This window comes from Arthrobacter sp. YD4 (genome assembly GCF_030410515.1).
Taxonomy (GTDB): Bacteria; Actinomycetota; Actinomycetes; order Actinomycetales; family Micrococcaceae; genus Arthrobacter.
In genome coordinates this window covers 432,147-543,654 of record NZ_JAUHHD010000002.1, presented here as the reverse complement: position 1 = coordinate 543,654, position 111,508 = coordinate 432,147, and the positions used below count along the sequence as shown (strand labels likewise).

114 protein-coding genes, 1 tRNA gene and 1 pseudogene (2 of these 116 only partly in view) are annotated in these 111,508 nt (G+C 70.0%); 75 read left to right on the top strand and 41 right to left on the bottom strand.

The features are described from left to right. The 8 genes from folB to QWJ39_RS06975 form a co-directional block, all read left to right on the top strand. Nucleotides 1-309: the 3' portion of a dihydroneopterin aldolase gene (gene folB, locus QWJ39_RS07010; protein ID WP_290257016.1), read on the top strand. Its footprint begins 51 nt before the window's first position; 309 of the gene's 360 nt are visible here — the last part of the coding sequence; its start codon lies off the left edge, out of view; its stop codon occupies nt 307-309. Then, nucleotides 306-878, top strand: a complete 573-nt coding sequence (folK, locus tag QWJ39_RS07005) for a 2-amino-4-hydroxy-6-hydroxymethyldihydropteridine diphosphokinase (RefSeq protein ID WP_290257015.1) — start codon at nt 306-308, stop codon at nt 876-878. The genes folB and folK overlap by 4 nt, the downstream gene beginning before the upstream one ends. Beyond that, nucleotides 875-1,399 (top strand): DUF3180 domain-containing protein, encoded by a 525-nt coding sequence (locus tag QWJ39_RS07000; protein ID WP_290257014.1) that lies wholly within the window; start codon nt 875-877, stop codon nt 1,397-1,399. The genes folK and QWJ39_RS07000 overlap by 4 nt, the downstream gene beginning before the upstream one ends. Then, nucleotides 1,380-1,892: a PH domain-containing protein gene (locus tag QWJ39_RS06995; protein ID WP_290257013.1), complete on the top strand. Its 513-nt coding sequence runs from the start codon at nt 1,380-1,382 to the stop codon at nt 1,890-1,892. The genes QWJ39_RS07000 and QWJ39_RS06995 overlap by 20 nt, the downstream gene beginning before the upstream one ends. Beyond that, nucleotides 1,889-3,511: a PH domain-containing protein gene (locus tag QWJ39_RS06990; RefSeq protein ID WP_290257012.1), complete on the top strand. Its 1,623-nt coding sequence runs from the start codon at nt 1,889-1,891 to the stop codon at nt 3,509-3,511. Before QWJ39_RS06995 ends, QWJ39_RS06990 begins: the two co-directional genes overlap by 4 nt. Further along, nucleotides 3,504-4,400 (top strand): DUF2520 domain-containing protein, encoded by an 897-nt coding sequence (locus QWJ39_RS06985; RefSeq protein WP_290257011.1) that lies wholly within the window; start codon nt 3,504-3,506, stop codon nt 4,398-4,400. The genes QWJ39_RS06990 and QWJ39_RS06985 overlap by 8 nt, the downstream gene beginning before the upstream one ends. Before the next feature lie 25 nt (nt 4,401-4,425). Next, nucleotides 4,426-5,313 carry a pantoate--beta-alanine ligase gene (panC, locus tag QWJ39_RS06980; RefSeq protein ID WP_290257010.1) on the top strand — a complete coding sequence of 296 codons (888 nt, stop codon included), beginning with the start codon at nt 4,426-4,428 and terminating at the stop codon, nt 5,311-5,313. 107 nt (nt 5,314-5,420) lie between these two features. Next, nucleotides 5,421-6,968, top strand: a complete 1,548-nt coding sequence (locus QWJ39_RS06975) for an MDR family MFS transporter (RefSeq protein WP_290257009.1) — start codon at nt 5,421-5,423, stop codon at nt 6,966-6,968. A gap of 56 nt (nt 6,969-7,024) precedes the next feature. Here the strand turns inward: QWJ39_RS06975 and QWJ39_RS06970 are convergent, their stop codons facing one another. Together QWJ39_RS06970 and QWJ39_RS06965 are read right to left on the bottom strand one after the other, a co-directional pair. Further along, complete coding sequence (locus QWJ39_RS06970; RefSeq protein ID WP_290257008.1) at nt 7,025-7,858, bottom strand: alpha/beta hydrolase; 834 nt, start codon at nt 7,856-7,858, stop codon at nt 7,025-7,027. Nucleotides 7,859-7,867: 9 nt separating this feature from the next. Then, a complete protein-coding gene (locus QWJ39_RS06965; protein WP_290257006.1) occupies nt 7,868-8,491 on the bottom strand; it encodes a thymidine kinase in 624 nt (207 codons plus the stop codon). 89 nt (nt 8,492-8,580) lie between these two features. Between QWJ39_RS06965 and lysS the strand changes: the two genes are divergently transcribed. From lysS to QWJ39_RS06945, 4 genes are all read left to right on the top strand, one after another. After that, nucleotides 8,581-10,110, top strand: a complete 1,530-nt coding sequence (gene lysS, locus QWJ39_RS06960; RefSeq protein ID WP_290257005.1) for a lysine--tRNA ligase — start codon at nt 8,581-8,583, stop codon at nt 10,108-10,110. Nucleotides 10,111-10,112: 2 nt separating this feature from the next. Continuing rightward, nucleotides 10,113-10,307, top strand: coding sequence for a hypothetical protein (locus QWJ39_RS06955; protein ID WP_290257004.1), 195 nt, complete (start codon nt 10,113-10,115; stop codon nt 10,305-10,307). A gap of 129 nt (nt 10,308-10,436) precedes the next feature. Further along, a complete protein-coding gene (locus tag QWJ39_RS06950; RefSeq protein ID WP_290257003.1) occupies nt 10,437-10,763 on the top strand; it encodes an Lsr2 family protein in 327 nt (108 codons plus the stop codon). 348 nt (nt 10,764-11,111) lie between these two features. After that, nucleotides 11,112-13,604 carry an ATP-dependent Clp protease ATP-binding subunit gene (locus QWJ39_RS06945; RefSeq protein WP_290257002.1) on the top strand — a complete coding sequence of 831 codons (2,493 nt, stop codon included), beginning with the start codon at nt 11,112-11,114 and terminating at the stop codon, nt 13,602-13,604. A 127-nt stretch (nt 13,605-13,731) separates the two neighbouring features. On the opposite strand, the gene QWJ39_RS06940 is transcribed toward QWJ39_RS06945, so the two are convergent. Continuing rightward, nucleotides 13,732-14,178 carry a Rieske (2Fe-2S) protein gene (locus QWJ39_RS06940; protein WP_290257001.1) on the bottom strand — a complete coding sequence of 149 codons (447 nt, stop codon included), beginning with the start codon at nt 14,176-14,178 and terminating at the stop codon, nt 13,732-13,734. 124 nt (nt 14,179-14,302) lie between these two features. On the opposite strand from QWJ39_RS06940, the gene QWJ39_RS06935 reads away from it, so the two are divergent. The 5 genes from QWJ39_RS06935 (at nt 14,303) to dhaM (ending at nt 19,697) form a co-directional block, all read left to right on the top strand. After that, nucleotides 14,303-16,423, top strand: coding sequence for an alpha/beta fold hydrolase (locus QWJ39_RS06935; RefSeq protein WP_290257000.1), 2,121 nt, complete (start codon nt 14,303-14,305; stop codon nt 16,421-16,423). A 58-nt stretch (nt 16,424-16,481) separates the two neighbouring features. After that, nucleotides 16,482-16,991 (top strand): amino-acid N-acetyltransferase, encoded by a 510-nt coding sequence (locus QWJ39_RS06930; protein ID WP_290256999.1) that lies wholly within the window; start codon nt 16,482-16,484, stop codon nt 16,989-16,991. A 392-nt stretch (nt 16,992-17,383) separates the two neighbouring features. Further along, nucleotides 17,384-18,385, top strand: coding sequence for a dihydroxyacetone kinase subunit DhaK (gene dhaK, locus QWJ39_RS06925; protein WP_290256998.1), 1,002 nt, complete (start codon nt 17,384-17,386; stop codon nt 18,383-18,385). Nucleotides 18,386-18,387: 2 nt separating this feature from the next. Then, the gene (gene dhaL, locus QWJ39_RS06920) at nt 18,388-19,029 is read left to right on the top strand and encodes a dihydroxyacetone kinase subunit DhaL (RefSeq protein ID WP_290256997.1); all 642 of its coding nucleotides are present in this window, start codon (nt 18,388-18,390) and stop codon (nt 19,027-19,029) included. Next, a complete protein-coding gene (gene dhaM, locus QWJ39_RS06915; RefSeq protein WP_290256996.1) occupies nt 19,026-19,697 on the top strand; it encodes a dihydroxyacetone kinase phosphoryl donor subunit DhaM in 672 nt (223 codons plus the stop codon). The genes dhaL and dhaM overlap by 4 nt, the downstream gene beginning before the upstream one ends. 24 nt (nt 19,698-19,721) lie before the next feature. On the opposite strand, the gene QWJ39_RS06910 is transcribed toward dhaM, so the two are convergent. Then, nucleotides 19,722-20,744, bottom strand: a complete 1,023-nt coding sequence (locus QWJ39_RS06910; RefSeq protein ID WP_290256995.1) for an A/G-specific adenine glycosylase — start codon at nt 20,742-20,744, stop codon at nt 19,722-19,724. 96 nt (nt 20,745-20,840) lie between these two features. On the opposite strand from QWJ39_RS06910, the gene QWJ39_RS06905 reads away from it, so the two are divergent. After that, nucleotides 20,841-21,521 (top strand): hypothetical protein, encoded by a 681-nt coding sequence (locus QWJ39_RS06905; protein ID WP_290256994.1) that lies wholly within the window; start codon nt 20,841-20,843, stop codon nt 21,519-21,521. Between the two features lie 65 nt (nt 21,522-21,586). Here QWJ39_RS06905 and disA read toward each other — a convergent pair whose 3' ends face one another. Next, on the bottom strand, nt 21,587-22,663 hold the full coding sequence (gene disA, locus QWJ39_RS06900) for a DNA integrity scanning diadenylate cyclase DisA (protein ID WP_290256993.1): 1,077 nt from the start codon (nt 22,661-22,663) through the stop codon (nt 21,587-21,589). Nucleotides 22,664-22,991: 328 nt separating this feature from the next. On the opposite strand from disA, the gene QWJ39_RS06895 reads away from it, so the two are divergent. Then, a complete protein-coding gene (locus tag QWJ39_RS06895) occupies nt 22,992-24,605 on the top strand; it encodes a peptide chain release factor 3 (RefSeq protein ID WP_290256992.1) in 1,614 nt (537 codons plus the stop codon). 186 nt (nt 24,606-24,791) lie between these two features. Continuing rightward, complete coding sequence (locus QWJ39_RS06890; RefSeq protein WP_290256991.1) at nt 24,792-26,159, top strand: GAF domain-containing serine/threonine-protein kinase; 1,368 nt, start codon at nt 24,792-24,794, stop codon at nt 26,157-26,159. 86 nt (nt 26,160-26,245) lie between these two features. Here QWJ39_RS06890 and QWJ39_RS06885 read toward each other — a convergent pair whose 3' ends face one another. Beyond that, entirely contained in the window at nt 26,246-27,448 is a 1,203-nt protein-coding gene (locus QWJ39_RS06885) for a helix-turn-helix domain-containing protein (protein ID WP_290256990.1), read from the bottom strand. A gap of 97 nt (nt 27,449-27,545) precedes the next feature. Between QWJ39_RS06885 and QWJ39_RS06880 the strand changes: the two genes are divergently transcribed. Both QWJ39_RS06880 and QWJ39_RS06875 read left to right on the top strand, forming a co-directional pair. Next, the gene (locus tag QWJ39_RS06880) at nt 27,546-28,613 is read left to right on the top strand and encodes a ferredoxin reductase (protein ID WP_290256989.1); all 1,068 of its coding nucleotides are present in this window, start codon (nt 27,546-27,548) and stop codon (nt 28,611-28,613) included. 13 nt (nt 28,614-28,626) lie between these two features. Further along, nucleotides 28,627-29,811 carry an acyl-CoA desaturase gene (locus QWJ39_RS06875; protein WP_290256988.1) on the top strand — a complete coding sequence of 395 codons (1,185 nt, stop codon included), beginning with the start codon at nt 28,627-28,629 and terminating at the stop codon, nt 29,809-29,811. A gap of 77 nt (nt 29,812-29,888) precedes the next feature. Here QWJ39_RS06875 and QWJ39_RS06870 read toward each other — a convergent pair whose 3' ends face one another. Next, nucleotides 29,889-31,946, bottom strand: coding sequence for a copper-translocating P-type ATPase (locus tag QWJ39_RS06870; protein WP_290257299.1), 2,058 nt, complete (start codon nt 31,944-31,946; stop codon nt 29,889-29,891). On the opposite strand from QWJ39_RS06870, the gene QWJ39_RS06865 reads away from it, so the two are divergent. Then, entirely contained in the window at nt 31,857-32,066 is a 210-nt protein-coding gene (locus QWJ39_RS06865; RefSeq protein WP_290257325.1) for a hypothetical protein, read from the top strand. The two genes, QWJ39_RS06870 and QWJ39_RS06865, sit on opposite strands and share 90 nt — an antisense overlap. A 118-nt stretch (nt 32,067-32,184) precedes the next feature. Here QWJ39_RS06865 and radA read toward each other — a convergent pair whose 3' ends face one another. Together radA and QWJ39_RS06855 are read right to left on the bottom strand one after the other, a co-directional pair. Next, nucleotides 32,185-33,558, bottom strand: a complete 1,374-nt coding sequence (radA, locus tag QWJ39_RS06860) for a DNA repair protein RadA (protein ID WP_290256987.1) — start codon at nt 33,556-33,558, stop codon at nt 32,185-32,187. Between the two features lie 30 nt (nt 33,559-33,588). After that, nucleotides 33,589-34,716, bottom strand: coding sequence for an FUSC family protein (locus tag QWJ39_RS06855; RefSeq protein WP_290256986.1), 1,128 nt, complete (start codon nt 34,714-34,716; stop codon nt 33,589-33,591). 271 nt (nt 34,717-34,987) lie between these two features. Between QWJ39_RS06855 and pstS the strand changes: the two genes are divergently transcribed. The 4 genes from pstS (at nt 34,988) to pstB (ending at nt 39,170) form a co-directional block, all read left to right on the top strand. Further along, entirely contained in the window at nt 34,988-36,106 is a 1,119-nt protein-coding gene (gene pstS, locus QWJ39_RS06850) for a phosphate ABC transporter substrate-binding protein PstS (RefSeq protein WP_290256985.1), read from the top strand. 193 nt (nt 36,107-36,299) lie between these two features. Next, complete coding sequence (gene pstC, locus QWJ39_RS06845) at nt 36,300-37,232, top strand: phosphate ABC transporter permease subunit PstC (RefSeq protein WP_290256984.1); 933 nt, start codon at nt 36,300-36,302, stop codon at nt 37,230-37,232. After that, nucleotides 37,233-38,342 carry a phosphate ABC transporter permease PstA gene (pstA, locus tag QWJ39_RS06840; RefSeq protein ID WP_290256983.1) on the top strand — a complete coding sequence of 370 codons (1,110 nt, stop codon included), beginning with the start codon at nt 37,233-37,235 and terminating at the stop codon, nt 38,340-38,342. 48 nt (nt 38,343-38,390) lie between these two features. Further along, the gene (pstB, locus tag QWJ39_RS06835) at nt 38,391-39,170 is read left to right on the top strand and encodes a phosphate ABC transporter ATP-binding protein PstB (RefSeq protein WP_290256982.1); all 780 of its coding nucleotides are present in this window, start codon (nt 38,391-38,393) and stop codon (nt 39,168-39,170) included. 31 nt (nt 39,171-39,201) lie between these two features. On the opposite strand, the gene QWJ39_RS06830 is transcribed toward pstB, so the two are convergent. The 3 genes from QWJ39_RS06830 to QWJ39_RS06820 all read right to left on the bottom strand — a co-directional run bounded on the left by QWJ39_RS06830 (nt 39,202) and on the right by QWJ39_RS06820 (nt 41,818). Beyond that, on the bottom strand, nt 39,202-40,218 hold the full coding sequence (locus QWJ39_RS06830) for an inorganic phosphate transporter (protein WP_290256981.1): 1,017 nt from the start codon (nt 40,216-40,218) through the stop codon (nt 39,202-39,204). A gap of 1 nt (nt 40,219) precedes the next feature. After that, nucleotides 40,220-40,837 carry a nuclease PIN gene (locus QWJ39_RS06825; protein WP_356902961.1) on the bottom strand — a complete coding sequence of 206 codons (618 nt, stop codon included), beginning with the start codon at nt 40,835-40,837 and terminating at the stop codon, nt 40,220-40,222. Nucleotides 40,838-41,161: 324 nt separating this feature from the next. Further along, on the bottom strand, nt 41,162-41,818 hold the full coding sequence (locus QWJ39_RS06820; RefSeq protein WP_290256979.1) for a hypothetical protein: 657 nt from the start codon (nt 41,816-41,818) through the stop codon (nt 41,162-41,164). Between the two features lie 247 nt (nt 41,819-42,065). On the opposite strand from QWJ39_RS06820, the gene QWJ39_RS06815 reads away from it, so the two are divergent. From QWJ39_RS06815 to QWJ39_RS06795, 5 genes are all read left to right on the top strand, one after another. Then, nucleotides 42,066-42,138 (top strand) — tRNA-Lys (locus QWJ39_RS06815). Nucleotides 42,139-42,266: 128 nt separating this feature from the next. Next, the gene (locus QWJ39_RS06810) at nt 42,267-42,770 is read left to right on the top strand and encodes a MarR family transcriptional regulator (RefSeq protein ID WP_290256978.1); all 504 of its coding nucleotides are present in this window, start codon (nt 42,267-42,269) and stop codon (nt 42,768-42,770) included. A 62-nt stretch (nt 42,771-42,832) separates the two neighbouring features. Beyond that, nucleotides 42,833-43,159: a hypothetical protein gene (locus QWJ39_RS06805; protein WP_290256977.1), complete on the top strand. Its 327-nt coding sequence runs from the start codon at nt 42,833-42,835 to the stop codon at nt 43,157-43,159. Then, entirely contained in the window at nt 43,156-44,064 is a 909-nt protein-coding gene (locus QWJ39_RS06800; RefSeq protein ID WP_290256976.1) for a serine/threonine-protein kinase, read from the top strand. Before QWJ39_RS06805 ends, QWJ39_RS06800 begins: the two co-directional genes overlap by 4 nt. 54 nt (nt 44,065-44,118) lie before the next feature. After that, nucleotides 44,119-44,931, top strand: coding sequence for a putative protein N(5)-glutamine methyltransferase (locus QWJ39_RS06795; protein ID WP_290256975.1), 813 nt, complete (start codon nt 44,119-44,121; stop codon nt 44,929-44,931). 56 nt (nt 44,932-44,987) lie between these two features. Here QWJ39_RS06795 and QWJ39_RS06790 read toward each other — a convergent pair whose 3' ends face one another. The 4 genes from QWJ39_RS06790 to QWJ39_RS06775 form a co-directional block, all read right to left on the bottom strand. Beyond that, a complete protein-coding gene (locus tag QWJ39_RS06790) occupies nt 44,988-45,392 on the bottom strand; it encodes a YtxH domain-containing protein (RefSeq protein WP_290256974.1) in 405 nt (134 codons plus the stop codon). Between the two features lie 124 nt (nt 45,393-45,516). After that, nucleotides 45,517-45,780, bottom strand: coding sequence for a GlsB/YeaQ/YmgE family stress response membrane protein (locus QWJ39_RS06785; protein WP_290256973.1), 264 nt, complete (start codon nt 45,778-45,780; stop codon nt 45,517-45,519). Nucleotides 45,781-45,955: 175 nt separating this feature from the next. Beyond that, on the bottom strand, nt 45,956-46,165 hold the full coding sequence (locus tag QWJ39_RS06780) for a dodecin (protein ID WP_290256972.1): 210 nt from the start codon (nt 46,163-46,165) through the stop codon (nt 45,956-45,958). A 90-nt stretch (nt 46,166-46,255) separates the two neighbouring features. Then, entirely contained in the window at nt 46,256-47,032 is a 777-nt protein-coding gene (locus QWJ39_RS06775) for an SGNH/GDSL hydrolase family protein (RefSeq protein ID WP_290257298.1), read from the bottom strand. A gap of 219 nt (nt 47,033-47,251) precedes the next feature. Between QWJ39_RS06775 and QWJ39_RS06770 the strand changes: the two genes are divergently transcribed. Beyond that, the gene (locus QWJ39_RS06770) at nt 47,252-47,509 is read left to right on the top strand and encodes a metal-sensitive transcriptional regulator (RefSeq protein WP_290256971.1); all 258 of its coding nucleotides are present in this window, start codon (nt 47,252-47,254) and stop codon (nt 47,507-47,509) included. Between the two features lie 50 nt (nt 47,510-47,559). Here QWJ39_RS06770 and QWJ39_RS06765 read toward each other — a convergent pair whose 3' ends face one another. Beyond that, nucleotides 47,560-48,270: a FadR/GntR family transcriptional regulator gene (locus QWJ39_RS06765; RefSeq protein WP_290256970.1), complete on the bottom strand. Its 711-nt coding sequence runs from the start codon at nt 48,268-48,270 to the stop codon at nt 47,560-47,562. Nucleotides 48,271-48,439: 169 nt separating this feature from the next. Here QWJ39_RS06765 and QWJ39_RS06760 point away from each other — a divergent pair, with 169 nt between their 5' ends. The 9 genes from QWJ39_RS06760 to QWJ39_RS06720 all read left to right on the top strand — a co-directional run bounded on the left by QWJ39_RS06760 (nt 48,440) and on the right by QWJ39_RS06720 (nt 57,347). After that, nucleotides 48,440-49,927: a four-carbon acid sugar kinase family protein gene (locus QWJ39_RS06760; RefSeq protein ID WP_290256969.1), complete on the top strand. Its 1,488-nt coding sequence runs from the start codon at nt 48,440-48,442 to the stop codon at nt 49,925-49,927. 29 nt (nt 49,928-49,956) lie between these two features. Next, on the top strand, nt 49,957-50,850 hold the full coding sequence (locus QWJ39_RS06755; RefSeq protein ID WP_290256968.1) for an NAD(P)-dependent oxidoreductase: 894 nt from the start codon (nt 49,957-49,959) through the stop codon (nt 50,848-50,850). Nucleotides 50,851-50,937: 87 nt separating this feature from the next. Next, nucleotides 50,938-52,404, top strand: a complete 1,467-nt coding sequence (locus QWJ39_RS06750) for a GntP family transporter (protein ID WP_290256967.1) — start codon at nt 50,938-50,940, stop codon at nt 52,402-52,404. Further along, nucleotides 52,404-53,276 carry a class II fructose-bisphosphate aldolase gene (locus QWJ39_RS06745; RefSeq protein ID WP_290256966.1) on the top strand — a complete coding sequence of 291 codons (873 nt, stop codon included), beginning with the start codon at nt 52,404-52,406 and terminating at the stop codon, nt 53,274-53,276. The genes QWJ39_RS06750 and QWJ39_RS06745 overlap by 1 nt, the downstream gene beginning before the upstream one ends. Nucleotides 53,277-53,333: 57 nt before the next feature. Then, nucleotides 53,334-53,738, top strand: coding sequence for a DUF1304 domain-containing protein (locus tag QWJ39_RS06740; RefSeq protein ID WP_290256965.1), 405 nt, complete (start codon nt 53,334-53,336; stop codon nt 53,736-53,738). A gap of 102 nt (nt 53,739-53,840) precedes the next feature. Beyond that, nucleotides 53,841-55,175, top strand: coding sequence for an acyltransferase (locus QWJ39_RS06735; protein ID WP_290256964.1), 1,335 nt, complete (start codon nt 53,841-53,843; stop codon nt 55,173-55,175). Beyond that, a complete protein-coding gene (locus QWJ39_RS06730) occupies nt 55,172-55,516 on the top strand; it encodes a GNAT family N-acetyltransferase (RefSeq protein WP_290256963.1) in 345 nt (114 codons plus the stop codon). The genes QWJ39_RS06735 and QWJ39_RS06730 overlap by 4 nt, the downstream gene beginning before the upstream one ends. 83 nt (nt 55,517-55,599) lie before the next feature. Then, nucleotides 55,600-56,484 (top strand): hypothetical protein, encoded by an 885-nt coding sequence (locus QWJ39_RS06725; RefSeq protein WP_290256962.1) that lies wholly within the window; start codon nt 55,600-55,602, stop codon nt 56,482-56,484. Between the two features lie 77 nt (nt 56,485-56,561). Next, nucleotides 56,562-57,347, top strand: coding sequence for an SDR family oxidoreductase (locus QWJ39_RS06720; protein WP_290256961.1), 786 nt, complete (start codon nt 56,562-56,564; stop codon nt 57,345-57,347). Here QWJ39_RS06720 and QWJ39_RS06715 read toward each other — a convergent pair. The 3 genes from QWJ39_RS06715 to QWJ39_RS06705 form a co-directional block, all read right to left on the bottom strand. Beyond that, the gene (locus QWJ39_RS06715; protein ID WP_290256960.1) at nt 57,340-58,404 is read right to left on the bottom strand and encodes an FUSC family protein; all 1,065 of its coding nucleotides are present in this window, start codon (nt 58,402-58,404) and stop codon (nt 57,340-57,342) included. The two genes, QWJ39_RS06720 and QWJ39_RS06715, sit on opposite strands and share 8 nt — an antisense overlap. A 164-nt stretch (nt 58,405-58,568) precedes the next feature. After that, nucleotides 58,569-60,152: an MFS transporter gene (locus QWJ39_RS06710; RefSeq protein WP_290256959.1), complete on the bottom strand. Its 1,584-nt coding sequence runs from the start codon at nt 60,150-60,152 to the stop codon at nt 58,569-58,571. Nucleotides 60,153-60,409: 257 nt separating this feature from the next. Continuing rightward, nucleotides 60,410-60,901: a GNAT family N-acetyltransferase gene (locus QWJ39_RS06705; protein WP_290256957.1), complete on the bottom strand. Its 492-nt coding sequence runs from the start codon at nt 60,899-60,901 to the stop codon at nt 60,410-60,412. Between the two features lie 79 nt (nt 60,902-60,980). On the opposite strand from QWJ39_RS06705, the gene QWJ39_RS06700 reads away from it, so the two are divergent. Continuing rightward, nucleotides 60,981-61,238 carry a hypothetical protein gene (locus QWJ39_RS06700; protein ID WP_290256956.1) on the top strand — a complete coding sequence of 86 codons (258 nt, stop codon included), beginning with the start codon at nt 60,981-60,983 and terminating at the stop codon, nt 61,236-61,238. Between the two features lie 46 nt (nt 61,239-61,284). On the opposite strand, the gene QWJ39_RS06695 is transcribed toward QWJ39_RS06700, so the two are convergent. Continuing rightward, nucleotides 61,285-63,807, bottom strand: coding sequence for an ATP-dependent DNA ligase (locus QWJ39_RS06695; protein ID WP_290256955.1), 2,523 nt, complete (start codon nt 63,805-63,807; stop codon nt 61,285-61,287). Nucleotides 63,808-63,847: 40 nt separating this feature from the next. Between QWJ39_RS06695 and QWJ39_RS06690 the strand changes: the two genes are divergently transcribed. Beyond that, a complete protein-coding gene (locus QWJ39_RS06690; RefSeq protein ID WP_290256954.1) occupies nt 63,848-64,939 on the top strand; it encodes a Ku protein in 1,092 nt (363 codons plus the stop codon). Between the two features lie 36 nt (nt 64,940-64,975). On the opposite strand, the gene QWJ39_RS06685 is transcribed toward QWJ39_RS06690, so the two are convergent. The 7 genes from QWJ39_RS06685 to QWJ39_RS06655 all read right to left on the bottom strand — a co-directional run bounded on the left by QWJ39_RS06685 (nt 64,976) and on the right by QWJ39_RS06655 (nt 70,561). Next, a complete protein-coding gene (locus QWJ39_RS06685) occupies nt 64,976-65,263 on the bottom strand; it encodes a Rho termination factor N-terminal domain-containing protein (protein WP_290256953.1) in 288 nt (95 codons plus the stop codon). 150 nt (nt 65,264-65,413) lie between these two features. Continuing rightward, nucleotides 65,414-65,719: a hypothetical protein gene (locus QWJ39_RS06680; RefSeq protein ID WP_290256952.1), complete on the bottom strand. Its 306-nt coding sequence runs from the start codon at nt 65,717-65,719 to the stop codon at nt 65,414-65,416. Nucleotides 65,720-65,831: 112 nt separating this feature from the next. Then, nucleotides 65,832-66,110, bottom strand: a complete 279-nt coding sequence (locus QWJ39_RS06675; RefSeq protein WP_290256951.1) for an HPr family phosphocarrier protein — start codon at nt 66,108-66,110, stop codon at nt 65,832-65,834. Between the two features lie 46 nt (nt 66,111-66,156). After that, nucleotides 66,157-68,211, bottom strand: coding sequence for a fructose-specific PTS transporter subunit EIIC (locus QWJ39_RS06670; protein ID WP_290256950.1), 2,055 nt, complete (start codon nt 68,209-68,211; stop codon nt 66,157-66,159). 2 nt (nt 68,212-68,213) lie between these two features. Then, nucleotides 68,214-69,200 carry a hexose kinase gene (locus QWJ39_RS06665; RefSeq protein ID WP_290256949.1) on the bottom strand — a complete coding sequence of 329 codons (987 nt, stop codon included), beginning with the start codon at nt 69,198-69,200 and terminating at the stop codon, nt 68,214-68,216. Further along, entirely contained in the window at nt 69,197-70,009 is an 813-nt protein-coding gene (locus QWJ39_RS06660; protein ID WP_290256948.1) for a DeoR/GlpR family DNA-binding transcription regulator, read from the bottom strand. Before QWJ39_RS06660 ends, QWJ39_RS06665 begins: the two co-directional genes overlap by 4 nt. Before the next feature lie 288 nt (nt 70,010-70,297). Beyond that, nucleotides 70,298-70,561, bottom strand: coding sequence for a DUF6458 family protein (locus tag QWJ39_RS06655; RefSeq protein WP_290256947.1), 264 nt, complete (start codon nt 70,559-70,561; stop codon nt 70,298-70,300). Nucleotides 70,562-70,933: 372 nt separating this feature from the next. Between QWJ39_RS06655 and QWJ39_RS06650 the strand changes: the two genes are divergently transcribed. From QWJ39_RS06650 to QWJ39_RS06595, 12 genes are all read left to right on the top strand, one after another. Continuing rightward, the gene (locus QWJ39_RS06650; RefSeq protein ID WP_290256946.1) at nt 70,934-71,551 is read left to right on the top strand and encodes a phospholipase; all 618 of its coding nucleotides are present in this window, start codon (nt 70,934-70,936) and stop codon (nt 71,549-71,551) included. A 142-nt stretch (nt 71,552-71,693) separates the two neighbouring features. Continuing rightward, nucleotides 71,694-72,719, top strand: a complete 1,026-nt coding sequence (locus QWJ39_RS06645; RefSeq protein ID WP_290256945.1) for a LacI family DNA-binding transcriptional regulator — start codon at nt 71,694-71,696, stop codon at nt 72,717-72,719. Between the two features lie 85 nt (nt 72,720-72,804). Beyond that, nucleotides 72,805-73,548: an HAD-IA family hydrolase gene (locus tag QWJ39_RS06640; protein ID WP_290256944.1), complete on the top strand. Its 744-nt coding sequence runs from the start codon at nt 72,805-72,807 to the stop codon at nt 73,546-73,548. A gap of 59 nt (nt 73,549-73,607) precedes the next feature. Next, on the top strand, nt 73,608-75,938 hold the full coding sequence (locus QWJ39_RS06635) for a glycosyl hydrolase family 65 protein (RefSeq protein ID WP_290256943.1): 2,331 nt from the start codon (nt 73,608-73,610) through the stop codon (nt 75,936-75,938). 192 nt (nt 75,939-76,130) lie between these two features. Further along, complete coding sequence (locus tag QWJ39_RS06630) at nt 76,131-76,577, top strand: transposase (RefSeq protein WP_290256938.1); 447 nt, start codon at nt 76,131-76,133, stop codon at nt 76,575-76,577. After that, the gene (locus QWJ39_RS06625) at nt 76,541-77,587 is read left to right on the top strand and encodes an IS3 family transposase (RefSeq protein ID WP_290256937.1); all 1,047 of its coding nucleotides are present in this window, start codon (nt 76,541-76,543) and stop codon (nt 77,585-77,587) included. Before QWJ39_RS06630 ends, QWJ39_RS06625 begins: the two co-directional genes overlap by 37 nt. A gap of 117 nt (nt 77,588-77,704) precedes the next feature. Continuing rightward, nucleotides 77,705-78,460, top strand: a complete 756-nt coding sequence (locus tag QWJ39_RS06620; protein ID WP_290256942.1) for a class I SAM-dependent methyltransferase — start codon at nt 77,705-77,707, stop codon at nt 78,458-78,460. 149 nt (nt 78,461-78,609) lie between these two features. Next, on the top strand, nt 78,610-79,905 hold the full coding sequence (locus QWJ39_RS06615) for a histidine kinase (RefSeq protein ID WP_290256941.1): 1,296 nt from the start codon (nt 78,610-78,612) through the stop codon (nt 79,903-79,905). Beyond that, nucleotides 79,902-80,555 (top strand): response regulator transcription factor, encoded by a 654-nt coding sequence (locus QWJ39_RS06610; RefSeq protein ID WP_290256940.1) that lies wholly within the window; start codon nt 79,902-79,904, stop codon nt 80,553-80,555. The genes QWJ39_RS06615 and QWJ39_RS06610 overlap by 4 nt, the downstream gene beginning before the upstream one ends. Before the next feature lie 79 nt (nt 80,556-80,634). Further along, on the top strand, nt 80,635-81,507 hold the full coding sequence (locus QWJ39_RS06605) for a hypothetical protein (RefSeq protein WP_290256939.1): 873 nt from the start codon (nt 80,635-80,637) through the stop codon (nt 81,505-81,507). Between the two features lie 124 nt (nt 81,508-81,631). After that, entirely contained in the window at nt 81,632-82,078 is a 447-nt protein-coding gene (locus QWJ39_RS06600; protein ID WP_290256938.1) for a transposase, read from the top strand. Continuing rightward, entirely contained in the window at nt 82,042-83,088 is a 1,047-nt protein-coding gene (locus tag QWJ39_RS06595; RefSeq protein ID WP_290256937.1) for an IS3 family transposase, read from the top strand. Before QWJ39_RS06600 ends, QWJ39_RS06595 begins: the two co-directional genes overlap by 37 nt. Nucleotides 83,089-83,188: 100 nt before the next feature. Here QWJ39_RS06595 and QWJ39_RS06590 read toward each other — a convergent pair whose 3' ends face one another. Continuing rightward, nucleotides 83,189-84,199 (bottom strand): 2-oxoglutarate and iron-dependent oxygenase domain-containing protein, encoded by a 1,011-nt coding sequence (locus QWJ39_RS06590; RefSeq protein WP_290256936.1) that lies wholly within the window; start codon nt 84,197-84,199, stop codon nt 83,189-83,191. 26 nt (nt 84,200-84,225) lie between these two features. Between QWJ39_RS06590 and QWJ39_RS06585 the strand changes: the two genes are divergently transcribed. The 5 genes from QWJ39_RS06585 (at nt 84,226) to QWJ39_RS06565 (ending at nt 88,235) form a co-directional block, all read left to right on the top strand. Further along, entirely contained in the window at nt 84,226-84,507 is a 282-nt protein-coding gene (locus tag QWJ39_RS06585) for a hypothetical protein (protein WP_290256935.1), read from the top strand. A gap of 72 nt (nt 84,508-84,579) precedes the next feature. Continuing rightward, nucleotides 84,580-85,953: an NAD-dependent succinate-semialdehyde dehydrogenase gene (locus QWJ39_RS06580; RefSeq protein ID WP_290256934.1), complete on the top strand. Its 1,374-nt coding sequence runs from the start codon at nt 84,580-84,582 to the stop codon at nt 85,951-85,953. 174 nt (nt 85,954-86,127) lie between these two features. After that, a complete protein-coding gene (locus QWJ39_RS06575; protein ID WP_290256933.1) occupies nt 86,128-86,946 on the top strand; it encodes a hypothetical protein in 819 nt (272 codons plus the stop codon). Beyond that, nucleotides 86,930-87,679 carry a 5-oxoprolinase subunit PxpA gene (locus tag QWJ39_RS06570; protein WP_290256932.1) on the top strand — a complete coding sequence of 250 codons (750 nt, stop codon included), beginning with the start codon at nt 86,930-86,932 and terminating at the stop codon, nt 87,677-87,679. Before QWJ39_RS06575 ends, QWJ39_RS06570 begins: the two co-directional genes overlap by 17 nt. Before the next feature lie 7 nt (nt 87,680-87,686). Beyond that, on the top strand, nt 87,687-88,235 hold the full coding sequence (locus tag QWJ39_RS06565; protein ID WP_290256931.1) for a GNAT family N-acetyltransferase: 549 nt from the start codon (nt 87,687-87,689) through the stop codon (nt 88,233-88,235). An 18-nt stretch (nt 88,236-88,253) separates the two neighbouring features. On the opposite strand, the gene QWJ39_RS06560 is transcribed toward QWJ39_RS06565, so the two are convergent. Next, the gene (locus tag QWJ39_RS06560; protein ID WP_290256930.1) at nt 88,254-88,673 is read right to left on the bottom strand and encodes a hypothetical protein; all 420 of its coding nucleotides are present in this window, start codon (nt 88,671-88,673) and stop codon (nt 88,254-88,256) included. A 67-nt stretch (nt 88,674-88,740) separates the two neighbouring features. Next, nucleotides 88,741-89,946: a DUF445 domain-containing protein gene (locus QWJ39_RS06555; RefSeq protein ID WP_290257297.1), complete on the bottom strand. Its 1,206-nt coding sequence runs from the start codon at nt 89,944-89,946 to the stop codon at nt 88,741-88,743. Nucleotides 89,947-90,101: 155 nt separating this feature from the next. Here QWJ39_RS06555 and QWJ39_RS06550 point away from each other — a divergent pair, with 155 nt between their 5' ends. Next, nucleotides 90,102-90,989, top strand: a complete 888-nt coding sequence (locus QWJ39_RS06550) for a glycerophosphodiester phosphodiesterase family protein (protein ID WP_290256929.1) — start codon at nt 90,102-90,104, stop codon at nt 90,987-90,989. Nucleotides 90,990-91,013: 24 nt separating this feature from the next. On the opposite strand, the gene QWJ39_RS06545 is transcribed toward QWJ39_RS06550, so the two are convergent. Next, nucleotides 91,014-91,160 (bottom strand): hypothetical protein, encoded by a 147-nt coding sequence (locus QWJ39_RS06545; RefSeq protein WP_290256928.1) that lies wholly within the window; start codon nt 91,158-91,160, stop codon nt 91,014-91,016. Between the two features lie 93 nt (nt 91,161-91,253). On the opposite strand from QWJ39_RS06545, the gene soxR reads away from it, so the two are divergent. Beyond that, complete coding sequence (gene soxR / locus QWJ39_RS06540) at nt 91,254-91,772, top strand: redox-sensitive transcriptional activator SoxR (protein WP_290256927.1); 519 nt, start codon at nt 91,254-91,256, stop codon at nt 91,770-91,772. Nucleotides 91,773-91,811: 39 nt separating this feature from the next. Here the strand turns inward: soxR and QWJ39_RS06535 are convergent, their stop codons facing one another. Together QWJ39_RS06535 and QWJ39_RS06530 are read right to left on the bottom strand one after the other, a co-directional pair. Beyond that, nucleotides 91,812-93,404, bottom strand: a complete 1,593-nt coding sequence (locus QWJ39_RS06535; protein ID WP_290256926.1) for an ABC transporter permease — start codon at nt 93,402-93,404, stop codon at nt 91,812-91,814. Further along, nucleotides 93,397-94,308, bottom strand: coding sequence for an ABC transporter ATP-binding protein (locus QWJ39_RS06530; RefSeq protein ID WP_290256925.1), 912 nt, complete (start codon nt 94,306-94,308; stop codon nt 93,397-93,399). The genes QWJ39_RS06535 and QWJ39_RS06530 overlap by 8 nt, the downstream gene beginning before the upstream one ends. A gap of 158 nt (nt 94,309-94,466) precedes the next feature. Between QWJ39_RS06530 and QWJ39_RS06525 the strand changes: the two genes are divergently transcribed. From QWJ39_RS06525 to QWJ39_RS06510, 4 genes are all read left to right on the top strand, one after another. Continuing rightward, on the top strand, nt 94,467-94,919 hold the full coding sequence (locus QWJ39_RS06525; protein WP_290256924.1) for a hypothetical protein: 453 nt from the start codon (nt 94,467-94,469) through the stop codon (nt 94,917-94,919). Beyond that, nucleotides 94,916-95,674 carry an AzlC family ABC transporter permease gene (locus QWJ39_RS06520; protein ID WP_290256923.1) on the top strand — a complete coding sequence of 253 codons (759 nt, stop codon included), beginning with the start codon at nt 94,916-94,918 and terminating at the stop codon, nt 95,672-95,674. The genes QWJ39_RS06525 and QWJ39_RS06520 overlap by 4 nt, the downstream gene beginning before the upstream one ends. Then, nucleotides 95,671-95,982 (top strand): AzlD domain-containing protein, encoded by a 312-nt coding sequence (locus QWJ39_RS06515; protein ID WP_290256922.1) that lies wholly within the window; start codon nt 95,671-95,673, stop codon nt 95,980-95,982. The genes QWJ39_RS06520 and QWJ39_RS06515 overlap by 4 nt, the downstream gene beginning before the upstream one ends. A 79-nt stretch (nt 95,983-96,061) precedes the next feature. Continuing rightward, the gene (locus tag QWJ39_RS06510) at nt 96,062-96,439 is read left to right on the top strand and encodes a hypothetical protein (RefSeq protein ID WP_290256921.1); all 378 of its coding nucleotides are present in this window, start codon (nt 96,062-96,064) and stop codon (nt 96,437-96,439) included. Between the two features lie 63 nt (nt 96,440-96,502). On the opposite strand, the gene QWJ39_RS06505 is transcribed toward QWJ39_RS06510, so the two are convergent. Next, nucleotides 96,503-97,429 (bottom strand): NADP-dependent oxidoreductase, encoded by a 927-nt coding sequence (locus QWJ39_RS06505; protein ID WP_290256920.1) that lies wholly within the window; start codon nt 97,427-97,429, stop codon nt 96,503-96,505. A gap of 58 nt (nt 97,430-97,487) precedes the next feature. Further along, nucleotides 97,488-97,904 carry a DUF1232 domain-containing protein gene (locus QWJ39_RS06500; protein ID WP_290256918.1) on the bottom strand — a complete coding sequence of 139 codons (417 nt, stop codon included), beginning with the start codon at nt 97,902-97,904 and terminating at the stop codon, nt 97,488-97,490. A gap of 155 nt (nt 97,905-98,059) precedes the next feature. On the opposite strand from QWJ39_RS06500, the gene QWJ39_RS06495 reads away from it, so the two are divergent. Further along, the gene (locus QWJ39_RS06495; protein ID WP_290256917.1) at nt 98,060-98,386 is read left to right on the top strand and encodes a metalloregulator ArsR/SmtB family transcription factor; all 327 of its coding nucleotides are present in this window, start codon (nt 98,060-98,062) and stop codon (nt 98,384-98,386) included. Beyond that, nucleotides 98,383-99,111: a cation transporter gene (locus tag QWJ39_RS06490; RefSeq protein ID WP_290256916.1), complete on the top strand. Its 729-nt coding sequence runs from the start codon at nt 98,383-98,385 to the stop codon at nt 99,109-99,111. The genes QWJ39_RS06495 and QWJ39_RS06490 overlap by 4 nt, the downstream gene beginning before the upstream one ends. Before the next feature lie 47 nt (nt 99,112-99,158). Here QWJ39_RS06490 and QWJ39_RS06485 read toward each other — a convergent pair whose 3' ends face one another. Continuing rightward, nucleotides 99,159-99,827 (bottom strand): TetR/AcrR family transcriptional regulator, encoded by a 669-nt coding sequence (locus tag QWJ39_RS06485; RefSeq protein WP_290256915.1) that lies wholly within the window; start codon nt 99,825-99,827, stop codon nt 99,159-99,161. Nucleotides 99,828-99,911: 84 nt separating this feature from the next. Between QWJ39_RS06485 and QWJ39_RS06480 the strand changes: the two genes are divergently transcribed. Then, a complete protein-coding gene (locus tag QWJ39_RS06480) occupies nt 99,912-100,265 on the top strand; it encodes a thiamine-binding protein (RefSeq protein WP_290256914.1) in 354 nt (117 codons plus the stop codon). An 8-nt stretch (nt 100,266-100,273) separates the two neighbouring features. On the opposite strand, the gene QWJ39_RS06475 is transcribed toward QWJ39_RS06480, so the two are convergent. Beyond that, on the bottom strand, nt 100,274-100,498 hold the full coding sequence (locus QWJ39_RS06475; protein ID WP_290256913.1) for a hypothetical protein: 225 nt from the start codon (nt 100,496-100,498) through the stop codon (nt 100,274-100,276). Next, on the bottom strand, nt 100,495-101,937 hold the full coding sequence (locus QWJ39_RS06470; RefSeq protein WP_290256912.1) for a glycosyltransferase family 2 protein: 1,443 nt from the start codon (nt 101,935-101,937) through the stop codon (nt 100,495-100,497). Before QWJ39_RS06470 ends, QWJ39_RS06475 begins: the two co-directional genes overlap by 4 nt. Nucleotides 101,938-102,135: 198 nt before the next feature. On the opposite strand from QWJ39_RS06470, the gene QWJ39_RS06465 reads away from it, so the two are divergent. The 5 genes and pseudogenes from QWJ39_RS06465 (at nt 102,136) to ppsA (ending at nt 110,725) form a co-directional block, all read left to right on the top strand. After that, a complete protein-coding gene (locus tag QWJ39_RS06465; RefSeq protein WP_290256911.1) occupies nt 102,136-103,230 on the top strand; it encodes an acyl-CoA dehydrogenase family protein in 1,095 nt (364 codons plus the stop codon). Beyond that, complete coding sequence (locus QWJ39_RS06460; protein WP_290256910.1) at nt 103,224-104,675, top strand: bifunctional PIG-L family deacetylase/class I SAM-dependent methyltransferase; 1,452 nt, start codon at nt 103,224-103,226, stop codon at nt 104,673-104,675. Before QWJ39_RS06465 ends, QWJ39_RS06460 begins: the two co-directional genes overlap by 7 nt. Further along, nucleotides 104,672-105,466 (top strand): glycosyltransferase, encoded by a 795-nt coding sequence (locus QWJ39_RS06455; RefSeq protein WP_290256909.1) that lies wholly within the window; start codon nt 104,672-104,674, stop codon nt 105,464-105,466. The genes QWJ39_RS06460 and QWJ39_RS06455 overlap by 4 nt, the downstream gene beginning before the upstream one ends. 143 nt (nt 105,467-105,609) lie before the next feature. Further along, nucleotides 105,610-108,263: pseudogene (locus tag QWJ39_RS06450) on the top strand (cation-transporting P-type ATPase). A 62-nt stretch (nt 108,264-108,325) separates the two neighbouring features. Then, nucleotides 108,326-110,725, top strand: coding sequence for a phosphoenolpyruvate synthase (gene ppsA, locus QWJ39_RS06445; protein WP_290256908.1), 2,400 nt, complete (start codon nt 108,326-108,328; stop codon nt 110,723-110,725). A 22-nt stretch (nt 110,726-110,747) separates the two neighbouring features. Here the strand turns inward: ppsA and QWJ39_RS06440 are convergent, their stop codons facing one another. Then, nucleotides 110,748-111,083, bottom strand: a complete 336-nt coding sequence (locus tag QWJ39_RS06440; protein WP_290256907.1) for a carboxymuconolactone decarboxylase family protein — start codon at nt 111,081-111,083, stop codon at nt 110,748-110,750. 12 nt (nt 111,084-111,095) lie between these two features. Next, on the bottom strand, nt 111,096-111,508 hold the final stretch of the coding sequence (locus QWJ39_RS06435; protein ID WP_290256906.1) for an aldo/keto reductase. Its footprint extends 445 nt past the window's final position; the window shows 413 of its 858 coding nt (coding positions 446-858); its start codon lies off the right edge, out of view; it ends in the stop codon at nt 111,096-111,098.

The window sequence follows — 111,508 nt, the reverse complement described above, 5'->3', positions numbered from 1 at the left end:
TTCGACTTCGAACGGCGCGAGGGGCAGCCCTTCGTCGTCGACGCCGTCCTGCACCTGGACTTCACCGCCGCCGCCGCGAGCGACGACGTGCTGGACACGGCGCATTACGGTGAGGTGGCCGAATGCATCCGTGGCTGGATCACCGGTGCGCCGGTGAACCTGATCGAGGCCCTGGCCGTCCGGATCGCCGAGGACCTGCTGGAACGCTTCCCGGTCACCGCCGTGGACATCACCGTGCACAAGCCCAAGGCCCCGATTCAGGTCCACTTCGGCGACGTTGCCGTCAGCGTGCACCGGGAACGCCCATGAGCTCCGCCGCCCACGCCCCGGCTACGCCGGAACCCGCCACGTACACCCGCGCCGTCCTGGCTCTCGGCAGCAACCTCGGCGCCCGGAACGACACCCTCTCCGCCGCCGTCGCCGACCTCGTTGACCCGCCGGAGGTGCGGCTGCTGGCCATCTCGCCGATCGTGCAGACCAAGGCCGTCGGCGGCCCGCCCAACCAACCGGACTTCCTGAACATGGTCATCGCCGTCGAGACCTCCCTGTCCCCGCGCCAGCTCCTGGACCACTGCCACGCCGTGGAACGGAAGCACCACCGGGTCCGGGAGGTCCACTGGGGCCCCCGCACCCTGGACGTGGACATCGTCACCTACGGCGAGCTGGTCAGCGACGACCCGGTCCTGACGCTGCCGCACCCGCGCGCGGCCGAGCGGGCCTTCGTGCTGTACCCGTGGTCCCTGATCGACCCCGCGGCGGAACTGGGCGGCGAACGCGTCGCCAATCTCGCCGTCCGGGCCGCCGATTTCCGGGACCTGGCCCCCTTCGACGGCTTCGAGGAACTCAACGGCGCCAACGGCCCGGCGGTGTCGCCATGAAGCTGACCAACCCGCTGGTGCTACTGGTGATCGGCGTCGGCCTGGCCGCCGCCGGCTGGGCCGCGACCCTGCTGGCGGCCCGCTACAGCCTGGCCACCCCGGTGCTGCCGCTGACCGGCCTGACCACCATGGGCGTGATCGTGGTCCTTACCCTGGTGCTGGGCATCCGGGTGCTGCGCTGGCGCAACGGCAAGAAGAAACAGCTGCTGAACCCCATCCTGGCCGCCTGGACCCTGGTTCTCGCCCAGGCCTGCGCCTACACCGGCGCCATGCTGCTCGGCTGGCATGCCGGGATCTTCATGGACCAGCTCCGGCTCTGGAATGTCCGCAGCGGCCAGGCCATCACCTGGGAGATTGCGGCCATGGCTGGCGGCGGCCTGGTGATGATCGTGGTGGGGCTGATGGTGGAGCGGTTCTGCCGCATCCCGCCGGAGGACGGCGACGCAGGCAAGCCCCCGGGGGTGGCCGGGAAGCGCGGAAAACCGGAAGCCGAAGGCGAATATGCCTACCGAGGCGATTGATCCGCCGGGCATCTCCTGGCTGCGGGTCTCGCCGCGCTACCTGACGGCCCGCCTGCTGGGCTGGGGCGCCGAAACCGTGCTCGTCACCGCCGCCCTGGCCTTGCCGCTGGCTCTGGTGCTCGCCGGAGCGTGGCGGTGGCCGCCGCTGTGGTTCGCCGTCGCGCTGCCGTCCGCCTACCTGCTGCTGGCCCTCTGGCGGCTGGTGCTGATTCCGCGCCAGGTCCGCGCCGTCGGCTACGCCGAACGCGTCGATGACCTGCTGATCCGCCGCGGCATTCTCTTCCAGCGCACCTTGGTGGTGCCCTACGGCCGGATGCAATACGTGGACATCGCGGCCGGACCCTTGGAGCGGGCGCTAGGGCTCTGCACGCTGAAACTCCACACCGCCTCCGCCGGGACCAGCGCCGTGATCCCGGGCCTGCCCGCCGCGGAGGGCGCCCGGCTCCGGGAGCAGCTGACCGCCCGCGGCGAGGCCCGGCTGGCCGGACTGTGAACGGCGGCACCGACAACTGGCAGCGGGTGCACCCCGCCTCGCCGTTTGTCCGCGGCTGGCTGGCACTCGCGGCGTTGTTCTTCTTCTTCGGCCGCGACGCCGCCGAACGGCTGCTGCGCGGCGGCCCGGTCTTCGACGAGCGCTTCGCGGGCCGCGCGCCCTGGCTGCTGCTGGGCGGCGGCACCATGCTGCTGCTGGTGGTGGCCGGCTTCGTCCTGAGCTGGTACTTCACCCGCTATCAGGTGGCAGGCGGCTTCGTCCGGGTCACCACCGGCGTTCTGGTCAAGCAGCACCGGCAGGCGCGGCTGGACCGGGTCCAGGCGATCGACGTCGTCCAGCCGCTGCTGGCCCGCATCTTCGGCCTCGCAGAGTTGCGCTTCGAGGTGGCCGACGCCGGGCAGTCGGCGGTGCACCTGGCCTACCTGCGCGTCGCGGAGGCCCGCCGGCTGCGCGCCGCCATCCTCGACGCCGCCGTTCGCGAGGCCGCCGTTGGCGAGGCCGCCCTGCGGGGCGCTGCGGGACAGGCCGCCGCGGTACCCGTCGCCCAGGGATCTGGTGCACAGGTCGACGCTCAGCTCGCTGCGGTACCTGCGGCGCCGCCCGGGCCGGCCGCGCCCGCGGACCCGCCCGAACGGCCGGTGCTGACCGTCCCGCCCCGCCGCCTGGCCGGATCACTGCTGCTCAGCGAGCAGGCCGTGGTCCTGCTGCTGGGCGCCGCGACGTCAGTGCTGCTCTCCGCTTTCACGGAGAACCGGAGCTTCTCCTTCTACCTGGTCCCCGCCGGGCTCGGCATCCTGGCCGGCTTCTGGACCTCCTTCAGCAAGGGCTACAACTTCACCGCGGCTGCCTCCCAGGCCGGAATCCGGCTCCAGTACGGGCTGCTGGACACCCTCGCCCAGACGCTCCCGCCGGGCAGGATCCAGGCCCTGCGGATCAGCCAGCCGCCGCTCTGGCGGCCGCTGGGCTGGTACCGCATCCAGGTCAACGTCGCCGGCTACGGGACGCCCGGCCAGGACGGCCAACGATCCGCCCGGACCACCCTGCTGCCGGTCGGCACCCTGCAGGACGTGACCGTGCTGCTGGACCTGGTGCTGCCCGATGGGGCCGCGCGGCCGGGCTCCGATCAATCCTTCGCCGCGGAAGCCGAGGGCCCTGACGCCCACGCCGTCCTCGCCGCCGGGCTGAGCGGGCTGGCGCCCGCAGCCCGCATCCAGGCCCGGCGGGACCCCGCCCACACCATCGGAGATACCGACGGCGGCTTCACCACCACCCCGCGCCGCGCCCGGCTGCTCGCGCCGCTGCGATGGCGTCGCAATGGCTTCGCCGTGACCGGCAATGCGCTGCTGATCCGCACAGGCCGCTGGTGGCGGCACCTGACCGTGGTGCCGCACGGACGCACCCAGTCCATCGCCCTGCACCAGGGACCCGTGGCTCGGCGCTTCGGCGTCGTGGACCTGGTCCTGCACACCACCTCCGGACCGGTGGCCCCCCGGGTGATCCAGGCGGGCCTGGCCGAAGGCCGCGCCCTGCTCCTGGCCCAGGCTGCACGCCTGAGCCCCAAACCCCAGCCGGCGGGGAACACCGCCGAAGATTTACAGGAAGGCCCACAGCATGGCTAAGCCAGGACGCCTCGGCGTCGGAATCATCGGCGCCGGAAAGGTCGGAGCCGTCCTCGGCGCGGCCCTGCGCGCCGCCGAACACGCCGTCGTCGGCGTCTCCGCCGTCTCCGAGGCCAGCCGTGAACGGGCGGACACGCTCCTGCCCGGCGTGCCGGTCCTGGAGATCCAGGACATCGTCGAACGCGCCGAACTGGTGCTGCTGGCCGTCCCGGACGACGCCCTCGGCCCGCTGGTGGACGGGCTCGCGAAACTCGGCGCCTGGCAGCCGGGGCAGCTGGTGGCCCACACCTCCGGGCGCTTCGGCGTCGGCATCCTGCATCCGGTCCGTGCCGCCGGCGCCGTGCCGCTGGCCCTGCACCCGGCCATGACCTTCACCGGGATGAGCCTTGACCTGACCCGCCTGCTGGACTGCACCTTCGGCGTGACCGCGGACCCGGCCATGCTGCCCATCGCCCAGGCCCTGGTGGTGGAGATGGGGGCCGAGCCCGTCGCCATCGCCGAGGGGGACCGGCCGCTGTACCACGCCGCCCTGGCCCACGGCTCGAACCACCTGGTCACCCTGGTGGCGCAGGCCGCGGAAATGCTGCGCGAGGTGGGCGTCGAGGAACCCGGCCGCATGCTGGGCCCGCTGCTGCGCGCCAGCCTCGAGAATGCCCTCGCCTCCGGTGAGTCGGCGCTGACCGGCCCGGTGGCCCGCGGGGACGCCGGCACCGTCGCCGCGCACGCGGAGGCGCTGCGCGACCTCGACGGCGGCTCCGGCGGGGATATTCTGGAGGCCTACCTGGCCATGGCGCGGGCGACGGCCCGCCGCGCGGGCAGCCGCGGGCTGCTCAGGCCGGACCAAGTCGACGGCATCCGCCAGGCGCTCGACGGCGCCGCACCGGACTGACCGTTTCCTGAGGAAGGACCCCGATATGCCCATCCAGCTGGTGACCACCGCCGCACAGCTGCGCGCCGAGAGCGCCCGCCTGCTCACCGAAAAGGGCGGCAGCTCCCAGGGCATCGTCCCCACCATGGGCGCCCTGCACGAGGGCCACGCCGCGCTGGCGCGCACCGCCGTCGCGCAGAACGACGTGGTGGTGGCCACCATCTTCGTTAACCCGCTGCAGTTCGGCGAGGCCGTGGACCTGGAACGCTACCCGCGCACGCTGGAGGCGGACCTGGCGCTGCTGGAGGCGGAGGGCGTGGACCTTGTGTTCGCGCCGTCCGTCGAGGAGGTCTACCCCGGCGGGGAGCCGATGGTCCGGATCACCTCCGGCGCGCTGGCCGAGAAGTGGGAGGGCGCCTCCCGCCCCGGGCACTTCGACGGCGCGCTGACCGTGGTGGCGAAGTTGCTGCACTACGGGCTGCCTGGTGCCGGCCGGGCCGACTACCGGGCGTACTTCGGCCAGAAGGACGCCCAGCAGCTGACCCTGGTGCGCCGGATGGTGGCCGACCTGAACTTCCCGGTGGAGATCGTGGCCGTCCCGATCGTGCGGTCGGCGGACGGGCTGGCGCTCTCCAGCCGGAACCGCTTCCTTTCCGACGCCGAACGCGAGGCCGCGCTGGTCCTCTCGCGGGCGCTGCGGCTGGTGGAGGACCGGGCGAACGCGCACGAACCCCTCGACCTGGACTCCGCCCGCGCGCTGGTGGAATCCCAGCCGCTCGTGGAACTGGACTACTTCGACGTCGTCGATCCGCTCACCCTGGAGCCGCTCGCGGAGAACTGCCGCGAGACGCCGTTCCGGGGCGAGGCTTTGGTGCTCATCGCGGCCAAGGTGGGCCCGGTGCGGCTGATCGACAACGTGCCGCTGGACTCCTAGGGAACAAATAGTCCGACGGGGAGGGAATGACCTTTCCGGCCGGAGGGTTGAGAATCGTAGTGGCGGCCATGTCCGCCAATCCGCCATCGCATCCCCGAGGGAACCCCATGCCTGAAGAATCCCGTTCCACCGTCCAGGAGGGTCTGGCCCCGCCCCGGATCGACGCCGAAAGCACCGACGCAGAGGGCACCGGAAACGGAAACCGCGCGGAAATCCCCGCAGGCTCCCCGGCCGCGAACGCCCGCGCGGCCAAACCCGCGCCGGAGAAGCTGTCCCGCGAATCCGTGACTGTCATCGCCACCCTGCTGGTGGCCACCTTTGTGGTGATCCTGAACGAGACCATCATGAACGTCGCACTGCAGCGGCTCATGGTGGACCTGCGCGTGGACGCGCCAACGGTCCAGTGGCTGGCCACCGGCTTTATGCTGACCATGGCCGTGGTCATCCCCACCACCGGGTTCATCCTGCAGCGGCTGACCACCCGGGCCGTCTTCATGCTGGCCATGGGACTGTTCTCCGGCGGCACCCTGCTGGCCGCCCTCGCCCCGGGCTTCGCGGTGCTCCTGCTGGCCCGGATCGTCCAGGCCGCGGGCACCGCCATCATGCTGCCGCTGCTGATGACCACCATCCTGACCCTGGTGCCGATCTCCCGGCGCGGCGCGGTCATGGGCAACGTCAGCATCGCGATCTCCGTGGCACCGGCCATGGGTCCAACGGTCTCCGGCCTGATCCTGCAGAACTTTTCCTGGCGCTTCATGTTCGTCTTCGTCCTGCCGATCGCCCTGCTGGCCCTCGCGATCGGGGCCAAGTTCCTGCGCAACATCGGCGAGAACGAGAAGACCCGCCTGGACGCCCTCTCGGTGGTCCTGACCATCCCGGCCTTCGGCGGCGTGGTCTACGGGCTGAGCCAGATCGGCGGCGGCACCTCCGGGCCGCCCGCCCCCGCCGTCGCCGCGCTTGCCGTCGGCGTCGTGGCCCTGACCGCGTTCGTGTTCCGGCAGCTGAGGCTGCAGAAGCGGGACGAGCCGCTGCTGGACCTGCGGGCCTTTAACTTCCGGATGTTCACCGTCTCCGTGCTGCTGCTGGTGGTCGCGATGGTCGCGCTGTTCGGTGCCGTCATCCTGCTGCCGCTCTACCTGCAGGAAATCCGAGGCCTGAAGTCGCTGGAGACCGGCCTGGTGCTGCTCCCGGGCGGCCTCGCCATGGGGCTGCTGGGCCCGGTGATCGGCCGGCTGTTCGACAAGGTGGGCCCGCTGCCGCTGACCGTGACCGGTTCCGTGCTGATGGTGCTCTCACTCTGGCAGCTGGCCGGACTGGACGCACAGTCGCCGGTGGATTGGATCATCGCCCTGCACGTGACCCTTAGCCTTGGCCTGGCGCTGCTGTTCACCCCCGCCTTCACCACCGGGCTGAACCCGCTGCCGCCGCACCTGTACTCCCACGGCTCGGCCATCCTGAGCACCCTGCAGCAGGTGGCCGGCGCGGCCGGCACCGCGCTGCTGGTCTCGATCTTCGCGGTGGTTTCCGTCTCGTCCGGTCCGGCAGCGGGCATGCACGCGGCGTTCCTGACCGCCGCCTCGATCGCCGTCGCCGCGCTCGTGCTCTCACTGCTGATGCGCAAGACCGAAGGGGCGGCAGGGCCCGCGGGCCACTGAGAGAACCGGCCACTGAGAATCGGGACACTGGCTGGCGCCGCCGCGGGGGAGCGGCGTCAGCCGGCGAAGAAGGCGCTCAGCTCGGTGATGAGCTTCTCCGGGGCCTTGTTCACGCCGTCGTGGCCCATGCCCGGCAGGATTGTGTAGCTCGAACCGGACAGCACGTCGTGGATCTGGGCGCAGGCCACGCCGAAGTACGCCGGGCTCTTCTCGCCCACCACGATCAGTGTCTCCAGCGGCAGTGCCAGGAACGGTTCGGCGGGCATGTCGGCGGCGATGATCGCCTTGATCTCGCGGACGCCGGTCTTCATCAGCTCCCGCAGTTGCTTGCCCACGGGGGTCCCGGCGGTCAGCTTATTGGCCAGGGTCAGCATGGACAGCGGCATCCGGGAAACGGCGCTGCCGGTTTCCAGCCCGCGGACCAGCACGGCCAGGGCCCGGTCGTCGTCGCCGGCGGCGGTGAGGCGCTCATACTCGGGGATCCAGTCGGCGGTGACGCTGTGGTTGACCGAGACGGCAGGGTCGTAGACCGCCAGCCGCTCCACCGGCAGGGTGCGGGCGGCGTGCAGGGCGACGGCGCCGCCGAAGCTGTGACCGAACACGTCCGTGCTGTTGGTGTGCTTCATCACGGCGTCGAGGTCGTGGATGTCCACGTCCAGCGTGTAGTCTTCCGGCTGCGGGGAGGAGCCGCCACGGCCGCGGCGGTTAAAGGTGTGGACCGGCCGGCCGAGGGAGGCGCTGAGCTTCTGCGCAAACTTGGTGTAGTCGGCGGCGGTCACCATCGAGGCGGACACGACGACGACGCCGGAGCCGGCCGCGGACAGTTCCGCCCCCGTGCTGAACAACTCGAGGGTTCCGCCGTCGGGGGTGTGGATGTTCTCGCGCGTCATGGCTTGAGCCTAGCCCAGCCGGCCGCCGGATACCTCGAGATAGCAGGAGCCGCAGAGGGATTCGTACCAGGCGTCCTGGCCGTCGATGGCGACCTGTTCGCCGTCGAACACCACCCGGTCGCCGATCCGGCGGGTGTTGAAGATCGCCTTGCGGCCGCAGCGGCAGATCGTCTTCAGCTCCTCCAGGGTGTGCGCGATCTCCAGCAGACGGAGCGACCCCGGGAAGGCGCGCGTACGGAAGTCCGTGCGGATGCCGTAGGCCAGCACCGGGACGTTGTCCAGGACGGCGATCCGGAACAGGTCATCCACCTGCTCCGGCGTCAGGAACTGCGCCTCATCCACCAGCAGGCAGGCCACCGGCGGGGTGTCCACGTGCTGCAGCAGCGCGTCCGGATCATCCCCGTGCGCCAGGGCGGAGAACAGTTCCCGCGCGGATGCGCCCGCCGGGATCAGGAAATCGACGTCGCGGGTCATGCCCAGGCGGGAGACGACGGCGGTGTCGCCCTTGGTGTCGATGTCCGGCTTGGCCAGCAGCACCCGCTGGCCGCGTTCCTCGTAGTTGAAGGCCGCCTGCAGCAGGCCCGTGGACTTGCCGGAGTTCATCGCGCCGTAGCGGAAGTAGAGCTTGGCCAAGGGGGTCCTTTCAGGAGCGGTCGCCCCCGATTCTAGTGCCACCGCCCCCGATCCCGGGCGCTCAGGAATCCCCGGTAAACTTAGGGATTGTGACTTCCCAAAACACCCCTGCCCCGAACACGCCCGAGCACTCCGAGGCCAGCGAACAGACCCTGGTCCGGATGGAAAAGCGCGCGAAGCTGATCGAGCGCGGGATCGAGGCCTACCCCGTGGGCGTCGAGCGGACCCACTCGCTGACGGATATCCGGGAGAAGTACGCCCACCTCGTCGCCGACGAGACCACCGGCGACGTCGTCGGTGTCACCGGCCGCATCGTCTTCATCCGCAACACCGGCAAGCTCTGCTTCGCCACCCTGCAGGAGGGCGGCCTCGACGGCAAGGCGGTCCGCCTCCAGGTCATGCTCAGCCTGGCCAACGTCGGTGAGGAGGCGCTCGCCGACTGGAAGTCCCTCGTGGACCTCGGCGATCACGTCTTCATCAAGGGTGAGGTCATCTCCTCCCGCCGCGGCGAGCTCTCCGTCATGGCCGAGTCCTGGTCCATGGCGTCCAAGGCCCTGCGCCCGCTGCCCGTGCTGCACGCTGAACTGAACGAGGAAACCCGCGTCCGCCAGCGCTACGTGGACCTGATCGTCCGCGACGAGGCCCGCGAGATGGTCTACACCCGCGCCGCAATCACCCGCTCCATCCGCGAGACCCTGCACCGCCAGGGCTACGTGGAGGTGGAGACCCCCATGCTGCAGCTAGTCCACGGCGGCGCCACCGCCCGCCCGTTCGAGACGCACATGAACGCGTTCGACCAGAAGATGACCCTGCGCATCGCCACCGAGCTCTACCTCAAGCGCACGGTCGTCGGCGGCATCGACCGGGTCTACGACATGGGCCGCGTCTTCCGGAACGAGGGCGTCGACTCCACGCACAGCCCCGAATTCACCACCCTGGAGAGCTACGAGGCCTGGGCCGACCAGTTCGTCATGGCGGACCGGATCAAGGAGATCATCCTCGACGCCGCGGACGCCGCTGGCGTGGGCCGGGTGCTGCAGACCGAGGCCGGCGAGATCAACCTCGACGGCGACTGGGCCTGGATGGCCGTCTACCCGGGCCTCTCCGACTTCGTCGGCCAGGAGATCACCCCGGACACCCCCGCCGCCGAGCTGCTGGCCCTCGCGGAAAAGCACGAGGTCAAGGTGGACGCCGCCTGGGACGCGGAGAAGCTCGTCGTCGAACTTTTCGGCGAACTGGTCGAGCCCACCCTGCTGAACCCGACCTTCGTGTACGACTACCCGCCGTCCGCGCAGCCGCTGGCCCGCCAGCACCGTGAGGACGGCCGCCTGATCGAGGCCTGGGACCTGATCATCGGCGGCATGGAGCGCGGCACCGCGTTCTCCGAGCTGATCGACCCCGTCATCCAGCGCGAACGCCTCACCGAACAGTCGCTGCGCTCCGCCGCCGGCGACGTCGAGGCCATGCAGCTGGACGAGGACTTCCTCCGCGCCCTCGAATACGGCGCCCCGCCGATGGGCGGCATCGGCCTCGGCATCGACCGGCTGGTGATGCTGTTCACCGGTGCGGGCATCCGCGAGACCATCCTGTTCCCGCTGCTCAAGCCCGAAGGCAACTGATCATGGATTACATTGCCGTGCTGCTGCCCTCCGTGGTGGTGGGCCTCATTTTCTGGTTCGTAATGAAGGCAATATTCAACGCCGATAAATCCGAACGCCAGGCCGAGGCCCGCGCCCAGGCGGAAGCCGACGCAGCAGTAAACGCCCCGGCCGCGAATTCCGCGCCGGATCAGGGGCATTCCCCGGAACAGCCCTAGAAAGTCATTAGCCGACGCTGTTTTCCCACAGCGTAGTTTTCGCTTTGACTCGGTGCCATAAAGCGATGGATACTTTTTACAGTTACATCCTGCTTTTCTAAATGCTCCTCCTTCGAAAAGAGAGTCTTTATGGCACAGAAAGTTGAAATCATCCTCGTGGATGATCTGGATGGGGGATCCGCGGACGAAACCGTCCGGTTTGGGCTGGACGGCGTCAGTTACGAAATTGACCTGTCGGCCAACAATGCTTCAGAACTGCGCTCGTCGCTCGAACGTTATGTGGGCCAGGCCCGCAAAACGTCCGCCGGCCGGCCCACCCGCACGAAGGCCGCCAGCGGCCGAAATCAGGATTCGGCCCAGATTCGCCAGTGGGCCCGTGACAATGGCTACGCGGTCAACAGCCGCGGCCGAATCCAGGCCGAAATTCAGGAAGCCTACCAAAAGGCCAATTCCTAAGATTGGCGCCGTTTCCGGCCCCTAGGGCCGGAACGAATTGCCTACAGCGAAGCCCCCGCCATCCGGTGGGGGCTTCGCTGCGTCCGGGGTCCGTACGTTCCTCCCCGGTTACCGTCCGGAGGCTGGCCCGGCGTGCCGACGCCGAAGCCCGGCCGGGCAGTGTTTGGGCCGTTTCCGGGGACCACCCGGCCTGGCGCGGCGGAGGTAACCGGGTAGGAGCGCATACACGGGCCGTGCACGCCGCCCGGGTCCCCGCAACCGCCCCGGTTTCCCCTGTGGCGAACAAGCCACAAATTACGAAGACCGCCACGTAGCATCAAAGTACGTCGTAGCTAGGAGTGTGGCGAAATGTTTGAGCGATTTACGGACCGTGCCCGTCGCGTAGTTGTGCTTGCCCAAGAAGAGGCACGCATGCTGAACCACAATTACATCGGTACCGAACACATCCTCTTGGGTCTGATCCATGAGGGTGAAGGTGTTGCCGCCAAAGCCCTCGAGTCCTTGAGCATTTCGCTCGACGGCGTCCGCGAGCAGGTGCAGGAGATCATCGGACAGGGCCAGCAGGCGCCGTCCGGTCACATCCCCTTCACGCCGCGGGCCAAGAAGGTGCTGGAACTCTCCCTGCGCGAGGCCCTGCAGCTCGGCCACAACTACATCGGCACCGAGCACATCCTGCTTGGCCTCATCCGCGAGGGTGAAGGCGTTGCCGCCCAGGTGCTGGTCAAGCTCGGAGCAGACCTCAACCGGGTCCGCCAGCAGGTCATCCAGCTGCTCTCCGGCTACCAGGGCAAGGAATCCGCCGGAGCCGGTGTCGGCGCCGGCCAGGCCGAGGGTACCCCCGCCGGCTCGGTCGTCCTCGACCAGTTCGGCCGGAACCTGACCCAGGCCGCCCGGGAGAACAAGCTTGACCCCGTGATCGGCCGCGAGCAGGAAATGGAACGCGTCATGCAGGTCCTTTCCCGCCGCACCAAGAACAACCCCGTCCTGATCGGTGAACCCGGTGTCGGTAAGACCGCCGTCGTCGAGGGCCTGGCCCAGGCGATCGTCCGCGGCGACGTCCCGGAAACCATCAAGGACAAGCAGCTCTACACCCTGGACCTCGGTTCCCTAGTGGCAGGCTCCCGCTACCGCGGTGACTTCGAAGAGCGCCTGAAGAAGGTCCTCAAGGAGATCCGCACCCGCGGCGACATCATCCTGTTCATCGACGAGATCCACACCCTGGTGGGTGCGGGCGCGGCCGAGGGCGCCATCGATGCGGCCTCGATCCTGAAGCCCATGCTGGCCCGCGGCGAGCTGCAGACCATCGGCGCCACCACGCTGGACGAGTACCGCAAGCACATCGAGAAGGACGCCGCCCTGGAGCGCCGCTTCCAGCCGATCCAGGTCAAGGAGCCCTCCGTCGCGGACGCGATCGAGATCCTCAAGGGCCTGCGTGACCGCTACGAGGCGCACCACCGCGTGACCATCACCGACGGCGCCCTCGCCTCGGCCGCGAGCCTGTCCGAGCGCTACATCTCGGACCGCTTCCTGCCGGACAAGGCCATCGACCTGATCGATGAAGCCGGCGCCCGGCTGCGCATCCGCCGGATGACCGCTCCGCCGGAGCTGAAGCTGATGGACGAGAAGATTGCGGCCATGAAGCTGGAGAAGGAATCGGCGATCGACGCCCAGGACTTCGAAGGAGCCGCCTCGCTGCGCGACAAGGAGCAGAAGCTCATTGCCGAACGCGCCGAGAAGGAACGCCAGTGGAAGACCGGCGGCATGGACGACATCTCCGAGGTGGATGAGGACATCATCGCCGAGGTGCTCGCGAACTCCACCGGCATCCCGGTCTTCAAGCTGACCGAGGAAGAGTCCTCGCGCCTGCTGAAGATGGAAGAGGAACTGCACAAGCGCGTCGTCGGCCAGGACGAGGCCATCAAGGCCCTGTCCCAGGCGATCCGCCGCACCCGTGCCGGCCTCAAGGACCCGAAGCGTCCCGGCGGCTCGTTCATCTTCGCCGGCCCCACCGGCGTCGGCAAGACCGAGCTGGCCAAGGCCCTCGCGGAGTTCCTGTTCGGCGAGGAAGACGCGCTGATCACCCTGGACATGTCCGAGTACTCCGAGAAGCACACCGTTTCGCGGCTCTTCGGTGCCCCTCCGGGCTACGTGGGCTACGAGGAAGGCGGCCAGCTGACCGAGAAGGTCCGGCGTCGTCCGTTCTCCGTGGTGCTCTTCGACGAGGTGGAGAAGGCCCACGCGGACCTGTTCAACTCGCTGCTGCAGATCCTGGAAGACGGCCGCCTGACCGACTCCCAGGGCCGCGTGGTGGACTTCAAGAACACCGTGATCATCATGACCACCAACCTCGGTACCCGGGACATCTCCAAGAGCGTCGCCACCGGCTTCCAGTCCGGCACGGACACGCAGACCGGCTACAACCGGATGCGCGCCCGGGTCACGGAGGAGCTCAAGCAGCACTTCCGCCCCGAGTTCCTGAACCGTGTTGACGACGTCGTGGTCTTCCCGCAGCTGACCCAGGACGAGATCATCGAGATCGTCGACCTGTTCGTCACCCGCCTGGAGCGCCGCCTCAAGGACAAGGACATGGGCATCGAGCTCACGCCCGCGGCCAAGGTGCTCCTGGCCACCCGCGGCTACGACCCCGCGATGGGTGCCCGGCCGCTGCGCCGCACCATCCAGCGCGAGATCGAGGACCAGCTCTCCGAGAAGATCCTCTTCGGTGAGTTGCACTCCGGCGACATCGTGGTGGTCGACGTCGAGGGCGAGGGCGACGACGCGAAGTTCACCTTCGCCGGCAACGCCAAGCCGAGCATCCCGGAGATCGCGCCGACCCACTAGGGCAGGTTCGCTGCTCCGCACGGCACCAGACGCAACGGCCCCGGCCGCTTCCCTCGCGGGAGCGGCCGGGGCCGTCGTCGTTAAGCCTTAAAGCGTTGAGGCCCGCGCCCAGGGCCGCGACGGGTCATCAGGCGGTGACGGTGATCCATTCGCCGTCGATCGCGGCCTTCAGCTTGGCCAGCGGCGCGCGGGCCGGGCCCTGGATGACGCTGCCGTCGCTGCCCTTGAAGGAGGAGCCGTGGCAGGGGCATTCGAAGTCGCCGCCGGCCGGGGCCACCGGGCAGCCCGCGTGGGTGCAGGCCGCGTCGTAGGCCAGGACGGTCTTCTCGTCCGGGCGGAAGATCACCACGGCCTTGCCGTTGACCTTGCCGGTGGCGGTCCCGCCCACCTTGACCCCGCTGACCTTCCCCACCTGCACGGGGGTGCCCGCGGGGACGGAAGACGCCGCGGCGTCGCTGGTGGCGGCCGCGTCGGAGTCCGGCCCGGAGCAGGCGGAGAGCGTCAGGGCGGTGCCGCCGGCCGCTCCGGCGCCAAGCAGCAGGGAACGTCGGGGGAGCATCTGTTCAGGATTCATGGCCCCATTCTGCCAACCGGCGCTGGGAATTGGCTGCGGGCCTACATACCGGAATCTTGAAAGCATTGTTTCACTCTTAGTGAACCCGGTGTGATCGGGGGCACATCGGGTGTTGAATCGGACCATGCCTTCAACCGAAACGCCTTCGACCGGCGGGTTCCCACAGACACCCTTCCACGACCTGGACCACTACCTGGCCATCCCGCGCCTCAGCGGCCTCGCCATGAGCCCGGACGGCCGGCGCCTGGTCACCGCCGTCGCCACCCTGAACGACAAGGGCACCGACTACCGCACCGCGCTCTGGGAGATCGACCCGGCCGGGACGCGCCCGGCCCGTCGGCTGACCCGCAGCGCCAAGGGCGAGGCCGGAGCCGCGTTCGCCGCCGACGGCACCCTCTACTTCACCTCCGAGCGACCCGACCCGGAGAACCCCGACGCCGACGCCGTTAAGGCCCTCTGGGCGCTGCCGGCCGACGGCGGAGAAGCGCGCCTGGCTCTCTCCCGCGCCGGCGGGGTCAGCGGCGTGCTGGCCGCCCGGGACGCCGACGCCGTGTTCGTCACCGCCCCGGTGCTGGCCGGTTCCATGGACGAAACCGATGACGAGGAGCGCCGGAAGGCCCGCAAGGACAAGAAGGTAGCCGCCATCCTGCACACCGGCTATCCGGTGCGGTACTGGGATGCCGACCTCGGTCCCGGCCAGCCGCGGATCTTCGCCGTCGAACCCGGCACGGAACCGGAGAACGGCACCCCGGGAACGGTCGACGCCGCCACCCCCGCCACCCTGCGCAACCTCACCCCGGAGGCGGGCAGCGGGCTCCGGGAGGCCGATATGTCGGTCAGCCCGGACGGGAAGACCATCTACAGCAGCTTCACCCGGCCGCTGGCCAACGCCGACTCCCGGATCGTCCTGGTGGCCGTGGACGTCGCCACCGGCACCACCCGCGTCCTGCTGGATGAGCCGGGCATGAGCTACTTCCCCGGCCCCGTCAGCCCGGACGGGAGCACCCTGGCCGTGCTCAGCGAAACCGACACCACCCCGGAACAAGCGCCGCAGGTCCGGCTGCACCTGCTGGACCTCACCGGACCCGACGCGAGGCTCAGCCCGCTGGCGGAAGGCTGGGACCGTTGGCCGCGCCCGGCCGCCTGGTTGCCGGACGGATCGGCCCTGCTGGTCACCGCGGACGAGGACGGGGCCACCCCGGTGTTCCGGGTGGACGTGGCGGACTCCGGCACCGGCGCCCCGTCCGCTTCACCGCGCCGGCTGACCGACGACGCCGCGGCCTACACCGACGTCGTCGTCTCACCGGACGGGCAGCATGCCTACGCGCTCCGCAGCTCCTACGAATTCCCCGCCGAGGCGGTCCGGATCGACCTCGCCTCAGGCGACGTCACCCGGCTGCCCGCCCCCGCCGGGCGCCCTGCGCACCCGGGCCGGCTGGAGCGGGTGGAAACCACCGCCGCGGATGGCCGGCGGGTCCCCGCCTACCTGGCCCTGCCCGACGACGCCTCGGCGGAGAGCCCTGCTCCGCTGTTGCTCTGGATCCACGGCGGCCCGCTGGGCTCCTGGAACGCCTGGACCTGGCGCTGGAACCCGTGGCTGCTGGTGGCCCGGGGCTATGCCGTCCTGCTCCCGGACCCGGCCCTGTCCACCGGCTACGGCCAGGACCACATCCAGAGCGGCTGGGGCGAGTGGGGCAAGGCCCCCTTCACGGACCTGATGGCCATCACCGACGCGGTCGTGGACCGGCCGGACATCGACCAGACCCGCACCGCGGCGATGGGCGGCTCCTTTGGCGGCTACATGGCCAACTGGGTGGCGGGCCAGACGGACCGGTTCAAGGCGATCGTCACCCACGCCAGCCTCTGGGCACTGGACCAGTTCGGCCCCACCACCGACGCGGCCCAGTACTGGCTGAAGGAAATGACCGAGGAGATGGCCGCGGCTAACTCCCCGCACCTGTTCGTGGAGAACATCCGCACCCCCATGCTGGTGATCCACGGCGACAAGGACTATCGGGTGCCGATCGGCGAGGGCCTGCGGCTCTGGTACGAGCTGCTCGCCAAGTCCCAGCTCGCCGCGGACGGGGATGGCCGCACCGACCACCGGTTCCTCTACTTCCCGGACGAAAACCACTGGATCCTGCAGCCGCAGCACGCCAAGGTCTGGTACGGCGTCGTCGAGCACTTCCTCGCCCGGCATCTGCTGGAGGAGGACATCGCGGTGCCCGCGGAGCTGGGCGTCTAGCCCGGCGGGGAGGCGGGAGAAGCACGGGGGCGGCGGGGCGGAGCCGTAGGATGGGGCTGTGACTGAGCCCATCCGGATCCGCCCTGCCCGCACCCATGACGTCGCCGCGATCAAGACCCTCGTGGCGCCCCTGGCGGACCAGCGGATCCTGATGGCGAAGGAGACGGTCGCCTACTACGAGAGCCTGCAGGAGTTCCGGATCGCCGAATCGCCCGACGGCGAGGTCATCGGCTGCGGCGCGCTGCACGTGATGTGGGAGGATCTGGCCGAGGTCCGTACCCTGGCCACCTCCGACGCGTGGCGCGGCAAGGGCGTGGGCCACCAGCTGGTGGAGCACCTGCTGGACGACGCCCGCGCGCTGGGCGTCTCCCGGGTCTTCTGCCTCACCTTCGAGGTGGAGTTCTTCAAGCGCCACGGTTTCGCCGTCATGGCGGACCAGACGGCGGTGGACCCGGTGGTCTACTCCGAGCTGCTGCGCTCCCACGACGAGGGCGTCGCCGAGTTCCTGGACCTTGCCCGGGTCAAGCCCAACACCCTCGGTAACACCCGGATGATCCGCGCCCTGTAAGGGCCGCCCGGCCTCTTCCGCCACCTCCACTCGGTGGATAAACTGATGCCGGCCCGGCGGGGAAGGGCCGCCGTCGTCCGGAGGCAGACTGTGCAACACCGCGTGATCTTTCCTGACTTTTCCGCGTTCCAGATGTCCGTGGACGCCCCTCCGCTGCCGCCGTGCGACGCTCCGGCCTACGACGGCGGAGTAACGGACGGTGCCGGTGGTGGCGGTGAAGCCGGCGGCGGCTTGCGCCCCGGCCGGCGGCTGCCCCCGCAGGAGGGACTGGGACCGGACGCGTGGCCGGAATTCCCCTCCGCAGTCCCGCCCGGCCCCGGAGCCTACCGCGGGCCGGACGCCGGTAGTAGGGTTCAACCAAAGCAGCCAGGACACCATCCAGGAGCGCAGCCATGAAGAAACTCATCAACGATCCCAAGGCCGTGGTCGACGAATCAGTGGAGGGCTTCGGGCTCGCCCACGCGGACCTCGTCACCGTCCACCCCGACCCGAAATACATCGTCCGCAAGGACGCCCCGATGGCCGGGAAAGTGGGCCTCGTCTCCGGCGGCGGCAGCGGCCACGAACCCCTGCACGGCGGCTACGTCGGGAAGGGCATGCTGGACGCCGCGGTCCCCGGCGCCGTCTTCACCTCGCCCACGCCGGATCAGATCCTGCCTGCCACCCTCGCCTCCAACTCCGGGGCCGGCGTCGTCCACATCGTGAAGAACTACACCGGCGACGTGCTGAACTTCGAGACCGCCGCCGAACTCGCCCAGGCCGAGGGGGTTGAGGTCCGCACCGTGCTGGTCAACGACGACGTCGCCGTGCAGGACTCGCTCTACACCGCCGGGCGGCGGGGCGTGGGCGGCACCGTCCTAGTCGAGAAGATCGCCGGCGCCGCGGCCGAACGCGGCGATGACCTGGATGCCGTCGCCGCGATAGGGGACAGGGTCAACCAGAACGTGCGCAGCATGGGCGTGGCGCTGACCGCCTGCACGGTCCCGCACGCGGGTGTCCCCAGCTTCGAGCTGGAGGACAACGAGATCGAGATCGGCATTGGCATTCACGGCGAACCCGGCCGGCAGAAGATTCCCATGGAGCCCGCGGACGGCATCACCGACCGCCTCCTGGACCCGGTGGTCAGCGACCTGGGCCTGGCGTCCGGGGACAAGGTCCTCCTGTTCGTCAACGGCATGGGCGGCACCCCGCAAAGCGAGCTCTACATCGTCTACCGCCGCGCGGTGCACCGGCTCGAGGAGCAGGGCGTGAGCGTGGAGCGCTCGCTGGTGGGCAACTACATCACCTCCCTCGAGATGCAGGGCTGCTCCATCACCGTTCTGAAGCTCGACGACGAGATGACAGCCCTCTGGGACGCACCCGTGCACACCGCGGCCCTGCGCTGGGGCGCCTGACCGTGGGGCTGGACGTCGGCTGGGCCGTCCGCTGGCTGACCTTGTCGGCCGAGGCCATGGCCGAGCACCGGGTGGAACTGATCGAACTGGACCGGCCCATCGGGGACTCTGACCACGGCGAGAACATGGACCGCGGCTTCAAAGCCGTTATGGACAAGCTCGCCGAGGCGCCCCCGGAAACCGCCGGAGCCGCGCTGAAGCTGACCGCCATGACGCTGATGTCCAAGGTGGGCGGAGCCGCGGGACCGCTGTACGGCACCGCTTTCCTGCGTGCAGCAACCGCCCTCGGCGACGCCGCGGACATCGACGCCGGCACGCTCGCCACGGCGCTGACGGCAGCCCGGGACGGGATCGTGGCCCGCGGCAAGGCCGAATCGGGGGACAAGACCATGGTGGATGCCTGGACCCCTGCCGTCGACGCGGGCTCGGCGGCTGCCGGGGCCGACGGCGGAAGCCCGGGCCGGGTGCTGGCCGCGGCGGCTGACGCCGCGGAGGCCGGGGCCGTTTCCACCGACCCGATGCAGGCGCGGAAGGGCCGCGCCAGCTATCTGGGGGAGCGCAGCATCGGCCACCGCGACCCGGGGGCCGTGTCCACCGCCCTGATCCTGCGCGCCGCCGCCGAGGCTGCGGAGGGCGCCGCATGACGGTGCGGTTGGTGGTGGTCTCACACAGCGCGAAAATCGCCGAGGGCGCCGTCGAACTCGCCGCCCAGATGGCGCCGGACGTGCCCATCATCGCGGCGGGCGGCACCGACGACGGGCGGATCGGTACCAGCCTGGAGAAGGTCATGGCCGCGCTGGAGCAGGCCGACGGCGGCGAGGGCGTGGTGGTCCTCACGGACCTGGGCTCCGCCGTGATGACTGCCGAATCTGCCGTGGAGTTTGCCACGGACCCCGGTTCCATCCACCTGGCCGATGCTCCGCTGATCGAGGGCCTGGTGGCGGCCGCGGTGTCCGCGCAGACCGGAGCCGACGCGGAGACCGTGAAGGAGGCGGCCGAGGCCGTCTACCGGCCGCCGGAGCACCACCACGCCCATGCGGAGAGCGCCGCGGCTCCGGACGCGCAGGGGGACTTCGAACTGGTGAACAAGGCCGGCATGCACGCCCGGCCGGCCGCCAAGATCGCCGGGAGCCTCGCTGGAATGGACGCCACGGTCACCATCAACGGCGTCGACGGGGAGTCCATGACGGAGCTGATGATGCTGGGTGCCGGGCAGGGCACCGTGCTGCACATCGAGGCCAGCGGTCCGGACGCGGTCAAGGCCGTCGACTACCTGGGCGGACTCATCAGCGACGGGTTTGGTGAGCCCTAGGCTTCACCTAGTTCGTCTTGGCGCTCAGGCCGGCAGCTGCAGCCCTGCCGGATGCTGTTCTGCCAGGCCGTCGGCCAGCAGCCCGGCCACGGCACGCTCCAGCTGTTCCGGCGGGGCATTCAGCCGGTGCAGGGCGGCCAGCGGGATACCGATCCCAACAGGCATGAACCCCAGGTCGGCGGGCGCGCGGTCCAGCAGCTCCCGGGGCACCGGCGCCTCGGCAACACGCAGCACCGCGACCACAGCCCCGCGGACCTGGCGGTCCGTGCCGTGCCAGGCCTGGCCCTTGGGGGTGTAAGTGGGCGCGGGTTCCCCGGCGGCCAGCCAGGCGCACGCACCCCGGACCGGGCACTGCCCGCACTTGGGTGAGCGGGCGGTGCAGACCAGGGCGCCGAGTTCCATCACGGCGGCATTCCAGCGCACCGATTCCGACCCGCCCTCGGGCAGCAGCTCCGCCGCGAGGCGCATCTCCGCGGCGGTGAGGGCCGGGGCGGGCAGCGCGGCGCCGCCGATCAGCCGGGCGTGCACCCGGCGGATGTTGGTATCCACCACCGTTTCACGGCGGCCGAAGGCGAAGGCGGCGACGGCAGCCGCGGTGTAGGTTCCGACGCCGGGCAGCGCCAGCAGCTCCGGGTAGGTGCCGGGCACGTCGCCGTCGTGGTCATTGACGATCGCCGCCGCGGCAGCGTGCAGCCGCAGGGCGCGCCGCGGATAGCCCAACCGGCCCCAGGCGCGGACGGCCTCGCCGGGGGCTTCCTTGGCCAGGTCGGCCGGTTCGGGCCAGCGCCGCAGCCACTCCTCCCACACCGGAAGCACCCGCACTACCGGGGTCTGCTGCAGCATGATCTCGCTGACCAGGACGCCCCAGGGGGTGCGGTCCGCCTCGCGCCACGGCAGGTCCCGGGCCGTGTCCGCGAACCAGGAGTCCAGGGCAGCGTGGAGCTCCGCCAGCCGGCCGGCGGGCGGAGCGGCGGGGGCGCCCACTGCCTGCGCGGCGGGTGAGCCGGGCGCGGTGGGGGCGGCCGTTGTTTCGGGGGAGGGGGTCATTGTTTTGATCGGACCAGCTTAATGGAGACGCGCACCATAGCCGGACCAGCGGCGTGGTGGTGCGTGATCGGAGGCGCGGTTCTCTAGCCTAGAAGAATGGTCAGGCAAGGCAACGCTCGCGGTACGGCCCGGAAACCGGGTAAAGCCGTCTACCGCCGTCGACGCCTCCTTGCCGGCGCCGTCCTGCTCCTGGTCCTGGCGCTCGCCGTGGCCGGTGTCGTGGCCGTCTCCAATGCCCTTTCCGGCGGCTCTTCCGACGACGCAGGGCAGGCAGGCAGCGCCAACGTTAGCGGCGCCACCGCGTCTGCCGCCGCGTCCGGGACGGCCTCCGCCGGCGCCTCAGCGTCCGCTAGCCCGACTGCCTCCGCGACGCCCAGCCCGACGTCGGCCTGTGACGACAAGCTGATCACCGTCACCGCCGCCACGGACAAGGCCGTCTACGGTCCTGGCGAGAACCCGCTGCTGACGCTCAAGGTCACGAACGGCAACCAGGTCCCCTGTGAGGTCAATATCGGCACCTCGCAGATGGAGTACGTCGTCACCAGCGGCGCGGACCGGATCTTCTCCTCGGCGGACTGCCAGGCCGAGAGCGGCGACCTGGTGAAGTCGATCGGACCCGGCCAGAGCGAGACGGCCAACTTCCCGTGGGCCCGGAACCGGTCCGTCGACGGGTGCAAGGCAGTCGCGGCGCAGCCCGGCGGCGGCGGCGCGTACTACGTCTTCACGGCGCGGCTGGGAAACAAGACCAGCCCCAAGGCCGTTTTCCAGCTCGGCTAAGCCGGCCGGTCCTCAAGGAGAAAACCGGCGGAGCCGGTTGAGGGAGCCGGTTTAGCGCAGCCGGTTTAGAGGAACCGGTCCAGCAGGCTGGCCTCCGCCATCCGGCTCAGGCCCTCGCGGACGGTCCGGGCGCGCTGGTCGCCGATCCCGTCCACGGTCATCAGGTCATCGATGGTGGCGGCCATCAGGAACTGCAGGCCGCCGAAGTGGTCCACCAGCCGGTCTGCCACGGCCTTCGGCACCGCCTTCAGGCCGGACAGCAGCCGGTAGCCGCGCGGCTGGACGACGGCGTCGAGGTTGGCCTCCCCGCCGGCGAACCCCACGATCCCGGCGATCTTGCCCAGGTCGATCAGCTCCGTCGAATCCAGGCTGACCAGGGCCTTGACGGCCTTGTCGATGTCCTCGACGGAGGCGTGCGGGCCCGAGTAGTCCCGGATGATCACGTCGCTGCCCGGGCCGCGGCCTACGGTGAGCTCGTCCAGCTGGAGCGACAGCAGACGGCCGTCCTCGCCGAGTTCCAGCACGTACTGGGAGATTTCCTCGGAGATCCGGCGCACCATCTCCTGGCGCTGCAGGGTGACGGCGACATCGCGGACCGTCACCATCGCCTCGATTTCCAGGGCGGACAGGGAGCTGGTGACCTGGTCCAGCCGCGACCGGTACCGCTCGAGGGTGGCGAGGGCCTGGTTGGCGCGGGCCAGGACCTTCTCGGAGCCCTCCAGCACGTGCCGCAGGCCGTTGACGTACAGGGCGATGATCTGCATCGACTGGCTCACGGAGATGACCGGCACGCCGGTCTGGATGGCGACGCGCTCGGCGGTCCGGTGCCGGGTGCCGGTCTCCTGGGTCTCGATGCTGGAATCGGGCACCAGCTGCACGCCGGCGCGCAGGATGTTGCTGGCGTCCTTGTCACAGACGATCGCGCCGTCCATTTTCGCCAGTTCCCGCAACCGGGTGGGGGAGAAGTCGATGCCGATCTCGAACCCGCCGGAGCAGATGGATTCGATGGTCCGGTCCATGCCCAGCACGATCAGCGCGCCGGTGCGGCCGCGCAGGATCCGTTCGAGCCCGTCCCGAAGGGCGGTGCCGGGGGCCACCCTGGCCAGCGTCGCCTTGAGTGCGTCTTCGGGGCTCCGAGCCATGGGTGTTTCCCTTCAAAGGTGCAGGCCGCTGCCTGCTGTGCGCCGGATCCGCGGATTTCACGCGGCGGCCGGTCAGAACAAAAATGCCCGGTCGCCCGGTAGCACCATCATAGGGGTACGGTGCCCCGTTTTCCGCACGGACAAGCCCCAAAGTGGTCCATGGGAGCACTCCGGCGGGGCCCGGAAAGTGCTCTTCCCGCGGACACCGGCGGACCGCATTTTGGGCTCCGCCGGGGCTGTCCCGCCGCCTGCGATAAACTGGAGTCCTGGGTGTATCGCGGGCTCTCCGCGCAGTGAACCCGCCCCAAGCCGCAGCGAAAGTAGCACCGTGTCCCAAGATGTCCACAGCCCCGCCCGAGTCCAGGAGATTCACAAGCAGGCGGGCCGGCGCCGGACCTTCGCAGTCATTTCCCACCCCGACGCCGGTAAGTCCACGCTGACCGAGGCGCTGGCGCTGCACGCGAAGGTGATCGGCACCGCCGGTGCGTCCAGCGGCAAGGCCAACCGCAAGGAAACGGTCTCCGACTGGATGCAGATGGAAAAGGACCGCGGCATCTCCATCAGCTCCGCGGCGCTCCAGTTCGCCTACCGGGACACCGTCATCAACCTGCTGGACACCCCCGGCCACGCCGACTTCTCCGAGGACACCTACCGCGTGCTCGCGGCCGTTGACTGCGCCGTCATGCTGGTGGACGCGGCCAAGGGCCTGGAAACCCAGACCATGAAGCTGTTCGAGGTCTGCAAGCAGCGGAACCTGCCCATCATCACCGTGATCAACAAGTGGGACCGCCCCGGCCTGGACGCGCTGGCGCTGATGGATGAGATCACCGAGCGCACCGGTCTGCAGCCCATGCCGCTTACGTGGGCCGTGGGCATCTCCGGCGACTTCCGCGGCGTCTGGGACCTGCGCAACGACCGCTTCGCCCGGTTCCAGCGCAACAACGCCGGCGCCAACATCGCCCTGACCGACTACTTCACCCCGGAAGAGGCCGCCGAGAGCCAGGGCGATGACTGGTCCAACGCGGTGGACGAGGCCGGGTTGGTCATCGAGTCCAACCTCGCGTTCGACGTCGAGGCCTTCCACGCCGGCAAGGCCACGCCCATCCTCTTCAGCTCCGCGGCGCTCAACTTCGGCGTCAAGGAGATCCTGGATGCGCTGGTGGACTTCGCCCCGCCCGCCGCACCCCGCCCCGACGTCGACGGCGACCCGCGGCCGGTGGACGCCCCGTTCGCCGGCTTCGTCTTCAAGGTCCAGGCCGGCATGAACAAGGCCCACCGCGACCACGTCGCCTTCATCCGGGTCTGCTCCGGCGTCTTCGAACGCGGCATGGTGGTCACCCAGGGCCGAACTGGGAAGTCCTTCGCCACCAAGTACGCCCAGCAGGTCTTCGGCCGCGAACGCGAGGTGATCGACGAGGCCTTCCCCGGCGACGTCGTGGGTCTGGTCAACGCCTCCGCGCTGCGGGTGGGTGACAGCCTGTTCCTGGAGCAGCCGGTGGAATTCCCCGCGATCCCGCTGTTCGCGCCGGAACACTTCCAGGTGGCCCGCTCCAAGGACCCCAGCCGCTTCAAGCAGTTCCGCCGCGGCATCGAACAGCTCGAGCACGAGGGCGTCATCCAGGTGCTCCGCTCGGACATCCGCGGCGACCAGGCACCCGTGCTAGCCGCAGTCGGCCCCATGCAGTTCGAGGTGGTCGAGGACCGGATGGCCCACGACTTCAGCGCCCCGATGCGGCTGGAGCGGCTGCCTTACTCGCTGGCCCGGATTACGACGGCGGACGCCATGCCCGCGCTGGCCAACGTCACCGGCGCGGAGGTGCTGCTGCGCTCCGACGGCGAGTACCTGGCCCTCTTCAACGATGTGTGGGCGCTGCGGCGGATCGAGAAGAACCTGCCGGACCTGACGCTGGTCCCGATCGGCACCCACAACCCCGCGAAGTAGCCACCGCATCACCTGGCCCGGACGCCCGGGGACCGCGGCGAAATAAACGCCGCGGCCCCTATCATTCCGGCGATTCCGCGTTATCATAAGTAACCTTGCTAATTTGCGGGCGCCGGCCCCAGGCCAGCTCACAGCACCGATCCGCCGAGGTTCAGCGGACCCCGAACGAGGGAACACCTAAAGGCGTTGACCATCACCATCGAATCCGGAGCCCTGTTTGGCGGGCGCTACCGGATTGAGTCCCTGATCGGCAGGGGAAGCCAGTCCACCGTGTATCGGTGCTACGACCAGCAGTTGCGCCGTGAGGTTGCCGTGAAACTCTTCCGCGCCGACCCGGACGGCCCCGGTGCCGTTCGGCTGCAGCGGCAGGAAGCCCGCATCCTCGCCGGGATGAGCCATCATGCCCTGGTGATGCTGCTGGACGCCGGTTCGGACCGCGACGACGACGGCCAGGAGCTCAGCTACCTGGTGATGGAGTACGTCCCGGGCCAGGACCTGAGGCACCGAACCGTCCGCGGCCCGCTCTCCGCCGCGCATATGGCACACATCGGCTACGACCTGGCCGAGGGCCTGTCCTACATCCACCACCACGGCGTGGTGCACCGGGACGTCAAGCCCGGGAACGTCCTGTTGGTGGACTACAGCAATGAGGACCGCAGGCCCCGGGCCAAGCTCACCGACTTCGGCGTCGCCTGCTTCGCGGACGCCCCGGAGGACGACCAAGAGGACGGCGGCACCTCCGGTACCCCCGCCTACCTCAGTCCCGAGCAGGCCGCCGGCGGTCCGGCCGGTCCCGCCAGCGACGTCTATTCCCTCGGGCTGGTGCTGTTGGAGGGCCTCACCGGGAACATGGCCTACCCCGGGGCGCCGATCCAGTCCGCCGTCGCTCGGCTCCTCCATGACCCGAAGATCCCCGACGAGTTGGCGCCCAAGTGGGCGGAGCTGCTCGCCTCCATGCTCTCCCGCGACCCGGCCGGCCGGCCGGCCGCCAGGGAGGTGGCCCTGGCCCTCCGGCAGGAGATCATCAGCTCATCCGGCCGCCGACGCCGCGGCGGCTCGGTACCCGACGAGGCCGGGCGGATGCGGGCCGTTGAGCGCTACGGCATCCTGGATACGCCAGCGGACGGCTCCTTCGACCGCATCGCGGCGTTGGCGGCCCGGATGTTCTCGGTGCCGGTGGCGATCGTCAGCATCGTGGACCACGACCGGATCTGGTTCAAGGCCCACCATGGCACCGACGTGAGCGAGATCGGCCGTGACCCCGGGCTCTGTGCCTCGGCCATCCTGCAGGAGGGGCCCTGGATTATCAACGACGCCGCCAATGACCCGCGGACGCTGGCCAACCCCTTGGTGGCGGGCGAGTTTGGCCTGCAGTTCTACGCCGGGATTCCGCTGCGGACCCCCGACGGCTACAACCTGGGCACCTTCTGCATCCTGGACCGGGAGCCCAGGGAGTTCGGCGCGGAGGACACCCGCACGCTCGAGGACCTGGCCGCCCTGGTAATGAACGACCTCGAGCTAAGGCTCCGCGGCAGGGAGCTGGCCGCGGGCTGAGCCGGCCCGGCCACGGGACGGCGCCGCAAGCGCCTGCCGATCCAGCGCCTGCCTACCAGCGCCTCCGTGACCGCGCACCTGCCGTCCTAGCGCCTGCCGGCGTTCAGGGCCAGCTCCAGCTCGAAGCGCGCCACCGGGTCCTCCAGCGCGTCGCCGAACAGCTCCCGCAGCTGCGCCGCGCGGTACCCCACGGTCTGCGGATGGATCCCGAGCTCCTCGGCCACCGGGCCCCGCTGGCCCCAATGCCGGAGCCAGGACAGCAGCGTCTCGGCCAGCCGTTCGCGCTGCGCTGGCCGGAGCCCCTCCAGCGGTGCCAGCCGCCGGCTGGCCAACTCGGCGATGGCCGACGGCTCGGCGCCCAGCACCACGGCGGCCAGGTGCTCGTCCGCCCAGATGGGCGGATCCTCGGGGCCGTCACGGTGCGGCAGGACGGACGCCGCCAGCACGGCCAGGCGCAGCGAATCCGGCACCTTTTCCCAGCCCCCGGCCGGCCCCACCGCGGCGCCGCGGCCCCGCAGCGCGTTGTCCACGTCCCGCCGCGCGGCCGCGGAACGGGGTGCGGGAACCAGGACGACGGCGTCGGTCTCCCGCTCGATCACCAGGGTCCCGGGGCCCAGCCTCAGCCGCAGGCCCGCTGCCCGGTCCAGCGGCAGCGTCACCACGCACATCCGCCTCGGCAGCGCCCAGTCGGCCATTGCTGCCGTCTGGCGAAGGGCTGCCTCGTCGGCCTGGCCCAGCAGCAGCAGGTCCAGCAACTCAGTCCGGCGGCGGTCCACCGCGCCCGCCCGCTCCGACTGTTCAAACGCGTAGGCCTCGGCGCTGACGGCGGAGAGCTCGTCGATGTAGGCCAGGATCGATTCGCCCAGGTCAACCACCACGTTCTGGCCCAGGTGCTGCTCCATCGAGACCTTGGACATCTCCCGGAATGTCACCCGCGCGCCCATCCGGTAGGCGCTCAGCAGCGCGTCCATGCTCCTGCCCTGACGGAATTCGCCGCTGCCAAGCCCTGCCACCAGTTCCCGGCTTTCCTCAGAGAGGGCCGGAAGCGCCGTGCCGGGCAGCTGCAGGAAACGGTCTAGGGCCGCGGCCACCCCGCGCCTCAGCCCCCGGCCGAAGCGGCCCTCGATGGGACGGGCGTAGGCCGGCACCAGCTGCGGCACCGCGTCGATGATGGCCTCCACGATGCCCGGCATCCGGGGCCGGAGCACGTCGCTGACCTCCGTTGGCAGGGCCAGCCAGGGCGGGTCATAGGCGGGGTAGCCGGTGCCGGAGGTGGGTGCCGCATCCATGGTGGACTCCAAAAACTGTTGTGGCGAGATAGTTTCTACATCTCGATCGTATGCCTTGGGTGAAGAATTATGACTCCCGCCGACATACACTTGATGAATGATCCGGCTCCGTAAGCTGGCGCGCGCCGCATCTCTGCTGACCACCCCGCTAGCCCCAGAAGACATTCTGTCGCTATTCAACCCCGTGTTTTCCGCCCGCCAACTGCGCGGCGTGGTCACCCGGGTGGTCCCGGAAACGGCCGACTCCGCCACCATCTTTTTCCATCCCGGCCGCGGCTGGCAGGCGCACCGCGCCGGCCAGTGGGCCCGCATCGGCGTCGAACTCAACGGCGTCCGCCACTGGCGCTCCTACTCGCTCAGCGCACCCGCCGGCGAGGATCCCGCCATCACCGTCACGGACATGGGCGCCGTCTCCGGCGCCTTGGTCCGCAACACCAAGCCCGGTGACGTGCTGTTCCTGGCCCCGCCGCAGGGCCACTTCGTCCTGCCCGAGCACCCGCGGCCCCTGCTGATGCTCACCGCCGGCAGCGGCATCACCCCGGTGATGTCCATGATCCGCACGCTGGTCCCGCACCGGCCCGACGCCGACGTCGTCCTCATCCACACCGCCCGGACCCGGGAGGACTCCATCTTCCTGGAGGAGCTCGCCGAGCTCGCCGACCAGTTCCCCAACTTCACGGTGACCCACTGGTTCACCGGCGAACGCGGCCGGGCCGACTTCAGCTCGGGTGCCGAGCTGGACCGGCTGTGCCCGGACTGGCGGGACCGGGCCGCCTACGCCTGCGGCCCGGAGGGATTCCTGGACGACGCCGAATCGCTCTGGGCGATCGAATCCGGCACCGAGGAGCGCGGAACCGACCTCACGATTGAACGGTTCAGTACCAACCTGGGCGGCGGCGAGGGGCACGACGGCGGCCTGGTCACCTTCGAGGCCTCCGACCGCGAGGTCGAGGCCGACGGCGCCACGCCGCTGCTGGACGTCGGCGAGGACGCCGGCGTGCTGATGCCCAGCGGCTGCCGCATGGGCATCTGCCACAGCTGCCTGACCCCGCTCCGGGCCGGCCAGGTCCGTGACCTTCGCAGCGGCGAGGTGCACGGCGAGCCCGGCCAACTTATCCAGACGTGTGTCTCGGCAGCCGCCGGGCCCGTGAACCTCGACCTCTGAGGAGAGCCACCCTATGACCACGCTTGCAGAAAAGCCCACCCTCGACGGCGAAGCAGCCGCTCCGGCGTCTGCCGTCGCCAAACCGCGCAAGGGCGCCCTGGCCGAAACCGGCAGCCCGCTGGTCCGGCCGCCTGCCGCCGCCCACCTCTCCGACGAACAGGTCGCGGAACTCGGCCGCGAACTGGACGCCATTCGGGACGCGGTGCTGGCCAAGCGCGGCGCCGAGGACGCGGCGTACATCCGCCGGATGATCAAGATCCAGCGCGGGCTGGAGGTCTCCGGCCGTGCGGCGCTGCTGGTGAGCAAGAACAAGGCGGCCTGGGCCACCGGCACCACCCTGCTGAGCCTCGCCAAGATCCTCGAGAACATGGAACTGGGCCACAACATCCTGCACGGCCAGTGGGACTGGATGCGCGATCCGGACATCCACTCCACCACCTGGGAGTGGGACTTCGTCACGCCGTCCCGGTCCTGGCAGCACACCCACAACGACCTCCACCACCGCTGGACCAACGTGGTCGGCAAGGACAACGACATCGGATACAACCTGCTTCGGATGGATCCGCAGCAGGAATGGAAGCCCTTCAACCTGGGCAACCCGGTCTACAACGCCCTGCTGGCCCCGGTCTTCGAATGGGGCATCGCCGTCTACGACCTGGAGCTCGTGGAATACCGCGAGGGAAAGAAGAGCAAGGAGGCCCTGGTCAAGGACCTGAAGGCCCTCGGCATCAAGGCGGTCAAGCAGTTCACCAAGGACTACGCCGCAACTCCCGCCGTCGCCATGCTCAGCGGCTCCGGCAAGCAGGCCCTCTACGGCACCCTGGCCGCCAATGCCATCCGCAACGTCTGGGCCCACGCGGTCATCTTCTGCGGGCACTTCCCTGACGGCACGGACACCTTCACGGAGGAAATGGTCGACGGTGAGACCCGCGGCGACTGGTACGTGCGCCAGATGATCGGCTCGGCCAACATCTCCGGCTCCCCGTTCATGCACCTGATGACCGGCAACCTCTCGCACCAGATCGAGCACCACCTCTTCCCGGACCTGCCGTCCAACCGGTACGCCGAGGTTGCGCCCAAGGTCAGGGACATCTGCCGCCGGTACAACTTGCCCTACAACACCGGCCCCATGTGGAAGCAGGTCGGCTCCACCTGGGCCAAGATCTTTAAGCTCGCCCTGCCGCCGAAGAAGGCCTAGCAGCTCCGTAGTTCCTGTTTGACCCGAAAAGGGGCGTCCGCCAGTCCAGCGGATGCCCCTTTTCGTGTCTGTTCGGCCTAGCGGACCTGGGCCGGGTTGAGGGTCAGGCGCCGCAGCCACTGGGCGTTCAGGGCCACCACCACCGTCGAGGCGGACATCAGGATGGCGCCGGCGGCGGGGGAGAGGACGAACCCGGCGAAGGCGAGGACTCCGGCGGCGAGGGGCACGGCGAGGACGTTGTAGCCGGTGGCCCAGATGAGGTTCTGCCACATCTTCCGGTAGCTCGCCCGGGACAGGTCCACCATCGACAGCACCGCCCGCGGATCGTTGCCGGCCAGCACCACCCCGGCGGATTCCACCGCCACGTCCGTGCCGCCGCCGATCGCGATGCCCACCTCGGCCCGGGCCAGGGCGGGGGAGTCGTTCACGCCGTCGCCCACCATGGCCACCTTCAATCCCCGGGCCTGAAGTTCGGCAACCTTCTTGTCCTTGTCCGCCGGCAGGACCTCGGCGAAGACCTCATCGATGCCGAGTTCTTCCGCCACGGCATCCGCCACCTGCCGGGCATCGCCGGTGATCATTGCCACCCTAAAGCCGCGGCGCTGCAGGGCCTCGACCGCCTGCCGGGATTCCTCCCGCACGGCGTCCTCGAGGCCGACTGCGCCCAGCACCCGGTCGCCCTCCACCAGGTGCAGGACGGCCGCGCCGCGGCGGACCCACCCGGAGGTGGCTGCCGCCAGGTCCGCGGGCTCCGCCAGGCCCAGTTCCTTCAGCAGCGCCGGTCCGCCGACGTGGAGCCGGCGGCCGCCGACGTCGGCCCGGACGCCGCGGCCGGTCAGGGAGGTGAAGTCCCTGGCCGCCGGAACATCGAGCCCGCGTCCGCGGGCGGCGGTGACGATTGCACGGGCCACCGGGTGCTCGCTGTCGGCCTCCACCGCGGCCGCCAACGCCAGGACCTCGTCCCGGTCCGAACCCTCCGCAGCGGCCACATCCCGGACTTCCGGGGCGCCCTTGGTGAGCGTTCCGGTCTTGTCGAAGAGGACCACGTCGACGGTGCGCATCCGCTCCAGGGCCATCCGGTTCTTGATCAGGACGCCGGCACGCGCGGCCCGCTCGGTGGAGATGGCGATCACCAGCGGGATGGCCAGGCCCAGGGCGTGCGGGCAGGCGATGACCAGGACGGTGACGGTGCGTTCGACGGCGTCGGCCAGGCTGCCCAGCAGCGTCCAGGCGATGAAGGTCACGACGCCGGCGCCCGCGGCGAAGTAGAACAGGAACGCCGCCGCCCGGTCCGCGAGGGCCTGGGCCTTCGAGGAGGAGGACTGTGCCTCTGCCACCAGGCGCTGGATCCCGGCCAGCGCGGTGTCCTCGCCGGTGGCTGAGACCCTTACCCGGACGCTGTTGTCCGTCGCGATGGTCCCGGCCACGACGGCGTCGCCGGGGGAGCGCAGGACGGTGCGGGACTCGCCGGTGATCATCGATTCGTCGAACTCGGCCTGGCCTTCCGTCACCTCGCCGTCGGCGGGCATCCGGCCGCCGGGGCGGACCAGGATCGTGTCCCCTTCGGCCAGGTCGGAGACCTTCACCGTCTCGGCGCCGGCGTCCGTGACCCGTTCCGCCTCGTCGGGCAGCAGGGCGGCCAGGGCATCGAGGGCCCCCTGCGCCGAGCCCAGGGCGCGCATTTCGATCCAGTGCCCCAGCAGCATGATGACCACCAGGAGCGCCAGCTCCCACCAGAAGTCGAGGTCGAAGCCGCCGAGGTCCAGGCTGGTCGCCCAGGACGCGAGGAAGGCGACCGTGATGGCCATAGCGATCAGGAGCATCATGCCGGGCTTGCGGGACTTCAGCTCGCTGACGCCGCCCTTGAGGAACGGCTGGCCGCCGTACAGGAAGACCACCGTGCCCAGTACCGGCGGAATCCAGGCGGAGCCGGGAAACTGCGGGGGTTCGTAGCCCAGCAGGTGGCCGAACATCGGGCTGAACAGGACTACGGGGACGGACAGGACCAGGGTCAACCAGAACCTTTTCCGGAACATCGCCACGCTGTGCCCGGCATGCTGGCCGTGCTGGTGGACGGCATGGTCGTCATCCTGGGGCGGGTGCTGGCCGTGATGGGCGGCGTCCCCGGCCCGCATCCCGGCATGGCCGTGTGCGCCGTGGCCTCGGGCACTGTCGTGCTGGTCCGGGTGGGGGTGCTGGCTCCGGAGCTGGTCCGTGTGGCCGCCGTGCTGGTGTTCCATGGTGCTGCCTCCTGAAAACTCATCGGCATCGTGCACCACTCAACATACCCCTAGGGGGTATGCATGGCAAGGGCCTCACGGCCGGGCACCCATCGTCAGGCAGTTGCCGGGCACAGCGCACGGCCGGAGGCGCCTAGGCGATCAGCAGGCTCAGCGCCTCCGTCAGGTGGCCCACCTCGCGGACCGAAAAACCCTCCGGGACCGGACCGTGCCCTGCCGGGCTCGCGGGGACCACGGCGTGGGTGAACCCCAGCCGGTGCGCCTCCTGGATCCGCTGGTTGATTCCGGGGACGGGCCGGACCTCGCCGGCCAGGCCCACCTCGCCGAAGGCGATCAGCCGTTGCGGCAGCGGCTTCCTGGCTTTGGCGCTCGCCACCGCCAGGGCGACGGCGAGGTCAGTGGCGGGCTCGCTGAGCTTCACCCCGCCCACCGTCGCCACGTAGGAGTCATCCTTGTGCAGCTGGCAGCCGGCACGTTGCTGCAGCACCGCCAGCAGCATAGCGACCCTTGAGCTGTCCAGGCCGCTGGTGGCGCGGCGGGGCTGGGCGTTGGCGCTCTCTGCCAGCAGCGACTGCACCTCCGCCAGCAGCGGCCGGCGGCCCTCAAGGGTGACCGTGATGCAGGTGCCGGACACCGGATCCTTGGTGCGGGAGACGAACAGCCCGCTCGGATCGGCCAGCCCGGTGATGCCGTCCTCGTTCAGATCGAAGCAGCCGACGTCGTCCGTGGGCCCATAGCGGTTCTTGACCGCCCGCAGCAGCCGGAGCCGGGAGTGCCGCTCACCCTCGAACTGACAGACCACGTCCACCAGGTGCTCCAGCAGCCGGGGCCCGGCGATGGAGCCGTCCTTGGTCACGTGGCCCACCAGCAGGGTGGTCATGTTGCGGCGCTTCGCCGCCGCGATCAGGGACGCGGCCACCTCGCGGACCTGGGAGACGCCGCCGGCGCTGCCGTCGACGTCGGCGCTGCTGAGCGTCTGCACCGAGTCCACCACCAGCAGCCTCGGCTCGAGTTTCTCTACCTGGCCCAGCGCCTGGCCCAGGTCGGTCTCCGCGGAGAGGTAGAGCGACTCGGCGACGGCGTCGATCCGGTCCGCGCGCAGCTTCACCTGGGCGGCGGACTCCTCGCCGGTGACGTAGAGAACGTCCTGGGCGGTCCGGGCGAACTTGGCCGCGACGTCCAGCAGCAGGGTGGACTTGCCGACGCCGGGTTCACCGGCGAGCAGGATCACGGCGCCGGGAACCAGGCCGCCGCCGAGCACCCGGTCCAGTTCGTCCACGCCGGTGGGCAGGAAGGCGGCGGTGGTGGCGTCCACGTCGGCGATCCGGCGGGCCGGTTCCAGCACGGTGGTGGCAGCGGTGGTCCGCGCCACCGCGGCGCCGGTTTCCTCTACGGTGCCCCACGCCTGGCACTCACCGCAGCGGCCCACCCACTTGGCAGTGGTCCAGCCGCATTCCGCGCATTTATAGCCCGGCGCCTTGGCGGCCCGGGAAGTCTTTGTAGCCATTGCTCCACCCTAACCTCGGGCACCGACAGGCTAGAGCGCGGGCAGGATGTCCCGGGCCTCGTCCGAGTTCACGCCGGAGGCCTCCAGCAGGTCCACCATCAGCGGACGGAACAGCATCACCACGGTCTCGCCCTCCAGCCGCTGCACGTCCAGCAGGCGCGGGTGCAGCCGGCCGGCGATCTCGCTGAGCTCCACCCGGGCGGTGCGCAAGTGGGCGCGGCGGACGCCGTCGTGCACCTCCGCCAGGCCCAGCCCCAGCTCGTCGATCGCCGCCGCCGTTTCCATCAGCACCTCGGCGATATTCTCGGTGGCGTCGTCGGAGAGCGCGGCGTGGTTGATGGCGCTGGTCAGGCGGCGGGCGAAGACGCGGCTGTTACGTAGAGCAAGGTCGATGTAGTCCAGCGACTGGGACAGCTGGTCCAGTTCGTCGCGGTAGCGCCGGTAGGCGGGCGCCAGGGTGGCCACCTCGCCGGAGGAGCGCAGGCTCTGCCGCATCGCGTCCACCAGCGGCTGGCAGTTCCGGCCGCGGATCAGCGCGTGCCAGGCCTGGGTGGCGTCGCTGCGGGTCAGCGCCTCCGAGCATTCCCGGAGCACCTCGGCGAGTTCGTGCAGCAGCTTCTTGACGTCGTTGCGCGGTTCGCGGCGCGGGTCCCGTGGGATCAGGAACGTCACGAGCAGCGCGCAGACCCCGCCTACGACGGCGTCGATGCTGCGGGTGAACGGACCGCCGGCCGGGGCCGGAAGCAGCACCACCAGCAGCGACTGCAGGCCCAGTTGCGTGGTGAAAATCGTTCCGCTGTCCAGGAACCGCGCCAGTAGAATCGAGAAGAGAAGCACGACGGCGGCCTGCCAGATTCCCGCGCCCAGCCAGTGCAGCAGCAGGTCACCCACCACAATGCCGATGGTGCAGCCCAGGCCCACCTCCACGACGCGGCGCAGCCGTGGGTCACGGGAGAAGCCCAGGGCGATCAGGGAGGAGGTGGCGGCAAACAGCGGCCCCGTGTGGCCCAGGACGTACTCGGCGAAGGCGTAAGCCCCGACGGCGCACGCCGTCATCTGGACCGCCGGCAGCAACGAGTTCCGGCTCCGGACGAAGCCGGTACGAATTCGCCCACGCAGGAACCGTGCGCTTGCGGAAATCCCTGTAGCGGCGGCCATGGGGTCCAGTCTATTTGCTGGCCCCGATGCCCGCTCCGCGCGGCGCGGCTCTTACGACCGGTCTGCCCGCAACGCAACCATCAACGGTCGAAATCGGTGCAGATGTCAGCCGATGGCCGGGATTCGTTAACCCGCCGTTAACTTTGGACCCCAATTCTCTTCACTTGGGGCACTTAGCGTCGGTAAAGGTACAAAACGTACCCACCGTCTTTTCTGTACGGACGTCTCCGGTCCGGCACGCATCTGTTTATCCCTGGAAGGGGTACATCTAGTGAAGGCATCACGCTTCGGCCGCAACGCGGCCATCGCTGTTATCGCAGCCGGCGCCCTGGCGCTCACCGCTTGCGGCTCCGACAACGCGACCAACTCCACCGCGGGCACCCCGGCCGCCTCCGGCCCCAAGGTCACCGGCACGCTGACCGGCATCGGTTCCTCCGCGCAGGGTGCGGCCATGGACGTGTGGAAGACCAACTTCGCCTCCGCCAACCAGGGCGCCCAGGTGCAGTACTCCCCGGACGGCTCCGGCGCGGGCCGCAAGGCCATCCTCGACGGCTCGGCCCAGTTCGCCGGCTCCGACGCGTACCTCAAGGATGACGAGTACGCCTCCTCCAAGGCCAAGTGCGGCCCCGACGGCGCCCTGAACATCCCGGTCTACATCTCCCCGATTGCCGTGGCCTTCAACCTGCCCGACGTCAAGGACCTGAAGCTGGACGCCGCCACCGTCGCCAAGATCTTCCGCGGCCAGATCGCCAAGTGGAACGACCCGGCCATCGCCGCCCTGAACCCGGACGCCAAGCTTCCGGACCTCAAGGTGACCCCGGTCAACCGCTCCGATGACTCCGGCACCACGCAGAACTTCACGGACTACCTGTCCGCCGCTGCGTCCGACGTCTGGACCGACAAGTCCTCCGGTGTCTGGCCGGCCTCGCTCAAGGGCGAGAACGCCAAGGGCACCTCCGGTGTCGTCAAGACCGTCACCGACACCCCCGGTGCCGTGACCTACGCCGACGACTCCGCCGTCAGCGGCAAGCTGGGCGTTGCCCAGATCAAGGTGGGCAACGGCTTCACCACGATCTCCGCCGACGCTGCCGCGAAGGCCGTCGACGCCGGCAAGCCGGTCGAGGGCCGCGCCGCCAACGACCTCTCCATCAAGCTGGACCGCAAGACCACCATCGAGGGTGCCTACCCGATCGTCCTGGTCTCGTTCCACGTCGTCTGCAGCACCTACGACAGCAAGGAAACCGCGGACCTGGTCAAGGCCTTCGAGAACTACGTCGTCTCCGACGCCGGCCAGAAGGCTGCCGCCGAGTCCGCGAAGTCCGCACCGCTGTCCAAGGCCCTGCAGGACAAGGCCGCGAAGTCGATCGAATCGATCAAGGCAAAGTCCTAGGGAATCCCTTTCCCCGCAAGGCATAGTGGAAACACCAGCCTGAGCCAGGTTCCCTGTCCCGGCCGGGCGGTCATTGACCGCCTGACCGGGGCAGGGAACCTAGCCGTTTGTCCGCCGTACCCCAGATTGACCGCCGCGCAGCGGGCGTGACCCGTCCGCCGCGCGGCGCAGATCGAAGCTGAAGGATCGTGAAGTGACCACCACCTCCCTGACCACGTCCCGGGGCGCAGGCCGCGCCGGTGACAAAGTCTTCTCCGCAGCCACCCTGGCCGCCGGGTGCCTGATCCTTGCCGTCCTCTTCGGCGTGGCGCTCTTCCTGGTGATCCAGGCCGTCCCGGCGCTCGTCGCCCCGCCGGACAAGATCCAGGGCGGAGCGGGCTTCTTCGCCTACATCTGGCCGATCGTGATCGGTACCCTGATCGCCGCCGTGATCGCCCTCGTCATCGCCACCCCCGTGGCGATCGGCGTCGCGCTCTTCATCTCGCACTTCGCCCCCCGCCGGCTCGCCTCGGGCCTGGGCTACGTGATCGACCTGCTCGCCGCCATCCCCTCGGTGGTCTACGGCGCCTGGGGCGCGGCCTTCCTGGCCCGCGAAATCTCCCCGGCCTACGGCTGGCTCGCCTCCAACCTCGGCTGGCTGCCGATCTTCCAGGGCCCGGCGTCGGCCACCGGCAAGACCATCCTGACCGCGGGAATCGTCCTGGCCGTCATGGTGCTGCCCATCATCACCTCGCTCTCGCGCGAAATCTTCCTGCAGACCCCCAAGCTGCACGAGGAGGCCGCGCTGGCCCTGGGCGCCACCCGCTGGGAGATGATCCGGATGGCGGTACTGCCGTTCGGCCGCCCCGGCATCATCAGCGCCATCATGCTGGGCCTGGGCCGCGCGCTCGGCGAGACCATGGCCGTGGCCCTGGTGCTCTCCTCCGGCGCCCTGACCGCCAGCCTGATCCAGTCCGGCAACCAGACCATCGCCGCCGAAATCGCCCTGAACTTCCCGGAGGCCAGCGGCCTGAAGGTCAGCACCCTGATCGCGGCCGGCCTGGTCCTGTTCATCATCACCCTCGGCGTGAACATGCTCGCCCGGTGGATCATCACCCGGCACAAAGAATTCTCGGGAGCCAACTAAATGACTGCCACCCTGACCCCCGTCAAGAAGCGCTCGGCCCTGACCAAGGGCCAGCTGCCCAAGGCCGCGCCGTACATCGTCCTGGCCCTCGCCCTGATCCTCGGCGCCGCCATCCTGGCCCTGATCGGCTTCAACGCCTTCGGCTGGGGCATCGTCTCCGCCATGCTCTTCACCGTGGGCCTGGTCGGCTGGAGCGCCGCCGTCGAAGGCTCCCGCCGGGCCAAGGACAAGCTCGCCACCTGCCTGGTGGTGGGCGCGTTCCTGATCTCCCTGCTGCCCCTGGTCTCCGTGATCTGGACCGTACTGGTCAAGGGCCTTCCCGGCCTGCTGGATCCCGGGTTCCTCGGCACCTCCATGAACGGGGTGACCGGCGCGTTCGACAACAAGAGCGTCGAGAACGGCGCCCCCGTGGTCGGCGGCATCTACCACGCCCTCATCGGCACCGTGCAGATCACCCTGCTGGCCACGGTCATCTCCGTCCCGGTGGGCCTGCTGACCTCGATCTACCTGGTCGAATACGGCGATGACCGCCCGCTGGCGCGGGCCATCACCTTCTTCGTCGACGTGATGACCGGCATCCCCTCGATTGTGGCCGGCCTCTTTGCCGCGGCGTTCTTCTTCGCCGTCGCCGGTCCGGGCACCAAGACCGGAGCCGTCGCCGCCGTCGCCCTCTCCGTGCTGATGATCCCGGTGGTGGTCCGCTCCAGCGAGGAAATGCTGAAGATCGTCCCGAACGAACTCCGCGAGGCGGCCTACGCCCTGGGCGTGCGGAAGTGGCGCACCATCCTCAAGGTGGTCATTCCGACGGCGATCTCCGGCATCGCCTCCGGCGTCACCCTCGCGATCGCCCGCGTGATCGGCGAGACCGCCCCCATCCTGGTCACAGCCGGCTTCGCCACCTCGATCAACAACAACGTCTTCGGCGGCTGGATGGCCTCGCTCCCGACGTTCATTTACACCCAGATCCTGAACCCGACCTCGCCGTCGAACCCGGGACCGTCGGACCAGCGCGCCTGGGGCGCGGCCCTGGTCCTGATCATCCTGGTGATGCTGCTCAACCTCGCCGCCCGCCTGGTGGCCCGCATCTTCGCCCCGAAAGCCGGCCGCTAGGCCCGCGCCGGCTCCCGGACCCTCAATCTCTCCCAGTGAAGGAACAGCATGTCTAAGCGCATCGACGTCAAAGACCTCAACGTCTACTACAGCAAATTCCTGGCCGTCGAGGACGTCAACATCAACATCGACGCCAAGTCCGTCACGGCCTTCATCGGCCCGTCCGGCTGCGGCAAGTCCACCTTCCTGCGCACCCTGAACCGGATGCACGAGGTGATCCCGGGCGCCCGCGTGGAGGGCGAGGTGCTGCTCGACGGCGACAACCTCTACGGCCCCGGCGTGGACCCGGTGACGGTCCGCTCGCAGATCGGCATGGTCTTCCAGCGGCCCAACCCGTTCCCCACCATGTCCATCCGCGACAACGTGCTGGCCGGCGTGAAGCTGAACAACAAGAAAATCTCCAAGGGCGACGCCGACGCGCTGGTGGAGCGCTCGCTGCGCGGCGCGAACCTCTGGAACGAGGTCAAGGACCGCCTGGCCAAGCCCGGCTCCGGCCTCTCCGGCGGCCAGCAGCAGCGCCTCTGCATCGCCCGCGCGATCGCCGTGGAGCCGCAGGTCATCCTGATGGACGAGCCCTGCTCCGCGCTGGACCCGATCTCCACCCTCGCCATCGAGGACCTCATCAACGAACTCAAGGATGAGTACACCGTGGTGATCGTGACCCACAACATGCAGCAGGCGGCCCGCGTCTCGGACAAGACGGCGTTCTTCAACATCGCCGGCACCGGCAAGCCTGGCAAGCTGATCGAGTACGGGGACACCCACACCATCTTCAGCAACCCCACCGTCAAGGCCACCGAGGACTACGTCTCCGGCCGCTTCGGATAAAGCCAGGGGGCTGGCTGGCCTTTGCCGGGTGCTACAGGTTTGAGAGCGGCGAGAGCGCCAGCTCCAGCACGAAGGCCACGGCGGCGGTCACCAGCGGCGTGAGCGTCCAGAACGCCAGGATCCGCAGCACCAGCCGCCGGTTCGTGGCGGCGTAGCCCTGGTTCGCCCCGGCGCCGAGCACCGCCGCGGTGACGGTGTGCGTGGTGGATACCGGCCAGTGCAGCCCGATCGCGCCCACCAGCAGGATCAGGCTGCTGTAGAGCTGCGCCACGGACCCGCGCAGCGGATCGATCCGGACCAGGCGGTGGCCCAGGGTGTAGGAAATCCGCCACCCGCCCGCCAGCGTCCCGGCGGTCAGCATGGCGGCCGTCAACAGGGCCACCCACACCGGCATGGAGCCGCCGTCGGCCAGGCCCGCCGCGATCATCGCCAGGATCAGCACGGCGCTGGTGCGCTGGCCGTCCTGGAGCCCGTGCCCGAACGCGACGGCGCCCGCGGCCACGGCCTGTGCACGCCGGGCCCTGCTGTTGACGACGCCCGGGGGCGTGTAGCGCGCGGCCCACGTGGCCGGCCAGACCAGCAGGTAGGACCCGGCGAAGGCGATGGCGGGGGAGATCAGCAGCGGCAGCACCACCTGTACCATCAGCGACTGGTCCACTCCCAGCACCGAATGTCCGCCCACCGCCACGCTGGCGAGGCCGGCGCCGGCAAGGCCGCCGACCAGCGCATGCGTGGACGACGACGGGATGCCCCGCCACCAGTTGTAGACGCCCCACAGCACCGCACTGAGCAATCCGGCCATCAGGATGGTCAGGCCGTTGCCGCCGGCCGGCAGCACCACCCAGGTGCGGCTGACCTCCAGGGCCAGGGCCGCGCTGAGGGCCGCCCCGACGAAGTTGAACAGCCCGGCCAGCAGGACCGCGATGGTGGGGGTCAGCGCCCGGGTGCGGACGGCCAGCGCCACCGAGGAGGAGGCGTCCCGGAAACCGTTCAGGAAGGCGAAGGCCGCGGCGAACAGCACCACCGCGGCGAAGAAGACCAGGGACACGTCAGGATTCCTTGACGATGATGCTGCCTACCTGGGTGGCGATCCGGCGCATGTCCTTGGTGACATCCACCAGCTGGTCGGCGATGTCCCGGTTGCGGGCGTACTGGGCGTGCTTCATGTCCTTGAGCATGTCCGCCACCCAGACCCGGTGGGTGCGTTCGGCGCGTTTGGTCAGCCGCAGCACCTCGATCCAGTAGTCCTCCAGCTCGTCCAGGTTGTTCAGCTGGCGCATCGCCTCGACGGTCAGTTCCGCCTGCCGGCTGATGATTTCCAACTGGTCCGCGGCGCGGCGGGGCAGCCGGTCCAGCTTGTAGAGGAAGACCAGGTCCGCGGCGGCGTCCAGCTTCTCCATCGCCTCGTTCAGATAGCGGGAGAGGGCGTACATGTCGTCGCGGGGGACCGGGTTGAGGAAGCTGCTGCGCATGTGGGTCAGCAGCGCGAAGTGCAGCTCGGCCGCCTTCGCCTCGTGGTTGTGCATGTCCTCGACCAGGCGGGAGTGTTCGGCCGCGGGCGCGCCGAGGATCTCCGAGAGCGTGCCGGTGGCCAGCAGGATCTGTCGGGCCATCTGGGACAGGAGGTTCAGTCCCGCAGGTTCCTGGGGAAAAAGTCGCAGCTTCACGTGGGGTTACCGGTCTCCGAATGAGGCGTACACGGGCGTGGTCCGCCGGCCTTGATTCGAATTGATCGGCCCGCGCATGAAGATCACTTTACCGTCCGGTGGACGGCGGCCCTGCGGGGGCGGAACAGAGGGGGAAGAGTAGATGGTGCCGAGCCGGATACGCCTCTCGGCGGTAGGCCGCTCTAGGCGGCTAATTGTTGAAGCCCGGGGGTTTCGCAGCTCGGCACCGGTTTTAGTTTTCTACGCCCGACGGACCAAGTCAAGATTGACAGCGGGGCCCCGGCGGGCGTATCCGGACCCCGCCATGGCCGGTCCGGTGGGTCTCTAGTCGAGCTCGCCGAGGCGCCACGCGTTGGCCGCGTGCTCCAGGTCCTCCGCGGTTTTGACCAGCAGATGCGAGTTCCGCGTGAGCTTGGTGGCGTGCCCGGCGTTGCTGTGCTCGGCGCCGTCGGCGAGGGTGGCCTGCCCCAGGGCAACTACCCGGCAAAACGCCGCGGACCGTTCCAGCGCGACGTCGAACTCGCCGTCGAAGGCCCCGGAGAGGATGGCATCCGCCATGGTGCGCATCTCCTCGGCGCCCGGCGGCTCGGCGGCCCCGGCGACGGCGTGGGACACCTGCGCGGTGTCCTTGCCGGCCCGGAAGTACACCGAGATCCGCTCCGGATCCTGCACCGTCGCGGCGCGCAGGGCATACAAGCGCCACAGGGCGCCGGGCAGGGACCGGGCCGGGCTCTCGGCCCACATCTCGGCGATCGCCTCCAGGCCCTGTTCGTCGGCGAGCTTCACCAGGCGTTTGGTGACCTTGGGGTCGTCACTGTCGCGGCCGCGGCGGACCAGCGCCTGGGCGGCCAGGTGGGCCGCTTCTGACACGCGGGCCGGATCGGCGCCGCCGGCGAACGGCTCGAAGTCGATCGGCGCGAAGGGCTTCGGCTTGTGGTGACGGACGGGGCCGGGATTGCCGGTACCTGCTTGCTCGCTCATGCCACCACGCTACTCCTGTGCCATCGGGGAATCGAGCGTCCGGCGGGGCCCGGCAGCCCGCACCGGGAAGGTGCCCGGAACCGGTCCGGGGCGCCCGCGCCGCCGCGGGATCGGCCCGTTACGGCGCGTCGGCGGTGAAAAGCGCGGCGTGGTCTGCGGTACAGTGTTAACGTCCAGAAATGGATGGCGCTGCCACTGCGCCCGGAGCCGGTTTCTGCCGCGTTTCCCGTGCAGCGGCCGCTTGAGGGGGCCTTTAGCTCAGTTGGTAGAGCATCGGACTTTTAATCCGTGGGTCGTGGGTTCGATCCCCACAGGGCCCACTCTTTTAGCGAAGAGTGGAAATTCCCCCGGCATCCTGGCGACAGGACGCCGGGGGTTTTTTGCGTCCCGCACCCGACAGGCCACGTTAGGAAGCCTGTCTAGTTATCAGCTCGGCTAGGATTGATCTATGGACTCCCATGTAACGGCAGACTCAGGCTACTGGTACGGCTTGGAGGGGCAGGTTGATGCCCCCACCGCCGTGCTGCAGGCGCTCCGCGGCTACCGCTCCGCCGAGGTCGCCACCCGGCGTTCCACCAGGGACTCCATGGGCATGGGCGAGACCGACCTGCTGGCGCTGCGCTACCTGCTCCGCGCCCAGTCCTCCGGAGAGCGGGTGGGGCCCAAGGACCTCAGCCGCATGTTGGGAATCACGACGGCGTCCACCACCTCCCTGATCGACCGGCTGGTGCTCAGCGGGCATGTCCGCCGCGAGCCGCACCCCACCGACCGGCGCTCCCTGGTGATCGTCCCGACGACGGAGACCGATACCGAGGTCCGGGAAACCCTGGGGCAGATGCACCGCCGGATGCTCGAGGTTGCCGAGGGCCTCACGCCCGACGAGAGCCGCGTGATCGTGTCCTTCCTGCGCAAGATGACCGAGGCCCTGGACGAGCACACCGCCAGCCACTGACCGGAGAAGCGTTCGGGCCGCAAAACTAGCTAGTTCAGCTAGCGATATGTATGCTTATCAATGTGTTGGATAACCTATCGCGCAAAAATGATGAGTCGCGGCTGCTGACCATCGACCACGGCTTCGGGCCTGAGGCGGGCTCCCTGGATGTGGAGCTGGAAAACCAGGCCCAGACCGCGGATCGGACCTCCGCTGCCATCCGCGCCCTGGCCCCCAGCCACTGCGGCACCCCGATGCAGTGGGAGGCCCCGGCGCTCGCCACCATGGCCGACTACTCCTATGAGCCCGACGGCGGGCCGGCCTCGCTGCCGCCGGTCTGGCGCTGCTCCTGCGGCTTCCAAGTCGACGGCATCCTCCACCCCTCCAACGCACTGGCCTCCCTTTCGTGAGCGCCGTTCCGGTCACCGAGACCCTCCTCCCGGCAGCCGGGCTGCCCGGCCTCGACGCCAGCCTGCTGGCCCTCCCCAACGAACCCCAGGGCCGCTTTCTGGTTCACGAGCGGCTGGGCCGAGGCGCAACGTCCACGGTCTACCGCGGCAGCGACCTCGCCACCGGCCGGCCGGTCGCCATCAAGGTCGCCGGGGGGCCGGCCGAAAAGGACGCCTCCCGGATCCTCGACGAGGCACGGGTCCTCGCCTCCCTGGACCACCCCGCCGTCGTCCGCTTCGTTGCGGCCGGCACCGTCCCCGAGGGCGACCGGTGGGCCGGCCGGCCTTACCTGGTGGAGGAATATGCCAGCGGCGGAAGCCTGAGCGACCGCATCCACCAGGGCGCCACCGAGCCCGCCGCCGTCGCGTCGTGGGCCGCCGATGCCCTCGCCGGCCTCGACCACGTCCACGGCAGGGGCCTGGTCCACCGGGACATCAAACCCGCCAACATCCTCGTTAGCCAGCTGCGGCGCAGCTCGGTACGGCTGGCCGACTTCGGCATCGCCGTGACGGCCGGCACCACCCCCGAGGCCGGCATGTCCTCCGGTACGGTGCACTACATGAGCCCGGAGCAGGCCAAGGAACAGCCGCTCCACCCCGCCACCGACATCTACGCCCTGGGCCTGGTGCTCCTCGAGTGCCTCACGGGGGAGAAGGCCTATCCGGGGACCCCGGTGGAGTCGCTCGTGGCCCGCACCCTCCGCAGCCCGGCGATCCCCGCCACGCTGGGCAACGGCTGGACCGGCCTGCTGAAGTCGATGACGGCCATGAACCCCGCGGACCGGCCCAGCGCCGCCGCCGCCCGCAAGAAAGTCCTTCGGCTGGTACCGGCATGCCCGCAGCCGTCCCTCCGGGTGGTGGGCTGACCCCGACCGCACCGCTAACATGAAGTTCCCTACCCGCGGCGGACGGAACGGCCCATGCAGCACACCGGTACCCGGCGGCAGGACATCATTCGGCGGCTCCGCAGCGCCGGCTGTGTCTTCGCCGAAGAAGAAGCTGATCTGCTGCTCGGCGCCGCCGCGGACACGGATCAACTCGAAAGCCTCGTGGACCGCCGCGTCGCCGGCCTCCCGCTGGAACACCTGCTGGGCTGGGCGGACTTCTGCGGGCTGAGAATCGCCGTGGATCCCGGGGTCTTCGTCCCCCGCCGCCGCACGGAATACCTCGTCCGGCGCGGAGTGACGCTGCTGCGGGAGCTCGACGCCGGTCCCGGGCGCCCGCCCTTGGTGGTTGACCTGTGTTGCGGTTCGGGAGCGGTGGGGGCGGCGCTGTTGGCGGTCGCCGGCCCGATGGAGCTGCACGCTGCGGACCTTGACCCCGCCGCCGTCGCCTGTGCGCGGCGTAACCTCAGTGCACCCGGCGCCGCTGTCCACACCGGCGACCTGTTCGAAGCCCTGCCCGAGGAGCTGCGGGGTCGCGTGGACCTGCTGGCGGTGAACGCGCCGTACGTGCCCACCGATGCCATTGCCGGAATGCCCCCGGAGGCCAGGCTTCATGAACCCCGGATCTCGCTCGACGGGGGAGTGGACGGCCTCGCGTTGCACCGACGTATTGCGGCCGGCGCCACGGACTGGCTCGTCCCGGGCGGCCGGCTCCTGATCGAAACCAGCCGGGGCCAGGCCCGCGCCACCCGCGCCATCCTCACGGACAACGGCTTCGCCGCCCGGATCCGCACCTCCGCCGCGCTCGACGCCACGGTGGTGGAAAGCCGACTGCCGCCCGGAGCGTAACTCCGGGCGGCAGTCGAGGCCTGTCCGAAACCGCAGCGAAAACCGCTAGCTGCGGCCTAGTTCGGCGTGACGTGCTTCGGCGCCTCGTCGGTGCCGAGGTTCGGGGTGCCCACGTGGGTGCTGTGAGCCGGGATTGCGCCCGTGGGTTCTGCCGTGGCGGTGTCCTCACGAGAGGCGGCGTCGGCTGCGTTCGTGGCGCCGTCGTCCGCTGAGCCGTCGTGGTGGACCTTGGCGGTGATGACCGTGCCGGCGCGACGGGCCGCCTCGGCCAGCTGGCCCGATACTTCCGGGGCCTTGTCCTTGACCGCCTCGGTGGCCGCGGAGACTCCGTCCTGCACCGGCTTGCTCTGCCAGAGTTCCGACGCGCGGGTCTTCAGCTTCTCGTACGCGGCGCGGCCCGAGCGGGACCCCAGGATGTAGCCGGCGGCAAGGCCCGTACCGAAAACAAGCTTGTTCTTCATACTGCGCTCCTAATCCGTGCTGATGGGTGGATACTCGCGGTGGTTCTACAACCCCCGGCGGATATCCGGGAACAAAAAACCGGCCCCGGGAGTAAATCCCGGAGCCGGTTCCTAGTGCTCCGACTTAGCGGTGCGAACGGCGGGTGATCATGCCGTAGATGAGCAGAACGATGATCGAACCGACGATCGCCAGCAGCCAAGTGGTCAGCGAGAAGAAGTCCTGCAGACCGGTGCCGAAGATTGCGCTGCCGATGAAGCCGCCCAGGAGGGCGCCAACAACGCCGAGGACCATCGTGATGACCCAGCCGCCGCCCTGACGGCCCGGCAGGATGGCCTTGGCGATTGCGCCGGCGATGAGACCCAGAATCAGAAATCCGAGAATACCCATTTGCTGTCCTTCGCTTTCTGTTGAGGAGACACCCGGGTTGCCGGGTGCGCTTCGTCCTTCTGGGTAAATACTAATCATGCTTACTATCAAATTGCCACCCGGGCGGAGGAAATCGCCGCAAGGGAGATGCAATCGTTAGCAGGCGTCCAGCAGAAAGCACGGCAGGGACGGCGGGTCAGCGCTCCAGCCGGAAGCCAAGTTTGATGGTGACCTGCCAGTCGGCCACCTCGTTGTTTTCCAGGTGTCCGCGGATCTCCTTGACCTCAAACCAGTCAAGGTTGCGCAGGGTCTTGGCGGCCTCGGCGATGCCGTTACGGACGGCCGCATCGACGCCCTCCGTCGAGGTGCCGACTATTTCGGAAATGCTGTAGGTGTGGTTGGACATCTTCGCTCCTCGGGATCGTCGTCGGTCCGTTGACCCGGCCGCGGCGGCCGGGGGCCGTTCCTGCAGGCTAGCGGACCGGACCGCCCCGGACTAGGGGCTGCCGGCGGGGGAAGCGGTCACCCGCAGTACCGGGCCGGGGTCCGGGCGCTTCGGGGCGGCCGGGCTCTCGGGCGGGTGCGGCCGGAGCCGCTGGGCCATCCACGGAAACAGATAGTGCGTCGCCCAGGACAGGTCCTCGGTGCGGGTCTGGCGCCAGCCGGGCGCGGGCAGCGGCTTGGGCCGCAGCGGCACCAAGGTGTGCGGAACCTGCAGGGTGTCCAGCACCATGCCCGCAATGGTGTGGTGGCCCAGCGGCGAAAAATGCAGCCGGTCCGGGTCCCACATCCGCGGATCGCTGAGTTCCCGCATGGTCCACAGGTCCGCGATCACGCCATGGTGGCGTGCCGCGATGGTCCGAATGTTCTCGTTGAACACCGCCACCTTCCCGCGGATGCGGCCAAAAACGGGCGTGTGGCCCCAGTCGGGGCCGGTGAAGATCACCACGGTCGCCCCCGTGGCGGACAGGGCGGCGACGGCGGCGTCCAGGTCGACGGCGAGGCGGTCCGGATCGCGGCGGTGGAAGACTAGGTCGTTGCCGCCCGCGGAGAGCGTCACCAGGTCCGGTTGCAGCGCGATGGCCCGCTCCAACTGCAGGTCGACGATCTCCTGCAGCACCAGGCCGCTGACGGCGAGGTTGGCGTAGGAAAAGTCGGCACGGAGGGCGGCGAGCTCCTCCGCAATCCGGTCCGCCCAGCCGCGGATGCCGCCGGGACTGCCCGGTTCAGGATCCCCCAGGCCGGCGGTGAACGAGTCACCCAGGGATACCAGCCGCTTCCAGTGGCCGCCGCCCGGCGCGGCGTTGCCGAAGTGGAGTGCCGGATCGAGGAATGCTGCCGAGTTCACAAGCTCAGAAATACGCCCGGACCGACGCCGGGGCAAGGTACTTTCGGCCCCCACAGGGGGATTCCCGATACCTGCCGGGGGTATGCATGATACGGCAGGGGGTATATGATAGACGGTAATCCACCACTTTTCCGGGAGGCTCCCATGGAACTCGATCCCACGGACATGAAGTCCGTCATTAACCGGCTTCGCCGCGCCCAGGGCCAGCTTGCCGCCGTGACCCGCATGCTCGAGGAGGGCCGCGACTGCAAGAGCGTCGTGACCCAGCTCGCGGCCGTCTCCAGCGCCCTCGACAAGGCGGGCTTCTCCATCATCGCCACCGGCCTGCAGCAGTGCATGCAGCAGGAGGACCCCAGCCTGGACCGCGCCGAACTGGAGAAGCTCTTCCTCTCCCTGGCCTAAACAGGCTTGGGGCGCCGATAGCCCGGCCATTGGGCGGCCATCGGGCGGCGTCAGCCCGCCGGGGCCGCCAGCACGTAGGTCCGCAGGTCATCCAGCGTCTGCTGCATGTGGGCGTCCATAGCGTCGCGCGCAAGCCGTGGGTCGCGGGTGGCCAGCGCCGCCGCAATTTTTCCGTGGTGCTCGATCGCATGGGCCTGGATCTCACGCACCTCGGAGGTCTGGGTCCGGCGCCTCTCAAGGACCCGGTGCAACGGCGCGAACAGCACCGCGGCGAAAACATTCTCCGAGGCGCGCAGGATCAGGTCGTGGAAGGCGAGGTCCGCGGCGACGAAGGCTGCGACGTCGTGGTGTTCGTGGGCGGCGCGCATTGACTCCACCTGGCCGCGGAGGGTGTCCAGGTCGGCGTCGCTGATCCGCGAGGCCGCCAGTTCGCAGGCCCCCGATTCCAGCATCCGCCGCAGTTCGATGAGCTGGACCGCCGTGGCGGCGTCGTTGGTGCCCTCCGAGGCCGCGCGCAGCACGGCCTCCAGTGATGCCCAGCGGCTCAGCGGGTTGACGAACGTGCCCCGCCCGCGCTCGACGCTCAGGATGTGCTGGGCCTCCAGGGTCTTGATCGCCTCACGGACGGTCATCCGGCTCACGTCGTGCCGCGCGCTCAGCTCGAGTTCGCCCGGGACCGGGGAGCCGGGCGGGAATTCGCCGGCGATGATGCGGTCCAGCAGCTCGTCGGCCACGACGCCTACCAGCGATTTCCTAGCCAAATCTCCCCGTCCAACGTCATCCACACGCGTGCCCCACAAGTCTACTTGCGCGTCTCTGTGCCTTATGCCACACTAACACTCACTTGTTAGATGTCAGACATCTTACAAATGCGGTTGGAGACCAGCCGCGCAGATTCCACCGCAACAGAGTTTCCACAATGGAGTGCACGTGCCCTTAGCAGCAGAGCCCTTAGAGGCAGATGTCCTGGCCGCTTTCCCGGCGGAGGTCCCGGTACCGGCAGCCCTGGTGGCCGACGGCGTGGCCGCAGCCGCCGCGGCGGGCCCCCGCACCCTCGTGGTGCTGGACGATGACCCCACCGGCACCCAGTCCGTCGCCGACCTCCCCGTCTTGACCCGGTGGGAGGTGGAGGACTTCGTCTGGGCCTTCTCCCACCGCATCAACGGCCGTCCCGCGGACGCCGTCTACGTCCTGACCAACACCCGCAGCCTGGACCCGGCCGAGGCCGCCGCCCGCAACGAGGAAATCGTCCGCAACGCGCTCGCCGCCGCGCAGGCCGAGTCACTGAGCGTGGGCTTCGTCAGCCGCAGCGATTCCACCCTCCGCGGCCATTACCCGCTGGAGCCGGACGTCATCGCCGCCACCGTCAGCGCCGTCGACGGCGGGACCACCGACGGCGTCGTGATCGTCCCGGCCTTCCCGGACGCCGGCCGCGTCACCATCGGCGGGGTGCACTACATGCGCGCCGGCGCCACCGGCCGCCTCACCCCGGTGGCGGACACCGAGTTCGCCCGCGACGCCAGCTTCGGCTTCGCCAACTCCGAGCTCGCCCGCTACGTCGAGGAAAAGTCCGGCGGCCGCTTCAGCGCCGGCTCCGTGATCGTCCTGGACCTGGACACCATCCGGGCCGGGGACCCGCAGGCCTCGGCCCGTGCCATCGCGGACGCCATCGACACCGCCACCAACTCCACCCCGATCGTGGCCGACATCGTCTCCGAGAACGACCTCCGGCTTCTCTCCCTGGGCCTGCAGGAGGCCGAACGCCGCGGCAAGAAGCTGCTCTACCGTGTCGGCCCGCCGTTCGTCCGCGCCCGGATCGGGCAGGAAATCCGCACCGAACTCACCGGCGCCGAGGCCTACGCCGGCAACCAGCCCTCCGAGGCCGGCGGCCTGATCGTGGTCGGTTCACACGTGGGCGTCACCACCCGCCAGCTCAACGCCCTGACCGCCCAGCACGGGTCGGCCCGGATCGTGGAGATCGACGTCGAACAGCTCCTGGACGACCGCGCCGAGGAGCACCTGGACGCCACGGTCGCCCGCGTCGTCGACGCCCTGCACGGCGCGGACGTCATCCTGCACACCAGCCGCCTCCTGATCAAGGCCGACGACGCCAGGGAGAGCCTGCGGATCGCCCGCACCGTCTCGGCCGCCGTCGTCGCGGTCGTCAACCGGACGCTGAAGACCTTCCCGCCCCGCTTCGTGATCGCAAAGGGCGGGATCACCTCCTCGGACGTGGCCGCCCACGGCCTCGAGATCCGCCGCGCGATCGTCCGCGGCCCCATGCTCCCGGGCATTGTCTCCCTCTGGGAGCCGGTCGACGGACCCGCCAAGGGCATCCCGTACGTCGTCTTCGCTGGCAACGTCGGCGACGACGAATCCCTCGCCCAGGTCACGCGCAAACTCAGCGCCACCTTCTAACCAGCCGCACCCTTTCAACGGAGAAAACCATGAACTACCAAGTCACCGTCCTCGGCCTCGGCGCCATGGGCCTGCCGATGGCAGCCCGGCTGGCCACGGAACTGACCGTCCACGGCTTCGACATCGCCGAGCCCCGCCTGCGGCTCGCCGAAGAGGCCGGCGTCCGCACCTTCGGCTCCGCCCGTGAGGCCGCCGAGGGCGCCGACGCGCTGTTGCTGGCCGTGCGCAACGGCGAGCAGCTGGACGAGGTCCTCTTCGGCGCAACCGGCGTCGCCGGGGTCCTCAAGCCCGGTGCCGTCGTCATCCTCGGCAGCACCGTGGGCACCGACGCCGTGCCCGCCACCGTGTCCCGGCTGGCCGAGTACGGCGTCAGCCTGGTGGACGCCCCGCTCTCCGGCGGCCCGAAGCGCGCCGACGAGGGCGACCTGCTGATCGTCGTCGGCGCCGAACCCGCCGCACTGGAAGCCGCCCGCCCGGTGCTGGAACTGCTCGCCTCCACCCTGACCGTGGTGGGCGACAAGCCCGGCGACGGTCAGGCGCTCAAGACCGTGAACCAGCTGCTGTGTGGCGTTCACATCGCCGCCGCGGCCGAGGCGATGGCTCTGGCCGACGCCCTGGGCCTGGACCAGGCGAAGACCCTCGCCGCCCTCGAGGCCGGCGCCGCCGGGTCCTTCATGCTCTCCAACCGCGGCCCCCGCATCCTCGAGGCCTATACCGAGGGCGGCGCGGAGGTGCTCAGCCGCCTGGACATCTTCGTCAAGGACATGGGCATCGTCGGCAAGGCCACCCGCGCCGCCGGGCTCGCCGCGCCGGTCGCCGCCGCCGCCGAACAGCTCTACCTCCTCGGTCAGGCCCAGGGCCTCGCCGCCGAGGACGACTCGGCCGTCATCAAGGTCGTCGCCCCCGCAAAGCGCACCGCCTAAGCCTTCCGACCCCCCGACCCCGGCCGCGGCGGCCCCCAACGCCGCAGCCGGACCCCTCCCTCCCGCCTGTCAAAGGAGACACCCCCGATGAACCCCCTGCTCAATTCCCTGATGGTGGGCGCGGCTGACGCGCCCGTCATCAAACCGGCCGTGGAGCTGGGCACTCCGCTGCTGCTGACCATCGCCGCCGCCGGCGTCGCCCTGCTGCTGGTGCTGATCATCCGCTTCAAGATCCAGGCCTTCGTGGCCCTCCTGACGGTCAGCATCCTGGTGGCCGTCGCCGCCCAGATCCCGCTCAAGGACGTCTTCACGGTCGTCTCCAACGGCGTCGGCAGCACCATGGGCAAGGTCGCGCTGCTGATCGCCCTCGGCGCCATCCTCGGCCGCATGATCGAGGTCTCCGGCGGCGTGCAGTCCCTCGCGGACCACTTCACCGCGAAACTCGGTGCCAGGCGCGTGGCCGTGGCCCTCACCGCCGTCGGCTTCCTCGTCGCCATCCCCGTGTTCTTCGAGGTCGGCATCATCGTCCTCGTGCCGATCGTCTACGCCTTCGCCAAGATCGCCAAGGTCCACCCGGTGAAGTTCGGCCTGCCGATGGCCGGCATCATGCTGGCCATCCACGTCGCCGTCCCGCCGCACCCGGGCATCGTGGCCGGCGCGGGCGTCTTCGGCGCCGACATCGGCCTGATCGCCCTGATCTCCCTGGTCATCTGCGTCCCGCTGGGCTTCCTGTCCTACTGGGTGGCCTCGATCATGAACCGCAAGGACTACGAACTGCTGCCCGCGGTCAAGACCCAGGTGGACGAGTTCGGCACCAAGTCCCTGGTGAAGGTGGGCCACGACGGTCCCGGCGCCGCCGCCGTCGCCCCGCCGCGGCCGGGCCTGATCATCTTCCTGATCGCCACCCCCATCGTCCTGATCCTGCTCGGCACGGTCGGCACCCTCACCATCGCCAAGAGCAGCGCCTGGTACGGCGTCGCATCCTTCGTCGGCAACCCGTTCTTCGCCCTGCTGGTGGCCGTGGCGCTCTGCTTCTTCCTGCTCGCCGTCCGCCGCCGCTGGTCGCTGACCGAGACCGGTGAAATCTTCGAGGGCGCGCTGCCCCCTATCGCCTCGATCCTCATGGTGGTGGCCGCCGGCGGTGTGTTCGGCAGCGTCCTGCAGGTCTCCGGCATCGGCCAGGCCCTCTCCCAGACCCTCGACACGCTCGGCGTGCCGCTGCTGCTGCTGGGCTTCATCATCTCCCTGGCCCTCCGCGCCGCGCAGGGCTCGGCCACCGTGGCGATCGTGACCACCTCCGGCCTGCTGTCCTCCGCTGTCGCCTCCGGCGGCTACACCCCGGCACAGATCGCGGTGCTGGTCATCGCGATCGGCTTCGGTTCGCTCGGCCTGTCCCACGTCACCGACGCCGGCTTCTGGGTGGTGGTCCGCTACTACGGCCTCACCGTCGCCGACGGCCTGCGCACCTGGACCGTGCTGACCACCGTGCTGGGCGTGGCCGGCTTCGCGCTGACCTTCGTGGCCTGGCTCCTGGTCTCGGGCCTCAGCGCCTGATGCGTACCCGTCTGGACACCCTGGTCGCCGGCGCCCTGCAGCAGGGCTCGGCCGTCCCGGCCTTCACCTGCTACGACTTCACGACGGCGCTGGCCGTGGTGGGCGCGGCGGAGGAGGCCGGGCGGGGCATCATCCTGCTGGTGGCACCGAAGACCGCGGGCACCCCGAACGGCCCGCGGCTGATCACGGCCCTCCGTGGCCTCGCCGACGACGCCGGCGTCCCCGTCGCGGTCCAGCTGGACCACGCCGCGGACCCGCAGCTGATCCTGGATTCCGTCGACGCCGGGGCCGATTCGGTGCTGGTGGACGGCTCCGCGCTGCCCTACGAGGAGAACATCGCCCTGGTCCGGGACGTCCGGGCCCGTCTCGAAGCGCAGGGCCGGGACGACATCGTCATCGAGGCCGAGCTTGGCGGCCTCGCCGGCGACGAGGACCGCGCCTTCGGCCCCGACGCCGGCGGGAACGCCGCCGGTCACGAGGCGGGCCTGACCGACCCCGGCCAGGTGGAGGACTTCGTGGCCCGCACCGGCGCCCGGTTGCTGGCCGTGGCCGTGGGCAACGTCCACGGCAAGTACCGCGGCGAACCCCGGCTGCGCTGGGACGTCCTGCAGGAGGTGGCCGTGCGGGTCAGGGTGCCGCTGGTGCTTCACGGCGCCTCCGGGATTCCGGCCTCCGAGCTGGCCAAGGCCGCTGCGATGAACGTGGGCAAGGTCAACTTCAACACCGAGCTGCGCACCGGCGTGCTGCAGGCCCTCACCGAGCAGCTGCCCGCGCACCGGGCCGACGGCGAGAACCTGCAGGGCCTGCTGGGCCACTGGACCGGCTCCGCGCGGAGTTTCGCGGCCGCGTCCCTGGCGGCCCTGGCCCGGTAGCACGGGTACTCGGCCACGCAGGAAGTCTGCAAAGCGGCGGGAGGCTAGGATCAACCCATGATCCTAGCCTCCCTCGTCTTTGCCCTGCTGGCAGCCCTGCTCCACGTCTACATCTTCATCCTGGAGTCCTTCCAGTGGACCCGGCCCGCGACGTGGCAGCGGTTCGGCCTGGCCTCGCAGGCGGACGCGGAAACCACCCGGCCGATGGCCTACAACCAGGGCTTCTACAACCTGTTCCTGGCCATCGGCGCGTTCGTAGGCGCGGGCTGCGTGGCCTTCGGCGGGCCCGCAACGTCCGCCGCCGTGGTCGGCTGGACCCTGATCCTCAGCTGCTGCGGCTCGATGCTGCTGGCGGCCCTGGTGCTGGCCCTCAGCGGCAGGAAGTACCTCCGCCCCGCCGCCACCCAGGGCACCCTGCCGCTGCTCGCCGTCGTGCTGGGCCTCGCCGCCATCCTCACCTAGCCCACCCTGGCCGCGCTCGCCGGCCCTTCCTGCCCTTACCCCGGCCCGCGGCGCTGGGCCACAATGGTGCTGTGGACAGCGTGAGGGCGGCGTAGCCCCGCCATGACCGGGGGCTCGGGGCAGCGGGGGACCGGAACCCGGAGCACGGACGGCCGTGATCCGGCGATCGACCTCGCCCGGCTGTTCTGCCTGGCCCTGGTGGTGGTTGGCCACACGCTGATGGTCAGCCCGGTGCTGCACCCGGACGGCACGGTCACCTCGGAGAACACCCTCGGCAACCAACGCTGGTTTGAGCCCGTGGTGTGGGTGCTGCAGGTGATGCCGCTGTTCTTCGTGGCCGGGGGCGTGACCGGGCTCTACTCGTGGCGGCGGCTGCGCTCCATCGGCGGAACGGCCTCCGAATTCGTCCAGGCCCGGCTGCTGCGGCTGATCCGCCCGGCCGCGGTGCTCCTGGCGATGATGTTCACCGGCCTGTGGGCGGCCCGGCTGGCGGGGGTGGACCCGCAGGTGGTCCAGCTGCTGGCCAGCGGCGCGGGCATGCCGCTGTGGTTCCTGGCGGCGTACCTGGCCGCGCAGTTGAACCTTCCGTGGCTGGCCGCCCTGCATGCGAGGGCCCCGTGGCTGACGCTGGCCGCGCTGGTGGCGCTGGTGGTGGCTGTCGACTGCCTCCGCGGCGCGGTGCCCGGCCTGGCGTACGCCAACATGGTGTTCCTCTGGTGTGCCGTGCAGCAGCTCGGGTTCCTGCTGGCCGACGGGACGCTGCGGCTGGGCCCGGCGGCCCTGCTGGGCCTGGTGGCCGGCAGCAACGCCGTCCTGGGCGCCGCGGTGGTGCTGCGCCTCTACTCGGGGAACATGCTGGTGAACCTCAACCCGCCCAACCTCACCCTCTTCCTGCTGGCCGTCTCACAGGCCGCGGCCCTGCAGCTGCTGCGGCCCTGGCTGGTCCGGCTGGCGGCCCTCCGGCCGGTCGGGGCCGTCCTCGCCGCCGTCGGCCGCCGGTCCATGACCATCTACCTCTGGCACCTGCCGCTGATCGCTGCCCTCTCCGGGCTGCTCCTGCTGACCCGCCTGGCCCTGCCCGCCGGCGGCAGCGCCGCCTGGTGGTGGACCCGTCCGCTGCTGCTGCTCGCCGTCGCCCTCCTGCTGCTGCCCGTCCTGGCCCTCTTCGGAAGGCTGGAGGAGCGGCCGATGGCGCCCGGGCCGCCCCGGTCCCGGCCGGCCACCGCCGTGGCCACCGCCGCCGTCGTGGTCTTCCTGCCGGTGGTCCAGGCCGCCGTCAACGGACTGACCGTGGGGCTGCTGGGCGGCGGTGCCGCCTGCTTCGCGCTCGCCGGCCTGCTGCTGGGCCGCATACCGGTGCGCGCCCCGGCGCCCGGTCCGCACGGTGCGGGGGACCCATTGCCACCCCCGGAGATACATGCCAAGGTCGAACCATGACCGAGAGCGCGGCAAGAACCGAAGACACCTTTGGCCCGGACGTCACCACCACCCGCAACGACGCGCTGCACCGGTACGAGCTGCACGTCGGCGGCGAGCTCGCCGTGCAGGCCCGGTACATCGACCGCCCGGGTCACGTGGACTTCACCCACACGGAAACCGAGGAACGGTTCGCCGGCCGGGGACTGGCCAAGGTGCTGGCGCACTTCGCCCTGGACGACGTCGTCGCCTCCGGCAAACGGATCATCCCGCACTGCCCGTTCATCTACCGCTACCTGCGCAAGCACGAGGGATACAACCAGTGCGTCGACTGGCCGGAGCAGCCGCCCGCCGGTGCCTGACAGCTTGTGAGCCCGGCAACAAGCTCGTATGGTTAGCTCTGAGTTATGCAGTTGGCTCACGGACGTTTCTTTTGGAGTATCCCGTGAACCACAAACTGCGTGTGCTTGTCCGTGTTGATGCCGATACCGGCCACGTGACCCTGGAAGCCTCAGGGTGCCTCACCCAGGACAGCTACCCCGCCCTGCTGCACATCATGCGGCGTTCCAGCCGCCTTGCCGCCGGTGCGGACGTGACCCTGGACCTGTACGGCGCCTCCCACCTCGATCCCGAGATCCTGCTGTCCCTGAGGGAATCCTCGTCCTCCCGGGCTGAGGGTTTCGCGCTGGAACTGCTGGAGCCGGCGGAACTGCCGGTCTGCCTGGCCCACGTGGGGCCGGCCGCCGGGGAGCTTGCCGACGACGACGACGAAGCCGGCGCCCTCAGCGACGACCGGCTGGGCGCGCCGTCCACCACCGCCGACGTGGACGAGGACCCGGTGGAGACCGGGGAGCGCATCCAGGGCCTGGAGCTGGCCCAGTACTTCGAGGGGACCCTGGACCCGGCGGTGACCGTGCGGGCACTCTCCGACGACGCCCTCGGCCAGCTGGCCGACGCCCTGTACAGGCACCTCGACACCACCCACCCCTCCTTCGGCGCGCACACCTGGTATGACCTCGCCGCCGAGGAACTGCAGCACCGCCACCGCCGTGAGGACGGGCTGCCCGGGGCCGGCTCCGCCGAGCTGACCTCCGGGCTGGCCACCGACGCCTCCGCAGAGCTGACCCCGGAGGACATCTCCGCCATGGACCAGGCCGCCGAGATGCTCGCCGGGGAAGACCTCGACGAGGCCGATCCCTCGGCCACCGAACGCGCCGCGGCCGAACTGGCCGTCCGAACCCAGGACCGTAACCCGCTCCGGGCTGCCGTCGACGGGGATAACGACGACACCCCCGACGGCGAACGCGCCGCCGGCCCAATTTCCGCCTGAGCCGTTTCTATCCGAGTCTGATGTTGCCTGAGCCTTTTGTGCCTGATTGCAGGCGGGACCGGGACTAGGCTTCAGCTATGACAGCAGAGACCCCCGGAGCCACGCCCGCATCCACTGCCCTGGTCACCGGCGCCACCGCCGGGCTCGGGGCCGAGTTCGCCCGCCAGCTGGCCGAGCAGGGCCACCGGCTGGTCCTCGTGGCCCGCGACGCCGGGCGGCTGCGTGCCGTCGCCGAGGAGCTGGAGAACACCTTCGGAGTGACGGCAGAGGTGCTCCCGGCCGATCTGACCGAGGACACGGGCGTTGCCGCCGTCGTCGCGCGCCTCGCCGATCCCGCCCGCCCGGTGGAGATCCTGGTCAACAATGCCGGCATGGGCCTGCTCCGCTCTTTCGCCGAGAACCCGATCGAGGACGAGAAGCGCCACCTCAAGCTCCATGTCGAGACGGCGATGGAGCTCTCGCACGCCGCCCTGCAGGGCATGCTCCAGCGGGGCTCCGGCCGGATCATCAATGTGGCCTCCGTCGCCGCGTTCCTGCCGCGGGAAACCTACTCGGCCGCGAAGGCCTGGCTGCTGAGCTTCAGCCGGTGGGCCAACATTGCATATGCCTCGCGGGGCATACACGTGACGGCCGTCTGCCCCGGCTTCACCCACACCGAATTTCACGATCGGATGGGCATGGATAAGTCCGTGGCGCCGTCCTGGATGTGGCTGAGCGCTGAACAGGTGGTCCGTGAGGGCCTGGCGGACAACGCCCGGGGCCGTGGCGTGTCCATCCCCAGCCGGCGCTACAAGGCGCTGGTCGCGGCCGCGCGGCTGCTGCCGGCGAAGCTCGTGGCCGGACCGCCCCGCCGGGCTAAGTAGCGGCCCGGCGGCGGATCAACAGCACGACGGCGATCCCCACACAGGCGCCGAGCAGCGTCTCTACCGCCCGTTCGGCCACCAGCAGGTGCGGGTCGGCGGGGGAGGAGAGCTGGGTCATCAGCAGGATCACGGGGGTGAAGAACACCATGGCCAGCCCGTAGTGCCGGGCCATGAACAGCTCCGTACCGAACTGCAGCACGATCACCAGCACCGCGACGGCGGCGGTCTCGCCGGCGGGGAACAACCGCAGCGGGGAGCCTGCCCAGGGAAAGAGCACGGCCGCCACCACCAGCAGACCCAGCAGCGTGCCCACAATCCGGTGCAGGCCGCGGTAGACGCTGCTCGGCAGGTCGGCGCCGGCCAGCGGCACCGCCGCCGCGGCCATCGCCCAGTGCGGGTGGCCGCTGCCGCTGAGCACCCCGATGCTGCCGGCCGCCCCGACCGCGGCCAGGTAGCGGGCGGCATGAATCCAGGCCGCCCGGCGGCGGGCGCCGCGCAGCGGCGGCACGGTCCGTCCCGCCCCGCGCACCCATTTCCGGCTGCGGACCCAGCCGGCGAAGCCGACCAGGATGGAGAACGCCGCGGACCCGGCGCCGATCAGGACGGCAGCCGGTCCCGGCACGGGGGAGGGGATGGACGCGCACGCGCCGAGGGCCAGGAGGCCAAAGAACGGACCGTTCGGTTTCAGGTTCACCCGGTCCGCGAAGAGTGAGCCGACGGCGGCGAGGCCGGACTCCACGGCCACGAGAGTCCAGGAGTGCAGGTGGTTGACCGAGAGCAGCACGCCCACGGCCAGGCCGCCCACCAAAACCAGCGCCGCCTGGAGTTGGTGCCGGAGCCTGAGCTGGTGCGGTTCGGAGCGGCCGTACATGCCGGTCAGGGCACCGAAGACGGCGTAGACGATCAGGTCCGCCCGCCCGGCGGCCAGCAGTGCCAGCGAGGGAACGGCGACGCTGAGCGCCACGCGCAGCGCCGAGGCGTGGTCCCGGTTGGCCGGTCCCAGCGAGTGCAGACCCTTGGCGTGGCGGAGCAGGGAGGACAGCGGCGTGGACAGCAAGCGGACCTCCTGCGGCGTTGTGGTGGGGGAGAGCGGATGGGGGCGCGGCCAGGGATGGAATCGAAGCGGGCCGGGAGCCGCCAAAGGCCCGCCGTGGCCGCCGCCCCGGTGGGGACGGACGGGCCGCGACGGGCCTCGGAGGGCGGGGCGCTGGGCCGGGGTGACTAGGCCGGTGCGCCGACCTTGCCGCCGTCGGAGTCGCCCGCGGCGACCAGGGGCATATCCATGTGTTCCAGGTCGATCAGAGGGTTTTCGTCCTGGGTGGCGACCAGTTCCCGGGCCTCGGCCTGGGTGTCCACGCTCGGCATGGAGCCGGGCAGCGGCATCTGGGCGGATTCGCGCAGGAAGTAGATCGCGACGGCGCCGATCGCCGAGGTGGCCATCAGGTAGTACGCCGGCATCATGTCGTTGCCGGTGGCCGAGATCAGGGCCGCGACGATGAACGGCGTGGTGCCGCCGAAAATCGCCACCGAGAAGTTGTACGCGATGCCCATGGCGCCGTAGCGGCTGGCGGTCGGGAACTGGGCCGGCAGGGCGGAGGCCAGGTTGGCGACGTAGAACGTCACGGGGAACGCGATCAGCGCCAGGCCCGCCAGGGTGGACCAGATCTCGCCGACGCCGATCAGCATGAATGCCGGGGTGGCCAGGACCACGGTGCTGATGGCACCGATCCAGAGCACGGGCCGGCGGCCGATCCGGTCGGAGAGCTTGCCGGTCAGCGGGATGCAGAGGCTCATGACCACCAGGACGGGGATGGTCAGCAGGGTGCCGTGCACCTCGTCGTAGCCCTTGGACTCGGTGAGGTAGGTCGGCATGTAGGAGGTCAGGGCGTAGCCGGCGGTGTTCGCGGCGGCCACCAGGATCATGGCGGTGATGATCGAGCGCCAGTAGGCCTTCACGATGCCCACCGGACCCTTTGAGGCGGTGTCATCACTGGCGGAGGCGTCCTTGGCGAGGTTCTCCTGGGCATCCAGGGTGGCCTGGAACTGCGGGGATTCCTCGATCTTGCTCCGGAAGTACACGGCGACGGCGCCGAGCGGGCCGGCCACGAGGAACGGGATGCGCCAACCCCACTGCTCCATGGTGTCCTGGCCCAGGGTCAGCTGCAGGACGGACACCAGCGCGGCGCCGAGGGCGAAGCCCAGGTAGCTGCCCATGTCCAGGAAGCTGGCGAAGAAGCCGCGGCGCTTGTCCGGGGCGTATTCGCTGACGAAGGTGGTGGCGCCGGCGTATTCGCCGCCGGTGGAGAAGCCCTGGATGAGCTTGAAGACCACCAGCAGCACGGCGGCCCAGATGCCGATCTGGGCGTAGCCCGGGAGCAGTCCGACGGCGAAGGTGCTGGCCGCCATGATCAGCAGGGTGGCGGCCAGGACCTTCTGGCGGCCCACCTTGTCGCCCAGCCACCCGAACACGACGCCGCCGAGGGGGCGGGCGATGAACGTGGCGGCGAAGGTGCCGAGCAGGAAGAGGGTCTGGACGGTCTTGTCCGCCTCGGGCAGGAAGACCGGGCCCATGGTGGTGATCAGGTAGCCGAACACGCCGACGTCGTACCATTCCATGGTGTTGCCGACGATGGTTCCGCCGAGGGCCTTCTTCAGCATCGGCTGGTCAACGACGTTGACGTCGGACTCGCGGAGCCGGCGGCGGCGGAGGCGTGGCTTCTTGGCGGCGACGGGTGCGCCAGGGTTGGTTCCGGCGGCGTTGGCTACGCCTGCGGAAGAGTCGGTCGTGCTTCGGTCTTTGGGCATTTGGGAGGCTCCTGTGGAGGTCATTTGCTTGCGACTTCTAGCTGCCCCGCTCTGGGCAGGCTCTCAATTTTACGGGATTTCCGTAGTCATTCCGATTTTTGTGCCGTAGGATGCCCCTTTTTCGGCAGCCGGACGACCGGGGCGGGCGCGGAGCCGTGACCGCATATTCCGCGTCATCACTGGGAAGTAAGCAGTGAGCTTATTAGTTTGGTAACAATTGGGCCGCAACCGCTCTGAAGTCCCGGATTCCGGGCGTTTTAGCGCCGTTCCAGCCTGATTTCGGGGAGCTCGAACCAGTCCTTGGGGAGCAGTTTCCGGGTGCCGTCGGGCGTGAAGCCGTGCCGGGCGTAGAAGGCCCGCGCGCGGGGGTTGTCTTCGAGGACCCACAGGTAGGCCGGGCCGGGGCCGACGGCGGCGTGCAGCAGGGCCGCGCCGAGCCCGGAACCGTAGGCGGCCCGCAGCGTGTAGATCGCGTAGAGCTCCTGTTGGTCCGGCCGGTCCCCGTCCCGTCCCGGGCCGCCGTGGGCGAACCCGACGATCCGGCCGCCGTCGTCGAGGGCGATCACCGGCGCGGACGGGCCCACCAGGGAGGGCCGCCGATTCTCCGTCCGCTCCGGCAAGGAGGCGCGGCGGGCGGCGAAGAACTCCGCCGGGAGGACGTGGGAGTAGCACTCCTCATGGGCCAGCGTGTGCATCTCGACCAGGGCTTCGGCATCGGCGGGCGTGGCCTGCCGCAGGTGGTATTCCATGCCCCCAGCCTAGAGACATGGCGACGGCGGCAGACCTACCATGGTGGGACGCTTCATTTCATCGCGGAAAGGAAGAGTCATGGCGGATCATCACTCGAAAGAGCAGCTTGAGCCGGAGGTCGCCCAACACCTCACCGAGTCCATGGACAAGGTCCCCGGCCCGGAGATCAAGCGGCCGGCCCCGCCGTCGCCGGCGGACGGCCACCCGTGGCCGGACGGCAGCGGCAAGCACCACCACCCCAGGGACCGCGACTCCGTCCACTCACAGCAGGGCCAGCAGGTGGCCGACGCCGCCATGCACCGCCAAAGCCGGCCGCAGATCCCTCACCACGACTAGGCCGGGTTTCAGACGGTGGCCGCCGTCGGATTGTCCGGGCCCGCCGTCAGCCGGATTCGACGACGACGTCGGCCGGGGTTTTGTCCAGCCGCCAGCCGCGCCAGACGGGGTGGCGGAGCTTCCCGGCGCCCGTCCACTCGCCGAACGTCACCTCGCCCACGAGCTTGGCCGAGACCCAGCGCGCGTCGGCGGCGTCCGCGGCGGGCACCTCGTCGAAGGGTGGCGTCTTGCGCGGGATCGCGTCAAGGGTCCGGCGCATCTCGGCGAGCTCGCGGGTGCTGAAGCCGCTTCCCACGCGGCCGACGTAGCGGAGTCCCGAACCGTCGGGGATGCCCACCAGGAGGGACCCGACGGTGTCGCTCCGGCCCCCGTTGCCCGGCCGCCAGCCGCCCACCACCACCTCCTGGGTCCGCTCGAATTTCAGCTTCAGCCAGGACCGGCTGCGCTGGCCGACGTAGCGGCCGCCCGTGCGCTTGGCCATGATGCCCTCGAGGCCCAGTTCCTGCGCGCTCTCGAGCAGATGCCCGACGTCGGCGTCGATCACCTCGGAGAGCTGCACCGGGCAGTCGCCCCGGGATACGGCAGCGAAGAAGGCATCCAGCCGTTTCCGCCGGGTGGTCAGCGGGCGGCGGCGCAGGTCCTCGCCGCCGTCGGTGAGCAGGTCGAACAGCATCAGCCGCACCGGGGTCGCGGCCTGCGCCTTGGCCACGTCGCCGGCCTTGGTCAGCTTCATTCGGCCCTGCAACAGCCCGAAATCGGGCCGCCCGGACGGCCCGACGGCGATGATCTCGCCGTCGGCGGCGAAATCCTGCGGTGGCCAGCAGGACCGGTCCGTCAGCTCCGGGTAGCTGGCGGACATGTCGATCCCGTTGCGGCTGATCAAGCGGATCCGCTGCGCGTCGCCGAGCACCAGGGCCCGGACGCCGTCCCACTTGAGCTCGAACTGCCAGTCACTGTCGGTCAGGTCCCCGCGCGTTCCCGGGCTGGCCAGCATGGGGGAGAGCTGGGCCGGATCCGGGGCTGCGGCCTCCGCCGTGCCGCCGTCGCGGTCGTCGCCCGCCCCGCCTTCGTCGTCACCCTCTCCCTGCCCGCCACCGTCCGGCCCGGGTCCGTCGCCGTCATTCGAATCCTCGTGGTGTTCCTTCGCCTCGTCCATCAGGTGGATCAGCCACTGGTCCTTGGCCTTGCCGGTGTGGATGAGGGCGAAGCGCCGGCTGCCGCCCAGCCCGCCGCCGTCCTGCCCGGTGAGCGTGGCGATGACCTCCTTGCCGGCGATCCACTTCTCGCACTCGTACGTTCCGCGGTCCCAGATGCTGACGGTTCCGGCGCCGTACTGGCCCTTGGGGATGGTCCCCTCGAAGTCCGCATAATCCATCGGGTGGTCCTCGGTCTGCACCGCCAGGTGGTTCTTGGCCTTGGAAACTGGCACACCCTTGGGCAGCGCCCAGGAGACCAGCACGCCGTCGCGCTCCAGCCGGAAGTCGTAGTGCAGCCGGCTGGCGTGGTGTTCCTGTATGACGAAGCTCTCCCGGAGGGTTTCTTCCGCGGCACGGTTGCGGTGCCTCTCGGCGGTGAACGGTTCCGGGGTGGCGGCGGCGTCGCGCTTGGTGCGGTACTTCTCCAGGCGCGGGTCGGTGTCCCCGCCGTCGCCCGGGGCAGCGGCACTGGCGCCGCCGTCGTGCTTCCCGGAAATCACGGCGAACGGGTCCTTGCCGGCGGCCACCCGCTTCATCACCTCGCGGTAATCCAACTGGTGCAGCGTCGGCGCCGCGAGCTCCCGCCAGGTGCGGGGCGCGGCGACGGTGGGCTGGAGCCGGCCGCGCAGCGAGTACGGGACGATCGTGGTCTTGGCCGCGTTGTTCTGGCTCCAGTCGACCAGGACTTTGCCGGCGCGAAGGGTCTTCTTCATGTCGCTCACGGCCAGGTCCGGGTGGTCCGCCTCGAGCGCCCGGGCCAGCTCGTGGGCGAAGTCGGCGATCTGGTCCGAGCTCTGCGTGCCGTCTAGGGCGGCGTAGAGGTGGATGCCCTTGCTGCCGCTGGTCACGGGCACGGGGTCCAGGCCCACGTCCCGGAGGATGGCCCGGGCCAGGGTGGCCACTTCCACGCATTCGGCCAGGCCCGCGCCCTCGCCCGGGTCCAGGTCAAGGACCAAGCGGTCCGGGGGCAGCGGATCGCCGCCGGAAGCCACCCGCCATTGCGGCACGTGGATCTCCAAGGCGGCGATCTGGGCCAGCCAGGTGAGGGTGGCCGGATCGTTGACCAGGGGGTACTGGGCGGTGCGGTCCTTGTGGGTGATGGACGCCCGCGGCACCCAGCCGGGGGTGGAATGGTCCAGGTTCTTCTGGAAGAACATCTCCCCGGGCGCGTCCGCGGTGCCGACGCCGTGCACCCAGCGTTTGCGGGTGGCCGGGCGGTCCGCGGCGGCGGGGATCAGGACGGGTGCGACGGCGGCGTAGTACGCCAGCACGTCGGCCTTGGTGGTGCCGGTCTCCGGGTACATCACCTTGTCCAGATTGGTCAGCACCAGCTCCCGGCCGTCCACCCGGACCCGTTCCTTGCCCTCAGCCACGGGGCTTCACCTCCGTGCCGGTCTGGTGTTCACTTGAGCCATGAGAGCCATCTGGAAAGGCGCGATAGCGTTCGGCCTGGTCAACGTCCCCGTCAAGGTCTACAGCGCCACCGAGGATCACGACATCAGCCTGCACCAGGTGCACAACGCCGACGGCGGGAGGATCCGCTACCAGCGCCGCTGCGAGGTGTGCAGCAAGGTCATCGACTATGAGGACATCGACAAGGCGTACGAGGACGATGGCCGGACGGTGATCCTCAGCCGCGAGGAACTGAAGTCCATTCCGGCGGAGAACAGCCACGAGATCGAGGTGGTGCAGTTCGTCCCTGCCGACCAGCTGGACCCGATGATGTTCGAGAAGAGCTATTACCTGGAGCCGGATGCCAAGTCGCCGAAGGCGTACATGCTGCTGCGCCGGGCGCTCGAGGACACGGACCGGGTAGCGGTGGTCCAGTTTGCGCTGCGGGAGAAGACCCGTCTGGGCACCCTGCGGATCCGCGGCGACGTGCTGGTCCTGCAGAGCCTGCTCTGGGCCGACGAAGTACGCGAGGCCAACTTCCCGGCCCTGGAGACCACCGTCCGGATCTCCGCCCAGGAGCGGGAGATGTCCGCTGCCCTGGTCGATTCGATGGCGGCCGACTTCGATCCGGCGCAGTTCACCGATGACTACCAGCTCCAGCTGCGGCAGCTGATCGACGCCAAGATCGAGCAGGGCGACTCGCTGGACACGGAGGAGACCTTCGGCGCTCCGGCGGCGGAGGCGGGCACCGGCGAGGTGATCGACCTGATGGACGCCCTGAAGCGGAGCATCGAACGCAAGCGCGGCGGCGGGTCCGACGGCGGAGCCTCCGAGGGCGCGTCCGGCGGGTCCGGGGGCGCCACGTCGGGCACGACGAAGACCGCCGCCGCCAAGGCGAGTACTGCCAAATCCGGCACCGCCAAATCCAGCGCCGCCAAACCCGCGGCCGCAAAGACGAGCGCCGCGAAGTCCGGCACAGGCGCGTCCGGCAGCACCAAGTCTGCCGGGACCAGAACTGCCGCCACCAAGACAGCCGCCACCAAGACAGCAGCCACCAAGACGGCCGCCACCAAGTCCGGGACCGCGAAGACCGCGGCGCGGAAGGGCGCCTGAGCCGGGGGAGGCCGCCCGGGGCAGCGCCGACACAGTCTAGGAGTTCCGCAGAGCGGAGATGAGTTCGCTCTTCTTCTTGGCCGAGTAGCCAGTGAGCCCGATTTCCTTGGCGCGCTTCTTCAGTTCCGGGACCGTCCAGTCCTCGTAGTCGCCGGAGTGGCCGCCCTTGCTGCCCACGCTGGAGCGCCCGCGCTTGGCCGCGGCGTTGGAGATCCGTGCCGCCTTCTGCTTGGAGGCGCCGTCCTCGAGCAGCGCCTCATACATCTCGGGGTCCTTGATGCTGGGGCTCTCGGAGCCTTGCGGTGCGCCCTTCTTGGTCGGCATGCCTACCCCTCCTGATCGGTCCTGAACCGTCCTGAATCCGTGCGGTGCCGGAGCCGGCCGGCCCCCTGCGCCCTTCCTGCCCACGCTAACCACGGGCGGAAGCGAACACAAGCATTTCGTCAGCATGCTGACGAATCGTCCGTGGGGCCGCTACATCCGGGAACCGTGGTGACCTGCGCGGCGTCGTCCCAGCCGGAAGCCGAGCCAGAAAGCCAGTGTGAGAAGTCCTGCCCCCACCAGCAGGTAACCCGCACGGGCCAGGTCGTCCATCAGGATGAAGTCGTCCGAGAAGAATGACTGGTCGGCCAGCGGGGCATAGGCAAACCAGCCGGCACTCCGGCGCGGTGCTTGGAGTGCGGCAATCCCGGCGGCGATGGCTGCCATCCCAAGGAGCGGCACTAGGAGCACTTGCCAGCGAAAGCGCGAGCCGGCCGGATGAGATTCCCCCGAAGTCATGGCCCCAGCCTAGCTCCGCCGCCTTGCATCCCAAGGAAGCCCGGGCCTTAAAGCGAAAGGCCGCCGCCCCGTCCCGCGAGGGGAAGGAGCGGCGGCCTGTCGGCGTCGCTGACTACTCGGCGTCGTGGTCCGTTTCGAGGATCTGGACCAGGCGGTCGAGGGCGGCGTCGGCGCCGTCGCCCTCGGCACGCAACACCACAACCTCGCCGTGCGAGGCGCCCAGGCTCATCAGCGAGAGGATGCTGGCGGCGTCCATGGCCTCGTCCGCGGGTTCGCCGAGCCGGGCGATGGTGATGTCCAGATCGAACTCGCCCGCGGCCTCGGCGAAGATGGCGGCCGGGCGGGCGTGCAGGCCCACGCGGCTGGCGATGGTGGCGTTACGTTCGGTCATTGTTGCTCCTAGATTTTCAGCGTGGAATGGTCTGTGGTGAACCGGCTCAGACGGTGACGGGGACCGGTTCCACCGTATCAACGGTCTTCTTGACTGCCCAGCGCTTCAGCGCGATCACCGACAGGGCGGTAACCACGGTGCCGACGGCGATCGCAACGACGAACATCAGGAAGTTGTCGATGGCGAAGAAGACGAAGAGGCCACCGTGCGGGGCCTTGGATCCGACGCCGGCCGCCATCGAGATGGCTCCGGTCACCGCGCCGCCGAGCATGCTTGCGGGGATGACGCGCAGCGGGTCGGCCGCGGCGAACGGGATGGCGCCTTCGGAGATGAACGAGGCACCCAGCAGCCAGGCGGCCTTGCCGTTTTCCTGCTCGGCCAGGCTGAAGAGCTTCTTGTTCAGGACGGTCGAGGCCAGGGCCATGGCCAGCGGCGGAACCATGCCGGAGGCCATCACGGCGGCCATGATCTGCCACGGGGCCTGGTTGTCGATCGAGGCGGCGCCGAGGCCGGCGACGGCGAACGAGTAGGCAACCTTGTTGACCGGGCCGCCGAGGTCGAAGCACATCATCAGGCCGAGGATCACGCCGAGGGCGATCGCGCCGGCGCCGGTCAGTCCGGAGAGCCAGGAGTTCAGGCCGTTGGTGATGGCCACGATCGGGCCGCCGAGGATGACGAACATCAGGCCGGAGGCCACCAGCGAGGCCACCAGCGGGATGATCACCACGGGCATCAGGCCGCGCAGCCAGCGGGCCACCTGCAGGCGGCCGATGACGAGGGCGATGTAGCCGGCCAGCAGGCCGCCGACGATGCCGCCGAGGAAGCCGGCGCCCATGAAGCCTGCGACGGCGCCCGCGACGAAGCCGGGGGCGATGCCCGGACGGTCGGCGATCGCGTAAGCGATGTAACCGGCCAGCGCCGGGACCAGGAAGCCCAGCGAGAGGGCGCCGATCTTGAACAGGACGGCACCGAGGTAGGCGCCGAGCGGGCCCCAGGCGTTGTCCGGGTACTGGGTGGGCAGGTTGAAGAGGGAGTTCTGCAGGACGATGTTGTCCGCGAACTTCGTGATCAGGTAGCCGCCCATGAGGAAGCCGAGAGCGATCAGCAGGCCGCCGCCGGCGACGAACGGGATCATGTAGCTGACGCCGGTGAGCAGGGCCTTCTTCAGCTTCTGGCCGACGTGCTCGCCGCGCTCCTCGGCCTCGTGCTCGGCCTGTTCCTCCGCGCCGAAGTGCGGGACGCGGCGGGCGTTGGGGTTGTCCGCGGCGGCGAGGGCCTCCTGGACCATCTTGTCCGGCTCGTCGATGCCGCGCTTGACCGGGGCGTTGATGACGGGCTTGCCGGCGAAGCGCTCCTTGCCGCGGACGTCGACGTCGACCGCGAAGATCACCGCGTCGGCGGCGGCGATCACGGCCGGGTCCAGCGCCTTGGCGCCCGAGGAACCCTGCGTCTCGACCTGCAGGTCGACGCCGACCTCCTTGGCCGCGGCGACGAGGGAGTCGGCGGCCATGTAGGTGTGCGCGATGCCGGTGGGGCAGGCGGTGACGGCGACGAGGCGCTTGGCACGCGCAGCACCGGCGGTGCCGGCAGCAGCGGCGCCGGTGGCTGCGGCTGCCGGTTCGGCGGGAGCTGCGGCGTGGGCGGCGGGCTTGTCGGCCAAGGCACCCTCGACCAGTTCCACGACCTCGGCCTGGCTGGACGCGGCGCGGAGGGCGGCGGTGAAGTCCTTTTTGATCAGGGACCGGGCGAGCTTGGAGAGCAGCTTCAGGTGCTCCTGGTCAGCGCCTTCCGGGGCTGCGATGAAGAAGATCAGGTCCGCCGGGCCGTCCTTGGCGCCGAAGTTGACCGGGTTGGAGAGGCGGGCCATGGTCAGCGTGGCCTCCGTGACCGCCGTCGAGCGGCAGTGCGGGATGGCGATGCCGCCGGGCACGCCGGTAGCGGTCTTGGACTCACGGGCGAAGGCGTCGGCGAAGAGGCCCTCGACCTCGGTGGCGCGTCCGTTGGCTGCAACCTTGCCTGCCAGGTGCCGGATCACGTCCTCGGGTGAAGTGCCGAGATTCTGGTCGAGCTCGACCAGTTCGGGAGTGATGAGCTGGGTCACTGTCAATCCTTTGTCAGGGCCGTGATGGTTACGGCATCGGGGGTGGTTTGGTGCACTGCCGGGACTCGGGAGCCGGGCAGGGAGGCGGCGGCGGCACCGTGGGCCACCGCCTGACGAAGGCAATCAGCCGGGGCGGCGCCCTGGCTTGCGGCGAGCAGGTAGCCGGCCAGCGACGAATCGCCGGCGCCCACCGTGCTGACCGCGGTGACCGGCGGGTGCGTGGCGAGCCACGCGCCGTCGGCCGTCACAAGAACCGCACCCTTGGAACCGAGTGTGGCGAGTACGGCGCCCACCCCGGAGCGGACGACGGCGGCGGCGGCCGTGGCGGCTGCCTCCGGGTCGGCCTCGAGCTCCTCGGCGGACTTGTCCGTGGCGAAGCCGGCCGCTGCAGCCAGTTCCGCCAGTTCCTCGGCGTTGGGCTTGAGCAGGTCCGGCATGCCGAGGGGGTCGCCGGAGACCGCTGCGGCGAGGGGTTCGCCGGAGGAGTCGACGGCGATGAGGGGTGCCTCGGAGCCGTCGTGGGTGGAGCGCAGCCGCCGGGTGACGGTGGCGTAGAAATCGGCCGGAACTCCGGGCGGGAGCGAGCCGGCCAGGACCACCCAGCTGGCGCCGCGGGCGGAGTCCAGCAGCAGCCCGATCAGGGCCTCCTGCTGTTCGGCGCTCAGCACCGGGCCGGGTTCGTTGATCTTGGTGGTGACGCCGCCGGGTTCGGTGAGGGCCACGTTGCTGCGCAGCGGCTCCCCGATCGGCAGGGCGGCGAAGGGCACCTCGGTATCTCGGAGCCCGGCCAGGACCGGGTCGGCCTCCGCGCCCGGGAGCACGGCGAGGGTCTTCAACCCGGAGGCCACGAGGGCCCGGGAGACGTTGACGCCCTTGCCGCCGGATTCCTGCCGGACGGAGAGGGCGCGCTGGACTTCGCCGCGCTGCAGGGGACCCGGGAGGGCGACGGTTCGGTCCAGGCTGGGGTTGGCGGTGAGGGTGACGATCATGCGACCACCACCTCCACTCCGGCGTCCGAGAGCGCGGCCGCGAGGGCCGGACTGGGATTCGAGTTGGTGATCACGGTGTCCAGATCTTTCAGGGAGGCGAACTGGACCAGCGTTTCCGCGTCCAGCTTGGAGGAGTCGGCCAGCACCACGATGCGGCGTGCCGAGCGGACGAAGGCGGCCTTGACGGCTGCTTCTTCAGGATCGGGAGTACTCAGCCCGAAGGCCGCGGAGATGCCGTTGGTGCCGATGAAGGCGATGTCCGGCCGGATCCGGCCGGCGGCCTCCACGGTGGACTGGCCGACGGCGGCCTGGGTCAGGCCGCGGACCTTGCCGCCGAGCAGGTGCAGGGCGATGCCGGTCTCGCCGGAGAGCCTGGCCGCGATCGGCAGGGCGTGGGTGATGACGACGAGTTCGGCGTCGGCACCATTGCTGCCGGCGCCGGTGGTGCCTGCCGCCGAGCGGGCGGCCAGCATGCCGGCCAGGGCCTCGGTGGTGGATCCGGCGTCGATCAGGATGCTGCCGGAACGGTCCTCGGGGATCAGGGCCAGGGCCGCCGCGGCGATCCGGGTCTTCTCCGAGGGGCGCTGGACCGTGCGTTCGAGGATGCTCTCCTCGGTGGTGCTGATCCGTTCGGGGGAGACGGCGCCGCCGTGGACCCGGCGGACGCTGCCGGCGGCCTCGAGGGCGGCCAGGTCGCGGCGCACGGTTTCGGTGGTGATGCTGAAACGCTCGGCGAGGTCCGTCACGCTGGCCCGGCCGCTGGCGGCCACGAGCTCAACGATCAGTTGCTGGCGTTCCTCGGCGAACACTTGCCCTCCATTGCGGCTTTGACGTGGCTGCGGATCCTGCTGGTCCCGACTTCGGTGACCGCTGTCACATCGAAGTGGAATTGATTGACTTTATCTTTGATCATGTGGCTTTGTCAACGAAAAACCACAAGAACAAAGAACGTTGGTGCGGGGGTTTCGGTGGCGGGGCCCGGAGGGGTGGGGCGGATGCTGCTTAAACGCCGGATGCCGGGCCGGACCAGTGGGGTCCGGCCCGGCATCCGGGCGGTGCTATGCGGGGCTGCGCCCGCCGGGATGGCGGGCCTCTGGCTAGATGCCGGCGTCGCGGCTCTCGTTGCGGGTGATGGTCTCGCCGGTGTTGGGGTCAACCACCGAGCGGGTCTCGCTGACGCGGCGGGTGCGGCTGCGGCCGGGGGAGGCCAGGATCAGCGAGGCGATCAGGCCGATCACGCCGACGATCATCAGGATGTACCCGATCATGGTCTGGTCCACGTTGGGGATCAGTCCGGGGGTGATGGCCCAGGCCAGGATGGCACCGAGGGCGATCAGGAAGATGGAGGATCCGATTCTCATTTCTTGCTCCTTAGGGGTCCGGATGGACGGTGTCACTGGCTGAGTCTGGTGAAGTCCTGTGGTGCAGTCGGTATCGAAGAGTCCGGGTCGCGACCAGGGCCGCCGCCTGAAGGGCTGCGGCCAACGCTAAGCATGCTGTCCATTGTCACGCTACAGCCCGGCACCCCCGGATACAACGATTTCGGCCCCGGCTTGACGGAAAAACCGCAGGTGAGGGCGGTTTTTCGCGTCACTTCCGGGTTTCCGCGCCCCTTCCGGACCGGCGCGGCCCGGACCCAGGGTGCGCCGGTCCGGAAGCGCAGCGGATTTCCGGAACCGGCGCGGCAAGCCCCGGTTCGACGGCGCGGCCCGGGTTCTCGCTAGGCTGGCCGGATGGAGACGGTTGCCTGGTCCAGGCCGGAGGCGGAGCGGGAGGGCACCCCGCTGCTGGTGATGCTGCACGGTTACGGCACGGACGAAACCCGGATGTCGAACCTGTTCGGCAGCCTGCCGCCCGAGTTCACCTGCGCCGCGCTGCGCGGCCCGAAGGTGATCGGCGACGACTACGGCTGGTTCCTGCTGGACTACTTCCTCACCCACGACTTCGCGGACGTGATTTCCGCCGCCAACCGGGTCTTCGCCTGGATCGACTCGGTCAAGGACCGGCACAGCAGCGTCAGCCTCCTCGGCTACTCCCAGGGCATGGCCATGGCCAGCACCCTGCTGCGCCTGCGACCCGAAGGCTTCCGCGCCGCCGTCGGGCTCTCCGGGTTCGTACTGGAGAACGAACTGCTGGCCATGAGTGAGTCGTTTGAGGCCCGCCCGCCGTTCTTCTGGGGCCGGGACAAGGACGACGTCGTCATCAACGACGCCGCCACCGAACACACGGCCGAATGGCTGGAAGAGCACACCCAGCTCACGGCCCGCAGCTACCCCGGGATGGGGCATTCGATCTCGGCGGCCGAGCTGGTGGACGTCGGGGCGTTCCTGCGGCACTACGTCCTGCGTTGACGGAGCCCGGGCCCGGCGGATAATCCATTCGATGGCCCGAATCCGGGTACTTGCGCCCTGTTTTTATAAGCGTTTACACTCTAATTTGGCCAATTTGATCGGCCCACTACTTGCTGGGGAGAAAGGTCTAGGCCCGTGTCGCATGGCTAAGGCACCGCGCGTGACCATCCAGGACGTGGCAGCCCTCTCCGGGCTCTCGATCTGCACCGTCTCCCGTGCACTCCGCAACCTCCCCAATGTGTCCGAAAAGGCGCAGGCCAAGGTCGCGGACGCGGCCGGCAAGCTGGGCTACCGCGCATCCAGCGCAGCCTCCCGCCTGGCCGGAGGCTCCACCGGCGCCGTCGCCATCATCGTCCCCACCGCAACCGCGTGGTTCTTCGCCCAGGCCGTCGAGGCCGCGGAGGAGGTCTTCGCCGACAGCGGCTACGACACGGTGCTGATCAGCCTCCGGAACCGCCCCAGCGTGCAGCGCAAGCTGTTCGGTGACCTGGCCGGACTGGCCCAGCGCGTGGACGGGGTCCTGCTGCTGAACGTGGCGCTGGACGCCGCCGAGGTCGCGGCCCTGGAGGAATCCGGCCTCGCCGTCGCCAGCGTGGGCATGCAGTCCGTGCCCTGGGACAACGTCGGGATCGACGACGAGGAAGCGGCTCGGAAGGCCACCGGCCACCTCCTGGACCTGGGCCACTGGGACCTGGCAATGCTGGCCGGCACGGAGCCGCCGTCGAGCACCGTGGTCACCGCGGACGCCCGCCGCCGCGGCTTCGAACGGGCGCTCGCGGAGCACGACCTGACGCTGGACCCGGACCTGGTCCTGGATGCCGGCTCCAGCATCGAGGGCGGCCGCCGGGCCATGACCGAACTGGTCGAGAACCGCAGGCTCCCCTCCGCCGTGTTCGCCGGCTGCGACGAAACGGCCTTCGGTGCGCTGATGGCCCTGCGTGACCTGGGCATGTCGGCGCCGAAAAACGTCTCGATCATCGGGATCGACGACCATCAAATGAGCTGGTTCCTGGGCCTGACCACCGTGGCCCAGCCGGTCGCGGACCAGGGCGCCTTCGCCGCGAACCTGCTGGTGGAGCGCCTGCTCCGGCCGGAACCGCCGGCCCGCACCGTCCACCTGCTCGAGACCAAGCTGGTGGAGCGGCGCAGTACCCGCCGACGACGCTGACCACACTCCTGGCCCCGCGGCCGGACAGCAGACCCCCGGCTCCACCCCCGAATCTCTACATCCGTCTGGAAGGACACCCGAACCCATGACTGCCACTTCCCCCGAGGCCCTGCCGGCCGACGCCTTCGCAGGCGCCTCCGCCGTCCTTTTCGACCTCGACGGCGTGCTGACACCCACCGCGGTGGTCCACGAGCGCGCCTGGCAGGAACTCTTCAACGGGTACCTCAAGGACGTCCCCGGGGCGCAGGCCTACCGGGAGAGCGACTACTTCGACCACATCGACGGCAAGCCCCGCTTCGACGGCGTCCGCGACTTCCTGGCCTCCCGGGACATCGTGCTGCCCGAGGGCCCGGCCGACGACGACCCGGCCCACGACACCGTGCACGGGCTGGGAAACCGCAAGAACAAGGTGTTCAACGACATCGTCGCCGCCGGCGGCGTGCAGCCCTACGAGGGCTCGGTGCGCTTCATCGAGGCCGCCCTCCAGCGCGGACTCAAGCTCGCCGTCGTCTCCTCCTCCCGCAACGCGGTCCCGGTGCTGAAGGCCGCGGGACTCTCGGACTACTTCCCGGTGGTGGTCGACGGCGTCGTCGCCCTCTCCGAAGGCCTGCCCGGCAAGCCCAGCCCGGCCACGTACCAGTACGCGGCCCGGCTCCTGGAGCTGCCGAGCGAGGAATGCATCGTTGTCGAAGATGCCGTCTCCGGTGTCCAGGCTGGAAGCGCGGGGAGCTTCCACTCGGTCATCGGCGTGGACCGGGGAGCGGGCCGCCAGACCCTGCTCGACGCCGGCGCCACCCTCGTGGTCAGCGACCTCGCCGAGCTGCTCTAGCCCGCAGCCGCCACCCACCCCACCCGCACCAGACCCTCCGCCCCAGAAGGACCCCCACCATGGCTCTCATCACCTCGGACCGCGCCAGGTTCCCCAACGACCCCTGGCAACTCGTGGAGACCGCCCACGTCCCCGGCAACGCCGGCACCCTGGAGACCCTGTTCAGCCTCGGCAACGGCCACCTCGGTATCCGCGGCGCGCACTGGGCCGCCGCCGACGCCGAACTGCCCGGCAGCTTCATCAACGGCTTCCACGAAATCTGGGACATCAAGCACGCGGAGAACGCCTATGGCTTCGCCCGCACCGGCCAGCGGATCCTCTACATCCCCGATGCCAACAACTTCGCGGTGGTGATCGACGGCGAGATGCTCAGCCTGGAGGAGTCCACGGTCCTGGACTACCGGCGCAGCGTGGACTTTGCTACCGGCATTTACGAGTGCCGGATCGTCTGGCAGTGCCGGTCTGGGTCCACGGTAACCACCACCGAACGCCGCGCCGTGGGCTATCAGGCCCGCGGCACCCTCGGTATCTCGCTGGAGGTCTCCGCCGACCGCGAGATCTCCGCGGACGTGACCTCCGCCGTCGTCAACCGCCAGGACCAGCCGGTGGAGGACCACTCCGCCCACGACCCGCGCCGCGCCGGCCGGCACGCCGGACGCGTGCTGCTGCCGCTCCGGCTCGACGGCGGCGACGGCTCGCTGCGCCTCTCCTGGGAGGCCGCGGAGTCCCGGCAGCGGCTGGGCATGGCCGTGGACCACTGGACCTCCGCCAACGTCCAGCCCTTCGACACCCAGGTGGACCAGGACGACAGCAGCGTCCGTTACGTCCTGGCCGTCAGCCCGGACCAGCCGTTCCGGCTGGAGAAGAGCGTCAGCTACGCCGTGGCCCGCGGCACCGACGAGGACCCGGCGGAAACCGCCGAGCGCGAACTGCTGCCGGTGGCGGACATCTTCGCCCAGAGCGAGGCGCACTACCGCGAGTACTGGACCACCAGCGACATCGTGGTGGGCGGCCGGTCCGAGCTGCAGCAGGCCATCCGCTGGAACCTCTTCCAGCTGGCCCAGGCCACGGCCTGCGCCGACGTCGCCGGCATCCCGGCCAAGGGCGTCTCCGGCTCCGGCTACGACGGGCACTACTTCTGGGACCAGGAGGTCTACCTCCTGCCGTACCTGACCTACACGACCCCGCACAACGCCCGGCAGGTCCTGGAATTCCGGCACGACCTGCTGCCCGAGGCGCGGGTCAGGGCCAAGGAACTCAGCGTGGACGGCGCGCTCTTCCCGTGGCGCACCATCAACGGCCTGGAAGCGAGTGCCTACTACGCCGCCGGCACCGCCCAGTTCCACATCGCCGCCGCGATCGCCTTCGCCACCAACCGCTACATCTGGGCCAGCGGGGACGCGGCCTTCCGCGAAACCCAAGGCTCCGAGCTGCTGATCGAGACCGCGCGCATGTGGGCCTCGCTGGGCTTCTTCGGCAAGGACGGGCTGTTCCACATCCACGGCGTCACTGGCCCGGACGAGTACACAGCCGTCGTCAACGACAACCTCTACACCAACGTCATGGCGCGCTTTAACCTGCGTGCCGCCGCGGCGCTGGACCACCCGGGGATCGACGACGCCGAGCGCGAACTGTGGGAGCAGGCCGCCAACCGGATGCACCTGCCCTACGACGGCGACCTGCAGGTCTACTCCCAGGACAACGACTTCATGACCCTGGAGCCGTGGGACTGGAACACCCCGCGCTCGAAGTACCCGCTGCTGCTGAACTTCCACCCGCTGGTGATCTACCGGCACCAGGTGCTCAAGCAGGCGGACACGGTGCTGGCGATGTTCCTGCAGTGGCAGGACTTCAGCGCCGAGGAGAAGCGCCGGGCGTTCGACTTCTACGACCCGATCACCACCGGGGACTCCACCCTGTCCGCCTGTGTGCAGGGGATCATGGCGGCCGAAGTGGGCTACGGCAAGGCCGCGCTGGACCACTTCCTGCACGCTGTTTACATCGACCTGGACGACACTCACGGCAACACGATCGACGGCGTCCACATCGCCTCGACCGGTGGCGTGTGGAGCTCGCTGGTCAGCGGTTTCGCCGGCCTCCGGGACCAGGGCGAGGTGCCGTACTTCGATCCGCGGCTGCCCGCCGAATGGGATTCCCTGGACTTCCACCTGAAGCTCCGCGGCGGCCTGCTGCACGTGCAGCTGGACCACCGGGAACTGCGGCTGGCCATGGTCGAGGGCGGCCCGCTGGAGGTCGACGTCCGCGGTGAACGCCGCACCGTGGGGACCGACGCCGTGTCCTTCCCAGTGCAGCCGGTGGAGAGCCCCGAGCCCACGGTCTTCCCCGGCCCGGCGACGGCGTCCATCCCGGTGATCCACGCGGCGGGATAGGGGAGCGGGAGGCTAGCTCCTCCCGGCGCCCACTTCCTCGCATCTGCCCCTCGCGCCGCTGTACGCTCACTCCTCGTGCCCGTTTCGACGGTTCCCCGCGGAATCGACGCTTCTGCCCTGTGTGTCAGGCTGTTGTGTGACAGGTTTGCTTGTCGTTCACGGCCGGGCGTTCGGGGCGGGGAAAGGTCCGTGATGGATTTTGTGATCCCTTCCCGTCGATCCCGGCGGAGCCACTTCACTCTCGCGCAGAAGCACGCGATTCTGGAGGAGTACGACAAGTGCCTTGAACGCGGTTCGAAGACCGCGTTCAGCAGGGCGGTCGGTATCACGGAGGGCACTCTCCGACTTTGGGTCCGTCAGCGCGAGGCCGGGGAGTTGAGATCCAATGCCGCGCCAGGAAGTGAGGACCAGCGCTTGAACGCCGGAGATAAACAACAGCTCAAACGGGTCTTGAGAGAGAACGAGATCCTCAAGGCCAAACTGGCCCGGTCCGAGGCCGCGGTGGACATTCTGGGAAAAGCTTCCGCGCTCTTGGACGCGATGGCCAGGAGCGCGGCGGCAACGGACTCGCACCTTCCGGAGCCGGAACCGGGCCGGCCCGAATGGTTGATCCCAAAGTCTGGAAAGGAATCGCCCTGACCTTTGCCGGGCATCTGGTCTCGGCCGGCTGGTCAGCGGTGAAAACCTGCGCCCTGCTGGGTCTTCACCGCACCACCTGGTACCGGCATCTGAAACCCTCCATCCCCGCCGGGATCACCCTCCCGCATAAGGGCCGGGCCTACCCGAACCGGATCAGCACGGCCGAGGCGGAGGAATTCATGGAACGGCTCAACTCCGAGGACTACGGGAACCTCTCGGTCAGCCAGGCCTACTACCGGATGCTGGACACCGGTCACTGTTCTTTCTCGATCGCCTCAGCGCACCGGATCGTGGCCGCGCACGGGCAGAACGGGGACCGCCGGAAACAGCGCAACGCCACCGGTTCCCGGCAACGGGTCAAACCCGTCCTGAACGCGGACGCCCCGAACCAGCTCTGGAGCTGGGACATCACGATGCTCCACGGGCCGGGCAACCACACCTACCGGCTCTACACGATCATGGATGTCTACTCCCGCAAGGTCGTCGGGCATCGGGTCGAACACACCGAGACAGCCGCCCTGGCCGCCGCCCTGATCCAGGACGCCGTCACCGGAAACCAACACAGCCCCAGGGTTCTGCACGCCGATAACGGGGCGCCCATGCGGGCCGGCACCACCCTGGACCTTGCACGGGCCCTGGGCATCGAGCTCTCCTATTCCCGGCCCCGGGTCTCCGATGACAACCCCTACTCCGAGTCCCTGTTCAAGACCGTCAAATACGACCTCGACTTCCCCCGCAGATTCGCAGACCTGGACCACGCCCGGGACCACATGGCTGCGTTCTTCACCGACTACAACACCAACCACCGCCACAGCGGCCTGAACTACTACACCCCCGACACCGTCCACCACGGACACATCGAGCAGGCACGCAGTCAGCGGCAGGCAACCCTCGACGCCTGCTACAACCGCAACCCGCATCGATACCGCCGCAAACCCACCGCGCCCGGAGCCCCCTCCCCGGCCGGCATCAACCACAAAACAACCACCCAGCTGTCACAAACAGCTTGATACATACCGTCTGAGCGTCTATCCGGCAGGGAACCGTCGAAGCGGCGGGCGCTGAAGGGCTGTCCGGGAACGCCCAGCTTCCTTCCGGACCGGGGTTCCGGGTGCAATAGTGGCGGGATGATCAACCAGCAGCAGCTCTGGGACGCCGACGCCGCCTCCCGCTATGACACACCCGGCGAGGGGATGTTCGCCCCGGAGGTGCTCGAGCCGACGGTCGAGGTCCTTGCGGAACTTGCCGCCGGGGGACGCGCCGTCGAGTTCGCAATCGGAACCGGCCGGGTGGCCCTTCCGCTGGCCGCGGCCGGCGTCCCGGTGACCGGCATCGAGCTCTCCGACGCCATGATCGCAAGGCTCCGAGAGAAGGCCGGCCCGCAGGAGATTCCCGTCGTGCGGGGTGACATGGTGGAGGCCTCGGCGGGGGAGGGGTTCGCCCTGGCCTTCCTGGTCTTCAACACGATCTCCAACCTCCTGACGCAGGAGGAGCAGGTCCGGTGCTTCCGGAACGCCGCTCGGCATTTGGCCCCCGGCGGATGCTTCGTCGTCGAACTCTGGGTGCCTCAGCTGCGCTCGCTGCCGCCCGGCCGCGGGGCGACGGTGGAGGTCAGCGAGCCCGGCTACCTGCTGGTGGACACCTATGACGTGCTCCAACAGCTGGTGGTCTCGCACCATGTGCGGTTCGATCCGGACGTTTCCGGCGGCCGCGACGCTCGGATGGGCCGCACGCCGCACCGGTACATCTGGCCGGCGGAGCTGGACCTAATGGCCCGGTTGGCCGGCTTCGAACTGGAATCCCGCTGGGCGGACTGGGACCGGAGCGACTTCACGGCGGACTCCCGAAGCCACGTCTCGGTCTACCGGCTGCCCGCGGGCTGAGGCCTGCGCCAAACGGCGGACGACGGCGGTGCACAGCGGCGACGCGGGCCCGCCGGAACTCATCCCTGCGGCTGAACTTGGTCATCCGGCGGGTGGAACTCGCGCCGCGGAGCGGTAGAACGGCGCCCGGCCCTGCTTAGGGTGGGGGCATGTTCACAAAGATCCCGTCCCTGAGGGTGCTCGCCGCGCCTGCCACGGCCATGGTGCTGATCCTGGCGCTGGCCGTCCTGGAGGACCGCCACTTCGACCAGAAGAGTGCGCTGCTGCTGGCGCTGGTCACGGCGGTGGCGGTGGCGGAGCTGCTCCCGGCGGCGGCCCTCGGCCTGGTCCTGGTCGGGCTGACGCTGCAGTGCCTCAGGGTCTTCCCGCTCGTCTTCCAGTCCGGGGTCCTGAACTACGCGGTGGTGCCCGTGGCTTTGTTCTTCGCGGTCCTGGGGTGGGGGCAGCGGAGCCGATGGGTCCCGGCGGCGGCCGCGGTCGTGTCCGCCGGCCTCGTCACGGCCACCTGGTTCACCGACCAGACCTGGATCAACTTCGTCTTCGGCACCCAGATCTACGGGCGGGGACCCCTGCGGACATTGACGTACGCTTTCCTGATTTTCGGGGCCTTCGCCGCACTGAATCTCGCCGCTTGCGCCGCCGGTACGGCCATGAAGCGGGCCTCCCGGAGCCAGCGGGCGCAGAAGGCCGCGGAGGAACGGCTCCGCCTGACCGCCACGGAACTCGCCGTCGAACAGGAACGCAACCGCATCGCCTCCGAGCTGCATGACGTCCTGGCCCACTCGCTGACCATTATCGTCAGCCAGGCCGACGGGATGCGCTTCATCCACCGGACGGAACCCGAGGCTGTGGACCGGGCCGCCGGGGTCATCTCCGAATCCGCCCGGACCGCGCTGGTCGAAACCCGCCGCCTGGTCGAGCAGTTCTCGCCGGCACCGGCCTGCCCCGCGTCCCACCCCGGGTCGGAACTGCGGGACCTCGCGCGCCGGCTGGGTGACAGCGGCCTGCAGGTCAGGCTCCGGGAGACGGGTGCGCCGTGGCCGGTGGACGGGCACCGGCGACAGGCCATCGTTCGCCTCGCCCAGGAGAGCCTGACCAACGCCTTCAAACACGGGGACCGGAGCCGAGGCGCCGACCTCACCCTGGACTGGGACAACGACGGCGTGGAGCTGCGTGTTCTTTCCACGCTGGGTCCCGACGACGGCGGGCAGCGACCGGAACGGGCGGGGCACGGGATACCGGGGATGCGGGCCCGGGCCGCAGCGGCCGGCGGGCGCCTCGAAACAACCAGGGATGCGCGGAGCTTCAGCGTCACGGCGTGGTTGCCTCGCACCGCGGCGGACCGGAATGAGGCGGATCCCGACGGCCCGGAGGTAATGGCCGAGGATCCTGGCGTCACAGCTCGCGACACAGGCGACCCAGTCCTCGCGGGAGTGAAGCCATGAGCGCCGCACCGATCAGGGTGGCCGTCGTGGATGACCAGCCGCTCTTCAGCGCCGGTCTCACCATGATTCTTCGCAGCCAGCCGGACATGGAACTCGTGGGCGAGGCAGTCGACGGCGCGGCCGCCGTCGACCTCGTCCGGGAAGTGGCCCCCGACGTCGTCCTCATGGACATCCGGATGCCCGTGATGGACGGAATCACTGCCACCCGGACGGTCACCGACCACCCGCAGAACGCCACCAGGGTCATCGTCCTGACCACCATCCAGCACGACGAAGCCGTGGTCAGGGCCATCCGGGCCGGTGCCGCCGGGTTCCTCACCAAGGACACCACTCCGGACTTCCTCCTGGCGGCCATCCGCACGGTCCACTCCGGCCACTCGGTGATCGCCCCGGCCCTGACCAACGAGCTGCTGCGTGACTATACGACGCCGGAACCCGGAAATCAGGCTGCGCTCGCGGAGCTTTCAGGCCGGGAACGCGACGTGTTCGGCCTGGCCGCGAAAGGACTCGGCAACGCCGAGATCGCCGCGGAGCTGGTGCTCAGTGAGGCGACGGTGAAGTCCCACGTGGGGGCCATCCTGGGCAAGCTCGCGTTGAAGAACCGGATCCAGCTGGTCGCCTTCGCCTACGAACACCACCTGATCAGCTGAGCCGGGACCGGCGCCCGAACCTTTGCTCCGCCGCACCGGCGGGCCACGCAACTCACAGCCAACAACAAATGGGGGAACCATGAAGAAGCAGATCATCGGCGCAGTCGTCCTGGCCGTCGGTTCGGCAGCCGCGCTGGCGGCGGCCGCCATTCCTGCCGGGTCGGTGACGGCGTCCGCCGAGCCGGTGGCCGGGATCATCCGCCAGGCCGAGGCCTATGCGACGGCGGACCCGGTTGCGGAGAAGGGGATGCAGGAGGCCGTGCGGCGTTGCATGGCCGCCGCCGGCTACGACTACACGCCACCGCTGTCCACGCTCGCTATCGATCTGAACAAGGACATCGGCTACCCGCGGCTGACCGTGGAGGCAGCCAAGGCCAGCGGGTACACCTCCACCCAGTCCAAGGGCCCGGGTGAGGCCCCACCCGACTCCCCGGAGGGCCGGCTCTTCGCCGACCCGGCGTTCGTGGGGGCGCTCTCGGGCACCCCGACCCAGGTCACGAAGGTGGGCGACACCGGTACGCTCTCCGGCGGCTGCCGCGGCGAGGCCATGACCCGGATCTACGGCAGCCCCGAGAACTACATGCTCGCGACGGGCATTGCCTACAACTCGGTCCTGCCGGCCACGCTTTCCTCCTCGCAGGATCCGGGCATTGCCGCGGCGGTGAAAGCCTGGACCGACTGCATGAAGGAGACCCCGTACCCCTCCTTCGCCAACCCGGCCCGGGCTGTCGAGGCGGGACGGGCCGCGGGCGGTCAGGAGGAGTTCCGGATCGCGGTCACGGACGCCGTCTGCCGTGACCAGACCGGGTTCCACAAGGCCTTGGACGCGGTCCTGGACAAGTACCTGACCACCCGGATGCAGGAACTGGCCCCGCAGGTCGAGCGTGTCAGGGAGATCCGGCGTGCAGCCGCCGCTAACGCCGCGGCCCTGGGCGCGGCGTCGTCGAACTAGGGGCCGGGTGACCGTTTCGACGGCTCCCAGCGGATTCGACGCTTCTACCCTGTGTGTCAGGCTGTTGTGTGACAGGTTTGCTTGTCGTTCACGGCCGGGCGTTCGGGGCGGGGAAAGGTCCGTGATGGATTTTGTGATCCCTTCCCGTCGATCCCGGCGGAGCCACTTCACTCTCGCGCAGAAGCACGCGATTCTGGAGGAGTACGACAAGTGCCTTGAACGCGGTTCGAAGACCGCGTTCAGCAGGGCGGTCGGTATCACGGAGGGCACTCTCCGACTTTGGGTCCGTCAGCGCGAGGCCGGGGAGTTGAGATCCAATGCCGCGCCAGGAAGTGAGGACCAGCGCTTGAACGCCGGAGATAAACAACAGCTCAAACGGGTCTTGAGAGAGAACGAGATCCTCAAGGCCAAACTGGCCCGGTCCGAGGCCGCGGTGGACATTCTGGGAAAAGCTTCCGCGCTCTTGGACGCGATGGCCAGGAGCGCGGCGGCAACGGACTCGCACCTTCCGGAGCCGGAACCGGGCCGGCCCGAATGGTTGATCCCAAAGTCTGGAAAGGAATCGCCCTGACCTTTGCCGGGCATCTGGTCTCGGCCGGCTGGTCAGCGGTGAAAACCTGCGCCCTGCTGGGTCTTCACCGCACCACCTGGTACCGGCATCTGAAACCCTCCATCCCCGCCGGGATCACCCTCCCGCATAAGGGCCGGGCCTACCCGAACCGGATCAGCACGGCCGAGGCGGAGGAATTCATGGAACGGCTCAACTCCGAGGACTACGGGAACCTCTCGGTCAGCCAGGCCTACTACCGGATGCTGGACACCGGTCACTGTTCTTTCTCGATCGCCTCAGCGCACCGGATCGTGGCCGCGCACGGGCAGAACGGGGACCGCCGGAAACAGCGCAACGCCACCGGTTCCCGGCAACGGGTCAAACCCGTCCTGAACGCGGACGCCCCGAACCAGCTCTGGAGCTGGGACATCACGATGCTCCACGGGCCGGGCAACCACACCTACCGGCTCTACACGATCATGGATGTCTACTCCCGCAAGGTCGTCGGGCATCGGGTCGAACACACCGAGACAGCCGCCCTGGCCGCCGCCCTGATCCAGGACGCCGTCACCGGAAACCAACACAGCCCCAGGGTTCTGCACGCCGATAACGGGGCGCCCATGCGGGCCGGCACCACCCTGGACCTTGCACGGGCCCTGGGCATCGAGCTCTCCTATTCCCGGCCCCGGGTCTCCGATGACAACCCCTACTCCGAGTCCCTGTTCAAGACCGTCAAATACGACCTCGACTTCCCCCGCAGATTCGCAGACCTGGACCACGCCCGGGACCACATGGCTGCGTTCTTCACCGACTACAACACCAACCACCGCCACAGCGGCCTGAACTACTACACCCCCGACACCGTCCACCACGGACACATCGAGCAGGCACGCAGTCAGCGGCAGGCAACCCTCGACGCCTGCTACAACCGCAACCCGCATCGATACCGCCGCAAACCCACCGCGCCCGGAGCCCCCTCCCCGGCCGGCATCAACCACAAAACAACCACCCAGCTGTCACAAACAGCTTGATACATACCGTCTAAGCGTCTATCTGGCAGGGAACCGTCGAAACGGCGGGAGTGTGCGCCCCGAGGGTTCGGTCTAGGCGGCGGAAGCGGACCCGCGGAACCTACCCCTGCAGGTCGGCGTGGTGGATGGCCGCGACGTTCGGGTGCGCCCGCAGCCGGTAGCGCAGCGCGTTATCGCCGTAGGTCTCCAGGATGGGGCTGTCGGTCGGGTCCACGGACAGGCCGCGGGCCTTGGCCTGGAACTCCGCGTTCATGGCCAGCTGCGGCATGGTGGCGTCCAGCGCCGGGTTGTAGAAGAACGGCAGCGAGATCCGGTCCGTGCCCCTCGCCGGGGAGATGACCCGGTGCAGCGTGGCCTTGAGGTAGCCGTTGGTGGCCAATTCCAGCATCTCGCCGATGTTCACCACGAACGTCCCGGGCACCTGCGGCGCGTCGATCCACCGGCCCTGGTACTCCACCTGCAGGCCGCCCTTGTCCGGCTCCACCAGCAGGAGTGTGAGGACGCCGCCGTCGCGGTGCGAGCCGACGCCCTGCTTGGGTTCGTCGCCGGATTCGCCCGGGTAGCGGACGATCTTCAGCATCGGGAACGCCCGGTCACCGAAGGCGTCGTCGAAGCTGTCCTCGGGGGCGCCCAGGGACACGGCCAGCGCGCGGAGCAGGTTCAGCGAGATCGTGCTCAGCCGGTCCGTCCAGGCCGCGACGACGTCCTGCATCCCGGGCAGCTCCGCCGGCCACAGGTTCGGGCCCTCCAGCCGCCAGTAGTCGGCGACGCCGTCGCCCGGCTCCACCGCGGGCCGCTCGACGCCGATATCGATCTGCTCGCGCCAGTCCACTGCCCGGTCCGTGAGCTCGGCGCCCATCCGGGTGTAGCCGCGGAACTGCGGACTGTGGATGTTCTCCACGGCGAGCTTCTGCTCCTCCGGCAGGTCAAAGAACCGGCGGGACGTCTCGAGCATGGCGTCCACCAGGTCCTGCGGGATGCCGTGGCCGGAAAGGTAGAGGAACCCGACGTTGTGCATGGCGTCGCGGAGTTCGTCCCGGAACCGGGAGGCTTCCTCCGGCCCGGCGTTCAGCCGGGAGTAGTCCAGAACGGGGAGTGATTCGAGTGACACGGTCCTATAGCCCTTCGTGGCGCGATGTGGAAATCGAAGTCCTTAATTTCTTCAACGTTACGACCGGATGCCCGCGGCGGCAGCACTGCATTTCGAAATGCGTCACCACCTTGTGCGGGCCGGAGCGATGGGGTAAGTCCGACGACGGCGGCGCGTCCGGCGGCGACGCTGGCGCCAACGGCGGACCCGCCGCCGGCGTGCAGGAGATCACGGTTGGAATACAGCCGGAGACCGCGCGGTTGCCGCCTAAAGGATGGGCCGCGCACCTGCTGCGGCCAGTCTTCACCCGGGCGGGGGCCGCGGAGTGACGCCGTGCCGGCGTCGTTCACGGCCCACGCCCACACCGGCTCAACCCAGCCAGAAACGGAGATGGTGGACCAATGACTGCCTACAAGACAGTGAACCCCGCGACCGGAGAGACGGAAAAGGAATTTCCGCTCGCAACCAAGGAAGAGGTCGAGACGGCGCTCGCCGCCGCTCAGCAGGCTTTCCTCGAGTGGCGCAAGGCGCCGGTAGAGGAACGCACCAAGGTCATCGCCCGGGTCGCCGAGCTGTACCGGGAACGCGAGGATGAACTGGCGCGCCTGATTGCCAAGGAAATGGGCAAGCCCGTGGTCGAGGCCCGCGGCGAGGTCAAGCTGGTCGCCTCGATCTACGACTACTACGCCTCCGAGGGCCCCGAATTCCTCAAGGACGAACCGCTGGAGGTCAAGGGCGGCGGCGACGCGCTCGTGCGCTCCACCCCGATCGGCCCGCTGCTGGGCATCATGCCGTGGAACTACCCCTACTACCAGGTGGCCCGCTTCGCCGCGCCCAACCTGGTCCTGGGTAACACCATCCTGCTCAAGCACGCCGGCAGCTGCCCGCAGTCGGCCCTCGCGATCGAGGCGATCTTCCACGACGCCGGCCTGCCGAAGGGCGCCTACACCAACCTGTTCCTGGACAACGACCAGGTGGCGGAGATCATCGCGGACTCCCGCGTCCAGGGCGTGTCCCTGACCGGCAGTGAGCGGGCCGGCGCGGCCGTGGCCGAGGTCGCCGGGCGGAACCTCAAGAAGTACGTCCTCGAGCTCGGCGGCAGTGACCCGTTCATCGTGCTCGACTCCGATGACCTGGACGCCACCGTCAAGGCCGCCGTCGGGGGCCGCATGGGCAACGCCGGCCAGGCTTGCACCGCGTCCAAGCGGTTCATCGTCCTCGAAGACCTCTACGAGCCGTTCGTGGAGAAGTTCACCGAGCGGATGGCCCGGATCAAGCCCGGCGATCCCCAGCAGGAAGACACCCGGTTCGGTCCGCTGTCCTCCCAGAGCGCCGCGGACGGCCTGGTCGAGCAGATCAAGGACGCCGTGGACAAGGGAGCCACCCTGCGCACCGGCGGCCACAAGGTTGACGGCCCCGGCGCCTTCGTGGAGCCCACCGTCCTGACCGACGTCACCCCGGAGATGCGCGCGTTCTCCGAGGAGCTGTTCGGCCCCGCCGCCGTCATCTACAAGGTGGCCAGCGTGGAGGAAGCGATCGACCTGGCCAACGGCTCGCCCTACGGCCTGGGCGGATCGGTGTTCAGCGCCGACCCTGCGAAGGCCCAGGACGTCGCCGACCAGCTGGACACCGGCATGGTGTTCATCAACTCGGTGGCCCAGACCCAGGCTGACATGCCCTTCGGCGGCGTGAAGCGTTCCGGCGTCGGCCGCGAGCTGGGCCGCTTCGGCATGGACGAGTTCGTCAACAAGAAGCTCATCCGCACCCCGCGCTAAACGCCGACGGCGCCGCCGGCCGCCGTGCGAAAAGCTTCGGCGCTGCCGGCCACTCACGGCCGCGGACAAAGGCAACTGCCTCCGTCCGCGGCCGTCGCCGTGCCCGATGCGGGCGTGGCCTAGTCTTTAACCTAGGACAACGTTCAGCACCCTTATGGTTTATGAGAGGCGATGATGGCCAAGCGCAGCAACCCGGCGATGAAGATTGCCCAGCAAGCCGCCCACAGCGCGATGTTCGACGCCGAGGGCAAGCCCAAGCCCGGCGTGCACAACGTGCTCCTGCGGGCCGTGGAGATCCAGCGGCCGCTGGTCCTGGCGAACCTGCGGAGGCTGCAGAAGAAGCACCCGCACGCCAGCGCCGCGCAGCTCGCCGCGATCCTGGAACGCAACTACCTCATGGCCGTCACCGGGGGAGGTGCCCTGGTGGGCGGCTCCGCCGTCGTCCCCGGCGTCGGAACCGTGGCCGCGCTGGGGCTCTCCGCCGCCGCGACCGCCGGCTTCCTGGAGGCCACCGCCCTGTTCGCCACGTCCCTGGCCGAGCTGCACGGCGTGCGGCTGGAGGATCCGGAGCGCGCCAGCACCCTGGTCATGGCGATCATGCTCGGCGAGGAAGGCACCACGCTGCTCAGCTCCCTCAGCGGCCAGGCCGCGGGCCAAGGCAAGGGCCCCACCCAGGCATGGGGTTCCCTGTTCGCCCGGCGCGCCCCGCTGGCCGGCTTCGGTTCGGTCCGCGAGCAGATCCAGCGGGCCTTCCTGCGCAACCTGCTCAAGCGGCAGGGCACCGCGTTCCTTGGCCGGGCGCTGCCGTTCGGCGTCGGCGCCGTGGTGGGCGGTGTCGGCAACCGCATGATGGGCCGCGCCGTGATCGAGAACGCCAAGGAGGCCTTCGGGCCCATGCCCATCACCATTCCCGGCGACCTGCACTCCGCTGACATGAACACGGGCGACGCCGGAACCGGGCTGAAAGGGGCGCGCGGTGGATCTGAACGCTGACCTCGGGGAGTCGTTCGGCTCTTGGACCATGGGCGACGACGCCGCGATGTTCCCGCTGGTCACCAGCGCCAGCGTCGCCTGCGGGCAGCACGCCGGTGACCCGGTGACCATGCTGGACACCTGCCGCGCGGCCTACGAACTCGACGTCCGCGTCGGCGCCCACCTGGGTTACCCGGACCTGGGCGGTTTCGGCCTGCGCGCCATGGACATCAGCTTCGATGACCTGTTCGGCTCGGTGCTGTACCAGCTCGGGGCGCTCGACGGCGTCGCGCACGCTGTGGGTGCCTCCGTGGACTACGTCAAGGTCCACGGCGCGCTGTACGACCGCACGGTCCACGACGAGGAGCAGGCCTCCGCCGTCGTCGCCGCCGTCCAGGGCTACGATCCGGGCCTGCCGGTCCTGGGGCTGGAGGGGTCCGCCCTGCTGCGGCTCGCCGCCGAAGCCGGCAGCCCGGTCTTCCACGAGGCCTTCGCGGACCGCGCCTACCGTCCGGACGGCACCCTGGTGCCGCACCTGGAGAACGACGCCTTCATCGAGGATCCGGACGAGATCGTGCGGCGGGCGGTTCGGCTGGCGCTGAAGGGCGAGGTCGAGGCGATCGACGGGACCGTAGTGAAACGCACGCCGCACTCGCTCTGCCTGCACGGCGACACCCCCGGCTCGGTGGCTGTGGCCGCCGCCGTTCGCTCCGCGCTGGAGCAGGCCGGCGTCGAGCTGGAATCCTTCGCATAAGTACGCCGTGGACGCCGTCGCGCGCACGCCCCCTGTCCGGACCGCGGACCTGAACGGTCCGGATGCCGCCGCTGTTGGCGGGCTGGTGGCCGCCTACCTATTGCAGACCGAGCGGGAAAAGGCGGCGCAGCTTGGCGGAGCGCCGTTTTCCGGGGTACTTCCGGAGCGGTACCGCCGTGAGGTGGATGACCCGGCGGGAGCCTATGCCGGCGCGGAGGTCCTCCTGGCGGGCGCGGGGACCGGACCGGCAGGCGTCATCACGGTTCACCGCGCCGGAACGGCCTGGGAGATCAAACGGATCTGGGTTAATCCGGCAGCCCGCGGCCTGGGGGTCGGTGCGGCATTACTCGACGCCGCGCTGGAGTTCGCCGACGGGGCCGGGCACGATCCCGTCCGGCTCACGGTGTGGGACTGGCGGGAGGACGCCATCCGGCTCTACCGGAGGCGCGGATTCGTCCCCGTCCCGTCCTGGGAAGTCAGACCCCGGCTCATCTGCATGGAGCGTTCCGCTGCACCCCGAGCTCAGCACTCGCTTGACAGCTGCGAAGACGATTAAGAAGCCGGCCCGCGGGATCTAAACAGCGGATTCTCCGCTTGACCCCGAGGGGGTGTACCACTCCCACTCGCCGTCTTCAGTGATGCTGCCTCCCATTGCGCCGAACATCCAGGGCGTGATTCCCGTGGGATCGCCGCCGACACGGACAAACATCTCGCGTTTCGTACGGGCGCTGCTGAAGTGGGCGGGCAGATACAGGCCCACTCCGAGGCCGCATCCGAGCAGGAAAAACAGAATCGACAGAATGCCGACTGGGTGGCGGTCGGTGAGGAACACGTACGCAACCGCAGCCCCGACGCCGACCAGAAGGCCCCAAAAAACCGTCCAGAATGCCGCCCAGAACCGGAGGCTTCTATTGCTGGGCCGCTGATTGGGATCGTTGTTGCGGTGCAGGCCGGAAGGTGTTCCCTCGGACCCGGCGTCGGACGTTCGCTTCACAGAAGCAGTCTAAACGGGCCGAGTGCCCCGCCTGGTGAGGGTCCCGTGCGCCCGTTCGGCCCCGTTCCTACCCAAACACCAAACTCGCCACCGTAAAGATCGCCAGCCCGGCCAGCGCCCCCACCACGGTGCCGTTGATGCGGATGAACTGCAGGTCCTTGCCGACCTGGAGCTCGATCTTCTCCGAGGTTTCCTCCGCGTCCCAGCGCGCCACGGTGTCCGTGATGACGCCGGCAATGTCGGAGCGGTAGTTGTTGACCAGGTACCCGGCGGCGTCGCCCACCCAGGCGTTGACCTTCCCGGCGAGTTCGGGGTCCACCGTGAGGCGGGTGCCGAAGTCGTGGACGGCCGCCTTGAACCGGATGGTCAGCTCGCTGTGCGGATCGTCGACGGCGGTCAGCAGTGCCGCCTTCACCGTGCCCCAGGTGCGGGAAGCGAGCTCGCGGACCTCCGGGTCGCCCAGGACCTGGGCCTTGACGCCCTCGGCCCGGGCAATCATCACCGGGTCGTGCTGCAGGTCCTGCGCCAGCGACTTCAGGTAGGTATCGATGGAGCGCCGGACCTGGTGCTGGGGGTCGGCCTGCACGGCCTTCGTGAACTTCAGGATCTCCACATACACCTTGTCGCCCACCAGCCCGTCCACGAAGCTGGGCACCCAGGTGGGGGAGCGGTCCGTGACCACCCGGTTGACGGTCTCGTGGTTGTCCCGGACCCAGTCCACCGTGCGGTCAACCAAGAGGTCCACCAGCGCGTGGTGGTGCCCGTCCTCGAAGATCCGCTCCGCGAGCCGTCCCACCGGCGGCCCCCACGGCGGGGTGAGCAGATGCCGGCGGACCATGCCCTCGATGACGGCCTGGACGTCGTCGTCGTTCAACACCGTGAACGCGCCCCGGATCACCGCGGCGCCCTCCTTCGCCACCCGCTCGGCGCCGCCGGGACCGGAGAGCCAGCCGCCGACCTTGCGGGCGACGTCGACGCTGGCCAGCTTCTCCTTGACCACCTGCTCGGAGAGGAAGTTGGTCTCCACGAACTCGCCCAGCGACGCCCCGATCTGGTCCTTGCGCCGGGGAATGATGGCGGTGTGCGGGATCTTCAGGCCCAGCGGGTACTTGAACAGCGCGGTCACGGCGAACCAGTCCGCCAGCGCACCCACCATGCCGCCCTCCGCCGCGGCTCGGACGTACTCCAGCGCCGGGTATTGCTTCTGCAGGGCGAACGCGACGACGAACACCACCGCCATCCCGATCAGGAGCGACCCCGCCAGCATTTTCATCTTCCGCAGCGCGGCTGCCTTCGCGGCATCGGCGGGGGAGAGCCGGTGGTTCGCGCCCGCCGTTATGGCGCCGGCACGGGATGGTCGCTCAGAGTTCACCTGCATGTGCCCAGCCTAGCCGGGCCCCCGGACCCCGGGTCCGCTAACGTGTTCGCATGACCATAGAGGAGTCCGCTGCCGCCCGCCCGCTCGTCTACGCCCACCGGGGAGCCAGCGGGGCCTTCGCGGAGCACACCCGCGCCGCCTACCTGCAGGCGATCGCCGACGGCGCCGACGGCGTCGAGTGCGACGTCCACCTGACCCGCGACCAGCACGCCGTGCTGCTGCACGACGCCACCCTGGACCGCACCTCCAACGGCACAGGCCCGGTGGCCGAACGCACCCTGGACGAACTCCGCGAGCTCGACTTTAGCTCCTGGAAGGGCGCCCGCATCCCCGAGGCGTACGGGGCGAAGTCCGAGCAGTTCCTGACCCTGCCCGAACTGCTCGACATCCTGCGCACCGCCGGCCGCGAGATCGGGCTGGCCATCGAGTTCAAGCACCCCAGCCCCTACCAGCTCAAGCTCGAGGACCGGGTGCTGGAGGTCCTCACCGCCGAGGGCTGGGACCCGGCCACCGGCATGCTGGAGAACATCCGCGTCTCCTTCATGAGCTTCAACCCGGATTCCGTCCGGCACCTGCTGCAGACCGTCCCCGCCGAGGCCATCTGCCAGCTGGTGGACGACGTCGACGTCGACGAAGTGCGGGAGAGGTTCAGCGTCGGCTCCATCACCGGCAACGCGATGGCCAACGTCATGAAGGCTGCCCAGCTCGAGGGCGAGGAACTGCTGGACCAGGGTGCCGTGGGCCTGGCCGGCCCCGGCATCGACTACGTCCGCGAATACCCGGACACGGTCCGCCGCTGGCTCGAGTCCGGCCGCCGGTTCCGGGTCTGGACCGTCGACGCCCCCGAGGATGTGGACCTCTGCCGGGAGCTTGGCATCCAGGAGATCACCACCAACCGCCCGGCCGAGGTCCTGGAGCGGATCTCCGTCAGCCTGTAGCGGCCGGTCCCCGTTCCACCGCCCCTAGCGGAACTGGGACAGGGAGGACAGGGCGGCGTCCACCGATCGGTTCTCCCACGGCCGGCGCTGGCGCAGGGTTTTTCCCGGGAGGGCCTGGTCCCCTTCGGGGGTGACGGTGGCCTGGCGTGCGGTCTTGCGGGAGGTCCTCATGGTGCTGCTTTCGTTCGTAGCGGTTCTGTCAGGCTCCAGTGAACAACCTCAAGTGAACTTGAGGTCAAGCCGGGCGCGTGCCAGACTGCACGGGTGCCGTCCGCTACTGATTCCCTGCTCTCCGTCGGTGAGGTCGCGTCCCGCGCCGGGATCACCGTGCCGGCCCTGCGCTACTACGAGGACCGCGGCCTGGTGCAGTCCCAACGCACCAGCGGCAACCAGCGCCGCTATAAGCGGACCACCCTGCGCCGTCTGGCCGTGGTGGCGGCCGGCCAGCGGGTGGGGCTGAGCCTGGAGCAGATCAAAGCCGCCCTCGACGGCCTGCCCGCGGACCGGGCCCCGAACCAGGCGGACTGGACCGCCATCAGCCGGGACTGGGCGGGGCTGGTGGCGGAGCGGATCCGCGAACTGGAGGTTCTGGGGGAGTCCCTGGACAGTTGCATCGGCTGCGGCTGCCTGTCGCTGGGCCGCTGCTCCCTGGTCAACCCGGGCGACGAGGCCGCCGCCGAGGGGACCGGTTCCCGCTGGGCCCGGCGCGCCCGCCGGGCGGCCGGGGCGGACCCGGGCGCAGGCGGGGGCGCACATGAGGTCCAGGGCCCGGCTGAGGTCTAGGCCGACCCCGCAGCACCCGGCAAAGCCTGGCCCGCATACCTACGCCGCCAGGTCACGCCGCCGCCAGCCCGCGTACCCCAGCACCGCCAAAACCAGCGCGACGGCGGTCAGCCACGCCAGGGCGGGCACAGCGTCGGCGGTCACCGGCAGCAGCGGCGAATGCCGGAACGGGGAGGCATCCATCAGCCAGCCCGGGGCGTTCCAGAGCACACCGAACTCGCCCAAGGCCACGAACGCCAGCAGCAGCACCCACACCCCGGCGGCCAGCCGCGGCAGCCAGCCGAACACCGCCAGCGCCAGCCCGGCCAGCACCCAGGCGGCCGGGATCTGGGCCAGGGCCGCCACCGTGGACCGGCCCACCAGCGACGGGTCCTGCACCGTCAGCGCCGCCCCGATGCCGATCGAGACCCCGGCCAGCACCATCAGCACGGCGGACCCGGCCAGAGCGAAGCCGAAGTGGCTGGACGCCCAGCGGGCCCGAGTCGCCGTCGTCGCCAGCAACGCCTCCGCATGCCCCGCGGACTCCTCGGCCCGCAGATGGTTCGCCGCGGAGACCGCATACGCCGCCGCCAGCAGGCCCATGATGCTGATCTCCGCGGCAAGGAAGGCGTCGCGCAGCGCGGCCGCCCCGCCCAACAGCCGGATCAGGTCCTGGGCGTTGGCCGAACTCAGCATCTCCGCGACGTTCCCGATCAACGATCCCACCACCACCCCGAACACCACGAACGCGATCGCCCACGCCAGCCACACCTTGTACTGCAGCCGCACGGCCAGGGCCCACACCCCGGACACGGACCCCACGGCCGGGCCGGGGCGTTCGGCCCGCAACCCGGCACCCAGATCCCGCCGGGCCCGCAACGCGAAGGCCGCCGGAATGAGGACGGCACTGAGCAGGACCGGCAGCACCAGGACCCACCAGTGATCGCCGGCGAAAGCCCGGATTTGCTGGTTCCAACCGATGGGGGAGAGCCACGACAGGAACGAGGGTCCGGGTTCGGCCAGGTCGCCCACCGCGCGCAGTCCGTAGGTCACCGCGATCACGCCCACGCTGAATCCGTTGGCAGCCCGGGCGCCGGCCGTCAGCTGGGCGGCAACCCCGGCCACGGCGCTGAACGCGAGCCCGGTGGCGGCCCAGCCCAGCCCGAACGCCAGCGACCCCTCAGCGGGCAGCCCGCCTGCGGCCAGCCCCGCGGCGGTCAGCAACCCCACGCCCAGGCTGCCCGTGAGGGCAATGATGAGCGCGGCGGCCAGCGGGGCGTCACGGCCCAGCCGTCCGCCGCCGAGCAATTCCAGCCGTCCGCTCTCCTCGTCGGCCCGCGTGTGGCGGATCACCAGCACGGCCATCAGGACCGCCAGGATGGCGGTCATGAACGCCGTGTACTTGATCAGGGAGAGCGCGCCGAGGGACGCCGGGTCGTAGATCCGGCCGAACATCGCCACCATCGAGGCCGTGGCGTTGAGCGCGTCCGCCGCCTCGACGCGGCTGCGCACGTCCGGATACAGCTCGGCGCCGGCCCGCGCCGTGGAATAGGCGACGACGGCGAAGCCCAGCACCCAGCCGGGCAGCAGCCAGCGGTCCCGCCGCAACCCCAGCCGCAGCAGCGTCCCGGTCCCGGCCAGGGTCTCAGGCATCGGAGGGACCCCGGCCAAAGGTTCCCGCCCCGTAGTGGCGCAGGAACAGGTCCTCCAGCGTCGGCGGCTGGCTGGTCAGGGACCTCAGGCCCGCGGCGGTCAGGGCCTGAAGGAAAGGGGCCAGTCCGGCCGGATCCACCTGTGCGCTGACCCGGTGGTTGACCACGGTGACGTCGTGCACGCCGGGCAGCCGGTCCAGCCCCGGCGGGACGGCCGCGACGTCGGCGGTGACGGCGGTCCGGGTGAGGTGCCGGAGCTTCTCCAGCGGGCCGGTCTCCACCACCCGGCCGGCGCGGATGATGCTGACCCGGTCCGAGAGCGCCTCCGCCTCGCTCAGGATGTGGCTGCTCAACAGCACGGTCCGGCCCTGGTCCCGGAGCGCACGGACGCAACCGCGGAACGCCTCCTCCATCAGCGGATCCAGGCCGCTGGTGGGCTCGTCCAGCAAAAACAGCTCGGCGTCCGTGGCCAGGGCCGCCACCAGCGCCACCTTCTGCCGGTTGCCCTTGGAGTAGGCGCGGGTCTTCTTGGTGGGGTCCAGCTCGAATAATTGCAGGAGCCGGTCCCGCTCCGCCCGGTCCTGGCCGCCCTGCAGCCGGCCCAGCAGCTCGATCACCTCGCCGCCGGTGAGGTTCGGCCACAGCGAGACGTCACCGGGGACGTAGGCCAGCCGGCGGTGCAGGGACGCCACGTCCTTCCACGGGTCCAGGCCCAGCACCCGCGCCGTCCCGGCGTCGGACCGCAGCAGCCCCAGCAGGAGCCGCAGCGTGGTCGACTTGCCCGAGCCGTTCGGCCCCAGGAACCCATGGACCTCCCCGGCGGCCACGGTGAAGTCCAGACCGTCCAGCGCCGTTACGGTTCCAAACCGCTTGACCACACCCGCCATTTCCACGACGTTGCCCATAGCCACCACCGTACCCCCGGAGCGGGCTCCCGGATCCCCTGCGGAAGGTCCCGTTTCCCGTGTCCATTTTCCGTGCCGAGGGAGTGCCGTGGCGCGGCGGCCGCGGCGCTTGCGGGAGCCCGTTCGTTGGCGCCGCCGCGGTGTGGTTGCATGGATGCATGCCTTTTCGCTGGTCCCCCGGGGCAACCCGAACCCTGTCCGCCACCGCCCTGAGCGGACTGTTGCTGGCCAGCGCCGCAAAGCACTTCCGGGATCCCGGCTTCTTCGCCCCGCTGGTCCCGTCTTACCTCTGCCGGGACGACTCCGGCGAGCACCGCAACGGCCCGCTGGCGGTCCTCTCCCGGGACGAATGGGTTGCCGCCACGGGACTGCTCGAGGGCGCCGCAGCCGCAGGCCTCCTGCTGCCCCGGACCCGCCGAATCAGCGCCGGCTGCGTCACCGCCCTCTTCACCGTGTTCCTGACCGCCCACGTCGACGCTCTCCGCACGGCCTTCGGGCCGGAGGGATCTCCCAAGGCCCGAAAGCTGCACGGGATCCGGCTGCCGTTGCAGGCGCCGCTGATCGCCTGGTCCTGGAGCCTGGCGAAGGCGCCCCGGCAGACACGCCGGTGAGGACCGCGCTCACCCCGGCGGTCCGGATCGGGCTGTCCATCAGCGTCGCTACCGGGCTCTACGGCATCTCCTTCGGCGCCCTTTCCGTCGCCTCCGGGCTGGACTTCTGGCAGACCATGGCGCTGAGCCTGCTGCTGTTCAGCGGCGGCTCGCAGTTCGCCTTCATCGGCGTGGTGGCCGGCGGCGGCTCGGGACTGGCCGCCATGGGCGCGGCCACCCTGCTGGGCATGCGCAACGGGATTTACGGCATGCAGTTGAACGCCTTGCTGCAGCCCAAGGGCTGGCGGCGCTTCGCCGCGGCGCAGGTCACCATCGACGAATCCACTGCCACCAGTACCGGCCAGACGGACCCGGACGAGCAGCGCCGGGGGTTTTGGACCGCCGGCGTGGGGGTGTTCGTGCTGTGGAACATCTTCACCGCCGTGGGTGCGCTCGCCGGCAGCGCGCTGGGGGACCCCAAGCAGTGGGGGCTCGACGGCGCCGCGGTGGCCGCCTTCTTGGGCCTCCTCTGGCCGCGGCTGAAGGGCCGCGAGCCCGTGGCGATCGCCGTCGTCTGCGCGCTTGCCACGGTGCTGGCCGTCCCGCTGGTTCCCGCCGGGGTGCCCATCCTGGTGGCCGCGCTGGTGGCCGCCGTGTTCGGCTGGTTTAGTTCCGGCCCGCGTGACGAGGGCCTGGAGCCCGACGTCGACCCCTACCCCGGGGGTGAGCACGGGCGTGGGCGCAACGCCGGGGCGGCCACGGGGGAGGGCGCATGACGCTTTGGCTATGGCTGCTGCTCTCCTGCGTGCTTGCCTATGCGTGGAAACTGCTGGGCTACCTGGTGCCCGCCGCGTGGCTGAAAAACCCGCGGATTTCCCGCGTGGCCGGGGTGATGACCATCGGGCTCCTCGCCTCCCTCACGGTGGTCAACGCGGTGGCCTCCGGGCAGGCGCTGGTCCTCGACGCAAGGGTGGGCGCGCTGGCCGCGGCCGCACTGGCCCTGCTGCTCAGGGCGCCGTTCCTGGTGGTGGTGCTGGCCGGCGCCGGTGCGGCGGCCGGGTTGCGGCTGCTCGGCTGGGGGTAGCGGCGCCTACTGGTGCGCGAACGCGTGCCCGGCCTTTAGCCCCTAGCCGGTGCGCGGCGGCCGGTGACAGCATCCAGTGATGACCACCAACGAGCCTGACAATGCCGCTGCCCGCGACCCGGAGGGTTCCGGCCCGGAGCATTCTGCCCCGGAAGGGGCGCAACCGGAAGGGGCACAACCGGACCCGGCTTATCCGGCGAAGGGGCACGACCGTGCGGCCGCGTCCCGCGCCGCCGGCGGCATCCCCACCGGGGCAGTGTCCACCCGCGACCTGCAGGAACTGGCGCGGCGCCGCCGCGAGGCCGAGGAGAAGCTCCAGCAGCACCTCGAGGAGGCCAAGCACAAGCCGGCCCACCACGATGGCGGGCACCACGACACCGGGCAACGCGGCACCGGGCAGCATGATGGCGGCCACCACGACACCGGCGGTCCGGGCGGGGAGCCCGGACGCGGCTGAGGGCAGGCACCGGAAGCCCGGCACCTGCCCTCGAATCACCCGCCCGTCGGGGCGGAAAGGCTGCTACTCGCCGTCGACCGTGACGACGATCTTGCCGCGGGTGTGGCCTTCCATGTTGTCCCGGAAGGCGTCCGCGGTGCGCTCCAGCGGGTAGGTCTTGGCGACCTCCACGCGCAGGCCGCGGCTGTCCACCAGGTCCGCGAGTTCCTGAAGCTGGGTGCCCACCGGGTTGACCCACATCCAGGTTCCGCCGTGCTGTTCGACCTCGGCGTCCGCGATCGAGGCGTGCTTGCCGCCGTCGGCCAGGACGGCCAGGGTGGCGTCGAGCACGCCGCCGACGAAGTCGGCCACGATGTCCACGCCCTCCGGGCGGAGTGCGCGCACGCGGTCGGCCAGGCCCTCACCATAGGTGACGGGTTCGGCGCCGAGGGAGCGAAGGAAGTCGTGGTTCTTCTCCGAGGCGGAGGCGATCACGGAGGCACCCAGGGCCTTGGCGAGCTGGATGCCCAGGGAGCCGACGCCGCCGGCTCCGCCGTGGATCAGCACGGTCTTGCCTTCGCCCGCGCCGAGCCGGGTCAGGACCTGGTAGGCGGTCAGGCCGGCCAGCGGCAGGCCCGCGGACTCGTTCCAGTCCAGGGTGGCCGGCTTGCGGGCGAGGACCCGCTCCGGGAGAGCGATGTACTCGGCGAAGCTGCCGCCATGGACGTAGTCCTTGCGGCCGTAGGCGATGACCTCGTCGCCGGGTTGGAACTGTGGGGCGTCAATGCCCACGGATTCCACCACGCCGGCGACATCCCAGCCGGGGATCGCGGGGAACTGCAGGTCCATCATTCCGTCGAGTCCGCCGGAGACAATCTTCCAGTCCACCGGGTTCACGGAGGCGGCCTTGACCTTGACCAGGACCATGCCGGGGCCCACCTTGGGCATGGGCTGGTCGGTCAGTTCGAGGACGTCGGGGGTGCCGTATTCGCTGTACGTGATTGCTTTCATGCAGGCGTCAACGGACGCGTCCGGGCCGCTATTCCGCACCGCCGGGGTGAAAGCGGTCTCAGTGGGCGGCGCCCATGCCGGCAAGCTTCAGGATGAGCCCCAGGCCTTCGGGCGTGCCGGGCCAGTGCCGACGCACGGCGTCGGGGCCCGCCCGCTTGATCACGGAACGCAGCGCCAGGGCGACGATCACGACGTCGTCCGCGTAGCCGATCACGGGCAGGAAGTCCGGCACCAGGTCGATCGGGGAGAGCAGGTACAGCAGCAACAACACCAGCCGGACCCGAACCCCCACGGCGACGGTGCCGTCCGCGATCAGCCGTTTCACCAGCCGGAGCAGGTCCGGCAGCAGCCGAAGCGCGTCCCTCATGGTCACGGTTTCGGGGTGCCGTCGCGCGTAATTCCACAGCAGGACCAGCAGTGCGGCGTACACCAGCATCAGTCCGCCGATCACGCCGGCGAGGGTTTCCCAGCTCATGGAGTCAACCGTTCTCGCAAATTTCGCAACAGCTTTGATCCGAACTTATCAGGAGAGGCAGGAGTCGAAATCCAGAGCCGCAACCAGGCCCCTAGATGCCGCGGCCGGGTAAGTACAGGATTGCGTGAATACATCGAAACTTGTACTTTTGAGACATGGAAACTCTCACGCAGGCACCAGTGCTCGCCAGATTTGGCCATGCGGTGTCGGACCCCACCCGCGCCCGCATCCTCCTGGCGCTTTCCGGAGCCCCCTTCCATCCCTCGGATCTGGCTGAGGCGCTTGGTGTCTCGCGGCAGAGCATGTCCAACCATCTGACGTGCCTGCGTGGCTGTGGGCTGGTGGTGGCTGTTCCGGACGGACGGCGGACCCGGTATGAGCTGGCAGACCCACGGCTTGGCCATGCAATCAAGGATCTGCTCGGTGTTGTTCTCGCCGTTGATCCGGCGTGCTGCGCCCCGGACGGGGAGTGCCGCGCATGACGGCGTCGCTGCAGGCGCCGGACCTTGAACGCCGTTCGGTGCTGAGCCGCCGCATCAGGCTGTTTGCGGCCGCGACTATCACCTACAACGTCGTTGAGGCCGTGGTGGCGCTCTGGGCTGGCAACGTTGCCGACTCGGCTGCCTTGATCGGTTTCGGGCTGGACTCAGTCATCGAGGTGGGCTCGGCAGTGGCGCTCTCGTGGCAGTTCTCGTCGAAGGATCCGGAACGGCGCGAGCATCTAACACTGCGGATCATTGCCATCTCGTTCTTCGCCCTCGCTGCCTTCGTAGCCGCTGACTCCGTCCGGGCCCTGACTGGTGCCGGCGAGGCTCAGCACTCGCTGCCCGGCATCGTGGTGGCCGCGTTGAGCCTGGCCATCATGCCCGTGTTGTCCTGGGCGCAACGACGGGCCGGGCGTGAACTCGGATCAAGGACGGCCGTCGCGGATTCCAAACAGACCCTGCTGTGCACCTACCTTTCCGCCGTGCTGCTCGTTGGTCTGGTCTTGAACGGCACCTTGGGCTGGTGGTGGGCTGATGCTGGCGCCGCTCTGGTCATTGCCGGCATCGCGGTCCGTGAGGGCATCAACGCCTGGCGTGGCGAAGGCTGTTGCGCAACAGCGGGACCGGCGGAGCAGGACGTGGCCTGCTGCGCCGGGTGCCAGGCCGAGCCGGAGCCGGCGGCCGTGCCCGTGGCTCTCGGGACGAAGCCGGCTGGCCGGTAGCGCCGTTTCGATCGCACCGAACGTGAGTGGCGCCGGCTAGGCTGGTCTCAACGGTACGTGGCCCCCGAGGGCGACCCGAACCTCACGCCGAACGCCGTGCCGTAGTGGGTTCCGGGCACCAGGGTCTGGGGCGGCAGCGGGCGGTCCGGCCGCTCGGCCCGGATGGCGTCCTCTAGCAGGGCCACCGGGCGGCGCCAGGCGTCCGAGCCGGCCTCCATGGTGTCCACCACGCCGATCAGCATGGCCAGCAGCCGGATCATGTCCGCCATGGAGATGTCGCTGCGCAGCGTGCCCTGGCCCTGCCCGCGTCCCAGCAGGATCGCGACCGACTCGATCAGGTCCCCGGTGATCCCGGTCAGCACCCCGCGGCGCCCGGCCACAGCTCCGAGGAGATTGGCCTCATCGCTGGCCACCGCCATCAGTGCTTCCACGATGCGGAACAGGCCCTCGGCGGCATCGGTCCCGGCCAGGGCATCGTCGATCACCGGGTTCACGCGCAGTTTCAGCTGCTGGTGCAACGCGGCGAGGACCAGTTCCTCCTTGTCCGCGAAGTTCCGGAAAAGGGTGGCGGGGCCCACGCCGGCGGTCACGGCGATGGTCTGCAGCGGTACCTCCGGCCCGTGCTCACGGAAGCACTGGCGGGCCGCGGCAATGATCTTATTGACGTTGCGTGCAGCGTCCGCGCGGAGCGGCCTGCGGTCTACTGCCCGGTTCATTTGCTCAGGGTAGCAACGCCGGGGCGGCGCGAACCGGTTACCCGCGGGTTCACATATTTATGACGCGGAGGGCACACTGGAGCCATGCTGCTTGCCTTTTCTGTTGCCCCGTCCGGCCGTCCCCCAGTCGCCCCCACCTCCGGTTCCGCTGCCGCCCCCGAGACGGCTCCCGGCGCGGACGACGCGTCGGTGCACGACGCCGTCGCCGCCGCGGTGCGGATCGTCCGCGAGTCCGGCCTCCCGAACCACACCGACGCCATGTTCACCACCATCGAGGGCGAATGGGACGAGGTGTTCGACGTCGTCAAGCGCGCCACCGAGGCGGTGGGCCGCTACGGCAGCCGCGTGTCCCTGGTGATCAAGGCGGACATCCGCCCCGGCTACACCGGCGAACTGACCGGCAAGCTGGACCGGCTGGAGCGGGCCCTGGGCGAGTAGGCCCCGCCCTAGTCTGCGTCAGGGTAGATGCTGCGACTCTCGGCGCGCTCATTCCGGGTACGGATCCACTCCGTGGGGTGGACCTTCGGGAGGACTTTCGCCAAGGCCAGGGCCGCGTACATCACGGTGTTGATGGCGACGAAGGTGGCGAGAACGGCGAACCAGTCGGTATGAAGGAGCGATTCCGGAAACAGCAGTCCCGCGGGGACGGCGGACGGGAACGAGGGACTCATGCCTGCTCCGCTTCTTCGGAGGCCCGTGCCGGCGCCGGGGTGAGGTGCTTCCACGTCGCCGTCCTGCCCAGGGCGATGTCCGCCACGCCCTTGAGGTAGACGATGTTGAGGAACATATCGAAGAACAGTTCGGGGAAGAGGGTTGCGGCCAGAAGCCGTGCCCGCCACCCGCCGGACCACACGGTGAGAACCCGCTCTGCCATGAACAGCAGGCCTAACCCGAGCCAGAAGGGGAACCAGATCCAGGCATCGAGGGCGAACACCATCAGGAAGATCAGGAGCAGGTAGGAACCCAGGGCGATCACGCCGTACCCGATTCCCAGTTGCTGGGCCCAGTACCGCATGGTTGGCGGCGTGACGCCGTAGGCTCCGATATTTTCCAGCGCACCACGCTGCCAGCGGAGCCGCTGGGCCCACAGGGTCCGCCAACCGGGCATCAACTCGGTGACGACAGTGCACTGGGAAGGCGAAATCATCAGCCCGCCCAGGGACTTCAACGCGATGGTTAATTCATTGTCCTCGGTCAGGGCGGCAGTGTCGTAGACGTCCCCCGGGGTGCCCGGGATCGTGACGCCGCGGCTGGCCGCCACGGTGCGCAGCGCCCGGGACCGGAAAAGCGAGGCGGTTCCGGTGAGCACAAAGACGCGTCCGCGGCGGCGGCTGATTTCGCGCCCGTAGCGCAGGTATTCGTTGCGCTGGAACTGTCCGATCAGACCGTGGCCCTCCTCGCCATAGAAGAGCCCGCCGACCGCCATCAGGGCCCTGTCCGCGGTAAAACGGTCCACGGCGGCCGCAAGGAAGCCGTCATCGAGCGCGGTGTCGGCGTCCATGATCATGACGACGTCGTTGTCCCCGAGCCCCGGGAGCAGGCCGGCCAGGACCTGGTTCAGCGCGCCGGCCTTCTTGTGCGTGTTGCCGACCGATTCGATGACCTCCACACCGGCAGCCCGGGCCCGTTCGACGGTCCGGTCAGTGCAGTTGTCCGCCACGACGATCACCCGGTCCGGTGACCTCGACTGCTGCAGCAGGGAGGCGATGGTCTGCCCCACGGAAGCTTCCTCGTTGTGGGCGGGGATCAGGACCGTCACCGTGACCGGGCCGGCGAACTCACCGCGGGTTGCGGCCATCACCACCCGGGGAGCGAGCGGACCGGTGAGGGGGTCCAGCGACCGCCGGGAGCGGTTGACGATCCTCCGGTCCACGGTCGCAACGCCGGCCGCCAGGAGGAGGGCCATCGCCATGGCCGCCAGAATCACGCGGGGGGCCGGGGCATCGGTGTTGTAGAGGATGCTCCAAAAACCAAACACCAGTCCCTGGGCGGGGGATTCGCTGAGCGCCGGGCCGCCGGCGGCCACGGCAAACCACAGGAGCGCCGCTGCTCCTCCGGCAATGACAGCGATGACAATCCCAACAGCTCGGTTCAGCCTTCCCGCACGCATGCGCTTGATAGTACCAGTGGCCCCACCAGCAGCACCTGTCACATGGGGGGATTTGCGGCTACGGTACCGGGACGCGGGAGCCCGGTCATGCAGATGGCGCCATCCCCGCCGATGGTAAGTAAGCTGAGATTCAATCGGGGGAAGGCGCAGCGGCGCTGGCCGGCTCCCCCGGAGCCAGCCACGAACCGTAAAGGACCCATGAACGCGACCCAGGACCCCCGCCCGCCCAAGGCCGTGCGGATCAGCTCCGGACCGGACGCGCTCGCCGGGCTGGATCCGTTCCTGGCCGCCGTCGCGGCCGCCGTCGGGGACGTTCCCGCCCTGCTGTCCCTCGCCGCGGACGCCGGATCATGGGCGCCGGCGCCCGGCACCGGCCGCACCGCGTTCCTCTGGGAACTGCTCGCGTCCGTCACCGCCGTCGACGTCGCGGCCGGCCGCATCCTGGAACCGCACCTGGACGCGGCCGCGATCCTGCAGCAGGCCAGGGACGCGGGGGAGGCCGGCGCCTCCACGGACCTCGAGGGCACCTGGGGTGTCTTCGCCGCGGAGGCACCCGGCCTCAGCCTCACCGCCGCTGAAGAGGGCGGCCGGACTCTGCTGACCGGCGCCAAGCCCTGGTGCTCGCTGGCCGGGCAGCTGGACCGGGCCGTGCTGACCGCGCACCTGCCTGGCGGCGGCCGCGCCGCGTTCGCCGTCGACCTCCACGCTGACGGCGTGAGCGTCGCCGACCCCGGCTGGACCAGCCTGGGGCTGCGGGAAGTTCCCAGCGGCACAGTGAAATTCGACGCCGTCCCCGCCACCCCGCTCGGCGGCGAGGGCTGGTACTACCGCCGCCCCGGCTTCGCCTGGGGCGGCATCGGCGTGGCGGCCTGCTGGCTGGGCGGCGCCGTGGCCGTGGCCCGCAGCTACCGGGACGCCCTAAAAGCCGCAGAGGACCGCGGCCGGGCCCCCGACCAAGTGGCCCTCGCGCACCTGGGCGAGATCGACCGCACCCTGGCCGGGCTCACCGCCTACCTGGCCCGCACCGCGGACCGGATCGACGCCGGTGACCTCTCCGGAAGCGGCGCCTGGCCCGAGGCGCTGCGCGTCCGCGGAGCCGTCGCCAGCGCCGTCGAACGCATCCAGGCCCTGGTCAGCCAGAACCTGGGGCCCGGACCGCTGGTCTTCGACGCCGCCTACGGCAAGCGCATGGCCGACCTCGCGCTGTACATCCGGCAGCACCACGCCATGCGCGACGACGCGCAGCTGGGCTCATTGGTCTTCATGGGCTTCGAGGGTGACGAGCCATGGTGAGCTTCACGCACCAGGACGCCGGCACCCCGGAAAGCGCCTGGGCCCGATCCGGCGCCGCGGCGCTGCCCGAGCTGCCGCTGAACGACGGCGAGCTCGCCGCCACCGCGTTCCTGGTGCTGGCCGCCCACCCCGACGACGAAACCCTTGGCGCCGGCGGCCTCATGGCCCGGCTGCACGCCCTGGGCGCGGACGTGCGGGTGCTGCTCTGCACCGCCGGCGAGGCCTCGCACCCGGATTCGCCCACGGTGACGCCCGAACGGCTGGCCGAGGTGCGGCTCAGCGAATTCGACGGCGCCCTGGGACATCTGCTGGGCGGACCCCGGCGCCGCTACCTGGGACTGCCCGACGGCCGGCTCGCCGAGCACCGGGCAGAGATCGCGGCGGCCATCCGGGAGGCGGCAGCGGACACCGGGAAGCCTGCCGAGCGGATTGTGCTCGTGGCGCCCTACCGGCACGACGGCCACACCGACCACGACACCCTGGGCCTGGCCGCCGCGGAAACAGCCGCCGGGCACGGCTACGGCCTGCTGGAATTTCCCATCTGGTACTGGCTCTGGGCCGCCCCGGAGGACGCGGCCTGGCAGGACTGGCAACGGTTCCCGCTGCGGCCGGAGGACCAGCAGGCCAAGGCCCGGGCGATGGCCGCCCACACCTCCCAGGTGGCCCCGCTCTCGGAGCAGCCCGGGGACGAGGTGCTGCTGCCGGCGGGCTTCCTGGCCCACTTCGAGCGGCACTGGGAAACCTTCGCCTGGCACCAGCCCCGGCCACCCGCCGCCGGGGATGCCGCCGGGGACACCGCCGGGGACACAGCCATAGACACGGCCGCCCGCGATGCCGGCTCCCACGGCGCAGCCGCCGGCTACGCCGCCGCCGACGCCGAGCGGCTCTTCGACGCGGTCCACGGCCGCGACGAGGACCCCTGGGGCTACACCGGCACCTGGTACGAACAGCGCAAACGCGCCCTGACCCTTGCCACGCTTCCGGAGCAGAACTACGAGGCCGGGTTGGAGATCGGCTGCTCGATCGGGACGCTGAGCGTTGAACTGGCCGAACGCTGCGGAACCTTCCTGGCCGTCGACGCCAGCAACACCGCCCTGGCCCGCGCCGCCGAACGGCTGGAGCACCTGCCCGCCGCGCAGACCCGTCACCTCACCGTCCCGCACGGCTGGCCCGACGGCGGGTTCGACCTGATCGTCGTCTCCGAGGTGGGCTACTACCTCTCCCCGGAGGAGCTTGACGAGCTGTTCCGGCGGGTCGAAGCCTCGCTGCTGCCCGGGGGCACCCTGGTCCTCTGCCACTGGCGGCATCCGCTGGACGGCTGGGTCCTGGACGGTGACACGGTCCATGCCATGGCCCGCGACCGGCTCCGCTGGGCCGGGGCCGGGCTCTACCGGGAACGCGACTTCGTGCTGGAAATCCTCCGGGCGCCGGAGCGGCAGCCATGACCGTCGCCATGACCGCCCGCCGGCGCCCCGCGATCGACACGGTCGCCGTCGTCCTTCCCGTCCACAACGAGGACCAGCACCTGGACCGCGCGCTGTCCGCCGTGCAGGCCGCCGCGGACCAGCTGGCCCGCGCCCGCCCGGAGGTGGTTGTCCTGGTAATGGTGGTGCTGGACTCCTGTACCGACGGTTCCGCGGAGATCGCCGGACGCTACGTCGAGGCCGACCCCCGCTTCCAGATCCTCACCGTCGGGCTCCGCAGCGCCGGGGCCAGCCGGGCGGCGGGCATCCGCACCGCCGTGCTGGGCCGTCCGCGCCGGCATCCGGGCCAGCGCTCCACCCCTGTGCCCTGGCGCGGAAAGACCTGGCTGGCGAATACCGACGCCGACTCCCGGGTCCCGCCGCACTGGTTGGTCCGGCAACTGGAGTTCGCCGACGCGGGGGCGGACGCCGTCCTGGGGTCGGTGGAACCGGACCCGGTGGGCATGGACCCGGACCTGCTGCGCCGCTGGCTGGAGCGGCACCCGTTCGAGGAGAACCACCCGCACATCTACGGGGCCAACTTCGGCGTCCGGGCCTCCGCCTACCTCGCCGCCGGCGGCTTCCCCAAGCAGCAATCGCACGAGGACCGCACCCTGGTCCAGGGCCTGCGCAGCCTGGCGTTCACGGTCCTGGCCACCGACAGCGTCCGGGTGCTGACCTCCGGGCGGACGCAGGCGCGGGCACCGCAGGGCTTCGCGGCGTACCTGCGCTCCCTGGGCCGGCAGGCACCGCCGGCGGCCACCGGCAGCTAGGCGGCCGACGCCGCAGCCGGGGCCTCCAGCCCCCTCCGGAACAGCCGCACGCCGGGGACTTTCGGCCCTAACCCGCGGAAGGCGCGCGGGCGGATCGTCGAATCCATGACACGCCGGTGCGGAGCCGGAACACGGTGCTGCCGATGACGGGCCTGACCTCGGCGGAGGCGGCCCGGCGGCTGGAGCGCACCGGCCCCAACCGGCTGCCGGAGGCCGGGCCGTGCCGGGGTGGCGGCGGCTGCTGGCAGAACTGACGCACTTCTTTGCCGTCATGCTGTGGGCGGCGGCCGTCCTGGCCTTCATCGCCGGGATGCCGCAGCTGGCCATCGCGATCGTGGTGGTGATTTTGGTCAACGGCGTCTTCGCCTACATCCAGCAGGAACGGGCCCAGCATGCCGCGGCGAAACTGCGCGAGCTGCTGCCAGCCATGGTCTCGGTGCGGCGGGACGGCCGGGTGGTCAAGGTGCACACCACGGAACTGGTCCCCGGCGACGCCGTCGTGCTGGTGGCCGGCGACCGTGTCCCCGCGGACCTGCGCCTCATCCTGGCCGCGGGCTGCTCGGTGGATGAGTCCATGCTCACCGGTGAAAGCGAACCGGTGCCCCGCGCCGCCGGGGAGGTGCTTTACGGCGGCACGTTCCTGGTGGTCGGCTCCGCCGAGGGGCTGGTGGAGGGCACCGGGGCCACCACCCGGCTGGCCGAGATCGCCTCCCTGACCGGCCGCGTCGAACCGCCGCCGAGCCCGCTGGCCCGGGAGCTGCAGCGCATTGTCCGGATCGTGGCCACCGTGGCGCTGGGGATCGGGGCGCTGTTCTTCCTGCTGTCCCTGCTGGTGGGGATCTCCTGGCGGGATGCCTTCCTCTTCGCGATCGGCGTCGCCGTGGCACTGGTCCCCGAGGGCCTCCTGCCCACGGTCACCCTCTCCCTGGCCATCGGGGCGCAGCGGATGGCCGGCCGCAACGCCCTGGTCCGGAACCTGCAGGCCGTCGAGACACTCGGCTCCACCACCTTCATCTGCACCGACAAGACCGGCACCCTCACCCAGAACCGGATGAACGCGGTGGAGGTCTGGACCCCCGCCGGGACCCTGGACATCGCCGGTCAGGGCTACGAACCCGAGGCCCACGTCAGCGCCGGCGGAGCCGCCCCCGCCGGGGACGCCCTCCGGGCCGCGTGGCGTCTTGGCACCGCCGCGCGGGCGGCCTCCGTCGGCCGGGCCGTCCTTCACGAGGGCCGGTGGATCGCCGAGGGGGACCCGATGGAGGCGGCCATCGACGCCCTTGTCACCCGGCTGACGGGCAATGGGATTGCTCTGACGGCCGAAGAAACGGATGGCGGCGGCGCGGGCAACGACGCGACGCCGACGCCGGACCGGCGCTTCGCTTTCGACCCCCGCCGGCTGCGCGAGTCCGCGCTCGCCGGGACCACCCTCTACGTCAAGGGCGCGCCCGAGTCCGTCCTGCCCGTCTGCCGCGGCGGCAACGGCGCATCCCGGGAACTGGTGGACCGGATGGCCTCCCGCGGACTGCGGGTCCTCGCCGTGGCCGAGCGGCGGCTGCCCGGCCCCGCCCCCGACGGCGCCACCGCCGATGAGCTGGAGCAGGACCTGGAGCTGCTGGGCCTGATCGGCCTGCACGACCCGCCCCGGGCGGAGGTCCGCGTGTCCCTGCAGGCCGCCCGCGAGGCCGGCATCAAGGTGGCCATGGTCACCGGCGACCACGCCTTCACCGCCGCCGCCATCGCGCGGGAGACCGGGCTGATCGGCTCCCCGGAACTGGTGCTGGAGGGCCACACCCTCCCGGAGGATGACGAGGTGCTCGCCGCCCTCCTGGACCGCGACGGCGTCGTGGTCAGCCGCGTCTCACCCGAGCAGAAGCTCCGCGTCGCCCGGCTGCTGCAGCGCCGCGGCCACGTCCTGGCCATGACCGGCGACGGCGTCAACGACGGGCCCGCCCTGCAGCAGGCGGACATCGGCGTCGCGATGGGACTCAGCGGCACCGACGTCGCCCGCGAGGCCGCGGACCTGGTGCTCCTCGACGACGACTTCGCCACCATCATCGCCGCCGTCGAACAGGGCCGCGCCACCTACGCCAACATCCGCCGCTTCCTGACCTATCACCTGACCGACAACGTCGCGGAGCTGACGCCGTTCGTCTTCTGGGCGCTGTCCGGCGGCCGGTTCCCTTTGGCGCTGAGTGTCCTGCAGATCCTGGCCCTGGATATCGGCACCGACCTGCTGCCCGCCCTGGCCCTGGGAAGTGAGGCCCCCAGCAAGGGCGCCCTGAAGCGGCCACCGGAGCGGCGGCACCTGATGGACCGGGCGCTGATGGTCCGGGTGTTCGGGCTGCTCGGCCCGGTGGAGGCGGTGCTGGAGATGGCCGCCTACACGGCGGTGCTCCTCGGCGCCGGGTGGAGCCCCTGGACGCCGGGGGCCGTGCTGCCGCCGTCGGACGCGTTGATGGCCGCCTCCGGTGCCGCCTTCACCACCGTGGTGCTCGGTCAGCTGGCCAATGCCTTCGCCTGCCGCAGCGCCACCGTCCCGCCGTGGCGGCTGGGCTGGGCCAGCAACCGGCTGCTGCTGTGGGCGGTGCTCGCGGAGCTGGGGCTGCTCACCGTTTTCCTCTTCCTGGGCCCTGTGGCGGATCTGCTGGGCCAGGCGCCGCCGACGCCGGGCGGCCTGGCCGTCGCGCTCGCCGCCATCCCCGCGGTGCTGCTGGCGGACTGGGCGTACAAGGCGTTCCGGCACCGCGAGTTCCGGCACCGCCGGGCCGGCGTCCGGGGGGCCCAAAGACTCTGACCCCGCGGGGCCGCCCACAGCAGGATCGGAGCATCGACGGACTACCACCGAGGAGCGACCGCATGCCCGGACACGTGTTGTGGTTTGAGGAGATCGGCATGGCCGATGTGCCCCGGGTGGGAGGCAAGAACGCGTCCCTGGGTGAGCTGATCGGGGCGCTGAAGACCCGCGGCGTGCGGGTGCCGGACGGCTTCGCCACCACGGCGGAGGCCTACCGGCTCTTCATCGACGCCAACGGCATCGAATCCGGGATGCGGGAACGCCTGGACGCCTTCCGCGCCGGGACGGCCACGCTGCGCGAGACCGGCGAGGCCATCCGCGAACTCTTCCTCGGCGGTGAATTCCCGCCGGACCTGGCCGAGGCCCTGCGCGACCATTACCGGGAGCTGGGCCGCCGCTCCGGGACGGACCGGCTCTCCGTGGCGGTCCGCTCCAGCGCCACGGCGGAGGACCTGCCGGACGCCAGCTTCGCCGGCCAGCAGGAGACGTTTCTCAATGTCGCCGGGGAGCGGGAACTGCTGGACGCCTGCCGCCGTTGCTACGCCTCCCTGTTCACTGACCGGGCCATCAGCTACCGCGAGGTGAAAGGCTTCGACCACCTCGACGTCGCCCTCTCCATCGGCGTGCAGCGGATGGTGCGCTCGGACATCGGCGCCTCCGGGGTGATGTTCTCGATCGACACGGACTCCGGCTTCCCCCGCGCAGCCGTGATCAGCGCCGCCTGGGGCCTCGGGGAAACGGTGGTGCAGGGCAGCATCAACCCGGACAAGTACCTGGTCTTCAAGCCGCTGCTGGGGGAGGCGTCCGCGGCCGCCGGCATCCGCCCGATCATCGAGAAGACCCTCGGCGCCAAGGAACGCAAGATGGTCTACAGCCGTGGCGGCCACGCCCGCACCCGCACCGTGGACACGTCCGAGGCGGAACGCCGCGCCTTTGTCCTGACCGATGAGGAGATCCTCACGCTCGGCCGCTGGGCGGTGACCGTCGAGGAGCACTACGGCCGGCCGATGGACATGGAATGGGCCCGGGACGGGGAAACCGGTGAGCTGTTCATGGTCCAGGCCCGGCCTGAGACCGTCCAGTCGCGCAAGGGCGGGTCCCGGTTCACCGTGCACCGGTTGCTGGAAACCGGGCGGGTCCTGGCCGCCGGGGCGGCGATCGGCGATTCGATCGCGCAGGGCACCGCCTGTGTGATCCGCAGCGCCGCGGACATCGAGGGATTCCGCGACGGCGCCATCCTGGTCACCGAGATGACGGACCCGGACTGGGTGCCGATCATGAAGCGGGCCGCCGGGATCGTCACCGACCACGGCGGACCCACCAGCCACGCCGCCATCGTGAGCCGGGAACTGGGCGTGCCCGCCGTCGTCGGCACCGGGAACGCGACGGCGGTGCTCCAGGAGGGCCAGTCCGTCACGCTGTCCTGCGCGGAGGGGGACCAGGGGCGCGTCTACGCCGGCAGCCTGGCGTTCGAGACCGAGGACGTGGACCTGGGCGAACTGCCGGAGACCCGGACCCGGATCATGGTCAACATCGCCAGCCCAGCCGCCGCGTTCCAATGGTGGCGGCTGCCCGCGGACGGTGTGGGACTGGCCCGGATGGAGTTCATCATCAGCTCCCTGATCCGGGTCCACCCGATGGCGCTGGTCCACCCGGAGCGGGTCACGGACCCTGGCGAGGCCGCGCAGATCCGGGAGCTGACCCGCGGGTATGCGGATCCGCGGGACTACTTCGTGGACGTCCTGGCCCTCGGCATCGCCAAGATCGCCGCGCCGTACCATCCCCGGCCGGTGATCGTGCGGCTCAGCGACTTCAAGACCAACGAATACGCGCACCTGGTGGGCGGGACGGCCTTTGAGGAGGCGGAGGAGAACCCGATGCTGGGCTTCCGCGGCGCCTCCCGCTACTACGACGAGCGCTACCGCGAGGGGTTCGCCCTCGAATGCCGTGCGCTGAAACGGGTCCGGGAGCGGCTGGGCTTCGGCAACGTGATCGTCATGGTGCCGTTCTGTCGCACCCCGCAGGAGGCGGACAAAGTGCTGGCGGTGATGGCGGAGAACGGCCTGGTCCGCGGGGAGAACGGGCTGCAGGTGTACATGATGTGCGAAATCCCGGCCAACGTGGTGCTCGCCGGGAAGTTCGCCGCCCGCTTCGACGGGTTCTCCATCGGCTCGAACGACCTGACCCAGTTGGTCCTCGGGGTGGACCGGGACTCGGGGCGGCTGGCGGCGCTCTTCGACGAGCGGGATGAGGCGGTGATGGCGATGATCAGCGAGGCGATCCGCCAGGCGCACGTGGCCGGGATCAAGATCGGCATCTGCGGTCAAGGCCCCAGCAACCACCCGGAGTTCGCGCAGTTCCTGGTGGGGGAGGGCATCGACTCGATTTCGCTGAACCCGGACAGCTACCTCAGGACCGTCCCGCTGATCGCCGAGGCGGAGCGGCGGCCAGCGGGCGGGTGAGGAGCGTCAGGCCCGGACCGGCCTACCGCGGGCCACCGCCGCCATAAATGTCAGTTGCCATGCGGAACGCGGCCCAGGCCTTGGGCCACCCGGCGTAGAAGGCCGCGTGGGTCAGCACCTCGGCCATCTCGTCGGCCGTGACGCCGTTCGCCTTGGCCCGGCCGATGTGGTGCTGGAGCGAGCTGTCCAGCACTCCGCTCGACATCAGGGCCGTCACGGTGACGATGCTGCGGATCCGCGGGGAGAGTTGTTCTTCGCGGGCCCAGACCTGACCGAAGAGGACGTCGTCGTTGAGCGCGGCGAACGTCGGGGCGAAATCACCGAGCGTGTCCCGGCCGGCCGTTACTTTTTCAGGCATTGTGGGTCTCCTCTACTTTCCGGAGTAAACGGGGAACGCGGCGTGCTCGCCGTAGTTCTTTTCATCGAGGGTGCGGAGGCTTTCCATGTCCTCGTCCGAGATTGTGAAGGTGAGTTCGGCGTTCGACCGCATGTGGGCCGGGTTAGCGGTCTTGGGCAGTGACACGGCGCCCAGCTGCAGCGTGTAGCGGATGCATAGCTGCGGCACGCTCGCCCCGTATTTCTCGGCGATCGCCGCGATCTGCCGGTTGTTCAGGACCTGGCCGTGGGCGATCGGGGAATAGGCCTCCACCGCGATGCCTCGCGACTGGCAGTAGTCGATCAGATCGGTGGGGGTATTTCCCGCGTGCACGAGGATCTGGTTGACGTGCGGAGCGACGGTTCCGTGGTCGAGGAGGTTCTCCAGATCGGCCTGTAGGAAGTTCG

Coding starts and splice junctions, on each gene's coding strand:
- folK (WP_290257015.1), top strand. CDS start 306: ATGAGCTCCGCCGCCCACGCCCCGGCTACGCCGGAACCCGCCACGTAC.
- QWJ39_RS07000 (WP_290257014.1), top strand. CDS start 875: ATGAAGCTGACCAACCCGCTGGTGCTACTGGTGATCGGCGTCGGCCTG.
- QWJ39_RS06995 (WP_290257013.1), top strand. CDS start 1,380: ATGCCTACCGAGGCGATTGATCCGCCGGGCATCTCCTGGCTGCGGGTC.
- QWJ39_RS06985 (WP_290257011.1), top strand. CDS start 3,504: ATGGCTAAGCCAGGACGCCTCGGCGTCGGAATCATCGGCGCCGGAAAG.
- panC (WP_290257010.1), top strand. CDS start 4,426: ATGCCCATCCAGCTGGTGACCACCGCCGCACAGCTGCGCGCCGAGAGC.
- QWJ39_RS06975 (WP_290257009.1), top strand. CDS start 5,421: ATGCCTGAAGAATCCCGTTCCACCGTCCAGGAGGGTCTGGCCCCGCCC.
- QWJ39_RS06970 (WP_290257008.1), bottom strand. CDS start 7,858: ATGACGCGCGAGAACATCCACACCCCCGACGGCGGAACCCTCGAGTTG.
- QWJ39_RS06955 (WP_290257004.1), top strand. CDS start 10,113: ATGGATTACATTGCCGTGCTGCTGCCCTCCGTGGTGGTGGGCCTCATT.
- QWJ39_RS06950 (WP_290257003.1), top strand. CDS start 10,437: ATGGCACAGAAAGTTGAAATCATCCTCGTGGATGATCTGGATGGGGGA.
- QWJ39_RS06945 (WP_290257002.1), top strand. CDS start 11,112: ATGTTTGAGCGATTTACGGACCGTGCCCGTCGCGTAGTTGTGCTTGCC.
- QWJ39_RS06940 (WP_290257001.1), bottom strand. CDS start 14,178: ATGAATCCTGAACAGATGCTCCCCCGACGTTCCCTGCTGCTTGGCGCC.
- QWJ39_RS06935 (WP_290257000.1), top strand. CDS start 14,303: ATGCCTTCAACCGAAACGCCTTCGACCGGCGGGTTCCCACAGACACCC.
- dhaK (WP_290256998.1), top strand. CDS start 17,384: ATGAAGAAACTCATCAACGATCCCAAGGCCGTGGTCGACGAATCAGTG.
- dhaM (WP_290256996.1), top strand. CDS start 19,026: ATGACGGTGCGGTTGGTGGTGGTCTCACACAGCGCGAAAATCGCCGAG.
- QWJ39_RS06910 (WP_290256995.1), bottom strand. CDS start 20,744: ATGACCCCCTCCCCCGAAACAACGGCCGCCCCCACCGCGCCCGGCTCA.
- QWJ39_RS06905 (WP_290256994.1), top strand. CDS start 20,841: ATGGTCAGGCAAGGCAACGCTCGCGGTACGGCCCGGAAACCGGGTAAA.
- disA (WP_290256993.1), bottom strand. CDS start 22,663: ATGGCTCGGAGCCCCGAAGACGCACTCAAGGCGACGCTGGCCAGGGTG.
- QWJ39_RS06885 (WP_290256990.1), bottom strand. CDS start 27,448: ATGGATGCGGCACCCACCTCCGGCACCGGCTACCCCGCCTATGACCCG.
- QWJ39_RS06880 (WP_290256989.1), top strand. CDS start 27,546: ATGATCCGGCTCCGTAAGCTGGCGCGCGCCGCATCTCTGCTGACCACC.
- QWJ39_RS06875 (WP_290256988.1), top strand. CDS start 28,627: ATGACCACGCTTGCAGAAAAGCCCACCCTCGACGGCGAAGCAGCCGCT.
- QWJ39_RS06870 (WP_290257299.1), bottom strand. CDS start 31,946: ATGCGGGCCGGGGACGCCGCCCATCACGGCCAGCACCCGCCCCAGGAT.
- radA (WP_290256987.1), bottom strand. CDS start 33,558: ATGGCTACAAAGACTTCCCGGGCCGCCAAGGCGCCGGGCTATAAATGC.
- QWJ39_RS06855 (WP_290256986.1), bottom strand. CDS start 34,716: ATGGCCGCCGCTACAGGGATTTCCGCAAGCGCACGGTTCCTGCGTGGG.
- pstA (WP_290256983.1), top strand. CDS start 37,233: ATGACTGCCACCCTGACCCCCGTCAAGAAGCGCTCGGCCCTGACCAAG.
- pstB (WP_290256982.1), top strand. CDS start 38,391: ATGTCTAAGCGCATCGACGTCAAAGACCTCAACGTCTACTACAGCAAA.
- QWJ39_RS06820 (WP_290256979.1), bottom strand. CDS start 41,818: ATGAGCGAGCAAGCAGGTACCGGCAATCCCGGCCCCGTCCGTCACCAC.
- QWJ39_RS06810 (WP_290256978.1), top strand. CDS start 42,267: ATGGACTCCCATGTAACGGCAGACTCAGGCTACTGGTACGGCTTGGAG.
- QWJ39_RS06795 (WP_290256975.1), top strand. CDS start 44,119: ATGCAGCACACCGGTACCCGGCGGCAGGACATCATTCGGCGGCTCCGC.
- QWJ39_RS06790 (WP_290256974.1), bottom strand. CDS start 45,392: ATGAAGAACAAGCTTGTTTTCGGTACGGGCCTTGCCGCCGGCTACATC.
- QWJ39_RS06785 (WP_290256973.1), bottom strand. CDS start 45,780: ATGGGTATTCTCGGATTTCTGATTCTGGGTCTCATCGCCGGCGCAATC.
- QWJ39_RS06780 (WP_290256972.1), bottom strand. CDS start 46,165: ATGTCCAACCACACCTACAGCATTTCCGAAATAGTCGGCACCTCGACG.
- QWJ39_RS06770 (WP_290256971.1), top strand. CDS start 47,252: ATGGAACTCGATCCCACGGACATGAAGTCCGTCATTAACCGGCTTCGC.
- QWJ39_RS06755 (WP_290256968.1), top strand. CDS start 49,957: ATGAACTACCAAGTCACCGTCCTCGGCCTCGGCGCCATGGGCCTGCCG.
- QWJ39_RS06750 (WP_290256967.1), top strand. CDS start 50,938: ATGAACCCCCTGCTCAATTCCCTGATGGTGGGCGCGGCTGACGCGCCC.
- QWJ39_RS06745 (WP_290256966.1), top strand. CDS start 52,404: ATGCGTACCCGTCTGGACACCCTGGTCGCCGGCGCCCTGCAGCAGGGC.
- QWJ39_RS06740 (WP_290256965.1), top strand. CDS start 53,334: ATGATCCTAGCCTCCCTCGTCTTTGCCCTGCTGGCAGCCCTGCTCCAC.
- QWJ39_RS06735 (WP_290256964.1), top strand. CDS start 53,841: ATGACCGGGGGCTCGGGGCAGCGGGGGACCGGAACCCGGAGCACGGAC.
- QWJ39_RS06730 (WP_290256963.1), top strand. CDS start 55,172: ATGACCGAGAGCGCGGCAAGAACCGAAGACACCTTTGGCCCGGACGTC.
- QWJ39_RS06720 (WP_290256961.1), top strand. CDS start 56,562: ATGACAGCAGAGACCCCCGGAGCCACGCCCGCATCCACTGCCCTGGTC.
- QWJ39_RS06710 (WP_290256959.1), bottom strand. CDS start 60,152: ATGCCCAAAGACCGAAGCACGACCGACTCTTCCGCAGGCGTAGCCAAC.
- QWJ39_RS06705 (WP_290256957.1), bottom strand. CDS start 60,901: ATGGAATACCACCTGCGGCAGGCCACGCCCGCCGATGCCGAAGCCCTG.
- QWJ39_RS06700 (WP_290256956.1), top strand. CDS start 60,981: ATGGCGGATCATCACTCGAAAGAGCAGCTTGAGCCGGAGGTCGCCCAA.
- QWJ39_RS06690 (WP_290256954.1), top strand. CDS start 63,848: ATGAGAGCCATCTGGAAAGGCGCGATAGCGTTCGGCCTGGTCAACGTC.
- QWJ39_RS06685 (WP_290256953.1), bottom strand. CDS start 65,263: ATGCCGACCAAGAAGGGCGCACCGCAAGGCTCCGAGAGCCCCAGCATC.
- QWJ39_RS06680 (WP_290256952.1), bottom strand. CDS start 65,719: ATGACTTCGGGGGAATCTCATCCGGCCGGCTCGCGCTTTCGCTGGCAA.
- QWJ39_RS06675 (WP_290256951.1), bottom strand. CDS start 66,110: ATGACCGAACGTAACGCCACCATCGCCAGCCGCGTGGGCCTGCACGCC.
- QWJ39_RS06665 (WP_290256949.1), bottom strand. CDS start 69,200: ATGATCGTCACCCTCACCGCCAACCCCAGCCTGGACCGAACCGTCGCC.
- QWJ39_RS06655 (WP_290256947.1), bottom strand. CDS start 70,561: ATGAGAATCGGATCCTCCATCTTCCTGATCGCCCTCGGTGCCATCCTG.
- QWJ39_RS06650 (WP_290256946.1), top strand. CDS start 70,934: ATGGAGACGGTTGCCTGGTCCAGGCCGGAGGCGGAGCGGGAGGGCACC.
- QWJ39_RS06645 (WP_290256945.1), top strand. CDS start 71,694: ATGGCTAAGGCACCGCGCGTGACCATCCAGGACGTGGCAGCCCTCTCC.
- QWJ39_RS06640 (WP_290256944.1), top strand. CDS start 72,805: ATGACTGCCACTTCCCCCGAGGCCCTGCCGGCCGACGCCTTCGCAGGC.
- QWJ39_RS06635 (WP_290256943.1), top strand. CDS start 73,608: ATGGCTCTCATCACCTCGGACCGCGCCAGGTTCCCCAACGACCCCTGG.
- QWJ39_RS06630 (WP_290256938.1), top strand. CDS start 76,131: ATGGATTTTGTGATCCCTTCCCGTCGATCCCGGCGGAGCCACTTCACT.
- QWJ39_RS06625 (WP_290256937.1), top strand. CDS start 76,541: ATGGTTGATCCCAAAGTCTGGAAAGGAATCGCCCTGACCTTTGCCGGG.
- QWJ39_RS06620 (WP_290256942.1), top strand. CDS start 77,705: ATGATCAACCAGCAGCAGCTCTGGGACGCCGACGCCGCCTCCCGCTAT.
- QWJ39_RS06615 (WP_290256941.1), top strand. CDS start 78,610: ATGTTCACAAAGATCCCGTCCCTGAGGGTGCTCGCCGCGCCTGCCACG.
- QWJ39_RS06610 (WP_290256940.1), top strand. CDS start 79,902: ATGAGCGCCGCACCGATCAGGGTGGCCGTCGTGGATGACCAGCCGCTC.
- QWJ39_RS06605 (WP_290256939.1), top strand. CDS start 80,635: ATGAAGAAGCAGATCATCGGCGCAGTCGTCCTGGCCGTCGGTTCGGCA.
- QWJ39_RS06600 (WP_290256938.1), top strand. CDS start 81,632: ATGGATTTTGTGATCCCTTCCCGTCGATCCCGGCGGAGCCACTTCACT.
- QWJ39_RS06595 (WP_290256937.1), top strand. CDS start 82,042: ATGGTTGATCCCAAAGTCTGGAAAGGAATCGCCCTGACCTTTGCCGGG.
- QWJ39_RS06580 (WP_290256934.1), top strand. CDS start 84,580: ATGACTGCCTACAAGACAGTGAACCCCGCGACCGGAGAGACGGAAAAG.
- QWJ39_RS06575 (WP_290256933.1), top strand. CDS start 86,128: ATGGCCAAGCGCAGCAACCCGGCGATGAAGATTGCCCAGCAAGCCGCC.
- QWJ39_RS06555 (WP_290257297.1), bottom strand. CDS start 89,946: ATGAAAATGCTGGCGGGGTCGCTCCTGATCGGGATGGCGGTGGTGTTC.
- QWJ39_RS06550 (WP_290256929.1), top strand. CDS start 90,102: ATGACCATAGAGGAGTCCGCTGCCGCCCGCCCGCTCGTCTACGCCCAC.
- QWJ39_RS06545 (WP_290256928.1), bottom strand. CDS start 91,160: ATGAGGACCTCCCGCAAGACCGCACGCCAGGCCACCGTCACCCCCGAA.
- QWJ39_RS06535 (WP_290256926.1), bottom strand. CDS start 93,404: ATGCCTGAGACCCTGGCCGGGACCGGGACGCTGCTGCGGCTGGGGTTG.
- QWJ39_RS06530 (WP_290256925.1), bottom strand. CDS start 94,308: ATGGGCAACGTCGTGGAAATGGCGGGTGTGGTCAAGCGGTTTGGAACC.
- QWJ39_RS06525 (WP_290256924.1), top strand. CDS start 94,467: ATGCCTTTTCGCTGGTCCCCCGGGGCAACCCGAACCCTGTCCGCCACC.
- QWJ39_RS06515 (WP_290256922.1), top strand. CDS start 95,671: ATGACGCTTTGGCTATGGCTGCTGCTCTCCTGCGTGCTTGCCTATGCG.
- QWJ39_RS06510 (WP_290256921.1), top strand. CDS start 96,062: ATGACCACCAACGAGCCTGACAATGCCGCTGCCCGCGACCCGGAGGGT.
- QWJ39_RS06505 (WP_290256920.1), bottom strand. CDS start 97,429: ATGAAAGCAATCACGTACAGCGAATACGGCACCCCCGACGTCCTCGAA.
- QWJ39_RS06500 (WP_290256918.1), bottom strand. CDS start 97,904: ATGAGCTGGGAAACCCTCGCCGGCGTGATCGGCGGACTGATGCTGGTG.
- QWJ39_RS06495 (WP_290256917.1), top strand. CDS start 98,060: ATGGAAACTCTCACGCAGGCACCAGTGCTCGCCAGATTTGGCCATGCG.
- QWJ39_RS06490 (WP_290256916.1), top strand. CDS start 98,383: ATGACGGCGTCGCTGCAGGCGCCGGACCTTGAACGCCGTTCGGTGCTG.
- QWJ39_RS06485 (WP_290256915.1), bottom strand. CDS start 99,827: ATGAACCGGGCAGTAGACCGCAGGCCGCTCCGCGCGGACGCTGCACGC.
- QWJ39_RS06480 (WP_290256914.1), top strand. CDS start 99,912: ATGCTGCTTGCCTTTTCTGTTGCCCCGTCCGGCCGTCCCCCAGTCGCC.
- QWJ39_RS06475 (WP_290256913.1), bottom strand. CDS start 100,498: ATGAGTCCCTCGTTCCCGTCCGCCGTCCCCGCGGGACTGCTGTTTCCG.
- QWJ39_RS06470 (WP_290256912.1), bottom strand. CDS start 101,937: ATGCGTGCGGGAAGGCTGAACCGAGCTGTTGGGATTGTCATCGCTGTC.
- QWJ39_RS06465 (WP_290256911.1), top strand. CDS start 102,136: ATGAACGCGACCCAGGACCCCCGCCCGCCCAAGGCCGTGCGGATCAGC.
- QWJ39_RS06460 (WP_290256910.1), top strand. CDS start 103,224: ATGGTGAGCTTCACGCACCAGGACGCCGGCACCCCGGAAAGCGCCTGG.
- QWJ39_RS06455 (WP_290256909.1), top strand. CDS start 104,672: ATGACCGTCGCCATGACCGCCCGCCGGCGCCCCGCGATCGACACGGTC.
- ppsA (WP_290256908.1), top strand. CDS start 108,326: ATGCCCGGACACGTGTTGTGGTTTGAGGAGATCGGCATGGCCGATGTG.
- QWJ39_RS06440 (WP_290256907.1), bottom strand. CDS start 111,083: ATGCCTGAAAAAGTAACGGCCGGCCGGGACACGCTCGGTGATTTCGCC.